Annotated in this window: 92 protein-coding genes (2 of these 92 cut by a window edge); 35 read left to right on the forward strand and 57 right to left on the reverse strand. The window is 48.1% G+C overall.

Going from position 1 to position 115343, the window contains the following annotated elements:
• The 3 genes in view from ACMXI2_RS13100 to ACMXI2_RS13110 are tightly spaced (at most 24 nt apart) and all read left to right on the forward strand, a layout consistent with a single transcriptional unit that may run on beyond the window.
• Positions 1-124 carry the end of an organic hydroperoxide resistance protein gene (locus ACMXI2_RS13100; RefSeq protein WP_483782011.1) on the forward strand. The gene continues 302 nt to the left of window position 1, outside the view, so only the last 124 of its 426 coding nucleotides appear in the window; its start codon lies off the left edge, out of view; its stop codon occupies positions 122-124.
• 10 nt (positions 125-134) lie between these two features.
• The gene (locus tag ACMXI2_RS13105) at positions 135-812 is read left to right on the forward strand and encodes a type 1 glutamine amidotransferase domain-containing protein (protein ID WP_483782012.1); all 678 of its coding nucleotides are present in this window, start codon (positions 135-137) and stop codon (positions 810-812) included.
• Positions 813-836: 24 nt separating this feature from the next.
• Entirely contained in the window at positions 837-1265 is a 429-nt protein-coding gene (locus tag ACMXI2_RS13110; protein ID WP_483782013.1) for a MarR family winged helix-turn-helix transcriptional regulator, read from the forward strand.
• A gap of 4 nt (positions 1266-1269) precedes the next feature.
• Here ACMXI2_RS13110 and ACMXI2_RS13115 read toward each other — a convergent pair whose 3' ends face one another.
• Complete coding sequence (locus tag ACMXI2_RS13115) at positions 1270-2802, reverse strand: SulP family inorganic anion transporter (RefSeq protein WP_483782014.1); 1533 nt, start codon at positions 2800-2802, stop codon at positions 1270-1272.
• A gap of 162 nt (positions 2803-2964) precedes the next feature.
• Between ACMXI2_RS13115 and ACMXI2_RS13120 the strand changes: the two genes are divergently transcribed.
• Positions 2965-4323 (forward strand): Gfo/Idh/MocA family oxidoreductase, encoded by a 1359-nt coding sequence (locus tag ACMXI2_RS13120; protein ID WP_483782015.1) that lies wholly within the window; start codon positions 2965-2967, stop codon positions 4321-4323.
• Positions 4324-4398: 75 nt separating this feature from the next.
• Here ACMXI2_RS13120 and ACMXI2_RS13125 read toward each other — a convergent pair whose 3' ends face one another.
• The 7 genes from ACMXI2_RS13125 to rhaT all read right to left on the reverse strand — a co-directional run bounded on the left by ACMXI2_RS13125 (position 4399) and on the right by rhaT (position 16441).
• Entirely contained in the window at positions 4399-6171 is a 1773-nt protein-coding gene (locus ACMXI2_RS13125) for an alpha-L-rhamnosidase-related protein (RefSeq protein WP_483782016.1), read from the reverse strand.
• Positions 6172-6195: 24 nt separating this feature from the next.
• Positions 6196-9417: a glycosyl hydrolase gene (locus ACMXI2_RS13130; protein ID WP_483782017.1), complete on the reverse strand. Its 3222-nt coding sequence runs from the start codon at positions 9415-9417 to the stop codon at positions 6196-6198.
• 108 nt (positions 9418-9525) lie between these two features.
• Positions 9526-10461, reverse strand: a complete 936-nt coding sequence (locus ACMXI2_RS13135; RefSeq protein WP_483782018.1) for an alpha/beta hydrolase — start codon at positions 10459-10461, stop codon at positions 9526-9528.
• 35 nt (positions 10462-10496) lie between these two features.
• Positions 10497-11894, reverse strand: coding sequence for an FGGY-family carbohydrate kinase (locus ACMXI2_RS13140; protein ID WP_483782019.1), 1398 nt, complete (start codon positions 11892-11894; stop codon positions 10497-10499).
• Between the two features lie 13 nt (positions 11895-11907).
• Entirely contained in the window at positions 11908-13182 is a 1275-nt protein-coding gene (locus ACMXI2_RS13145; protein ID WP_483782020.1) for a sugar isomerase, read from the reverse strand.
• A 34-nt stretch (positions 13183-13216) separates the two neighbouring features.
• The gene (locus tag ACMXI2_RS13150; protein WP_483782021.1) at positions 13217-15343 is read right to left on the reverse strand and encodes a bifunctional aldolase/short-chain dehydrogenase; all 2127 of its coding nucleotides are present in this window, start codon (positions 15341-15343) and stop codon (positions 13217-13219) included.
• Between the two features lie 42 nt (positions 15344-15385).
• On the reverse strand, positions 15386-16441 hold the full coding sequence (gene rhaT, locus ACMXI2_RS13155; RefSeq protein ID WP_483782022.1) for an L-rhamnose/proton symporter RhaT: 1056 nt from the start codon (positions 16439-16441) through the stop codon (positions 15386-15388).
• Between the two features lie 190 nt (positions 16442-16631).
• Here rhaT and ACMXI2_RS13160 point away from each other — a divergent pair, with 190 nt between their 5' ends.
• From ACMXI2_RS13160 to ACMXI2_RS13170, 3 genes are all read left to right on the forward strand, one after another.
• Positions 16632-17663 carry a winged helix-turn-helix domain-containing protein gene (locus ACMXI2_RS13160; RefSeq protein ID WP_483782023.1) on the forward strand — a complete coding sequence of 344 codons (1032 nt, stop codon included), beginning with the start codon at positions 16632-16634 and terminating at the stop codon, positions 17661-17663.
• Between the two features lie 35 nt (positions 17664-17698).
• On the forward strand, positions 17699-17935 hold the full coding sequence (locus tag ACMXI2_RS13165; RefSeq protein ID WP_079472027.1) for a VF530 family protein: 237 nt from the start codon (positions 17699-17701) through the stop codon (positions 17933-17935).
• Between the two features lie 138 nt (positions 17936-18073).
• On the forward strand, positions 18074-20431 hold the full coding sequence (locus ACMXI2_RS13170) for an ABC transporter permease (protein ID WP_483782024.1): 2358 nt from the start codon (positions 18074-18076) through the stop codon (positions 20429-20431).
• Here ACMXI2_RS13170 and ACMXI2_RS13175 read toward each other — a convergent pair whose 3' ends face one another.
• The 3 genes from ACMXI2_RS13175 to ACMXI2_RS13185 form a co-directional block, all read right to left on the reverse strand.
• Positions 20432-20950, reverse strand: a complete 519-nt coding sequence (locus ACMXI2_RS13175) for a 3'-5' exoribonuclease domain-containing protein (RefSeq protein ID WP_483782025.1) — start codon at positions 20948-20950, stop codon at positions 20432-20434.
• Positions 20951-21260: 310 nt separating this feature from the next.
• On the reverse strand, positions 21261-22283 hold the full coding sequence (locus tag ACMXI2_RS13180) for a serine hydrolase domain-containing protein (protein WP_483782026.1): 1023 nt from the start codon (positions 22281-22283) through the stop codon (positions 21261-21263).
• A gap of 1 nt (position 22284) precedes the next feature.
• On the reverse strand, positions 22285-23040 hold the full coding sequence (locus ACMXI2_RS13185; protein ID WP_483782027.1) for an SGNH/GDSL hydrolase family protein: 756 nt from the start codon (positions 23038-23040) through the stop codon (positions 22285-22287).
• Between the two features lie 215 nt (positions 23041-23255).
• On the opposite strand from ACMXI2_RS13185, the gene ACMXI2_RS13190 reads away from it, so the two are divergent.
• From ACMXI2_RS13190 to ACMXI2_RS13230, 9 genes are all read left to right on the forward strand, one after another.
• Entirely contained in the window at positions 23256-26384 is a 3129-nt protein-coding gene (locus tag ACMXI2_RS13190; RefSeq protein ID WP_483782028.1) for a SusC/RagA family TonB-linked outer membrane protein, read from the forward strand.
• A gap of 24 nt (positions 26385-26408) precedes the next feature.
• Positions 26409-27890, forward strand: a complete 1482-nt coding sequence (locus ACMXI2_RS13195) for a RagB/SusD family nutrient uptake outer membrane protein (protein ID WP_483782029.1) — start codon at positions 26409-26411, stop codon at positions 27888-27890.
• A 105-nt stretch (positions 27891-27995) separates the two neighbouring features.
• Positions 27996-30692 (forward strand): c-type cytochrome, encoded by a 2697-nt coding sequence (locus tag ACMXI2_RS13200; protein ID WP_483782030.1) that lies wholly within the window; start codon positions 27996-27998, stop codon positions 30690-30692.
• Between the two features lie 31 nt (positions 30693-30723).
• Positions 30724-31788, forward strand: a complete 1065-nt coding sequence (locus tag ACMXI2_RS13205; RefSeq protein WP_483782031.1) for an aldose 1-epimerase family protein — start codon at positions 30724-30726, stop codon at positions 31786-31788.
• 17 nt (positions 31789-31805) lie between these two features.
• A complete protein-coding gene (locus tag ACMXI2_RS13210) occupies positions 31806-33005 on the forward strand; it encodes a class I mannose-6-phosphate isomerase (protein WP_483782032.1) in 1200 nt (399 codons plus the stop codon).
• Positions 33006-33023: 18 nt separating this feature from the next.
• Positions 33024-34064, forward strand: a complete 1041-nt coding sequence (locus tag ACMXI2_RS13215; protein ID WP_483782033.1) for a sugar phosphate isomerase/epimerase family protein — start codon at positions 33024-33026, stop codon at positions 34062-34064.
• A 27-nt stretch (positions 34065-34091) separates the two neighbouring features.
• On the forward strand, positions 34092-35243 hold the full coding sequence (locus ACMXI2_RS13220) for a Gfo/Idh/MocA family protein (RefSeq protein WP_483782034.1): 1152 nt from the start codon (positions 34092-34094) through the stop codon (positions 35241-35243).
• An 83-nt stretch (positions 35244-35326) separates the two neighbouring features.
• On the forward strand, positions 35327-36118 hold the full coding sequence (locus tag ACMXI2_RS13225) for a 3-keto-disaccharide hydrolase (protein ID WP_483782035.1): 792 nt from the start codon (positions 35327-35329) through the stop codon (positions 36116-36118).
• A 241-nt stretch (positions 36119-36359) separates the two neighbouring features.
• A complete protein-coding gene (locus ACMXI2_RS13230) occupies positions 36360-36887 on the forward strand; it encodes a 5' nucleotidase, NT5C type (protein WP_483782036.1) in 528 nt (175 codons plus the stop codon).
• On the opposite strand, the gene ACMXI2_RS13235 is transcribed toward ACMXI2_RS13230, so the two are convergent.
• Genes ACMXI2_RS13235 through ACMXI2_RS13245 form a run of 3 tightly spaced genes read right to left on the reverse strand, consistent with a single transcriptional unit; the run spans position 36888 to position 39905 of the window.
• On the reverse strand, positions 36888-37568 hold the full coding sequence (locus ACMXI2_RS13235) for an ABC transporter ATP-binding protein (RefSeq protein WP_483782037.1): 681 nt from the start codon (positions 37566-37568) through the stop codon (positions 36888-36890).
• Between the two features lies 1 nt (position 37569).
• Positions 37570-38829 (reverse strand): ABC transporter permease, encoded by a 1260-nt coding sequence (locus ACMXI2_RS13240; protein ID WP_483782038.1) that lies wholly within the window; start codon positions 38827-38829, stop codon positions 37570-37572.
• A complete protein-coding gene (locus ACMXI2_RS13245) occupies positions 38826-39905 on the reverse strand; it encodes an efflux RND transporter periplasmic adaptor subunit (RefSeq protein WP_483782039.1) in 1080 nt (359 codons plus the stop codon). The genes ACMXI2_RS13240 and ACMXI2_RS13245 overlap by 4 nt, the downstream gene beginning before the upstream one ends.
• 130 nt (positions 39906-40035) lie before the next feature.
• Here ACMXI2_RS13245 and ACMXI2_RS13250 point away from each other — a divergent pair, with 130 nt between their 5' ends.
• The gene (locus ACMXI2_RS13250) at positions 40036-40584 is read left to right on the forward strand and encodes a pyridoxamine 5'-phosphate oxidase family protein (RefSeq protein WP_483782040.1); all 549 of its coding nucleotides are present in this window, start codon (positions 40036-40038) and stop codon (positions 40582-40584) included.
• Between the two features lie 4 nt (positions 40585-40588).
• Here the strand turns inward: ACMXI2_RS13250 and ACMXI2_RS13255 are convergent, their stop codons facing one another.
• The 9 genes from ACMXI2_RS13255 to ACMXI2_RS13295 all read right to left on the reverse strand — a co-directional run bounded on the left by ACMXI2_RS13255 (position 40589) and on the right by ACMXI2_RS13295 (position 52840).
• Positions 40589-41617: an LLM class flavin-dependent oxidoreductase gene (locus tag ACMXI2_RS13255; RefSeq protein WP_483782041.1), complete on the reverse strand. Its 1029-nt coding sequence runs from the start codon at positions 41615-41617 to the stop codon at positions 40589-40591.
• A gap of 87 nt (positions 41618-41704) precedes the next feature.
• Entirely contained in the window at positions 41705-42085 is a 381-nt protein-coding gene (locus ACMXI2_RS13260) for a PH domain-containing protein (RefSeq protein WP_079472041.1), read from the reverse strand.
• Positions 42086-42162: 77 nt separating this feature from the next.
• Complete coding sequence (locus tag ACMXI2_RS13265; RefSeq protein ID WP_483782042.1) at positions 42163-43608, reverse strand: sialate O-acetylesterase; 1446 nt, start codon at positions 43606-43608, stop codon at positions 42163-42165.
• Complete coding sequence (locus ACMXI2_RS13270) at positions 43584-45416, reverse strand: alpha-1,3-galactosidase-related protein (protein WP_483782043.1); 1833 nt, start codon at positions 45414-45416, stop codon at positions 43584-43586. Before ACMXI2_RS13270 ends, ACMXI2_RS13265 begins: the two co-directional genes overlap by 25 nt.
• Before the next feature lie 10 nt (positions 45417-45426).
• Positions 45427-46965: a RagB/SusD family nutrient uptake outer membrane protein gene (locus tag ACMXI2_RS13275; RefSeq protein ID WP_483782044.1), complete on the reverse strand. Its 1539-nt coding sequence runs from the start codon at positions 46963-46965 to the stop codon at positions 45427-45429.
• A gap of 11 nt (positions 46966-46976) precedes the next feature.
• A complete protein-coding gene (locus ACMXI2_RS13280) occupies positions 46977-50285 on the reverse strand; it encodes a TonB-dependent receptor (RefSeq protein ID WP_483782045.1) in 3309 nt (1102 codons plus the stop codon).
• A 199-nt stretch (positions 50286-50484) separates the two neighbouring features.
• Positions 50485-51684, reverse strand: coding sequence for a FecR family protein (locus ACMXI2_RS13285; RefSeq protein ID WP_483782046.1), 1200 nt, complete (start codon positions 51682-51684; stop codon positions 50485-50487).
• 83 nt (positions 51685-51767) lie between these two features.
• Positions 51768-52361, reverse strand: a complete 594-nt coding sequence (locus ACMXI2_RS13290) for an RNA polymerase sigma factor (RefSeq protein WP_483782047.1) — start codon at positions 52359-52361, stop codon at positions 51768-51770.
• A gap of 71 nt (positions 52362-52432) precedes the next feature.
• On the reverse strand, positions 52433-52840 hold the full coding sequence (locus ACMXI2_RS13295; protein ID WP_483782048.1) for an L-rhamnose mutarotase: 408 nt from the start codon (positions 52838-52840) through the stop codon (positions 52433-52435).
• 780 nt (positions 52841-53620) lie between these two features.
• On the opposite strand from ACMXI2_RS13295, the gene ACMXI2_RS13300 reads away from it, so the two are divergent.
• Positions 53621-53773, forward strand: a complete 153-nt coding sequence (locus ACMXI2_RS13300; RefSeq protein ID WP_483782049.1) for a hypothetical protein — start codon at positions 53621-53623, stop codon at positions 53771-53773.
• Positions 53774-54449: 676 nt separating this feature from the next.
• Here the strand turns inward: ACMXI2_RS13300 and ACMXI2_RS13305 are convergent.
• The 10 genes from ACMXI2_RS13305 to ACMXI2_RS13350 all read right to left on the reverse strand — a co-directional run bounded on the left by ACMXI2_RS13305 (position 54450) and on the right by ACMXI2_RS13350 (position 72849).
• The gene (locus tag ACMXI2_RS13305) at positions 54450-57899 is read right to left on the reverse strand and encodes a carbohydrate-binding protein (protein WP_483782050.1); all 3450 of its coding nucleotides are present in this window, start codon (positions 57897-57899) and stop codon (positions 54450-54452) included.
• Positions 57900-57931: 32 nt separating this feature from the next.
• Complete coding sequence (locus ACMXI2_RS13310) at positions 57932-59380, reverse strand: RagB/SusD family nutrient uptake outer membrane protein (protein WP_483782051.1); 1449 nt, start codon at positions 59378-59380, stop codon at positions 57932-57934.
• Between the two features lie 29 nt (positions 59381-59409).
• On the reverse strand, positions 59410-62682 hold the full coding sequence (locus ACMXI2_RS13315) for a TonB-dependent receptor (RefSeq protein WP_483782052.1): 3273 nt from the start codon (positions 62680-62682) through the stop codon (positions 59410-59412).
• 268 nt (positions 62683-62950) lie between these two features.
• Positions 62951-64171 carry a FecR family protein gene (locus ACMXI2_RS13320; RefSeq protein WP_483782053.1) on the reverse strand — a complete coding sequence of 407 codons (1221 nt, stop codon included), beginning with the start codon at positions 64169-64171 and terminating at the stop codon, positions 62951-62953.
• 113 nt (positions 64172-64284) lie between these two features.
• Positions 64285-64881, reverse strand: a complete 597-nt coding sequence (locus tag ACMXI2_RS13325; protein ID WP_483782054.1) for an RNA polymerase sigma factor — start codon at positions 64879-64881, stop codon at positions 64285-64287.
• 128 nt (positions 64882-65009) lie between these two features.
• Positions 65010-66611, reverse strand: coding sequence for a SusD/RagB family nutrient-binding outer membrane lipoprotein (locus ACMXI2_RS13330; RefSeq protein ID WP_483782055.1), 1602 nt, complete (start codon positions 66609-66611; stop codon positions 65010-65012).
• 37 nt (positions 66612-66648) lie between these two features.
• On the reverse strand, positions 66649-70374 hold the full coding sequence (locus tag ACMXI2_RS13335) for a SusC/RagA family TonB-linked outer membrane protein (RefSeq protein ID WP_483782056.1): 3726 nt from the start codon (positions 70372-70374) through the stop codon (positions 66649-66651).
• A 185-nt stretch (positions 70375-70559) separates the two neighbouring features.
• Entirely contained in the window at positions 70560-71639 is a 1080-nt protein-coding gene (locus ACMXI2_RS13340) for a FecR family protein (RefSeq protein WP_483782057.1), read from the reverse strand.
• 130 nt (positions 71640-71769) lie between these two features.
• Positions 71770-72381: an RNA polymerase sigma factor gene (locus tag ACMXI2_RS13345; protein ID WP_483782058.1), complete on the reverse strand. Its 612-nt coding sequence runs from the start codon at positions 72379-72381 to the stop codon at positions 71770-71772.
• Positions 72382-72618: 237 nt separating this feature from the next.
• Positions 72619-72849 (reverse strand): DUF5017 domain-containing protein, encoded by a 231-nt coding sequence (locus ACMXI2_RS13350; protein ID WP_483782398.1) that lies wholly within the window; start codon positions 72847-72849, stop codon positions 72619-72621.
• Positions 72850-72883: 34 nt separating this feature from the next.
• On the opposite strand from ACMXI2_RS13350, the gene ACMXI2_RS13355 reads away from it, so the two are divergent.
• Entirely contained in the window at positions 72884-74680 is a 1797-nt protein-coding gene (locus ACMXI2_RS13355) for an AMP-dependent synthetase/ligase (RefSeq protein ID WP_483782059.1), read from the forward strand.
• Here ACMXI2_RS13355 and ACMXI2_RS13360 read toward each other — a convergent pair.
• Positions 74677-75273, reverse strand: a complete 597-nt coding sequence (locus tag ACMXI2_RS13360) for a DedA family protein (protein ID WP_483782060.1) — start codon at positions 75271-75273, stop codon at positions 74677-74679. The two genes, ACMXI2_RS13355 and ACMXI2_RS13360, sit on opposite strands and share 4 nt — an antisense overlap.
• Positions 75274-75666: 393 nt before the next feature.
• On the opposite strand from ACMXI2_RS13360, the gene ACMXI2_RS13365 reads away from it, so the two are divergent.
• Positions 75667-76908: a vanadium-dependent haloperoxidase gene (locus ACMXI2_RS13365; protein WP_483782061.1), complete on the forward strand. Its 1242-nt coding sequence runs from the start codon at positions 75667-75669 to the stop codon at positions 76906-76908.
• Positions 76909-77004: 96 nt separating this feature from the next.
• Here ACMXI2_RS13365 and ACMXI2_RS13370 read toward each other — a convergent pair whose 3' ends face one another.
• The 5 genes from ACMXI2_RS13370 to ACMXI2_RS13390 all read right to left on the reverse strand — a co-directional run bounded on the left by ACMXI2_RS13370 (position 77005) and on the right by ACMXI2_RS13390 (position 80394).
• The gene (locus ACMXI2_RS13370) at positions 77005-77574 is read right to left on the reverse strand and encodes a DUF6620 family protein (protein WP_483782062.1); all 570 of its coding nucleotides are present in this window, start codon (positions 77572-77574) and stop codon (positions 77005-77007) included.
• 11 nt (positions 77575-77585) lie between these two features.
• Positions 77586-78416, reverse strand: coding sequence for a hypothetical protein (locus ACMXI2_RS13375; protein WP_483782063.1), 831 nt, complete (start codon positions 78414-78416; stop codon positions 77586-77588).
• 3 nt (positions 78417-78419) lie between these two features.
• A complete protein-coding gene (locus tag ACMXI2_RS13380) occupies positions 78420-78665 on the reverse strand; it encodes a hypothetical protein (RefSeq protein WP_483782064.1) in 246 nt (81 codons plus the stop codon).
• A gap of 19 nt (positions 78666-78684) precedes the next feature.
• Positions 78685-79638, reverse strand: coding sequence for an SPFH domain-containing protein (locus tag ACMXI2_RS13385; RefSeq protein ID WP_483782065.1), 954 nt, complete (start codon positions 79636-79638; stop codon positions 78685-78687).
• 432 nt (positions 79639-80070) lie between these two features.
• Positions 80071-80394, reverse strand: coding sequence for a magnetosome magnetite crystal formation protein family (locus ACMXI2_RS13390; RefSeq protein ID WP_483782066.1), 324 nt, complete (start codon positions 80392-80394; stop codon positions 80071-80073).
• 230 nt (positions 80395-80624) lie between these two features.
• Here ACMXI2_RS13390 and ACMXI2_RS13395 point away from each other — a divergent pair, with 230 nt between their 5' ends.
• The 3 genes from ACMXI2_RS13395 (at position 80625) to ACMXI2_RS13405 (ending at position 84855) form a co-directional block, all read left to right on the forward strand.
• Entirely contained in the window at positions 80625-82490 is a 1866-nt protein-coding gene (locus tag ACMXI2_RS13395; protein WP_483782067.1) for a helix-turn-helix transcriptional regulator, read from the forward strand.
• A gap of 449 nt (positions 82491-82939) precedes the next feature.
• Positions 82940-83800, forward strand: coding sequence for an AraC family transcriptional regulator (locus ACMXI2_RS13400; RefSeq protein ID WP_483782068.1), 861 nt, complete (start codon positions 82940-82942; stop codon positions 83798-83800).
• Between the two features lie 65 nt (positions 83801-83865).
• Complete coding sequence (locus ACMXI2_RS13405) at positions 83866-84855, forward strand: aldo/keto reductase (RefSeq protein WP_483782069.1); 990 nt, start codon at positions 83866-83868, stop codon at positions 84853-84855.
• Positions 84856-84877: 22 nt separating this feature from the next.
• On the opposite strand, the gene ACMXI2_RS13410 is transcribed toward ACMXI2_RS13405, so the two are convergent.
• Positions 84878-85819, reverse strand: coding sequence for a helix-turn-helix domain-containing protein (locus ACMXI2_RS13410; RefSeq protein ID WP_483782070.1), 942 nt, complete (start codon positions 85817-85819; stop codon positions 84878-84880).
• 38 nt (positions 85820-85857) lie between these two features.
• The gene (locus ACMXI2_RS13415; RefSeq protein WP_483782071.1) at positions 85858-86688 is read right to left on the reverse strand and encodes an SDR family NAD(P)-dependent oxidoreductase; all 831 of its coding nucleotides are present in this window, start codon (positions 86686-86688) and stop codon (positions 85858-85860) included.
• A gap of 172 nt (positions 86689-86860) precedes the next feature.
• Here ACMXI2_RS13415 and ACMXI2_RS13420 point away from each other — a divergent pair, with 172 nt between their 5' ends.
• Both ACMXI2_RS13420 and ACMXI2_RS13425 read left to right on the forward strand, forming a co-directional pair.
• Positions 86861-87358, forward strand: coding sequence for a GNAT family N-acetyltransferase (locus ACMXI2_RS13420; protein WP_483782072.1), 498 nt, complete (start codon positions 86861-86863; stop codon positions 87356-87358).
• Between the two features lie 5 nt (positions 87359-87363).
• The gene (locus ACMXI2_RS13425; protein WP_483782073.1) at positions 87364-87834 is read left to right on the forward strand and encodes a MarR family winged helix-turn-helix transcriptional regulator; all 471 of its coding nucleotides are present in this window, start codon (positions 87364-87366) and stop codon (positions 87832-87834) included.
• Positions 87835-87837: 3 nt separating this feature from the next.
• On the opposite strand, the gene ACMXI2_RS13430 is transcribed toward ACMXI2_RS13425, so the two are convergent.
• Positions 87838-88449, reverse strand: coding sequence for a hypothetical protein (locus ACMXI2_RS13430; RefSeq protein ID WP_483782074.1), 612 nt, complete (start codon positions 88447-88449; stop codon positions 87838-87840).
• Between the two features lie 128 nt (positions 88450-88577).
• Positions 88578-88706, reverse strand: coding sequence for a hypothetical protein (locus ACMXI2_RS13435; RefSeq protein ID WP_483782075.1), 129 nt, complete (start codon positions 88704-88706; stop codon positions 88578-88580).
• Positions 88707-88742: 36 nt separating this feature from the next.
• On the opposite strand from ACMXI2_RS13435, the gene ACMXI2_RS13440 reads away from it, so the two are divergent.
• Positions 88743-89159, forward strand: a complete 417-nt coding sequence (locus ACMXI2_RS13440) for a hypothetical protein (RefSeq protein WP_483782076.1) — start codon at positions 88743-88745, stop codon at positions 89157-89159.
• 226 nt (positions 89160-89385) lie between these two features.
• Here the strand turns inward: ACMXI2_RS13440 and ACMXI2_RS13445 are convergent, their stop codons facing one another.
• The 4 genes from ACMXI2_RS13445 to ACMXI2_RS13460 all read right to left on the reverse strand — a co-directional run bounded on the left by ACMXI2_RS13445 (position 89386) and on the right by ACMXI2_RS13460 (position 92129).
• Positions 89386-89688, reverse strand: a complete 303-nt coding sequence (locus ACMXI2_RS13445) for a hypothetical protein (protein WP_483782077.1) — start codon at positions 89686-89688, stop codon at positions 89386-89388.
• Positions 89689-89702: 14 nt separating this feature from the next.
• On the reverse strand, positions 89703-90602 hold the full coding sequence (locus ACMXI2_RS13450) for a DUF6929 family protein (RefSeq protein WP_483782078.1): 900 nt from the start codon (positions 90600-90602) through the stop codon (positions 89703-89705).
• Positions 90603-90613: 11 nt separating this feature from the next.
• Positions 90614-91387 (reverse strand): GDSL-type esterase/lipase family protein, encoded by a 774-nt coding sequence (locus ACMXI2_RS13455; RefSeq protein WP_483782079.1) that lies wholly within the window; start codon positions 91385-91387, stop codon positions 90614-90616.
• Between the two features lie 76 nt (positions 91388-91463).
• Entirely contained in the window at positions 91464-92129 is a 666-nt protein-coding gene (locus ACMXI2_RS13460; protein WP_483782080.1) for a YiiX family permuted papain-like enzyme, read from the reverse strand.
• 51 nt (positions 92130-92180) lie between these two features.
• Here ACMXI2_RS13460 and ACMXI2_RS13465 point away from each other — a divergent pair, with 51 nt between their 5' ends.
• Positions 92181-92717: a GNAT family N-acetyltransferase gene (locus ACMXI2_RS13465; RefSeq protein ID WP_483782081.1), complete on the forward strand. Its 537-nt coding sequence runs from the start codon at positions 92181-92183 to the stop codon at positions 92715-92717.
• A gap of 48 nt (positions 92718-92765) precedes the next feature.
• Positions 92766-93749 (forward strand): phosphotransferase enzyme family protein, encoded by a 984-nt coding sequence (locus tag ACMXI2_RS13470; RefSeq protein ID WP_483782082.1) that lies wholly within the window; start codon positions 92766-92768, stop codon positions 93747-93749.
• Positions 93750-93789: 40 nt separating this feature from the next.
• On the opposite strand, the gene ACMXI2_RS13475 is transcribed toward ACMXI2_RS13470, so the two are convergent.
• From ACMXI2_RS13475 to ACMXI2_RS13485, 3 genes are all read right to left on the reverse strand, one after another.
• A complete protein-coding gene (locus ACMXI2_RS13475) occupies positions 93790-94152 on the reverse strand; it encodes a hypothetical protein (RefSeq protein ID WP_483782083.1) in 363 nt (120 codons plus the stop codon).
• Positions 94153-94194: 42 nt separating this feature from the next.
• Positions 94195-95100: an SMP-30/gluconolactonase/LRE family protein gene (locus ACMXI2_RS13480; RefSeq protein ID WP_483782084.1), complete on the reverse strand. Its 906-nt coding sequence runs from the start codon at positions 95098-95100 to the stop codon at positions 94195-94197.
• A gap of 318 nt (positions 95101-95418) precedes the next feature.
• Positions 95419-96249, reverse strand: coding sequence for a helix-turn-helix domain-containing protein (locus ACMXI2_RS13485; protein WP_483782085.1), 831 nt, complete (start codon positions 96247-96249; stop codon positions 95419-95421).
• Between the two features lie 128 nt (positions 96250-96377).
• Here ACMXI2_RS13485 and ACMXI2_RS13490 point away from each other — a divergent pair, with 128 nt between their 5' ends.
• The 3 genes from ACMXI2_RS13490 to ACMXI2_RS13500 are packed head-to-tail and all read left to right on the forward strand — an operon-like array spanning position 96378 to position 99251.
• A complete protein-coding gene (locus ACMXI2_RS13490) occupies positions 96378-97358 on the forward strand; it encodes an NAD-dependent epimerase/dehydratase family protein (protein ID WP_483782086.1) in 981 nt (326 codons plus the stop codon).
• On the forward strand, positions 97355-98134 hold the full coding sequence (locus ACMXI2_RS13495; RefSeq protein WP_483782087.1) for a DUF1295 domain-containing protein: 780 nt from the start codon (positions 97355-97357) through the stop codon (positions 98132-98134). Before ACMXI2_RS13490 ends, ACMXI2_RS13495 begins: the two co-directional genes overlap by 4 nt.
• A gap of 10 nt (positions 98135-98144) precedes the next feature.
• Positions 98145-99251 carry an ABC transporter permease gene (locus ACMXI2_RS13500; RefSeq protein WP_483782088.1) on the forward strand — a complete coding sequence of 369 codons (1107 nt, stop codon included), beginning with the start codon at positions 98145-98147 and terminating at the stop codon, positions 99249-99251.
• A gap of 74 nt (positions 99252-99325) precedes the next feature.
• Here ACMXI2_RS13500 and ACMXI2_RS13505 read toward each other — a convergent pair whose 3' ends face one another.
• A complete protein-coding gene (locus ACMXI2_RS13505) occupies positions 99326-100468 on the reverse strand; it encodes a redoxin domain-containing protein (RefSeq protein ID WP_483782089.1) in 1143 nt (380 codons plus the stop codon).
• A 276-nt stretch (positions 100469-100744) separates the two neighbouring features.
• Here ACMXI2_RS13505 and ACMXI2_RS13510 point away from each other — a divergent pair, with 276 nt between their 5' ends.
• From ACMXI2_RS13510 to ACMXI2_RS13520, 3 genes are read left to right on the forward strand one after another with little or no spacing between them, the layout of a single operon-like run.
• Positions 100745-101881, forward strand: coding sequence for an efflux RND transporter periplasmic adaptor subunit (locus tag ACMXI2_RS13510; RefSeq protein ID WP_483782090.1), 1137 nt, complete (start codon positions 100745-100747; stop codon positions 101879-101881).
• Positions 101882-101899: 18 nt separating this feature from the next.
• Positions 101900-105055: an efflux RND transporter permease subunit gene (locus ACMXI2_RS13515; protein ID WP_483782091.1), complete on the forward strand. Its 3156-nt coding sequence runs from the start codon at positions 101900-101902 to the stop codon at positions 105053-105055.
• A 37-nt stretch (positions 105056-105092) separates the two neighbouring features.
• A complete protein-coding gene (locus ACMXI2_RS13520; RefSeq protein WP_483782092.1) occupies positions 105093-106478 on the forward strand; it encodes a TolC family protein in 1386 nt (461 codons plus the stop codon).
• Here the strand turns inward: ACMXI2_RS13520 and ACMXI2_RS13525 are convergent.
• Genes ACMXI2_RS13525 through ACMXI2_RS13535 form a run of 3 tightly spaced genes read right to left on the reverse strand, consistent with a single transcriptional unit; the run spans position 106446 to position 107845 of the window.
• Positions 106446-107084: a ClpP family protease gene (locus tag ACMXI2_RS13525; protein ID WP_483782093.1), complete on the reverse strand. Its 639-nt coding sequence runs from the start codon at positions 107082-107084 to the stop codon at positions 106446-106448. The two genes, ACMXI2_RS13520 and ACMXI2_RS13525, sit on opposite strands and share 33 nt — an antisense overlap.
• Position 107085: 1 nt before the next feature.
• Positions 107086-107343 carry a hypothetical protein gene (locus ACMXI2_RS13530; RefSeq protein WP_483782094.1) on the reverse strand — a complete coding sequence of 86 codons (258 nt, stop codon included), beginning with the start codon at positions 107341-107343 and terminating at the stop codon, positions 107086-107088.
• Positions 107324-107845 carry an RNA polymerase sigma factor gene (locus ACMXI2_RS13535; protein ID WP_483782095.1) on the reverse strand — a complete coding sequence of 174 codons (522 nt, stop codon included), beginning with the start codon at positions 107843-107845 and terminating at the stop codon, positions 107324-107326. The genes ACMXI2_RS13530 and ACMXI2_RS13535 overlap by 20 nt, the downstream gene beginning before the upstream one ends.
• A gap of 312 nt (positions 107846-108157) precedes the next feature.
• Here ACMXI2_RS13535 and ACMXI2_RS13540 point away from each other — a divergent pair, with 312 nt between their 5' ends.
• A complete protein-coding gene (locus ACMXI2_RS13540; protein WP_483782096.1) occupies positions 108158-109822 on the forward strand; it encodes an ABC-F family ATP-binding cassette domain-containing protein in 1665 nt (554 codons plus the stop codon).
• Here ACMXI2_RS13540 and ACMXI2_RS13545 read toward each other — a convergent pair.
• From ACMXI2_RS13545 to ACMXI2_RS13555, 3 genes are all read right to left on the reverse strand, one after another.
• Positions 109811-111964, reverse strand: a complete 2154-nt coding sequence (locus tag ACMXI2_RS13545) for a hybrid sensor histidine kinase/response regulator (protein ID WP_483782097.1) — start codon at positions 111962-111964, stop codon at positions 109811-109813. The genes ACMXI2_RS13540 and ACMXI2_RS13545 overlap by 12 nt on opposite strands.
• A 130-nt stretch (positions 111965-112094) precedes the next feature.
• Complete coding sequence (locus tag ACMXI2_RS13550; RefSeq protein WP_483782098.1) at positions 112095-114056, reverse strand: WG repeat-containing protein; 1962 nt, start codon at positions 114054-114056, stop codon at positions 112095-112097.
• A protein-coding gene (locus tag ACMXI2_RS13555; protein ID WP_483782099.1) for a WG repeat-containing protein crosses the window boundary here: on the reverse strand, positions 114046-115343 show its 3' portion. 1018 nt of this gene lie beyond the right edge of the window; 1298 of the gene's 2316 nt are visible here — the last part of the coding sequence; its start codon lies off the right edge, out of view; it ends in the stop codon at positions 114046-114048. Before ACMXI2_RS13555 ends, ACMXI2_RS13550 begins: the two co-directional genes overlap by 11 nt.

Below are 115343 nucleotides of genomic sequence, written 5' to 3' on the forward strand. Positions count from 1 at the left end.
ACTGGTAGCAATTCCGGACGTGGAACCAAAACTGGCACAGGAACTGCTGGAAAAAGCCCACCAGGTGTGTCCTTATTCAAATGCTACCCGTGGTAATATTGAAGTAGAATTAGCATTGATCTAAACTCTATGTCATGAAAGTATTAATCGTACTAACCTCGCACAATGAATTAGGCAGTACCGGCCATAAAACCGGTTTCTGGGTGGAAGAATTTGCTGCCCCGTATTATGTGCTGGCGGATGCGGGAGCTGAAGTTACACTGGCTTCTCCCAAAGGCGGCCAACCTCCTATTGATCCGAAAAGCGAGCTGCCCGAATTCCAGACAGCAGCCACCACCCGCTTTAAGCGAGACGAAGCGCTGCAGCAAAAACTGGCTACTACTCTTAAGCTTAACGAAGCAGATGCCTCAGACTATGATGCGGTGTTCTATCCCGGCGGTCATGGTCCACTGTGGGACCTCCACAATGATCCAAGTTCTATTTCACTGATTGAAACGTTCTACCGCCAGCATAAACCTGTTGCATTTGTGTGCCACGCCCCTGCTGCATTGCTCAAAGTAAAAGGCCCGGATGGCGCGCCACTTGTGAAAGGAAAAGAAGTAACCGGCTTCAGTAATACGGAAGAAGAAGCGGTACAGCTCACCAGCGTAGTGCCGTTCCTGTTAGAAGACGAGTTAAAGAAACTGGGAGGGATTTACAGCAAGGACCACGACTGGCACTCATACGCACTGAAGGACGGATTGCTGATCACTGGTCAGAACCCTGCCTCCTCTGCGGCTGTAGCCCGGATATTAATGGAAACATTAGCGTAATTTTGTGTTGCTAAATAAGCTACTTTGAAACAACTGAAATTATCAAACCAACTTTGCTTCTCATTTTACGCCTTGTCGAGGCTGGTAACTTCACATTACCAGCCTTTACTTGGCGCATTGGATCTTACCTACCCGCAGTACCTGGTGATGCTGGCGCTATGGGAACATGATATCTTATCTGTAAAAGCGCTGGGCCAGCAACTGATGCTGGACTCCGGCACTTTAACGCCCCTGTTGAAAAGACTGGAAACAAAAAAGCTCATCAAACGTGTGCGTAGCAAAGAAGATGAACGCAGCGTGAATATTCATTTAACTGCCAGTGGAAGGCAATTAGAGCAGGAGGCAGCAGACATCCCCGAAAAGATCACTTGCAGCATGGGTTTTACTGAGAAGGAATACGATACCCTTAAACCGATGATCAACAATATTCTGAAAAGACACGCGGACGAATAACCTGTTATTTCACCGCTACCATATATCCGGGATCTTCTATAATATTTACTTCGATCACACCAGCTGCATCTTTCAACAACTGCCGGCAATCCGGGCTCAGGTGCCGCAGATGCAGCTTTTTGCCTGCCTGGTGATAGCGGGCTGTTAATTTATTCAGGGCTTCAATACCACTCATATCTGCAATACGGCTGTCTTTAAAATCAATCACTACTTCTGCCGGATCTCCAGTTACTTCAAATTTTTCATTAAACGCCACTACCGATCCAAAAAATAAAGGACCATAAATTTCATAGTGTTTAACACCCTGTTCATCCGTGTACTTGCGCGCGCGAATCCGTTTGGCGCTCTCCCATGCAAACACCAGCGCTGAAATAATCACGCCTATCAATACCGCCAGCGCCAGGTTGTGCAACCACACCGTAATAGCAGCTACCAATATGCCTACAAAAATATCTGCCTTTGGCATTTTGTTGATGATCCGGAAGCTGGCCCACTCAAAAGTGGAAATAGCCACCATCAGCATCACACCTGTTAACGCCGCCATTGGCAAACGCTCTATCACCGGCGCACCGAAAAGCACCACGGCCAGGATAGTCAGCGACGCTATAATCCCCGACAACCGCAATTTTGCGCCTGCAGAAAGATTTACAAATGTTTGCGCAATCATAGCACAGCCACCCATACCAAAGAAAACCCCGTTGAGCATATTAGCGCTGCCCTGGGCCATCGCTTCCCGGTTGCTGTTGCCTCTTGTAGCGGTCATTTCATCAACCAGGTTCAGTGTCAGCAAACTTTCTGTGAGTCCTACTCCTGCCATAATCAACGCATACGGGAATATTACCTGTAACGTTTCAAAAGTAAAAGGCACCTGCGGAATGTGGAATGGCGGGAAACCGCCACTAACGGCGGCAATATCCCTCACCGTACGGGTAGAAATACCCAATGCCAGCACTACTGCAAACACCACGATTATCGCCACCAGGGAGGCAGGTATCTTTTTTGTTATTTTTGGAAAGAAGACGACTACGGCGATAGTCAGTGCAACCAGCCCGATCATGGTCCACAGCGGATTTCCGCTCATCCATACCAGTTCTCCGCCTACCATCGTTTTAAATTGCCGGAACTGCGACACAAAAATGATCACGGCCAGTCCGTTTACAAATCCATACATCACCGGCTGCGGCACCAGCCTGATAAATTTGCCCAGCTTAAATACACCCACCAGCAATTGTAATCCCCCGGCCAGCAGTACTGCCGCAAATACATATTCCAGTCCGTGCGACTGCATCAGCGCAATCAGCACCACCGCCGTGGCCCCGGCGCCTCCGGATACCATGCCCGGCCTGCCTCCAAAAACGGCGGTGACCAGTCCCATTATAAAAGCAGCATACAATCCCACCAATGGAGGAAAACCCGCCAGTATAGCAAAGGACAAGGACTCAGGAATCATGGTCATGGCTACAGTAAGCCCGGCCAATATCTCCGATTTATAATCGGGCTGCTGAGAAAAATTAAATAACCCTGCAAAAGGCTTCATCAGAGAAAATTAAAGGTCCGGTTTAAAGAGGCGCAAAAATACACATTAATACGTAGCTTTCAGCCGTTGCTCATTATATTATACGCAGGCTATAATTTCTTCTGCTGAATTATTATCTTTCTCTCCTATAGTTTTGTAAACCTTATTTAATTATTCCACGCTATGGAGCATTTCAACATTAACCGTCGCCGTTTCCTCAAGGGAGCCACGGCTACGCTCGCACTTTCTGCCATCGGCGCCAGTGCACTTGATTTCATCAACCCGGCGAAACCTTTACGGGTAGCGCTTATTGGCACAGGATGGTATGGCAAAAGCGATTTATTCCGGCTGATCCAGGTAGCGCCGGTAAAAGTAGTAGCCCTTTGTGATGTGGATAAAAATATGCTGCAGGCCGCTGCAGAAATGGTGCGCAAACGACAGTCCTCCGGTGAAACACCCCGCCTGTACGCCGATTACCGTAAACTGCTATCAGAAAATGAACTGGATATTGTATTGATAGGCACTCCCGACCACTGGCATGCCCTGCAAACCATTGAAGCCCTCAAAGCCGGCGCCAATGTATATGTACAGAAACCTATCAGCGTGGATGTAACAGAAGGCGAAGCGATGGTGGCGGCCGCCCGCAAATACAACCGGGTGGTGCAGGTGGGCACTCAACGGAAAAGCACGCCACACCTTATTGATGCCAAAAAGAAAATTGTAGATGCCGGTCTGCTAGGCAAAATATCACATGTGGAAATGTGCTGCTACTATCACATGCGTAACAACGGTAATCCCCCCGTACAGGCAGTACCCGACTATTTCGACTACGACATGTGGACCGGCCCTGCTCCCCTGCGGCCTTACGATGGACTACCACATGTACGCTGGTGGCGTACCTTCATGGAATATGGCAATGGTATTATGGGTGATATGTGCGTGCATATGTTTGACACCGTACGCTGGATGCTGCAACTGGGCTGGCCTAAACGCATCAGCTCCACCGGCGGGATCTATGTTCAGAAAGAAGGCAAGTCGAATATATCAGATACACAGTCGGCCATTTTTGAATACGCCGGATTAAACTGTGTATGGCAGCACCGCACCTGGGGAACAGCCGCCGACCCCAAATACCCGTGGTCATTTAAATTGTATGGAGAGAAAGGCACCCTCGCCGCCAGCACCATGTCGTACGACTTTATCCCTGAAGGCAACGGTACTCCTATTCATAAAGATGTAGTGTTTGAAAAGGAAAAGTACCCGGAGGACTTGACAGAACCTGCTATTGAGCTAAACGCTGCACCGGCTACGCGCCTGCATATGCTGGACTTCCTGGGCGCTATTAAAAATGGCAGCAGGCCGGTAGCTGATATAGAAGAAGGGCATATTTCCACTGCCAGCTGTATCCTCGCTAATATCTCGATGCAAACAGGACGGCCCGTAATATATGACCCGCAAAAACGGATCATTACCGGTGATCCGGCTGCCACCGCGTTATTGCAACGGCCGTATAGAAGTCCCTGGATACATCCGGTGGTATAAATATTTCAGCAACATAAATAAAAAGAACGGCGCGTAGCAGACCGTTCTTTTTTTATCTTCCTAAGAAAAATAAAACTATTCCCTGATCACCTTCACCTGCGCAGGCGCTTTGATCGTTGATTTAATCTTCCCGTTGGCCAAACGTGTATGCTTCACCGTTACAATGCCATACGGAGTTGGAAAAGTTCCCTCTGCAAATTGCAAATCTCCCAGGTGAGGCGCCACCTTAATCACTTTACAGCCGGGCGCCACTACCGAAATACCGAGTACATGCTCCGTGAGCCACGGCGTAGGCCCGGAGGCCCAGCCATGACATAAACTATGACGGAAACCTTTATAACAATAAGCGCCATAGTCGCCATGAATATCTTTTTGCCCGGCCGGCACTATTTCATCAATGCGGGAAGCATTGGGAAGCCAGTCCATATTAAAGTCCTCCCAGAACGTAGTGGCGCCCAGTTTCAGCATAGCGCCCCAGTAAGTGCGGATATCGTTTAGCCCTCCCTGGTAGTCGCCCGCTTTTGCTTTTGCCTGTAGCATATAGTAACCATAGAAGGTGGAATAATCCTTTACGCCACCTACGCCAATAATTTCATCGTTGATCTTTTTTGCAGGCGCCAAACCTGATAACGCCATTAATGCAGCGGCCTGTTTGGAGCCATTGGCATCGGGCACATTTTGTTTCAGCCGGGCAATAGCGGCTTCGCACTTCTTCACCGTAACTACATCGTTGAGCACTTTACTCAATGCGGCGCCTGCGTCCAGCGTCATGATCATCATGGCTTGTAGTCCTGCATGAATACCGGGTTTATTTTCACTGGAGGGCCAGTCGAGGAAACGGGTACCGTCGTGCAGGTCTTCACTGTTATTAGCGTCTATTTTCTTCGAAAGGTGATCGAGTAATCCTTTCATGTAAGCGGCCTGTTGTTTCAGATATGCAAGGTTACCGGTGTGCAGGTACCAGTCGCGCTGAATAAGCACCCACCACATGGAATACGATACCATGCCGTTCATGTACTGTGGCAACGGCGTGATATCGCGGGAAAGATCCAGGCTCTTTGGCACCACTTCATTATACCCGAATACCGCGCTGATAGTAGATGTTTCGGGATGCATATCACCAATCCACACGAGGCGGTCCCGTTTAATGCCATCCCATAAATAGTCCTGCATGTTCAGATGCACGGTGTATGCACCCGTCAGCCAGATCTGGTTCAGCAACGTATCGCTGCATTTAAAAGAGCCCAGGTAAGGCAGATCGCGGTATACAAAGATGGCTCTTACCTCTTTCAGTTGCAGTTCCGTGTTATCATCCAGCAGATCGATCCGGACGAAACGGAAACCGGTGTTGCCTACTTCCAGTTTGCCCAGCCACGGCACTTCCACCATCATATCGCGTACGGCGTGGTCGTTGGTGGCATTCTTTCCGGGCTCAATATCACTCATCGCTTCACTTACGGATTCGCCAAAGCGTACCCGCAACTTTACCGGCTTACCGCTTTTATACATCCCGGTAACCAGTTGTAAACCGCCATGCAGCTCTTTGCCAAAGTCAAACAACAAGGCAGGATGTACGGCAGCCGTGCTTTTCAGTATGCACATGTTCTGATTGGCCAGGTCGGCTTGTCCGTTGCCGGCTAACAGGAAACGTTGCGCGTTGATAATGTGCTCACCGGCATTGGGTGTTTGCCATATAATTTTTTCGGGAGATAAATACCTGCGAACGGTAGCTGTTGCCTGGACCGTGGCCATACGGCTGCTGTCGAACACCGGCGGCAGCTGGGCCCGGGACGAAACAGCACATAATATTACGACTGCCACCTGTAAGATCCGGTTATATATTTTCATGTGATCAGGTTCCTTTAAATGTTCTTAATACTTTACCGCAGTGAGTTTTACAGGACCAATCAGGCCGGCAGACTGATAAGTAGCTGTTGGCGTGTATGGGTTCACGTTACTCCATGTTTTTCTTTCGGCAAGAGGTAGTTTGCTGTCGCCAATGAGACGGTTTACCCAGGTATTTACTACCGTTACGGTTAGCTTGTTCTCTCCTTTTTTTAATGCATGTTTTACATTTACGCGGTAGGGCGCCGTCCATACGTTGCCCAGCGCTATGCCGTTCAGGGTTACATCCGCCATTACACTCACGGCGCCAAGATCCAGGTATGGTGTGGATTCCGCCGGTAGTTCATCTGCCTTAAAAGTAATTTCATAAACAGCTGTACCGGAGTAATTACGGATCTGTTCATTGGCGTGTGTACTCCAATCGGTTAACTGATCAAATACCACCGGTTGCGCTGGTCCCCGCTTTGCCGCATCAAAGCTCACTTTCCAGGGCCCTTGTAACTGCGTTAGCGTAACCGCTTCAGGGAAATTAACGCCGTTGCCTGTTGTTGCTGTCTTCTTACGGAATACGATAAATCCACTCTGATACGGGGCTAACGTTAACGGCACTACGGTATGTGCTGATGGCTGCGAAAACTCCTTCAGGTCACGGGTTTCACCCGTTACTGCATCCCACCACTCCGGTTGTTTACCCGCCACGCGGAAGGCAGGCGATAATGTGATCTGCTGATCCGACTGATTGGTGACAAAATATATTTCTCCATCTGCAGTGGCGCGATGCGTATATAATACCTGTTCCGGCAGCTGCGCCACATCTGCAGACAATTGCAGGATGCTCAATGCCTGCGGCATATCCATTCCACTGAGTACCTGTCCTTTGCCATATTTCCTTTGATGCTCGTGGTTATTGCCCCACAGTTCCGCTGCCAACCGTTTTACTTTCACATCTGCAGCCGGATACTGCTGTAAACTGGGCGAACGTTGGGGTGCGGGTCCCAGGATAGTGGCCCCTTCTTTTACCAGCTGCGCAATTTTCTCCAGCAGCTCCGGCCGCATGGTTTCCAGCTGCGGCAGTACCAATAAACGATAGCTCATACCATCCGGCAGTACCAGCTTCCCATCCTTTACACGCAGGCGTTCCTGGATTACTTCTGCATTGATGTAATCATAGGAATATCCTTTGGGTAATTCGGGGTTTCTTACGCCCGTCATTTTAGGTGCATCTTCCCCGATGAAGTAGGCGACATCATTTACTGCTTTACCCTGCTGCAGGAGGTAGTTACATCTCCTGATATAATCTACAAATGCTTTCCCCTGGTAAAACCAGGTGTTCTTCCTGTTAAACTCTGTTCCAAAACCCGCGTTCACACCGGGTTCACGATCATCATAGGGTTGTTCAATAAACACATGCAGGAGGCTGTGATTAATCCCTTCGGTAAAGGACCAGTCGCCACGACGCTTCAGCAGTGCGGGATAGCGGCCGTACGCGTTGCCGCCGGCAGTAAAAGATTCTGCGGCTACTCTTGTTTTGCCATAAATATGCGCAGCAGAAGAAGCAGCGCGGCATTCGATATTACCGAGTGTGCCTTCATTCCAGAATTCACCTGCAACTTCATCCGACTGGCCGCCGTATTTCAGGAACTCCGAAGGAAAGCCCCAGTGGCCGTAGTTTTCCAGCCATAGCTTCATACCGTCTTTATGACTGGCGTTACGCAAACCGGCTACGTATTTATAGGCTACCCGGTCGGCTATCAGGCGGCGCAGATCCCAGAGGAAACGATCCGATTGATCAGGTGTGCCTACTACCCTTCCGGATAATACGGGCAGCCACTGCAAGGGATCATAGCCATATTGTTTTTTAAAATCGTCCGCCATGTCGTCTGTCCAGTTTTGCGAACCGGTTTCATAGCTGTCTGCCACCACCCATTTGAGTGAGGTACGTTCCGCTTCAGGAATGCTTTTGCGGATCTTGCCCACAAAGGCATCATAGTGGTACTGCGACCATTCATCGCTGATCTTGTCTATTTCCAGCCCTGTGCCTTCCGGTGAAGCCGGGCCATTGGTAACGCCCGTAGGCAACATACCATAACGCACTACTATCCAGTTGCCGGCCGGCACCTTCCAGGTGAGGGTACCGTTGGCCGATAAATTTTTAGTGAGATTAATTACTTTGGTGGGATCAATGATCAATCCGGCGCCGGATACTTCCGGCTCCTGCGGCCATTGATATTCGTTCCATAGCGGCAATGGCGTCTGGAACATTTTGGCCAGCTGCTTTTCTTCAAAGCGTTCGATGCGTGGCGCCGTGAGTAGCTTTATTTCTGCCAGCGCAGGATTACCTTCGCTGATCACCAGCCTGAACTGCTTTCCGGTAGTGGCTTTAAAGGAAACGGCTACCGGTGCATAGGGTTTAAAGCCTACATTATTTTGCGGGTTGCTGCGGTCAAATTCAAAGCTCTTTATGCTACGCCAGTTATCCCCTTCTTTTACCTGTAGTTCAAACTGTGCTTTGAAAGGCTTTGCTGCCGGGTAAATGATGAGGCTCCGTGCGGTAAAGTTGCCGGCTACTTCCAGGTTGATGTGAGCCGGTGTTGGACGGCCAACCGGTGTGGTGATGATAACTTCTTCTGTAGTGTTTCCATCTGTTAGTTTTTCAATATGCTGAAACACGATGTTGGAAGTGATACGTGGCGTATGTTTACCAATATTGTCGGCATCGCCGTCTGGTACGGGAAAAGCCATTACAGCCACCGTCTGGAAATCAGCGGGCCCTGTTGGCAGCTGTTGGGTATATTGCTGAGGACCGTGAATAGTCACTTCTTCGCCGGCGAGGTAGCGCATCGATTGTGAAGGCTTAATCCAGGGGCCGCCACTCTGGCTCCATCCCGGGCTGTTGAACAGGCCAATATCCAGCCCCTTTTCTGAGGCAGTACGTATAGCCGTACGGGTTACCTGCCACCATTCGTCAGAAAACAGCTTTACCTTTCCGTAGGGAACCTCTTCTTTCGGATAACCTATATTACCGATAAAAGCCCGGCCAATGCCCACTTTCACCATTGCTTCCACATCCTGCTTTACGCCTTCCTGCGAAATATTATCACTCATCCAGTACCAGTATACACTTGGTTTAACGCTATCCGGTGGTGTTACAAATCCGCGGTGTAAAGGTGTTTGCTGTCCACTGGCAGTTAATGCAGCCGACAACAGCAGCGCAGCGGCGCCGTACTTTTTTATAACAGGAGTATACATACTTTGAATCTTCGTTTAACCGTAAAAGTTATAGCACCAGCTGCCCCGTTGCGGAACTATTGTCAGCAACAGGCTATTTCAGGATATCTCCCAAAGTAAAAAACGTTATCAGTATAACTGTCCTGTACCTCCCTGCAGCAATGGATTGCCCGGGTTGAGCATACCCATGCGGCCCAGCCATTTCATGGTAATCTGCATCCATACGTCTGTTGGCAGCTTCAATACAAAGCCGTGGTTGCCTTCGGGATAAATATGCATTTCCGCTGGTACGTGCTGATGGCGCAGGGCCTGGTAAAAAAGGAGACTGTTATCTACATCTACCACGGTATCATCGCCGGTATGAAACAGGATGGTGGGTGGTGTTTGCGGTGTTACCTGCCGGTCGTTGGAGTAATTTTTTATGGCCTCTTCTCCCGGCTGACTGCCGAGTAGCCGCAAACGGGAACCGGGATGGGTGAGGTTCTTTTCCATGCTGATCACGGGGTACACCAGGATCATAAAATCGGGACGCAGGTTGATGCCCGCATTGGCTGCCAGCACCGGCTTATTGAAATGTGTACCTGTTGTGGAAGCCAGGTGTCCGCCGGCAGAGAATCCCATAATGCCTACGCGATTATTATCGATGTTCCATTCAGCGGCATGCGAGCGGATTATTTTCATGGCTTCCTGGGCATCCTGCAAAGGACCGCTGCTTTTATCCTGCATGATCTTATCATCCGGTAAGCGGTATTTGAGTACAAAGGCAGCGATGCCTTGCTTCACAAAATACTCAGCGATGTTGAGCCCTTCCCGCTGAAACACTACCGCGCGATAGCCGCCACCCGGGCAAATTAATACCGCTGTACCGGTAGCCTTTTCCTTTGACGGCAGGTAAGCCGTTAAAGTAGGCACACTGGTATTTGTGCGGTTATTGTCTTTGTCTGTTACTTCCTCATCCGGTGCGGCAATTCCGCCGGGAGGAAGCCCGTTGTATAACGGCATTACGGTTTGAGCATTGGTAACAATGGCAGCGAAGCTGAAAAGCAGGATAAGGAGGGCGCGCATAATATTATTTATTGGCAGTAATGATAATCAAAACTTCATAAAGTAGCATCATGTGTCACCGAATAATATTTCAGTTCTATCAAATCGTTGGGCATGGGCTTGCTGTTCCAGGATGAATGGATGGCCAGTGCTGCTCCCATTGCAGTAGCCTGCGCCATAGAGGCAGCAAAGATTTCAATGTCGGGGAACAGAGCGGCCAGCAGATTCATATAGATGACATTTTTACTGAACCCACCGTCAACGAATATACGTTTTACGCGGGCGCCTTTCAATACCCTGCTGGTAGCGATGTATTGCTGACTGGCAATGTCCAGCATCAGTTGATGATAAGCTTCTGTATCTGAAGAAAAAGTATCGAGATCCCGCTGTCCGAATACAGATGCCTGCATCCGTTGCTGGTCGGCCTCCAGCTGCGGCGTGTCCTGCTTATTCCTTTCTTTTAACTGGCGGATGATGCTGCCATCATACGCTACCCCGCGATACCTGCCGGTATGCTGATCAAAGTGGGTTGCAATGCGCTTTACCTGCTGTTCATGCTCATAACCGGCAAAAAGCCGGGAAGCCTTTACCGGCTTGCCCTGGAAGGACATATAACATAAACAATCTGCCTCTAGTTCCTCCGGCGTAAGTGGTGTGTCGCTAAATGGATTTAAGCTGATGCACCAGGTGCCGGTGGATATCAGTACAAAGGGTTCATGAAAATTTACCAGGTAAGGAATGAGTGCAGCGGAGCTGTCGTGCAACCCTGTGCCTACTGCATAGCTGTTACCCGGAAAGGCAGCGGGCATTACTTCTCCCGAAGAAAAAAGAGGCGCCAGCTTTTCCAGCACCCCTTCCTTTATTAACCACGAATGATAATTGTTTTGTTTAAAATCCCACAGGTTGGTATGACAGCCAACACTCGTGATATCTGAGCAGGCGATACCCGACAGCAGGAAGCTCATGTATTGCGGCAGGTGCAGCGCATACTTCATTCGGCTGAATACTTCCGGTTGTTCGTACTTCAGCCGGTACAGCTGCATACCGGAATTGAGACTTCCCAATACCGGTGACGCCGTTTGTACAGAGAAAGCGGTTTTACCACCATAGTTACTGTAAAACTGCTGACTCAATTCCTCCGGATATTCCTTCAGGTAGTTGTACAATGGAGTTAATGGGCGCCCTTCTTCATCGATGTACACCAGGCTTGCGCCATAGGTTGAAAAGTTGATCGCTTTAATCGTTACATCTTTTCTGCTGAATACTTCTCTCAGGGAATCAAATACGGAGAGCCGGAGGCTTTCCAGGTTTTCACAGGGCGCGCCATCTTCATCCACGGTTTCCGTAAAACGGGCTGTCCGCTCAAAGATGATCCGGTACTGTTCATCAAAGAGAAACAGTTTTTTGTTGGTTTTTCCAACATCAAAAATAGCAATAACGGGAATTTCGTTCATAGACACATTTAAATTACAAACCAGTCGCCATTGTTTTAGCGCCTCTTTCACGGATCAGGTGTTCTCTTACTTTTTCAGCACGATATAAAGCTAACGGATTCAATGCACCGCCGGCCTGTATCCTCGCGGCTGCCACCAGGGAGCGTACATCGGTACGGAACGCCTGCTGTAATACTTCCTGCGCGGTAACCACATCGTTGTTCTGTTGTGCAGCCAGCAGTTTCTTACGGTCTACCAGCAACGCCTGCGCATAGGTGATCATGATTGCTTCCACAGATTGCAGCAGATCCTCCAGCGGATCTTTCACGTTGTGCGAGGCATCTATCATCCAGCCCAGGTCGGTAGTATGATTCATGCCGCGGGCATCCATTCCTTCCACCAGTTCATTGAAAATCAGGAACAGCTGGTAGGGTTTGATGCTCCCTACGGTGAGGTCATCGTCGCCATACTTGGAATCGTTGAAATGGAAGCCGCCGAGTTTACCTTCCATTAGCAGCAGGGCTACGATCTGCTCAATGTTGGCATTGGGCAGGTGGTGTCCGAGATCTACCAGCGTATAGGCTTTGGGACCCAGTTTATTGGCATAGAGGAGCGACTGTCCCCAGTCGCCCACCGTAGTGGAATAAAAATTAGGTTCTGCGGCTTTGTATTCCACGAACATTTTCCAGTGATCCGGCAGCGCCGCATAAATTTCCTGCAACCCTTCCAGCGTATTCTGGAAAGCATGACGGAAATTCAGCTGACCGGGGAAGCAGGAACCATCAGACAGCCACACAGTGAGTGCGTCGGAGCCCAGTTCTATACCATGACGGATCACTTCTATATTATGTTCAATGGCTTGTTTACGGACATCTTTATTGACATGCTGCAGCGAGCCGAATTTATAGCTCCACTCCTGCCCCGGCTGATCCTGGAAAGTGTTGGAGTTCATCGCATCAAAGCGGAGGCCGTGCTGTGCAGCCATTGCTTTGATATGTGCAGGATTGGATGGAATATCCCAGGGGATGTGCAGGGAAATGGCGCCGCTGGAGCGGTTTAACTGATGAATCAACCCAATATCCTCGATCTTTTCCTCCAGGTTCCGGGGTTCACCGCCGCCGGGGAAACGGCCAAAGCGGGTACCACCGGTTCCGAGCGCCCAGCTGGGAATGCCCACCTGGAAAGCGATCAGCTGCTGCAATATTTCAGGCACATTTTTAATTTCCCCGGAGAGATATTCAAATGCCCGCTGCTGCGCTGCCATTCCGGCCTGATTATGTTCTTCTATCCTATATTTTTCGATTCTCATGAGGATCCTTTTTAACGCAGATAAAACAATATTTTTATCTCACAAAAGCCATTGCTACTCCACCATCCACATTCAGCACATTGCCGGTAGCCTTGTTAAGTAATCCGCCTACAAAAGCATAGCAGGCGTTGGCAATATCTTCCGGTACAATGATTTCATTCAGCAGGGTGCGCTTTGCATAGAATGCAGGTAGCTCTTCCACCTTTACGCCATATGCTTTGGCGCGGCCTTCCGCCCAGGCGCCGGCCCATATTTTACTATCGGAAATCACCGCATCAGGGTTCACTACGTTCACGCGTATACGATCTTTGCCCAGTTCAGCGGCATTAAGACGGCTCAGGTGCAGCTGCGCTGCTTTGGCTGATCCATATCCTGCATTGTTAGGACCGGAAACCAATGCGTTTTTACTAACGATGTTCAGTACATCTCCGCCGGTATCCTGCTTGCGCATGATTTCTACGCCGGTTTGTGTAACGAGGAATTGTCCTTTCACCAGTACATCGTACAGCAGGTCCCAGTCTTTTTCCGTATGATCTTCCAGTGGTTTGGAGATCGACAGCCCGGCGCAGTTTACAATGATATCCACCCCGCCAAAGGCCAGTACTGCGGTGTTAAAGGTTTTATGAATAGATACGGAATCAGTTACATCGAGCAGGTCGGCGGCAAATACATCTTTTCCGTACAGCTTATTAAACTCTTCGGTGGCTGATGCCAGTCGTTGTGCATCATTATCGTTGATCACCACTACGGCGCCTTCTTCCGCGAACTTTTTAGCGATGGCTTTACCAATGCCGCCAGCGCTGCCGGTTACCAGGGCTATTCTGCCCGTAAGCGCTTTGGGCTTTGGCATGCGTTGCAGCTTGGCTTCTTCCAGCAACCAGTATTCAATATTAAATGCTTCCTGCCGTGGCAGGGAGGTGTATTCAGAGATGGCTTCCGCGCCTTTCATTACGTTGATGGCGTTGATATAAAATTCAGCGGCCACCCTGGCGGTTTGTTTATCTTTTGCAAATGTGAACATGCCTACGCCGGGATACAGGATCACCACGGGGTTAGGATCGCGCATTGCCGGGCTGTTGGGATGTTTGCAGGTATCGTAGTATTCTTTATACATTTCCCGGTAGGCGGTAAATAATGGCGCCAGGGATGTTTTCACGGTGGTCACTTCTTTCAGGTCCGCATCCGGCAGGAGGTTCAGTACCAGCGGGCTGATCTTCGTACGCAGGAAGTGATCGGGGCAACTGGTACCCAGGGGTGCGAGCCTGTCGAGGTCATTGGAGTTGATAAATTCAAGCACTCTCGGATCATCGGTGAAGTGTCCTACCATTTTCTGCTGAGAAGAGCAGTATCCGCGTAAAACCGGCGCCAGTGCAGCGGCCTGGGCTTTGCGATAGTCGGGCGACAGTGATTGTATTTTAGCGCCGCCAAACACCGGTTTATTGCGACCGGTATTTTCCTGCAGGTATTCCGCGCAGCGTTCAATTACTTCCAGGGTATTGATATAACTTTCGTAAGCAGTGTCGCCCCAGGTGAACAGACCGTGAGAGCCCAGCATGATACCACGGATACCGGGATTTTCATCGAGGCATTGTTTTAACTGCAATCCGAGGTCAAATCCGGGCTTTTGCCAGGGTACCCAGCCAATGGCGCCGTTAAACAGCTCCTGCGTGATTTTCCGGCCGTCTTTTGCCGCTGCAATAGCAATGGCAGCATCCGGATGGAGGTGATCGATATGCTTAAAAGGAAGAAAACCATGCAGTGGAGTATCAATGGAGGGCGCTTTTGAGCTGAGATCATAAATGCAGTGGTTAAACAATTCCACCATTTCGTCTTCATGCGCTATTCCCCTGTAAATATTTTGCAGGCTGCGGAGACGATCTACATACAGGGCAGCGAGGCCACTTTTTTTGAGCGTGCCCAGGTCTCCGCCGGAGCCTTTTACCCACATCACTTCTACCGGTTCTCCCGTTAAAGGATCTTTTGCGGTGGCTTTACAGGAGGTGTTGCCACCGCCGTAATTTGTCAACCGGAGGTCTGCGCCGAGTAAATTGGAACGATAGATCAGCAAGGCTACTTCGTCACCAGCCATAGCGGCGGCTGTTGCTTCATCCCATAAATAGCTGACATGCCTGAATTGCGTAGTAGTTCCATCTAAAGACATACTCTATAATTTTTACGTTTTTAATTGCGATAATGCTGAGGGTTAATTTTCTAAAGAATTACCATATCCGACCAGGATTACAGAAAGAATGATGGTGAATATACCCAGGGAGATAGTAGCGAATGTTTTTTTACTGGCATTTTTCCATTCCTTCAGCACAAAGCCCCACATACCGGAAATCAGGATAATAAAAGCCATGTGCAGGATCCAGGAGCTGGCATCATTGCCCAGTTTACTTTCTCCCATCCCATAAAAAAAGAATTGCAGGAACCAGGTAGTACCGGCGATTGCTGCAAACAAGTAGTTCTTTACCAGCGGGGTGCTTTTGTTTGTATAGTCATTAAATGAGCGGTTACGCCTGTTGAGCAGCATGCACCAGATAAAATTGGTGGTGAGCCCTCCCAGCATAATCACTACAAAAATAACATTGTTCCGGAACAAAGGATTGGCATTGTTGGCCACCGCTGCCTTACCCATGCTGTTGCCGGCAGTAATGGCAAAACTCATACAGGCGCTCAGGATACCGGAAACAATGGCTACCGCCAGCCCTTTACGGAGGTCAAATTCGAGGATGCTTTCAGTTTTCTGCTCACCGGTGAGTTCCTTTTCCTTCAGCATACCCGCTCTTCCGCAAATAGCAATCCCCACCAGGCATACCGCCACACCGGATAATACATACAATCCCCTGCTGCTATGCAGCATAGCGCCCAGCGTATTGGGGTCGTCTGTAAACAGGCCGCGGTAAATGGGTGGTATCAGCGCGCCAAAAGCGGAACAAAAGCCCAGTGCTACCGCCATTCCCAGCGACATACCAAGGTAACGCATGGATAACCCGAACGTTAAACCACCGATACCCCACAATACGCCCAGGAAATAGGTCCAGAAAAGAATAGTACCTTCCGTATTACGGATAATATCCATAAAACCCGGAACCGTTAACCAGGCAGCTACCAGCGGTACCACCAGCCAGGAGAAGATCCCGCCAACAATCCAGTAACTTTCCCAGCTCCATCCCTTTACCTTTTTGTAAGGGATATAGAAACTTCCCGATGCGAACCCACCTATAAAGTGAAATAAAACTCCCAGTAAAGCCTGCATAATGATATAGTAATTTGTAACGTGGAGATTAAAGTTTCATAAAAATAAAACATGTAACTTTTAAAACTGTCATGGACTGTCATGGTTCCGGCAGGAGATAGTATTTGTAGAATTAAATCACTATCATTGTCGGGAAAACAGCCATGTCAGCACCTGATAGCTAATTCCACGGATTAATACCTGATGAGCCATGAAACAGCATCCGATTTTTAAATACCTTTTTATTGATGATTTTTCTGCTACGCCTAAATATTACCAGCTGGCCAACTCTATCATCAAAGCTATTGTAGACAAGAAAGTGCAGCAGGATGATATACTGCCGTCCATCAATGAAGTCAGTTACGCCTTTGAAATTTCGAGGGATACCGCAGAAAAAGCATACAAATACCTGAAGGGACTGGGTATCCTGGGGTCCGTACCCGGAAAAGGCTACTATGTGTCGCAAACCAATCTTGACCAGCAATATAAGATACTGCTCCTGTTCAACAAACTGAGCGAGCACAAAAAAATCATCTATGATTCGTTTGCAGGCAAGCTGGGAGAACAGGCTAATATCGACTTCTATATTTATAACAGCGATTTTAGTCTTTTTAAAAAACTGTTATCACAAAATATCAATGAATATACACATATTGTGATACTTCCGCACTTCCGGGAAAGATGGGAACATGTTGATGAAGTGATCAATACCATCCCGAAAGAGAAACTGATCCTGCTGGATAAAAAGCTGAAAGGCGTAACCGGCGAATACGGCGCAGTATATGAAAATTTCCAGGAAGATATTTACGGCGCCCTGGAACAGGCCAGGGACAAGCTACAGCAATACCACACCATTAAAATCATTTACCCCGACAATACCTATTACCCAGAAGAAATTTACGAAGGATTTATGCAGTTCTGCCAGAACTATGCTTTCAACAGTAAAAAAGTAGAAGAAATAGGAGAAGAAAATATTCAGCCGGGAGATGTATATATTAACCTGCGGGAAAACGACCTGGTCTTGCTGATAGAAAGGATCATTTCCTTAAACCTGAAGATAGGCAAGGATGTAGGGATCATTTCCTATAACGAAACGCCGTTGAAGAAATTCATCCTCAACGGCATCACCACTATTTCCACCGACTTTAAATGTATGGGGGAAATGGCTGCACAGCTGATCCTGGATAATTCCCGCGCACAGATAGAAGTACCGTTTTATGTAACCATGCGGGCATCTTTGTAATTAACTTACCTTTGGGCCATAAAAAACGGAACAACATGGACACACCAGGCGCATCCAAAGACCCGCTGCACGGACTTACACTGGAAAAAATAGTGACACATCTTTATGAGAGCTATGGCTGGGAAGAACTGGGATACCAGGTAAGGATCAATTGCTTTATCAGCAATCCATCTGTGCAAAGCAGTTTAAAATTTCTTCGCAAAACACCGTGGGCACGCAAAAAAGTAGAGGATTTTTACGTGTATTCTTTAAGGAAGAAATTATTAAAATAATGTCCGGAACCGGACACCCACCCTTCAAAACCGGACATTCTTAATTCTTCAACACCTCTTTATCTACTGAAAACCAGCATTTTAATATAATGGCATTTACTTCGCGGAAAGTAAGTTCCATTCTATAAATTGCATTCCATGTTCAGCAGTTATATTAAAACAGCTTTCAGGACGATCACGCGGAATTTCAGCTATACATTTCTCAATGTATTTGGCTTAACGCTCAGTATTGCCGCCTGCCTGATCATCTTTCTCATTGTAAAAAATGAGTTGAGTTATGACAGCTTCCACAAAAAAGCGGATCGCATTTACCGTGTAACATTAAATGCCCTCGATTATAATCCCAGTACCTCGCTGGCAGTAGTACCCGCCCTGCGCAACGACTTTCCCGAACTGGAGCAGGTGTCGCAATACTGGTACCAGATCACCGGGCTGGTAAAAGCGGGTGATACGCGGTACAATGAAAAAGGGTTTGCTTTTGCAGATGCTTCTTTCCTTCAGATATTTGATTATCACTGGCTGGCCGGAGATCCGCGCACTGCATTGTCGGAACCCAACCAGGTGGTGCTCACACGAAGCATTGCCGGAAAATACTTTGGTAGTAAGGATCCAATGGGCCAGGTGATTAACCTGAACAACCAGTTTAATCTTAAGGTAACCGGTATTATTGAAGACCTGCCGGGCAATACCAGTCAACCTTTTGTATTCCTGGCCTCCTACGAAACCATCAGGAAGGAAGTGCTGGAGCAGGCCTCGTTTTACAACATCAATGGCGGCAGTGCATTTGTGGTGCTGCCTGAACATTATAACGTAGCGAAGCTGCAGGCCAGGATGCCCGCCTTTATTACCAAAAACTGGGGCGCCGATGTTGCTGCCGGAGCAAAACTGTTATTACAGCCGTTAAAGGAAATCCATTTTGATCAGCGCTATCTGGGTAACCCTGCCAGTCCTACCACCAGCAGGGAAACCTATTGGGGCCTTGCAATGGTGGCCCTGTTTATCATCATCACGGCCTGTATCAATTTCATCAATATGGCTACGGCGCAGGCTATACGCCGCGCAAAGGAAGTAGGCGTACGTAAAGTGCTGGGGGCTTACCGCGGTCAGCTCATCCGTCAATTCCTGGGTGAAACAACTTTACTGGTGTTGATCGCAGTTGTGCTGGGAACCATATCAGCAGGAGTTTTGCTGCCATTTGTAGCCACCTGGATGAACGTGAAGATCGGGGTATCGCAATTAATGCAACCGGTAATTGTTGCCGTATTGGCGGCAATAACGGTAACGGTTATACTTTTAGCTGGCTTGTATCCCGCTTTTGTGCAGTCGGCCTTTCAACCCGCAGCATCCCTTAAAAGCAGTACAGGTACTACATTCCGGGGATTAGGATTAAGAAAGATATTGGTATCCACCCAGTTTGGCATTTCCCAGATACTGATTGCGGGTACGCTGATAGTTGGTTACCAGATGGACTTTCTCCAGAACCAGGACCTGGGCTTTAACAAAGAAGCAGTCGTTTCTTTCCCGGTACCCGACAGGAATAAGCGGGATATTTTAAAGGAGCAATTGCTTGCCAATCCCGGTGTAGCGCAGCTGAGCTTTGCCTCCGGCTCACCGGTAAACGGAAGCAACTTCGGCGGGTTCCGCTGCCCCGAGGTAGGACTTACGGAAGGTGATGTAACCGAAGTAAAAGCAATCGACGAACAATATATGGACATGTTTTCGATACAGTTACTGGCAGGCGAAAAGATCCGCCCAGGTACAGATGCAGACACGCTTCGCAGGGTGCTTGTAAACGAAACAATGATCCATAAAATGGGGATTCAGAACCCGGAGAAAGCACTGGGAATACATTTTTACATCAACGATGGCCCTGCGCTGATCACGGGTGTGGTGAAAGATTTCCAGAGTGAATCCCGGTATAAAAAGAGAAGACCTTGTGTACTGGAATACAGTGCCCGCGGTTTCGGAACGGTCAATGTCCGGATCAAGCCCACTGAAATGCGGAATACCATTGCAGGTATAGATAAATTATGGTCTGCATTATTTACAGAAAACCAGTTTGAGTATCAATTCCTGGACGACCGTATCGCCGGCATGTATATACAGGAGCAAAAAATATACACCGCATTTAAGCTGTTTTCCTCACTGGCCATCATCATTGGATGCCTCGGATTATATGGCCTGGTGGCCTTTGCAGCGGTTCAACGTACCAAAGAAGTAGGTATCCGTAAAGTATTAGGGGCATCCCTCCTGAATATTGTCGGATTATTTGCAAAAGAATTTATCCTGTTGATCTTTGTTTCCTTTTGTGTGGCGGCGCCTGTCGCCTGGTTTGTGATGACGCGCTGGCTGGACAATTTTGCCTATCAGACCCATATCGGTGGCGGTACTTTCCTTGTTGCGATCTCGGTATCTGTATTAATAGCAGGAGCCACTATCGCTTATCAGTCGGTGAAAGCCGGGCTGGTGAACCCGGTTAAAAGTTTGCGGACGTAGCTACAGTTTAATTTTCAGACCCATTTCGCGTTTCATGGTAAGCAGGGCTTCTGCATTACCTTTTGCATCATCTACCGGGTGATGCGTATGGGTTGTTTTGCGCAGGTGTTTGAAAGTCTGGAAAGTATCTTTCGTGATGCCTTTATACAAACTTCCAAGATTTTGGGAACTGAATCCAAAGGGGTTTTCACCAATAAAATGATGAAAATACCAACAGATAAACATCCAGTCGAAACCGTTGTTATCGCTGATAAAAACGGGGCGGTCCTTACTAACGGAAGTGATCCATTGCTTAAAATCCTGCATCACCTGTGCGGGATCATTAAAGTCGAGGGTTTCTTCACGCGTGTGACTGGATACTGCCAGTGCTTCGGGAATAAATTTAGCGGAAATGGGTTTTAGCTGACCGTAAAAAGATTGATTCAGTTGTTCATTTACAAGGACGGCGCCAAAAGAAATCATAGAATAATCGCCGGGAATGGGACCGTCTGTTTCAACGTCCACCATAATAAAAGCCATGTGTTATAATTTGTTGCTTTGGGGTAACCAATGCGTTATACATCTCACAAAAATATAAAAATATTATATAACAAAGAAAAAGGCATCCCGGCTATGCCAGGATGCCTTTAACGCCAAAGCGTTAACAGATTCTCTAATGGAGCCGCCCGGGTTAAACTAAATTAACCTTAGGTGTCCATGAATATTCTGTAGATAGCATGAATACCTCCTTTTCTTTGGTGAGTAATGAAACTACAACAAAATATCTGAATAAGAAAACGTTACAACAAAAAAATAACATATCACCGCAGCGGAATTATGTAAATAGCTGTTATTGCTTCTTTATAACAGTTGGTAATAATATTTCGCGGATGCTTCTTTCAAAGAAATAAGCCCTGGGTATATCTTTTTCGCTGTAGCCGGCGTTCTCCATAACAACAAGACTGGCACGGGTTGCCGGATAGTAGAAATTGATGAGCGTAAATCCCATCTCCGGCATATACCCGGTGTGTCCCATCTCCTGCTTATCGTCGCTTACCACAATACCATAGCCGGTTCCTATAGACCCGTATACGGTGTGCTGCCGGTGTTCCCAAACATGCGTCATCAACTGGTAGCTGCTGTCTTTCAGTAACTTTCCGCCATACAATAGTTCATTCCAGCGTACCAGGTCGCGGGCAGTGGATACCACGCCCGCACCAGCATAGTGCCAGTCTGGTATAGTATCGGTGCTTGCTTCCAGGCCACCAGACGGTGTTTCCCGGTAGCCCTTTACTGCTGGTATATGGCCGGTGATACCGGAGTGCGTCATGCCGGATTTTTTAAACAAGGCAGCTGCCAACTCCGTATAGGGCTTACCGGTAGTACGTTCCAGTACGGATTTCAGCAGCGAATAACCGAAGTTGGAATAAGCGTATTTTGTTCCGGGACGGAAAGCCAGCGGCGCATCAAACCACACCACGCCGGAAGTGTGATTGAGCAACTGGTGGATGGTAATGCTGTCTGCCCAGCTATCTTTTATTTCCGGGAGATAGGAATGCAATGTTTGCTGTAGTTGGATACGTCCTTTTTCCACTTCTTGCAATACCATTACGGCCGTTATTTGCTTGGTAACGGACATAATGATAAACGGGTCGTTGATGTTCAGCGCCTGCTTTGTTTCGCGGTTGGCGAAGCCATAGCTTTTGGCGTACAGCGTTTTCCCGTTTTGTGTAATCAGCACTACCCCGTTGAACGGGCGGGGACTTTTGATCGTTAACAGGGAATCCAGCCTGGCGGAAAGTGATTGCTGTGCGGTAACCAATCCCGTTGCCAATGCCAGGATGCCGGTAAGAATGAATGAACGGGTTGTCAATTTATCTCTTTTTTAATGCGATGGCTATTGCTTTTTCCGCCAGTGGCCCCATCACGAGGTAGCCAGCTTTGTTCGGGTGTACACCGTCAGATGTCAGGTCGGCTTTCAGCCCTTTTCTTTCATCGGCCATTGCAGTGTAATAGTCCAGGTATACGCAGTTGTTTTTGGCGGCATAGTTTTTAAGACGCTCATTCAGGTCGGCAATCTTCCCAACCGGCTCCAGTCCTTTGCGCCATGGATAATCAAACGCTGGTATTACGGACGACAACACCACCCTGATACCATTTGCCTTAGCCAGTTCCGCCATCGATACAATGTTACCAAAAATTGTTTCCACCGGGGTATAGCCGGTATTCCCCGCGATATCGTTGGTGCCCGCGAGGATCACTACTACTTTCGGTTTCAGGTTGATGACATCCGGGCGGAAGCGGATCAGCATTTGTGGCGTGGTTTGCCCGCTGATGCCCCGGTTGATATAGGGTTTGCCTTCAAAAAACTCCGGGTTCAGGCTTCCCCATCCGATGGTAATGGAATTTCCCATAAATACCACCCGCTGTTCGCCCGGTTTGGGCGCGCCCACCTGGGCGTTGGCTTCCTGGAAACATTTTAAACAGGCCCAGTCCTGTTTCATCAGTTCTTCGCGTTGCTTCTTTTCTTTTGCGGCGGCATCAGCGTCCGTGGTATTCTGTGCAAAAGCCGTAGTGCCCAATATGGCAAACAGGGCTACCAGTTTCAGGCTTTTTCTGTTCATGATCATACATCAGATTTTTAACTGTCTGCATTTTAGTAAATGCAGTGGAAAGTAGCAATATTTTCCGGCTTTTACAAACGCCTCTTTCATAACAGTTAACACGCCCTGATACAGGACAGTACAGGACAGTACAGGACGCAACAGGACAGGAATGTATTATTCTTCCGCTAAATTTATTTCCGTAAAGTAATGCCGTTTCATCAAACCAAATTCCACTCGTTATGATCAGAACTTCTATCCTTTATCAAAAAGGATCTTCCTGCCTCGCACGTTTTGGCTTCACTTGTTCTGCCTTGTTATTCATCAGCACTTTCACCTATGCACAAAAGAATAACGTTGGCGGCCAGGTAACAGATGCCGGAACGGGCTCGCCGCTTCCCAGTGTAACCGTTGGCGTTAAAGGCACCGGCCAGGGTGCATTCACTGATGCGAATGGCAGATATACCATTTCCGCCGGCCCGTCCGACTCTCTTGTTTTTAGCATAATCGGTTATGCAAGCAAAACTTATCACGTGGGTACCCGTACCCGCATCAGCGCACAGCTGGAACCAAGCAATAAAGTACTTAACCAGGTAGTGGTAGTAGGTTATGGTACACAACAGAAAAAAGATGTAACAGGATCTGTTGGCATTGTTACCATGAGGAACATTAAAGACATGCCTGTTGCCGGTCCGGATCAGGCACTGGCCGGCCAGATTGCCGGTATCCAGGTGAGTACCTCCAATGGTATTCCCGGTGGCGGTCCACAGGTGCAGGTACGCGGCATCGGCGCAGTGGGCGCAGGCAGCCAGCCACTATATGTGGTAGATGGTTATCCGCTGGCGTCTTCTTCCGACCAGGTATCAGATCCTATGAACGCTATTAACCCGCAGGATATTGAATCTATGGCGGTGTTGAAAGATGCTTCCGCTACCGCTATTTATGGTTCCAGGGGCGCTAACGGCGTGGTACTGATCACTACCAAACGAGGCACCTCCGGCCTTCCCCGGGTACAGCTCTCTGCCAATTACGGTATCCAGTCTATCCCGGACAAAGGACGCCCTAACCTGATGAACGGACAGGAATTTGCCCAGTTCAGAAAAGAAGCGATTGAAGATAATATCCGTTTTACCGAGCACCGGGAACCAACGGATGCAGACATACCGGAAATTTACCGCCATCCTGAACTGATCGGCAAAGGTACCGACTGGTTTGACGCCATTACACGTACCGCGCCCATGCAGGATATTAACCTGAGCGTAAGTGGCGGTACCGATAAAATCAGGACTTATGTCTCCGCAGGTTATTACAACCAGGATGGGGTGATCATCAACTCAGGCTACAGACGTTTTACCGTAAGGGCCAATGTAGACGCTAATCTTTCAGACAGATTTAAAGTAGGCTTCAACGTGGCCCCTTCATATACCACCCGTAAGGGCAACACTAACGGTGAAGGCCGCGAAGGCGTTTTTGGTATTGCCAGTCCGATAGAGCCTATCTATAAAGCAGATGGCAGCTATAATGAATATATCCAGAGCCCGGGTACTTTTGGTCTTCCTAACCCGGTAATGATGCTCAATGAGGTAACCAACAGATCCAAGAGCACCCGGATTCTTTTTAATACCTACGGAGAATATGAAATTATAAAGAACCTGAAATTTAAATCCACCTTCAACGTAGATTACCAGGAAGGAAGCAGCGAATACTTCCGGCCCTCCACCATTGGTAGTACCAATGCTGCACCGCCAAGTATTCCTTCCGGAGGCTACATCAGCGGAAACTATCTGAACTGGCTGAATGAAAATACGCTCACTTATCAGTACAACAGCAGCAACGGGCATGCTATTACCGGATTGCTGGGATACAGTGTGCAATCACAGAAGGAACAAAATGTGGGTATCAATGCAGCCAACTTCCCGGATGATGATATCAAAACCATCAACGGTGCAGCTACCCTTACCAATAATCCTGATGTAACTGATAAAACAGAATGGGCATTATTGTCTTACTTAGCCAGGGTAAATTATGCTTATAAAGATAAATACCTGGTAACGGCTACTGTGAGAAGTGATGGTTCTTCCCGCTTTGGTCCCAACAACCGCTGGGGTACGTTCCCGTCTGTAGCTTTGGGGTGGCGTGTTTCACAGGAAGATTTCATGAAGTCGTCCCGTGTATTCAGCGACCTGAAAATAAGGGCTTCCTATGGCTTCTCCGGGAACTTCAATATCGGTAACTACACCTACATGAGCAGCATCGGTACCAGCGATTATGTACTGGGCGGAGCGCTGAATGGTGGCCGTGTAATGAACACGCTCGGCAATCCAAATCTTGGATGGGAAAGAATGCGTGAATTAAATATAGGCGTTGACGTTGGTTTGCTGAAAGACCGCATCTACCTGACTATCGATGCCTATAAAAGAAATACACAGGACCTGCTGTTAAACGTAGAAGTACCGCAGTCCAGCGGCTTTACTACCGTAACTGAAAACAGTGGCGATATGGAAAACAAGGGACTGGAAATCGGCATTTCTTCCCGTAACATAGAAACTAAATCTTTTACCTGGACCACTAACTTTAACATTGCCTTCAACCGCAACAAGGTGCTGGCATTGGGAAAAGACAATGCCCCTATCTATTCCGGCAACAGCAGTGAAGGTAATCCCACCAATGTGAGCATCATAGGCCAGCCGCTGGCTATGCTGTACGGATATGTATTTGACGGCATTTACCAGAACCAGGGAGAAGTAGATAAAGGCCCGGCTTTCCCCGGCGCTATTCCCGGCAATATCCGCTTCAAGGATATCAACGGCAACGGGGTGATCAATCCGCGGGAAGACTTTGCGATCATCGGTAATCCTTACCCCGACTTCAACTGGGGCTTAACCAATATCCTGAATTACAAAAAATTTGATCTGCGTGTATTGGTAGTGGGCTCTATGGGCGCCGACCGTTTACATGCCACCAATGATTACAATGGTAACATTGATGGTGTATTTAATGTACGGAAAGATGTAGCTAACAGGTGGAGATCTGAATCCAATCCAGGCAATGGCAAAGTGCCTACCACCAATGGTTCCGGCCGTGGCAGGGTAATGTATCGCGACGTAAGCTCACTGACTGTAGAGAAAAACAATTATGCATGGGTGAAAAATATCACGCTGGGCTATGCCCTTCCGAAGATGGGATTTGTGGAAAGTGCCAGGGTATATGTAAGTGTGCAGAATGCCATCCTGTTTACCAACTACAGCGGCAACCCTGAAGTAACCAACTACATGGGCAAGGGCGGAAGCGGCGCACTGGTACCTGGTATCGACTATTCCAGTTACCCGGTTCCAAGAATTTACTCACTGGGCGCCAATCTCTCCTTTTAATTCAGTCAAAAAAAGAATAGCAACATGAAAACGAAGATACCTTTTATCGCGCTGCTTGCGATCGCACTGAATGGATGTAACAACATGCTGGATGTAAAGCCAAATTCCTTTTCCAGCGGATCTAACTATTATACTACCGAAGCACAGGTGCTCCGTGCCGTGAACGGCTGCTACGGCGTATTGCAGGAATTTTATACCGGCGACTACTGGGCGATGGCTGAAATGAGGGCGGATAATACCAACTACCAGTATGATGCAGGCGACCGTGGCGCACAACAACGGGAGGAGATCGATGAATTCCTCATCACTCCCACCAATAACTACGTGAATAATGTATGGACACAGATATACAGAAACATACAGCAATCCAACGTGATCATTACCCGTATTGATGGCGTTAAATTTTCCAACGAAGCAACTAAAAAACAGTATCTCGGTGAAGCTAAATTCCTCCGGGCCTTGTACTACTTTCACCTGGTGCGCCTTTTTGGCGGTGTGCCACTGCTGGTGAAAGAAGTGGCCAGCCCGGATGAAGCTTCCACCCCGAAGAAAGCAACGGTAGAAGAAGTATATGCCCAGATCATTGCAGATGCCACAGAAGCCGCAGCCAATCTGCCGGCCAGCTTCTCCGGCGGAGATATTGGCCGTGCTACCAAAGGCGCAGCATTAACCTTGCTCGGAGAAGTATACCTGACGATGAAAGATTATCCAAAGGCAGTAACTACCCTTCAACAGGTAACCACACTGAACTATTCACTGGTAGATAATTATGCAGATAATTTTGATCCGGCGAAGAAGAACAATTCAGAATCTATTTTTTCAGTACAGTACAACTCCGGCATCGAAACAGAAAGTAGCAACTACATTTTCAACTTCGGTCCACGCAACGGTAAAAAAGATCTGACCGGCTTCAATGGTAACCTGGGCGGCGTAAACATGCCTACTCCCAGTATTGTAAACGCGTATGAAGCAAAGGATAAAAGAAAGGATGCATCCATTTTTATGTATTCCAGTCCTACCAATGCCGCTTTTGCAGAATCAATCGCCTTTGGCGGTAAATTACCGCTCATCCGGAAATTCTATCATCCGCCATATGCACTTGATGGTCGTGCGAATGAAAACTGGCCCGTGTACCGCTACTCCCAGGTATTGCTGATGTTGGCAGAAGCGATCAACGAAACCGGTACCGGTAATCCACTGCAGTATATCAACCCCGTACGCCAACGCGCAGGGCTGGATCCTTTACCTGCTTTGGCCAAGGGCGCTTTCCGCGATACCGTTTTCCACGAGGTGCGTGTAGAACTCGCCTTTGAAGACAATCGCTGGTACCAGTTATTACGCACCGGCAAAGCCGTTTCCGTAATGACCGCCCACGGTATAGAAGAAAAGAAAAGGCTGACCAGGCTCAGCCCAGCTTCATATAACATACAGCCGCGCGAGTTATTATTTCCAATTCCTGAAAGAGAAATCAGGCTGAATGGATTTGAACAAAACACCGGCTGGTAAAAAAAGTTAGAAAAAACGGGAAAACGTTTACTATATTACTACAGCTATAGTAAACGTTTTCCCATATCAATAGTATCAACTCAGGAACCTATTCAAGATTATATTATGACCACGTCACGTAAAAGAGCTTTCCCGCTGCTGTTGCTGGTTTCCACCGTTCTGATGACCGGTGTGGCCTGTAATAACGGAAACGACTCAACGTCAGAGCCAAAGCTAACCGGCAATCCGAAAATCGATGCCCTGAAATTACCTGATAATTTTAAGGCAGAGCGGTTGTACAGTCCGGGCGACAACAAGCAGGGCTCCTGGGTATCTATGACCTTTGACACCAAAGGCCGCATGATCGTGTCCGATCAGTATGGTTTTCTTTACCGGTTGCAACTCCCTGCCGTAGGAGAAGATTCTGCCAAACTGAAAATTGAACAACTCAGGATCGGCAATGATACTTCTACACAAAAAGTATCTATGGGCTATGCACAGGGATTGCTGTATGCCTTCAACAGCCTGTATGTAATGGTGAATCACAACAGTGATGAGCGTTTCGACAAAGGCAGCGGATTGTATCGTTTACAGGATACCAACGGCGATGATCAGTTTGATAAGATCACGCTGCTGAAGGCGCTGGATGGCGAAGGAGAACATGGCCCACACAGCATTGTATTATCTCCGGATAAAAAATCCATCTATGTGATCGCCGGTAATTTTACCAAAATTCCGGAGATGAATAACTACAAGGCGCCTCCATCGTGGAACATCGATAACGTATTACCATTTATCAAGGACCCTAACGGTCACGACAATACGGTGAATACACATGGCGGATGGATTGCGCATATCGATTCTACCGGTACCAACTGGGAACTCATCAGCTCCGGCTACCGTAATCCTTTCGATCTTACTTTTAATGATGCCGGTGATATGTTCACCTACGATTCAGATATGGAATGGGATTTTGGCACTCCCTGGTACCGCCCTACCCGCATCTGCCAGGTAACCAGCGGCAGTGAATACGGATGGCGCCCGGGTACAGAGAAATGGTCTCCGGCCTATCCCGATAACTTACCACCATTACTGAACATTGGCCAGGGCTCCCCTACCAACCTGATCTATGGCGGCAATGCAAAGTTCCCGGAGAAATACCGCAAGTCATTATTTGCGTTCGACTGGAGCTTTGGCATCATCTACGCCATCAGTTTGCAGCCGGATGGCGCCTCCTACAGAGCAGGTGCAGAAGAGTTCCTGTCTGGTTCACCACTGCCGTTAACGGATGGTGTGATTGGTCCCGACGGTGCATTGTATTTCCTGACGGGTGGCCGCAGACTGGAGTCTGACCTCTATCGTGTATATTATAAAGACAATAAAGAAGATAACGAACCTTTGGCGGTGACTCCTCCAACAGAAGGCGCTAACATCCGCAAACAGCTGGAAGCCTACCACGGCGGTGCAAAAGAAGGAGCCGTTGACTTTGCATGGCCTTACCTGAAAAACAGTGATCGCTTCATCCGCTTTGCAGCAAGGATAGCGATAGAAAATCAACCGGTGAGTCAATGGCAGAACAGGGTGTTACAGGAGAAAGATCCTGAAACACTGATCCAGGGAACCATAGCGCTGGCGCGTCAGAGCAAGGAAGATGTGAAGAAATTACTGCTGCCGCAACTGATGACGATCAACTATGCGCAGTTGTCGCCTTCCCAGCAGATTGACCTGTTGCGTGCTTTTGAGCTGGTGTTTGTACGTATGGGTAAACCCGATGCAGAACAATCGGCGCAAATAGCCGCCTACCTTGATCCGCAGTATCCCGCCAGCACCAATGATCTGAACAGGTCGCTGAGTAAAGTACTGGTATACATCAATGCGCCCAATGCCGTAGAAAAAACAATGGCATTGCTGGCCAATGCCAAAGATGATACCGCTGCTGCTAAAACTGCCATGAAATCCGCTGACCTGATCATGCGTAATCCGCAGTATGGACTGGACATTGCCGGTATGTTATCTAAAATGCCACCATTACAGCAAACCTGGTATGCAACGGTATTAAGCCAGGCGAAAAGCGGCTGGACACCTGAATTACAGGAACAGTATTTCAATTGGTTTTACAATGCTTTCACCTATAAAGGCGGACATAGTTTTATTGGCTTTATCAATACCGCCAGGAAAAATGCGTTAGCTAATGTGCCGAAAAAAGAGTTTGCACACTTCAACAAGATTTCCGGCGACTCGCTGTTAAACAGTGGTGGTAACCTCGCGGCTGGCTTTGCGCAACCCAAAGGCCCGGGCAGAAGATGGACCGTAGAAGAGGCACTTAAAATAGTGGACAGCTCTACTACTACCAAGCGTGATTTTGAACAGGGACGGGCAATGTTTGCCACGGCGTTGTGCAGCTCCTGTCATGGTATGCGCGGCGAAGGCGGCGTAGCCGGACCGGATCTAACGCAGTTGGGTACACGTTTTTCCAGTAAAGATATTCTCGAAGCAATTATTGAACCCAGCAAAACCATCTCCGACCAATATGAAGCCACCGTGTTTTCTTTAAAGAACGGCAGCTCCGTAGTAGGACGACTCGTAAGCCAGGACAAAGATAAGTATGTGATTTCCCAGAACCCTTTTGCTACACAGGACCAGCGGGAGCTGCTGAAGAAAGAGGTAACCGGAACAAAAGCATCCAAAGTTTCTGTGATGCTGCCGGGATTAATTAACCGTCTTAATGAAGATGAGCTGAGGGATTTAATGGCCTATCTGAAATCCGGCGGCAATAAACAGGATTCTGTTTTCCTTGCTTCCAAGCAACTGGGTCGTAAATAATATTTTTTCCCGGAAGATAAATAACGCGTGGATGGCATTTAATAATCAGTCGTGGCAACATAAACTCTCGAATCATTTTCAACTGGGAGGTATAGAAACGGCGGTGCTGGACAATGGCCCCGGAAGGGGCGCCCGCATCGCCTGGATCAATACCGGTACCGGGTTACGTTATAAGGTGGTCATCGACCGGGCTATGGATATTGCGGATGCCTTTTATCATCAGCATAGCCTGGCCTGGTTAAGTCATGGCGGTATTACTGCCCCCACGCGGGGGGCGAACAAGGGTTTGGACTGGCTCCAAACCTTTGGCGGTGGATTGATAACCACCTGCGGGCTGATGCATGCGGGCGGTCCGGAAACCGATGAATATGGAGAACGCGGCCTGCACGGGCCTATCAGTAATACGCCTGCTGAAATTGTGTCCATCATACAACCCGACCCTGTGGCCGGGCAGATGGAAATGAGCATTACCGGGATCATGCTGCAAACCAGCGTGCTCGGTCCCAAGCTGATGCTGAAACGTACCATTTCCGGTACGCTGGGTAAGGCGGAGATCCGGGTGCATGATGAAGTGATCAACAGGGGCAATATCACTTCGCCGCATATGTTGTTGTATCATTTCAATTTCGGGTGGCCGCTGGCAGATGAGGGTGCGGATATCTGCTGGAAGGGGAACTGGGTTCCCAGGGAAGGCAATCCGGATCATATTTTTAATGCGGATCACAATTATAAAAAATGCCTTGCTCCGCTGGACAGTCATGCCGGTGGCGGCGAAGAGGCCGCCATCATTGATCCCGTGGCAGATGCCGGCGGGTGGTGTACCTGTGGTGTACACAACGCTGCACTGCAACTGGCATTTTCGCTGCGGTTTAAAAAAGCGCAGTTGCCGGTGCTTACCAACTGGCAGCACTGGGGTAAAGCCGAATATGTGATGGGGCTGGAACCCGGCACCCATCCGCCTACGGGGCAGGCAAAAGCCCGCAGGGAAGGGACGCTGCTTTTTATGGAACCGGGCGAACGCCGCGAATATGAATTGCAGATAAACCTGTTGCATACCAACGAAGACATCAAATCATTTCTCACTGATCTTTTATAATCATCATTTTAAAGCTCATGGAAAAAACAAGCTTAGCAGAAAAAGCACTCGAACAGGGACAAGGGATTCTCCGACTGGCGCCAAACTGGGTACCCAGATCATTTTGTGTGCCAGGACGGCGGATCAAATTACACCCGGACGATTATTACGTACTGGGAGGCGAACGTGGCGGCATCGACGAACGTTGGCTGTCGTCCACCACTCCGGCGAAGAACGGCCCTTTAACAGGCGAAAATGAGGGTTTAAGCATGGTGGTCGTAAATGATGGTAGCGGCACACAACAATTTTTACTGAAAGATGCCATCAGCGAATTAAAGGATAAACTGATCGGGAAACGTTTATGGGATACCTATGGCGCATGGCCGATGTATTCCAAGTTCTTTGATAACATGGGACCGCTCCCCCACCATATTCATCACAACGATGAAAAGGCAGCGCTGATCGGACAGGCCGGCAAGCCCGAAGCCTATTACTTTCCGCCGCAGCTGAATAATCATGGCGGTGATTTCCCTTATACTTTCATGGGTATTGCTCCTGGCACCACCCGCGAACAGATTAAGGAATGCCTGGTGAATTTTACCAAAGGCGACAATAAGATCACGAACTACTCACAGGCTTACAAGCTGGAACCCGGTACCGGCTGGGATGTTCCGCCGGGACTGCTGCATGCGCCGGGTAGTTTGTGTACTTACGAACCACAGAAAGCCTCCGATGTATTTGCCATGTACCAGTCGCTCGTAAACGAAGCCATCGTTCCTGAAGTACTGCTCTGGAATGGTACGCCCAAAGAAAGCATCGGCGATTATGATGCCCTCATGGACGTGATCGACTGGGAGCTGAACGTAGATCCTAACCAGTTCCAGAATCGCTTTATGCCGCCTAAAACAGCGGCTAACGGGGAAGGTTATACGGAAAACTGGGTATGTTATAAATCAGATGCTTTCAGCGCCAAAGAACTGACTGTAGCGCCCGGCGCAACGGTAGTTATTAAAGACAGTGCCGCGTATGGTATTATCCTGATGCAGGGACATGGCAAAATGGGTGTGTGGGATATTGATACGCCCGCGCTGATCCGCTACGGGCAGTTAACCAACGATGAGTTTTTTATCAGCGAAGCAGCGGCTACTGCAGGAGTGAAAATTGTAAACCACTCTGCTACCGATCCGATTGTAATGCTGAAGCATTTTGGTCCGGGTAATCCCGACCTCGTGTTATAACCTGTTAAAAGCTACGTTATGAAAAATAATAATTATCCAAAACTGCACAATGCCACCTGGCCGGGCATTGTAGGAAAAGGAGATGGTGCAGAGCCCATCATTCCGTTTGATACGCTGTTGGAAATGACGGCTAACGCAGCAGTGAACGGCGTTAAGTTTGATGGTATCGACATCGGGTTGTTTGACCCGCATGTATCCGCAAACAGCTCAGACGATGACCTGAAAAGACTGGTAGAAAAAGTAGCTTCCTATAACCTGGAGATAGGCAGCCTCGTGGCGCCGATCTGGCCTCCCAGCGGCGGTTCCGCAATGGGCAGCAAAGAAGACAGGGCAAAATTTGTAGAGCAGGTGCGGAAGTCGTGCCACGTAGGCAAACGGCTCCGCGACCTCGGCATCCGGCCTAACGGCGTAGTACGCATCGACTCCGCCTGCAGTCCGGAAGACTGGTCCAAAGATCCCGCAGGCAACACAAAACTGATTGCGCAAACCTTCCGGGAAGCCTGTGACGTAGCCGCTGACTATGGCGAGCAACTCGCCGCAGAAGGTGAAATCTGCTGGGGTGGCATGCATAGCTGGAAAGCAATGCTGGATACCCTGGAGGCTGTAGACCGCCCCAACATCGGGTTCCAGGCCGATATGTCGCATACGTTCCTGTACCTGCTGGGGTATAACAGCCCGGAAGACAGGATACTGCCGGCAAACTTTGAGTGGAGCGACCGCGAAGCCATCAAAGCAGGGCTCCGGAAACTTACACATGCCCTTCGTCCGTGGATGATCGATTTCCATGTGGCGCAGAATGATGGCACCGTGCACGGCACCGGCTCGCACGATAAAACCGGCCGTCACTGCCTGGCTACTGATCCCAACGGGAAACTGAATATTGCAGAAGATGCCGGCTTCTGGCTGCGCGACGACAAAGGCGAACTGACGAAGGCAGTAAAACATATCTGCTGGGATGGCTGTATGTTCCCCAATGCCGTGATGACCCAGGTCAAAACCTGGAACGATATCCTTGCCGCCATGATCGCTGTAAGACAGCAACACGGCTGGCAGGAATAGTTTTTTAATTAATAATCCGTGACAACTATGACAACAAAGAAAGAACTGAGGATAGGATTAATAGGCTGTGGTTTTATGGGCAGAACCCACTCCAACGGCTACCTGCGTGTGAAAAATTTCTTCCCGGAGCTGGCCTTTCAGCCGGTGCTGAAAGCAGTATGTTCCCGCACAGAAAGTAAGGCCCAAGCATTTGCAGCGCAATGGGGATATGAATCCGTGGAAACGGACTGGAAAGCCCTCATTGCACGCGATGATATAGACGCAGTAGACATTTGTACGCCTAACGACAAGCACGCTGAAATAGCCATTGCGGCAGCTGCAGCGGGCAAAATGATCCTCTGCGAAAAACCGCTGGCACGTACGCTGGAAGAGTCGGCCGGGATGGTTGACGCTATTGAAAAAGCAGGCGTGCCCAATACCGTGTGGTACAACTACCGCCGGTTGCCGGCTGTTACCCTCGCCAAACAGATTATTGACTCCGGCAAGCTGGGGCGCATTTTTCACTACCGCGCCAACTTCCTGCAGGACTGGACCATTAACGCCAACCTGCCACAGGGCGGCGAAGGATTGTGGCGCATGGATGCAGACGTAGCCGGTTCAGGCGTTGTGGGCGACCTGCTTTCCCATTGCATTGACACCGCGTTGTGGCTGAACGGCAGCATCACTACCGTAACCGCCATGACCGAAACCTTTGTAAAAGAACGCATGCATCAGCTCACCGGCAAAGTAGAGAAGGTAAACATCGATGATGCCTGCTCCTTCCTGTGCCGCTTCAGCAACGGCTCTCTCGGGCTCTTTGAATCAACGCGCTATGCACGCGGACATAAAGCCTTATATACGTTTGAAATCAACGGCGAAAATGCTTCCATCCGCTGGGATCTGCATGACCTGAACCGGCTGGAATACTTTGATAACGCCGACGCCTCTACGGTGCGTGGATGGCGCTCTATCCATGTAACAGACGGCGATCAGCCATATATGGATAAATGGTGGGTACCCGGGCTGGGCATCGGCTACGAACATTCCTTTGTACACCAGGTAGCGGATTTTCTGAAAAGCCTGGAAACCGGTACGCCCTGTTCTCCCACCTTTAAGGAAGCGCTGGAAACGCAAAAAGTATGTGAGGCCGTACTCGATTCTGCCGCTTCCGGTTCCTGGAAAGATACCAATGCTGCCTAACTACCGGTAACGGTTATACGCATCATGCTTACTATCTCCACCGGATATACGAAAAAATATCAAACACTATTAAAATATCAATTATGCTGAAAAGAACCAGTGCGTTCCTTATTCCGTTGGCCGCAGCCGGCCTGCTGTTTACCACGGCCAGTTGCCAGAACGGCGTGAGTAAAACAGGCGACAGCCACACCGGCGATAGCACAGGTACCGATAAAGGCTTTGTACAGATCTTTGATGGTAAAACACTGAACGGATGGATAGGCGACTCTATCCACTGGCGGGCAGAAAACGGTCATATTGTTGGCGAAGTAACGCCTGAAACGTTACTAAAAACCAACACCTTCCTCATCTGGCAGGGCGATCAGCCTGCTGACTTTGAACTCACCTGTGAATTCAAAATCACCAGCGGCGGCAACAGCGGCATCAACTACCGCAGCGTAATGGTAGAGAATGTACCACATGCACTGAAAGGATACCAGGCCGATATTGATGGCGCTAACCGCTACACCGGTCAGAATTACGAGGAAAGAGGCCGTACCACCCTGGCCTACCGCGGACAGAAAACAACCATTCCTGAAGCAACCGACTCGCTGAAAAACGGCGTGAAGAATAACGCCTGGAGTGCCGCTGTTGTTACCGGCTCACTCGGCAGCTCTGATTCACTGCAAACGCTTATTAAAAGCGAAGACTGGAATAAATGCCGGCTCGTTGTAAAAGGCAATCACCTCCAGCACTATATCAACGATGTGCTGATGAGCGATGTAACCGACAACGACACGGTGAACGGAAAAACCAAAGGATTGCTGGGCGTACAGGTACATGTAGGTCCGCCTATGAAAGTGGAATACCGCGATATTAAGCTGAAACAGCTTTAGACGCGGGGTTTGTCTTTCTCAGGATTACGCTGATTATACTGATTTGCTTGATTTGACTTTTTGGGATTTTATAAGGATTTAAAATGATTCGGGGAGATATAAGCGAAAATATCCGCTTATATCTCCCCGAATCACTTAAAATCCAAAAGGTCAAATCAAGCAAATCAGTATAATCAGCGTAATCCTGGGAAAGACAACCTCCGCGCTTTTTATTATATTAGCTGCACAAAAACAGGAAACAATGCAGTTATCTATTGCCATCGACATGGACGAAACCATTGCAGACCCAATCAAAAAAGCCAGGACATGGTATTACAGAGACTATGGTAAAACATTTACTACCGAGGAATTGCACGGCAAAACACTATCGGATATCCTGCCGGAAGAGCACAAAGCGAAGATTAAGGAATACCTGAATACGCCCGGCTTTTTCCGCGACCTGGAAATATTCCCGAATGCAGTGGAAGTAATAAAAGAGCTGAATAAAAAATATAAATTGTATATCGTATCCGCAGCTATGGAGTTCCCCACTTCGCTGAAAGACAAATACGACTGGCTGCAGGAACATTTCCCCTTTCTTGACTGGCGGCAGTATTGCCTGTGCGGCGATAAATCTATCGTACAAACCGATATCATGATAGATGACCTGATCCGCAATTTCAGCAATTTCAAAGGCAGGCCGTTGTTGTATCACGGGCATCATAACATACATGTAGAGGGCTATGAGCGGATCATGAACTGGGAAGATGCAGCGAAGAAATTGCTGTAGTTACTGCCTGATAATCCGTCCGTCTTCCATTTCAATAATGCGGTTGGTATTTTCCGCAAATTCCGGGTCATGCGTTACAATGAGCAATGTTTGCTGGTATTGTAACGATAGTTCCTGGAAGATATCGAACACAAGCTGACCGTTTTTCTTATCCAGGTTGCCGGTGGGCTCATCCCCCATTATAATGGCGGGATCATTGATCAGTGCGCGGGCAATGGCCACCCGTTGCTTTTGTCCGCCCGACAACTGGTTAGCGTTCTTTAATGCCAGCTCGTCGATATGCAGCATTTTAAGCCGCTCCATAGCGCGGTGCTCTGTTTCCTGTTCCGAATACTGGTTCAGCTTCAAACCGGGCAGCATCACGTTCCTGAGCACACTGAATTCGTTCAGCAGATAATGGAACTGAAATACGAAACCAATCTTTTCATTCCGGATGCGGGCCAGTTGCTTTTCTTTCTGGTTGGTAACCAGCTGCTGATCGATCCATAGCTGTCCTTCGTAATCGGTATCCATAGTGGAAAGAACGTAAAGCAAGGTGGATTTTCCGCACCCTGACTTGCCTACCACCGAAACAAATTCTCCTTTATTGACAGACATGCTCACGTCGTTCAGTACCGGTATGGTTACCGGGTCGTGAAACGACTTGTTGATATGACTGGCCTGCAGAATAACCTCGCTCATCTTATTTTCCTCTTATGATAACAACAGGATCTACCTTGCTGGCTTTCCTTGCGGGGAAGTAACCTGCAAAGTAAGTGGTGACCAATGAAAATATGGCGCCTATAGAATAATAGGCCGGATTATAATTCACGGGGAAGGTAGTGATAGTAGGCAACGCCGCTGTGCGAAACGGGATCTGATCAATGATAACAGATAGTCCGAATCCGAGAAACAGCCCTGCCACACCGCCGAACAAACCAATGCTCAGGGCGATCACAATAAAAATGCGGTTCACATCACTACCGCAAAAGCCGGTGGCTTTCATAATAGCAATAGCATCCATTTTTTCATAGATCATCATATTCAGGATATTATAGATCCCGAAACCGGCCACAATCAACAGGGTGATGCCTACTGAGTATGAAATCAGTGTTCTGATAAAGCTACCGGTTTCAAACTGTGAATTAGCGGTTTGTATATCTTCTGTATCGGCCTGGAACAGCGCACCATACTCTTTCGCCACAGCGGGCGCCATATTCAGATCAGTGAGTTTTACCTGGATATCTGTGAGATAATTATTAGGCTTTCCCAATAGTTTTTGCGCGGTACTGATAGAAGTGTAGCATTGTACCTTGTCGAAATCCTGTAACCCCGACTGGAAGTAGCCTACTACTTTCAGCGGCATGATATCGCCCTGCGAAGTAGTGACCTGTACTACATCTCCGGGATCTGCCAGTAATTTTTCCGCTACGCCTTTTCCGAGGATGATGCTGTTGGGTACATTTTTCAGATCGATGGGTTTGCCTGTAATGATGTATTCATTAAAATGAAACAGGGTACTTTCCGACTGCACATCAATCCCGTTAATAACACCGGTAATATCTATAGTACCGGCGTTAAAGAAAACAGGCGCAATAATTTTCGGGGCAACACCTGTTACCCTGTTATCTTTTTTCAGCATCTCCAGGATAGCGGCGCTGTTATATATTTCCTGGCGCCCGCTGGCAGACTTCACGGATTTAATAAAGTTATGCGATTGTTTGTATTCGCCGGAAAGATTGACAGGCTGATATTTGCTGGGTTTAATATCATTGTAGATGCGTACATGCGGTGTTCTGTTGAGTATCAACCCGTCGAGCAAACCATTGAGCCCTGTCATGAAGCTCAGTAAAGCTATGAACATGGTGATACTGAAGGTAACGCCCACTGCCGCCACCAGCGTTTGTCTCCAGCGCGCCTTCATCAGGGAGAATGATATACTGAAAATCAGTTTGTAGTTCATGGCGCAGGTTTCATGATAACATTGGCCGTTGTAAGACCTCCCAGGATCTCTACTTTCTGATAGTCTTTCAGGCCCGTTACTACTTTCTTCTTCTCCTTATTTTCCAGCATTACATAATCATCTTCCAATAAAAAACTCCTCGGGATGACCAATGCTTTTTCTTTTGTTTGAATAACGATATTCGCCTCCAGTGTCATGTTGGGATAAATGACCGGTGGCTGTTTTACGAAAGCGGCATCGATGGTGAAGGACCGCGAGCGTTCATTCATGATGGGATATATTTTTTCCACGCTTGCTTCAAAGGCTTGTCCTTTGTAGCTGTCGAGCGTAATAAATACTTTTTGTCCCAACCGGATGCGGGCAATATCGTATTCATCGGCCTGCAGCTCCAGGTAAAAGTTACCTGCCTCGCCAATAACGGCCACGGGGCTTTGAGTATTTGCCATCTCTCCTGTTTTTTTCAGGAGGCTGTATACCTTGCCGTCGATATCACTCCTCACAGTATAATCACTGTTTTGTGTAGCGCTGATTTCGAGGTTCTTACCGGACTGCTTTGCAGCGAAGTTCAATTGTTTCCGCAGATCGTTGTACTTATACAAAGCGATGTTGTAGGAAGTCAGCGAACTTTTGTAAGCCAGTTCTGCCTGTTCCACCTGGTGCAGGCTACCGATCTGTTGTTCCCATAGCCGGCGTTGGCGGACCAGTAAAAGCGAATCATTATTGAGTTTTATTTTAGTAAGATCGATGTTGACCTTTAGCTCGTTTAACTTTTCTGTATTGGCACTCACAGCGGCGTAGGCAGCAGAAAGGGCGGCGTTTTCCGTATTTAGTTTCGCAGTTTCATTCAGCACATGGATAATGGCATCTCCCTTCTTTACCGTATCTCCTTCTGTAACCGGAATGCTAACGATCAACCCGTTTACTTTGGAAAATACCTGGTACTGGCGGCGGCTTTTAATGATGCCGGAAGCGTACACGGATTCAGTGATATTTTCAACCACCGGGTGTGTCTTTTCCCATTTACTTTTGCAGGAAGACAATATAAGGAGGAGCAAGAGAATTTTAATTGCCTTCATGTAGTATGTTTTTCCTGCCCGAATGTTACGGGCAGTGCTTCACTGGTAGTTTACAATCTACAAATGTACGGCATCTGTCCGTAAAAAGTTCGTACCTTTCTGTATGGACTACGCTTAAATACCACTTTATATGGGAAAGTTTTTTGACGATATCAGGACCGTACACCAGGACTTTATTGCTGCGCAGAAATTGTTTTTTGTAGCCTCCGCGCCGTTGAGTGACCAGGGCCATGTAAACCTTTCGCCCAAAGGGCTCGACAGTTTCAGGGTGCTTTCTCCCACCCGCGTAGCCTACCTCGATATTGTGGGCAGCGGAAATGAAACCTCCGCGCATCTCCGGGAGAATGGCCGTATTACCTTTATGTTCTGTGCCTTCGACGGACCGCCCAATATTTTGCGTTTATACGGTAAAGGCTATACGGTATTACCGGGTGATCCGGAATGGCCGGAGCTATCGGCACTGTTTACATTGTTGCCTGCCACCCGCCAGATCATTGTGGCGGATATCCACAAAGTACAAACCTCCTGCGGCTTTGGCGTTCCGTTATATGAATACACCGGGGAGCGGGATCATGCCGCCAAATGGGCGGAAAAGAAAGGTCCCGAAGGACTGGAAGCCTACAAAGCAGAGAAGAACCTGGTGAGTATGGACGGATTGCCTACCGGACTGGGGGCTTAGCCATTTAACCGGGATTCACCAGCGGAATGATGTACTTACCGATCAATTCAATGGACTTCAGCAATTTTTCATGGGATAACCCTGCGTTATCCATTTGAAAAGTAATCCTGGAGATGCCTCCCAGCGCTTCGCTGTGGCGGAGGATCTTTTCTGCTACTTCCTCAGGGCCGCCTACCAGCAAGGCGCCGGTGGGGCCTATCTGTGCATCGAACTGCGCGCGTGTTACCGGAGGCCATCCTCTCTCTTTTCCAATCCTTGTAAAAGTTTCGGCGTAGCCGGGGAAATAGTCGCTCACGGCCTGTTGCTTATTTTCCGCAACATACCCCAACGAATGCACGCCTACGGTTAACTTATCGGGAGAATGTCCGGCTTTTCTGCCGGCTTCCCTGTAGAGGTCTACCAACGGGCGGAAACGGTGCGTTTCCCCTCCTATAATGGCTACCATGAGTGGCAATCCCAACGTACCTGCACGCGCAAACGATTGTGGGGTGCCGCCTACCCCAAGCCAAATGGGCAATGGGTGCTGCACCGGGCGCGGATAAATAGCAATATTATTAAGTGCCGGCCGGAAACGGCCTTTCCAGGTAACCACTTCATGATCACGGATATTCAGGAGCAGGTCCAGTTTTTCGATGAAGAGCGCATCATAATCCTGGAGGCTATAACCAAAAAGCGGGTATGCTTCTATAAAGGAACCGCGGCCCACTACCATTTCGGCGCGGCCACGGGAAATAATATCCAGTGTGGCGAAATTCTGAAACACCCTTACCGGATCGGCGGCACTGAGTACGGTTACCGCACTGGAAAGACGGATATGTTTTGTGCGGGCTGCTGCAGCCGCCAGGATAACGGTGGGTGCTGAATCCAGGAATTCCTTCCGGTGATGTTCACCGATGCCAAATACATCCAGCCCTGCCTGATCGGCCATCGCAATCCTCTCCAGCAGATCTGCCATTTCATCCATATTGCTTTCTGCGGCCGGCTTATTGTTTAAACCGTTGGTGGCGGCAAAGCTATCTATTCCTACTTCCATGATCAATTCTTTTAGCGATGTTAAATATAAACAATTAAAAAAGCCACCATTGGTGGCTTCGATATGATAAACGCTTTAATAAGAAACTTAGTTCAACACATAATGCGCCAGTACCTTCTGTACTTCGTATACGTCCACCGATTTGCTGAATTGCTTTTTGATACTCGGCAGTTCTTCACCGGAGATCCAGATCTTCAGTTCTGCATCCAGTTCAAAAGTACCGGCTGTTTCCACGCTGAACCTGGAAATGCTTTTATAGGAGATACTGCGGTATTCTGTTTTACTGCCGGTAAGTCCCTGCTTATCGATCAGGATAAGACGTTTATTGGTAAATATAAAAGTATCCCTGATCAGCTTAAAACCCAGTTCTACCCGCTCTGAATCGAGCAGAAGCTTGCCATAATCTTTCGTCAACTGCTCCTGGCTAACGGTGGCTGCGTTGCCAATAAGACCTGAAAAAAATCCCATATAAAAATTACGTTTATTGTGGTGATGAGTTACAAGATATTACAAATATTGTAACTAACAGAATAACGGGGTTAAATTCAGAAGATGGTCCGGAAAGAAGAAGCCGGTAGCCCTTCCCGGTTATAAAGACTCCCCTTTACCCAATTCTTAAATGCGTACCTCACTGCAACCGGCGCTGCCACTGAATCGCATTGAACTTTCACCTGGTTACGGTGAACAATAACCGCTGCAGCCGGATAAAAAACATGATCGCTGCCTGCCATTTCAAAATGTTCCAGCGGCTTGTTGTTAGCCGTGAGTCCGTGTTTGGCGAAGTCGAAATAAAGATAAGCCTGGCTTCCCCTGATCTTCATCTTTCTAAAAACAGGCGAAACGCAGGAAATATCTCTCTGATGATATGTTTTTGCCAGCGCCCAGTAAGAAAGGCGTTGACTTACCACCGTTTTATCCGGTGGATGAATATATTTTTCTTCACCCGCGTCCAGTATCACTGCCATGCCGGCGTTGGGGATATCGTGCAGCGCCAGCAATTGTGACTCCCGCAGGATAGCAGGTAACTCCTCATGGCGGGGATCAGCGTATCCGTAGGGCGCTATCTGCACATAATAAAAGGGCAAACGGCCGCCTCTCCACCGCGTTCTCCACTCCCGCACCATAGCAGGCAACAGCCTGCGGTAAAGTAACGGATGCTCCCTGTTTGATTCTCCCTGGTACCAGATAAACCCCTTCACCGTATAATCTGAAACCGGCAGGATCATGGAATTGAACAGAACAGATGGCGAATGCTCCGGATTCTTTTCGGGATCTTTGATGGTATCTGGCCTGTTGGTAGACCATACCTCGGGGAAGCCCGCCAGCGTTTCCTCACTCATCCAGGATTGTATGGCAGTTCCTCCCCAGTAAGTGGCAATGATGCCTATGGGTACGTGCAGCTTTTCATGCAGAATTTTTGCATATTGATAAGCGACGGCGCTGAAATCCTTTACGGTGGCAGTATCTGTGGTCTTCCAGCTACCATCGCAATCGGGTAACGGCGCCGGTGACACTACTTTAGGCACGCGGAAAACATGTATATCCGGATGATTGACCGCGTCCGCAATAATAGCAGATGCGTTTAAAACCGGTTGTTTGTTGTATCCTCTCAAAGGCATTTCCATATTGGATTGCCCGGAGCATACCCATACTTCCCCGATTAATACATCTTTCACACGGATATGCGTTGCCTCACTGGTAAAATTAACGATGTACGGGCCGCCGGCAGGTGGCGTAGGGATACGCGTCTGCCATTTTCCGGTGCTGTCTGTAACAACAGTATATATTTTCGATGTCCAGCCGGGCGCAATGTTCACCTGGCTGCCTTTGCCCGCCCAGCCCCACATCGCAACCTTTGAGCGTTGCTGTAATACCATATGGTCACCTATCACTGCTGGCAGTGACAGGTGACCGGCATGCGACTGCGGCAAACTTCTTAACGGAAAAATGAGCAGTACTAAAATGCTTAAAAGACCAGTTCTTCCTGACATTGTATTTCTTTCTTCTTCATAAATTTAAACGCCACATTCTTCCCTAATAAATCGGTAGCTATCTTATTATCCTGTATGCGTACGTTCCTGCAACCCGACAGGAAAAAGGTGGCTTTCCGGGCGTGATAGGGCTTATAGTCGTAGCTCCTGATAAGATCATTGCCGATAAACTGCAGCCCGTTTACCGATTGCGCAAATAGTATAGGATAATCGAACGCATAAAAACTATTTCCTTCTATCCGTATATTTTTATGGTAAAGCGGTGTGCTATCATTCATCACAGGGATCTCCGGGTAAATACTGATCACTGCTTCTGTAAACTGGTAGTCGGATGTATTACACGGAGCCAGGAATTTATTTCCTTTTATCAGCAGGTCAGTGATGGCGCCGGATTCATACCAGGAGTTCACATCGCCTGCTATCAGAATGGCCGAGCCACTGGAGGCAAAGCTGTTGTTTTCAATGATCACTTTTTTTGGCGTGGTTACCAGCAGCCCTCTTGCCCTGCAGCTTTCGAAAGATGTATTCCTCACTGTAACTGCGGGAGTCCAGCTCATATTTTCGAGGCCATCCCCTTCGTTTACATGCGCCGGTATTTCGCCGGCGAGCGTGAGTTCAAAATCCGTGGTGCTTTTTTTCCGGAATGCCGTTACCTTTCCTTTGCCAACAGATGCCAGCGAATGGTGATCTATAAACGCGATGTTATCGCCTGTTTCCGACCATTCCATGCCTACACTCATGGGCTCCATGAAGCGGCACAGTAACCTGTTTTTATCCAGCTTGCTGATAATGCGCACATAAGTGCCATGCACGTTAATGGGATCATCCATCAGGCCACCAAAGCGGCAGCTGTCTACATAAATATTACCACGGCAATTGGAAAAGTGCAGCCCGTCGTCATGACCGCTGAAATACCTTCCCTTTGCTATATTTGGAACAATGGAGATGTTTTTAAAAGTAAGATCTGCGGTATACTGCGATAGTATACCTAACCCTGCGCAATGGTAGCCGTTCACCTTTTCCATTACAATGTTATCGCTGTGCGTTACAAATATCATGGCATGATCGCGGCTGTTGTGCCGCAATACCAGTATGTTTCCGGGTGAAGGCTTCCGCCGGAAAGGATGATGCAACCGCACCACGCCATTGTCCATAGCAATGGCTTTATATCCCCGCCAGTCCGGCCCCAGGGCGCTGGGCTCATCGCCTGTTTTGTACGCAATAAGATGCGTATCCTTTTCATACTCCATGATGCCGGTGATTTTACCACTCCAGCCTTCGGCGGCAAACAGGAGCTGCCCGTTTACGATGGTGTAGGGATACTGCGTGGTATCTATACGTACATCTATATACGAAGCGGAGGTATCCAATACAGCTGCCTGCGCCGTCAGCGGAAAATCCCAGTCGATGGAAACATTGCGGAGTGTAACATGACTGCTCCGTTCAATAGTGAACGGCTGTATCCTGCCATGATACACAAAATCCGATCCGGCGCCTTCTATCACCAGCTTCTTAAATCCTGCTATCATGATGGCGTTGTACTTCGGGTTGATATCCGAGGTATTGGATTCGTAGTACACTTTCTTTACTGCGTGCTGCGGCCAGAAATCATAACGCCCTGCCGGGAAAAACAGCAGCGGGTTTTCTTTTTCCCGGCAGGCTTCCAGTGCGGCCTGCACTGCAGCTACAGCGTCGGCGCGGCTATCAGGCCGCGCACCGAAGCTGGTTACGTATACGGTGTCATAGGCCACAGCACCATGTGCATATTGCGCAAACAGTATCATGGCTGGTAAAAGGTATCTATACATAGCGCGGAAATTAGTAGCCGGGGTTTTGTTTCAATTTTGAATTCAAGTCAATTTCTCCCTGCGGAACCGGCCAGAGATAAAGGGCATCCACAAAATGGCGGACATCCAGTTGCTGCCCCGTCATTGTTTTAATCACGGCGCCGTCCATCAGTTCTTTGGCAATACCCCAACGGCGGATATCAGAATAGTAAATACCTTCAAAGGCCAGTTCTATCCTTCTTTCATGACGAATGATATCACGCATTTGTTCCTTTGTTTTGCCGGCAGGGATGGCAGGCATCTCTACGCCTTTTCTTGCCCTTACCTGGTTGATGGCATCATACACGGCAGCATCCGGGCCGTTTGTTTCGTTCTCTGCTTCTGCATACAGCAGCAGTAAATCGGCATACCGGAACACGATGTAGTTTAACGGGGAATCGCCCCAGTTGAAGCCATCCACCGTTAATACATGTTTCCTCGGCAGGTAGCCGATAAAGGTTGATTTTGCACCGCCTACTTTGATATTATCATAAGCAATTCCTTTCCATACAGAGCCGGGACGGATAATGGTATAATCCAGCCGCGGGTCCCTGTCTTTAAACGGATTGACAGCGTCATACCCGGAAGCAGGATCGGTGATCATCTTCCCGTTCTTCATCTCATAACTGTTTACAAGATCCTGCGTGGGATATGCCTGATCCCAGCCCTTTCCGAAAGAGCTTTGAGGGCCCATAAATCCATCCAGCGGGCTGCCTTCTCCTAATCCGAGTCCGGCATATTGCACATCAAATATTACTTCGGCATTGTTTTCTGCGGCCACATCTGTAAACATGGCTTCATAGTTATCATACAGGCGGTACTGACCTTTATCGATGATCTGTTTGGCTACTGCCGCTACCTGTTGATATTGTTTTCCCAGCAGCAGCGCTTTTGCTTTGAGCATCAGGGCAGCGCCCTGTGTAGCCCTGCCGGTGTTGGCTTTATCATACACTGTGGGCAGGGATTTCACCGCTTCATCGCATTGCGCTTCTACAAAGGTGAGCACTTCTTCGCGGGTATTTCTGCCGGGAAGATCTGCGCCCAGTTGCAGCGTGTGTTCAATGAGCGGTACGCCTCCGTAATAGTCGGCCAGGTTGTAATAAAACAGTGCGCGTAAAAACTGCGCTTCTCCCAGCAATCGTCCTTTCAATGTTTCATCCATTTTTATACCCGGTATTTTTTCCAGCGCCAGGTTCGATTTATAGATGCCATTGTATAGCTGCACCCATTTATCATTTACGGGTGTGATGAGGGTAGGCAGCAGGTTGCCTTTGGAAATACCGCCGTATCCTTCGAGGTAGTCGCTCCAGATCCAGGCGTTGGGCGTCATCCCATCTGTCATTGGGTTGTAGCCGTAAATCTGGTAGTTGTGTTGCATCTGCTCATAAATGGCGGTGATGCCGGAAAGCGCATCTGCATCCGACTGCCAGAAGTTGGTGTCTGAAAGCTGATCCGAGGGTTTGGAATTCAGAAAATCTTTTGTGCATCCTGCCAGCAGGATTATATAAAGCGCAAGCATTATTTTTTTCATGGTACACTAGTTTAGAATGAGGCATTTATTCCCAAAGAGAAAGTGCGCACATTTGGATTCTCAATCTGGTAATCGGTGTAGTTACCTGTTTCCGGGTCCAGTCCATTATATTTTGTCCAGGTGAAAGGGTTCTGCGCATCGGCGTATACCTGTATCCCTCCAATAAATGTTTTCTTCAGCCAGCCTGCCGGGAAATTATAAGAGAGCTGCATATTTTTTACTCTCAGGAAAGAACCGTTCTGTACCCAGAAGGAAGATGCCTGCGTATTATCACTGTTGCTGTCTGTTGTTAACCGCGGGATATCGCTGTTGGGATTATCCGTTGACCATGCGTTGAGGAAATAGGAATTGATTTCCCGGCCATAACGTACTGCGCTGGTATACCACAGGTTCTGGTAATACCTTTTTACACCGGTGATGCCCTGGAACAGCACTGATAAAGAGAGGCCCTTGTATCCTGCCTGTAGTGTAAGACCATACGTATATTCAGGAATTACACTTCCAAGGTAAGTCCGGTCGCCGCCATTGATCACGCCATCCTGTTTTACGTCCGCGTATTTAAGATCGCCCGGTTTGTTGGAACCCGACAATTTTTGTTTCGCCCAGTTGTCGATATCGTGCTGATTTTTAAAAGTGCCCTGCGCCTGGTAGCCGTATAATGCGCCGATAGGTAGTCCTTGTTTGATGATAGAGTTATTGCCGATGCTTTGTATTACATCGGGGTTACCCTGGAAGCGCAGCACCTTATTGGAGTTGTGGCTCAGGTTACCGCTAACAGCGTATTGAAAAGATCCCACGATGTTTTTATAGCCGAGTGCGGCCTCCCATCCCCTGTTCTGCACTACTGCCACGTTCTGGTATGGCGGGGTAAGCGCGCCGTATAACGACGACAGCGGCAGCTGTACCAGGATGTTGCTGGTGCGGCGGTTGTACCAGTCGAACGTAATATCAAAATGTTCCCTGAACAGGCTGATATCTGTCCCGATATCTGTGGTAGCGGTAGTTTCCCAGGTGATATCCGGGTTGGGTAATGCCTTTGGCGCTAAACCGGCCGACAGACTGTTGCCGAAAATATAGTTTTGTCCTGCTGCATACAGGCCCATGTATTGATAGAGCCCGATGTTCTGGTTACCCAGTTTACCCCAGGATCCCCTGATCTTGATATCATCTACAAAAGACAGATCTGCATTGCGGAAAAAGTTTTCCCGGCTCAATCGCCATGCGCCTGAAAACGACGGGAATATTCCCCAGCGGTTACCGGCGGCAAAGCGGGAAGATCCGTCGTAGCGAAGGTTCGCTTCCAGCAGGTATTTTTCTTTGTAGTTGTAGTTCACCCGTCCGAAGTAGGAAGAGAGTGCATAGGAAGACGAGGTACCTCCCACAATGGGTTGCGACAGGCCCGCGCTCAGTTCCCAGGTATCGTTGGAGGGGAAGCCCTGCACGCTGCCGGAGAACCAGGCGTTCCTGCTGGTTTCCCTGCTGGCGCCCAGCAACACGGCTACGTGATGATCCTGTGCAAATGTTTTATCGTAGTTGAGGGTAGTATAAAAAGTAAGTGCGAGACTGTTATCATTTCTTTGATACAGCGTAGAAGGAACGGAGGCGTTACTCACGGTTACTTCATCCTTCTGGAAGTTCCAGAGATTTTGCACAGCGCCGGAATATTTATATTGCTTACTTTCCTTGTTATATATTTCCGCGCTGCCGTTTACCTGCCATTTCAGGTCTTTCATAATTTCCCATTCGCCGTATAACTTCGCAAAAGAGTATTGGCCCACCTGCGGATAAAACCAGGTATCCATATATTGCCGCGGGTTAATGGCATTGGGGCTTTCATCATCTGTGTTACGGCCGCCGTATCTTGTAACGCCGTCTTTTGTCATAGCAGGCGTTACACCCGGTACAGAGTTAGCGCTGTAATATAACAGGGTGGTTACGTCAAAGGGTTCGTTCACCTTATTCCAGTAGGAGTTCAGGTTAGCGCCTATTTTTATCTTATCGCTTATTTTGTGATCCAGGTTCAGGCGCAGGGTATATTTGGTAGCGTCTGTGGATTCCATGATCCCTTTGTTATAAAGATATCCCATAGAGAGATAATAATCTGTTTTCTCGTTTCCACCGCTCACCGACAGGTTATGCCGGGTGATGATACCCTGGCCGAAGATGACATCCATCCAGTTGGTATTGGGAAACAATACCGGGTCAGTGGCATTTTTCCAGGCGTCGATAGTGGCAGGTTTGAAGAGGTCGGTGTTACCCGGGTTGTCTGCTTTCTGGATGCGGTTCATCAGCTGCATGTAGGTAACATAGTCGGTAACCGGTTCAAAGAGATGCGTGGCTTTTTGTACGCCGGCAGATCCGTTGTAGTTGATCACCGTTTTACCTTTCTTACCTCTTTTGGTGGTAACGAGGATTACGCCGTTGGCCGCGCGCGAGCCATAGATCGCAGCGGAGGCCGCATCCTTCAGGATGGAGATACTGGCCACATCGTTAGGATTGAGGTTATTCAGCGAGCCCACAATGCCATCAATGAGTACCAGCGGATCTGAATTATTGAGCGTACCTACTCCGCGGATACGCAGTACTGCGCCATCGCGGCCCGGCTGCCCCGAAGTTTGCGATACCGAGATCCCGGCGGCGAGCCCGGACAATGCCTGTGATACATCAGTGATGGCACGGTTTTGCAGCTGCTGGTCGTAGTTGATGGAGGACACAGAGCCGGACAGGTCTACTTTTCGTTGTGTGCCGTAGCCTACCACCACTACTTCACTGAGGCCGGTATTGGCAGGTGAAAGCATAATATTCACCGTTGTTTGCCCGGCCAGCGGTACTTCTTTCTTTATATAACCCAGGTACGAAAATACCAGCACTGCATTATCCGGTGCACTCAGGCTGTAGTGGCCCTTTTCATCCGTAGCGATACCGGTGGAAGTGCCTTTTACCTGGATGGTAACACCGGGCAACGGTTTGCCGGTAACCGCGTCGGTAACGGTTCCCGTTACATTAGCCGCAGCGGACAATACCGGCACTTTGGGCTTTACGATAATTATCTTCTCCTGTATGGCATAATCAAGCGGTTGCCGGGCAAAGCAGATATCCAGTACATCGCGGAGTGCAGCGTTCTTTACGTCGAGCGTTACAGGCACTACGTGTTGCAGGTCTTCGTTGGTATAAATAAAGTTATAACCGGTCTGACTCCGGATCTCAGTAAAGATTTCCTTTAAAGATATGTTCCTGCCGGATATCGTTACCTTTTGAGCGCGGGCAGTAGCACATACCTGCAGACATGCAGCGAGCAATACAATAGCGGTGAGTTGCATAACCTTTGCAGTTGAGGAATTGAGAAGGCACAGGATTCCCCTGCCTTTGAAATAAGCATTCAAATACATACATTTGATTTGGGATAAAAGATTACGGTTACCAGAAAGAATTGTTTTCTTTTGCCTTACTGACCGGGAGCGTTAGAGCGCTTCCGGTTTTTTTGGCGGTTGTTACAGTCAGGTGTTCATAACTAATGTTTTAAGGTGTGACAATTATTTTTCCATTGTTCATTGTAAAGTGTACGCCACCTGTTTTTTCGAGTACTTCCAAAACGGTTGATACATTCACATCGCGTGGGATGGAGCCGGTAAAATGACGTTGGATATTCCCCCGGATCTCCACTGCTATATTATATTCTCTTGACAATTGCCGCATTACGGTATGGATATCATCCTGCTCAAACCAGAAGAGACGGTTTTTCCAGGCCATTGCTGCATGCAGGTCGGCGTGTTTCACTACGCGGATGCCCCCCTGGCGGCCCAGCCGGGCCTGTTCCCCGGGTTGCAGCAGTGTGGCGTTGTTGCCTTCGGTTACCTTTACGGCGCCTTCCAACAGCGTGGTATTAACGTCCATTTCATCTTCATACGCCATGATGTTGAAACTGGTTCCAAGCACTGTTACCCGTAAGTTATTCACAGCAACTAAAAAAGGTTTGTCTGCATTTTTTGCTACCTCAAAGTAGGCTTCCCCTGTTAATGTTACCTGTCTTTCCGCCCCCGTGAACGCCGCCGGGAAATGCAGGGTAGACGCGGCATTGAGCCATACCTTAGTGCCATCTGACAGGGTTACCTGGTATTGCCCGCCACGTGGTGTAATGATGGAGTTATAGAGCGGCTCTGCAGATGCCCCTGTGCCAGCACTGTACACCAGGCTTCCGCCGGCCGATTGAATGATTTGTGTTTGCCCCTGTTGGGTAAGCAGGCCGCTGGCAACGCTGTCTAACGTAACAGACACGCCATTAGCCAAAATCAGGATGGCTTTTTTTCCTGCCGGCGCCCCATCATTCGCAGGTGCAGGAGCAACGGTATGCTGTGCCACCGGTCTTGTGGAAGAAGAGCGGGAATACCAGCGCCACACCCCTCCTGCCAGTAACAGGAAGGCCACTGCGGCTGCCACCTGGTAAGGCAGCCACCGGCGCGTTTTAACTTTGCGGACCGGTACCGGTGGCGTAATCCGGGCAGCTACCCCGTCGATCACTTCTTTATGCATGGCATACAGATCTTCCTCCTCCGGGTGCTCCTCTGTTGCCACCTGGTTGATCATCTCCGAAAATATTTCCCTGTATTCTTCTTTCTCCGCGTACTTCATCAGCAGGATGATCTCCTCTTCACTGCAACGGTTTTCCAGAAATCTGGCAAATAATTCTTTTAAAAAAGATTCATCAGGATCTTGGTTCATATCAGCTAATACGAACGAACGAAGGTTTACATTTACCCGGAAGGAAAAAAAATTTAAACCAGTTTCCGCATTGAGAAGAATTGTTAACGCAGGATCAGGTAGGCCAGCAGGATACCGGCCACATCGCGGTTGGCCATCAGTTTCTTTTGGATGGTACTGGTAGCCTTTACGATCTGGCTGTTGACCGTGGCAGGGGAAATGCCCAGCAACTCGCTTACTTCTTTATAGGTTCTGTTTTCCAGCTTGCAAAGTGTAAATATGATCTTACGCTGGGGAGGAAGATCGTTTATAGCAGCCTGTATGAGGTGCATGGTTTCTTTTTCGTGCAGCCACTCTTCTGTATGCAGGTAATACTCCTGTGCCGCTGCCAGCAACTTATCCATCAAAAGCTTGTCCCGCTTTACTTTCCGGTAAAAGTCGATCACCAGGTTATTTGCAGTGGTAAACAGGTAAGAACGGAAAGATTTCTCCGGGTCAATCGCCTCATGCCGGAGCCAGATGTTTACAAACACCTGTTGCAGCAACTCCTGGGCAAGGTCAGCTGATTTGACCAGTTTTAATAAATTGCTGTAGATACGTGGACTGTAATGATAATAGAGGGCATGAAATGCCTTTTCATCTCCCAGGGAAACGCTGGCAAGGAGCTCTTTTTCATTGTATAACTGAACGAATGACAAACGTACCGGTTTGATTACAGAGCATAAATTTAATGAAAAACCGATACGGGATGTATTAATTTTAGGCTACATTATTCCACATGGAATACTTCTTCCATACCCGACCACGTTTCTCTTTTAGCGGCTGCATCCGGTAAAGGAAGCTGACAGGGCGCCGTTACTTTCCACCATTGCTGGGTGGTGCTGTCCTGCTTCATTTTCTCCATATCCCCTTTGAAATCTGTACCGGTGTATTCAAAATAGCTGAACAAAAACCAGTGGTCATTTATGTTTTTCAGGTAGATGGAATAATTGTGGATATGACATGCTTCAATCGTTTTCAGCACATCCGGCCATACTTTTGCATGCAGCGATTTATAGGCTTCTATTTTCTCCGGCCGGAGGCCTGTAACCATTCCATAGCGGCTGTTTTGACGGACAGTATCTTTACAGGAGAATAAAAACAGCGATGCCGCCAATAGCAGGTGGTGAATTTTCATAATCGTGGTTTGGGCTACGAAGTTAGCGGGTACGGAGGAATGATGTGGTGGTTTCTTTGACTTATTTCAGCACGATATTGACTATTGTTATTAATTGGTTAAGCTGGTTTTCTGCGGATAAGTGAAGGTCTATGAATCTTTTCTAAATATTTACTTGCGATATCATCAGATCTTTATTAAAAACCAGTAGTCATTTTTTATGGGCTCTTTTTATGATTTGGATTATATAATTGAAATAAATGAAAAAAGACTGGAACAGTATTCCAATGCTTACCAAAAAAACATAGACAAGTTTACTAATATTCTGGTATATACTCTGCGTTCGCAATTTTTCTTATTCCTGTCATACAGTCTCTTTTCTTTACAGAAACAAAGTGTTTATGGTTACATCACGTTTCCTTTTACATTTTCATCTCCCTATTCTCCATTTCACTGGCAAACACAATCCGCTTACTAATACCTGTTGAAGTAGCTTATTTACAGGAACCCAAACTTTATTATGAGGAATACAGGATAGGTTACGAAAAAGAAAACAGAGAAAGAAATGAAGTAGATGCGTTAATAAAAGCTTCCTATATAAATGAACTTGAGGAAGCTGTCAGAGTAAATAACGCAATATTTAAACGAAAGGGATTATTTTATTACAGAGCTTTTACTTTTGCAATTCTAGCAAGTGTTCCTTATTTGCTATGCATTGGTTTTCAAATTGCTATTAAAGATGATAAAGTTCAGAAAGTAAAAATTGTGAATAAATTCAGTACCTCTAACGAAACTTCGCATATGGCAAAAGATTCTAATAAAACACGCCAAAGCACCTCCACCACAACAAAACTACCTGGTGTAGATAATAGCCAGGTAAGACCTTCCAGGCCCCAATTAATTAAGGAAAATTTTCAAATTGATTCATCAAAGGCTAAAACAGCTAAAAGATAGTTCAAAAGCCTCCTTATTTTATCAGAGTAGGATCAATAGATTATCAAGCACTTACCCAGCAACATATAAATATTAGCTAACATTCGTCTCCAATCCCGCTATTACTTCCCGGATGCTTCTCCAATGCTTCGGACTTGCGTATCTCATGGACAATCCATGCACTATCCATACTGTTAGCATGCACTCCTCATGCACTCCTCATGCACTATTAATGCACTATCCATGCACTATCTCCCCACCGGGACCGAATAATTCCGGCATTCCAGGCAGCGGGCAAATCTGTCCCCGGGGAACCAAAATTACAGCATTGTCAGCTGCACTATTGCGTTTCAACGGATTAGTCCGTCTGTCAGAGCCAATTTCCAAGCCTATCAGTTCAAACAGCTTTATTCTCTGCATATATCTCCTTAAAACTCTTATTCTTCTGTTTTTGAATAACTGCAGAAAACCTCGTGTCTATGGGACCAATGGGGCAATCGTTTTCTTCTTTTTTATAACGGTGGCTAACTGACTGCGACAAAAATCTTCAATAGAAGCATCGGGGACCTGGGATGTTTATAATGCGCTGCGTACAATTACTGCATTGGCATGTTTTATCTCTTTTATTGTTGCCACCCAGTTTAAAAAAGAAGAGACGCTGACCAGCAGCGCCTCTCCCCCATAGCAAATACATCTGTCAGAGTTTAACCACCTTAAATGTGATGGCCTTAAATTCATTTTCCAGTTTAAGCAGATAAGTACCTGCCGGCAGTGAACTGATATTCTGGCTGATGCGTGTTTGTCCTTTACTGATGCGCCAGTATTTAACTACTGCACCATGCATGTCCAGCACAGAAAGCAACGTATACACCGGTTCTTTTAACTCCAGGGTAAGTTGTCCTGTTGTTGGATTTGGATAGAAGGTCACCTTTTTGGTGTCTGTTGATTCAGGTGCGTACTTTAATTTTACATCGCTGTAAGCTGAAGCCATACGGGCGGAAGAAGAGTCAATGGGTGATACCGGACAGTTGTCGATACTGAACCAGTTGAACTTAAAGGTACCGGATGTTATATGAATACCTGTATAGCTAAGTGCCGGCAACGTAATCGTGTCGCTGATAGTTTGCCATACACCTCCGGTAGACGGCAGGGTAATGCTGCCAAAATTAGAGCCGCTGTGCCCTATCCATATCACCGCCGGCGCTGTGGACGAAATCCGGAAGCTGATGGTATACTTTCCGGCTGCAGGCACATTCAGGGTGTTGTAAGCAAACCAGTCGCCTCCATACATATTGGTGAAGTTCTGCCCGCCGCCAACATCCGTGCAGGCTTGCAGGATTGGCCTGGTAGAGCGGTTGGAGGTACTTTCTGCCTCATACTTATTATTAACCGAACAGAAATTGCCAACAGTAGCGACGGCTGTAGCGCTGATGGAATCACGGGATGCAGTAACGGTGAAGCTACCTGCTGTATTACCAGCCGTGAATACACCCGTTGCGCTGATCGTATTACCTGCACCGGTAGTGGCCCATACAGGCGTAAAGGCAAAGAGGCTGTCGCGCTGATCATACCCTTTAGCAGTAAACTGCTGCGATGCGCCAAACGGTACAGCAGCCGTATCCGGTGTAAGTGTAATACGCGTTAACCGGGGTGCGGCAATTACCTGCGCACTGGCGGTGTCACTCACTGTCCCCGCAGTTGCCGTAATGGTATAATTACCCACCACGTTGGCCTGGAACAAACCAGCGGTACTGATGCTGTTGCCTGTACCGGAAACAGACCAAACAGGGTTCGCGGTGAACACGCTGCTGTCTTGTCCATAGCCGGAAACGGTGTATTGTTTTGTGGCGCCGGTAATCAATGTTGCCGTATCCGGTTTAACAGTAAGCCATGCCAATGAAATGGAATCCGCACGGATGAAACGCAGCCAGTTAAAGTTCCAGCCATCTTTACCGGCCTGGATCCTGATGGTTTTTTGTCCGGGTGATAGGCGTATAGGCGCCGACGTTACTGTGATCCAGTTTTGCCACCCACCGCTTGCCGGGAGGCTCACGGTTTGCAGTGTAGCGGTATCCAGCATTACCTTCAGGCTGGAAACTGAGTTAACGGCCACGCGGAACTGAATCCTGTATTCGCTGCTGTCCGGTACGCTGATATCATATTCAAGCCAGCTACCGGATCCAATGTAGCTTACATTCAACCCGCCGCCGGTGTCTGATGTCGACTCTGTGCAGCATACATTGCTGTTGTCAAAACTCTCTGCCTCTATTTTTGCGGGTATCGGCTTATAGTTGGCAGATCGCCGGTTGGCAATAGCCACGCCCGTTTTGGTGACGCTGTCTACTGTTATGGTGGCGGTAATTTTAGCAGTGTCGTTGAGTGTGGCAAGCCCGCCTGCGGTAATGCTGTTACCGCTGCCGGTAACACTCCACACCGGCGTAACCGCCATCACATGCCCGTTCTGATCCAGTGCTTTAGCGGTGTATTGCTGCGTTTTACCGGGGAGGAATGTGAGCGTGGCGGGTGTTACCACCACCGTGTCCAGTATGGGTGTGCCTAATCCTTTCTGGGAGATACGTACATAATCCACCATCATACTATCCGGCCAATCTGCTTCCACAATGCTACCTCCCATACCGCCGCCGATGGCAACGTTCAGGATCAGGAAAAACTTCTGGTCAAAGGGCCAGTCTTTCCAGTCGGTATGCGGATTAGGGTACGTCAGCACTTTGATGCTGTCGTATAAAAACCGGATGGAGTCTGCCCCCCATTCCATGCTGTACACATGGTACGTGGTATCTGCATCGGGTAAAATTCTGGTGCCTGACACCTGGCCGCCATTGGTCCAGTTATGATTTTGCGTGTGTACGGTAGACAGTACCGTACCAAAATTATTGCCTACATGTTCCATTACATCCAGCTCGCCGCTTTTGGGCCAGCCGCCATAAACGCTGCTGGTAGGCATCAGCCAGATGGCCGGCCAGGAGCCACGGGCACGGGGCAACCGTGCGCGTACATCTACCCTGCCGTACAGGAAGTCCATTTTGCCTTGTGTGATAAGACGGGCAGACGACCAGGGCTCGGTGGTATTTCCATTGGGGAAATCTTTCTTGCCTTTGATGATCAGCTTACCATTTTTTACACGTGCATTGTCGTGCGTGGTATCTGTATACACCTGCTGTTCGCCATTAATCCAGCCTTTGGGCTGCGGATCTACTTTCCATTTGGTAATATCCGGTATGCCATCGATATTAAATTCATCGTTGAAGATGACCGTCCAGTTAGGATTACCTTCAAATACAACATTCCCTTTTACGTTGTATGCAGTGGTATTGGCGTTTACCAGTTCCGTTCCGGCAACCGTCAGCTTTAAAATAGCCCGGGAATAATTAGCGGGTGAGTTGCCACTGAGCGTAACATGCGCAATGGTATCATTTACCCGTTGCACGTTGCCGATAGTAACGCCGGGAGGCAGGTTGGTGGCGGTCCAGCTGGCGGCGGTGAGTACAGAATCAAATACGCCTCCGCGCACCGTGGCGGTGAGTACTGCGCCATTCTCCTGCCCCATTAAAATGCTGGTGTCTTTTACGGTGATACCAGTTGGGTTGGGACCTTGCACCAGGTCGAAGTACAGGATACCATTGGCTTTGCGGCCATCGATATAATGTACTTCGATGCGGTTAAAATCTGTCCGTTGTTTTACGCTCTGAAAATTAAATGTTGCTTCTTCCCATTGATTGATCTGGGTTACTTTGTAGGTAAAGTACACCGCTTTGGCGTAGTTGTCGCCGGGTTGCAGCTTGAACATGATCTCGTCTTTCGTACTGGCATACACCAGCATTTTAAAGGTGCTGTTGGTAGACAGATCGAATGAATCAGTTAAACTGCTGCCTGCGCTCATGTACTCAAAGCAGGTAGTATCCTTTATAAATTTGGCTACCAGCGGACTGGTATTCAGCCCGGATACACTGGGGTTAGGTACACCGAACTGCACCTTCCCCGTAGTGGTATTACCGGCGTAGTAGGTCCACCTGCCGGAGCAGGGGCCACTACCTTCCATGTTATCTAAAAGCAGGTATTGTGCCTGGAGCGGGCTACATAGGAACACGCCGAGCAACAACACCAAAAGTGTTGAGATGTTTTTCATAACGCTTCATTTAGGATGAGTAACCGTGGTTATTATAAATTCGGGTTTACCAATGCATCTACACCTGGTATAGGCAACCAGTAATTTGCCTGGGTGATAGCCCCGGCAGGCTGCAGGTCGCCGGGATCTTTACCGGCGTTGGCAGCAGCTACCTGGTCCAGCCGCACAAGATCAAACCAGCGGCTCCATTCACCTGCAAATTCCCAGGCTCTTTCATTTACCACCGCAGCAGCGAAGTCGGCGCCCGACAGGTTTGCAGCCAGTGGTGCTAATCCGGCTCTGTCACGCACGGCATTGATAGCTGCATATGCTTCGCTGTTAGGCGTGCCGGCCGAGCGGGCCTGCGCCTCTGCGTAGATAAGCAATACATGCGCATAACGGATCATGATCACAGGGTTGTTTGACATGTATACCGCCTTATCCCCATCTTGCTGGATCGTGAACTTTTTATAGTAAGGGTGTTTGGTAGTAGTTTGCTGCCAGGGAATGGTAGTGCCGTTCACTACAAACTGCGTGGAAAAGGTATCGTCTTTTCGTTTGCCTGCCGGGAAGTTGTTGAAGAACTTCAGCTCAGGAAAGAAATCACTCCAGCCACCTTCATTTTCCGGCATGGTAGAAAGACCGTAAAATGAATTGTAGGTAGACCATTGCCCGCGGGTAAAAAGCGTGAACACATCTTCCGTTGTACCACCTACGAAGATCTTTAAAAAACCTCCCTGGTAAAGGTCGAAAGTATATGCTGCCTTATTGTCTATTACTTCTTTTGCCTTAGCGGCTGCCAGTGCGTATTTCGACTGATCCTTCAGCGGCCATCCGGCTTCTGTAAGGTATACATCTGCCAGCAAGGCTTTCACGGAACCTTTGTTAGGTCTTCCCGGATCACGTTTTTTGTTGGGCACCCATTGTTCTGCCCGGGCCAGGTCTTCTTCTATCAATTTATAAACATCGGCAGGTTTACTTTTTTTGAGGGTAAGAAATTCGGGAGAATAAACTTCAGAAGGAATGATCGGTACTTCTCCCCAGAAGCGGGTAAGCCAGTAGTAACATAAAGCCCGCAGGAAGCTGGCCTCTCCCACAATGGTTTGTGTTTTCGTGGCATCGCCGTCTGTTACCCGTGAGTAGTTGTTGATGATATTGGTGGCAGACTGGATCGTTTTATAACAGCCCAGCCAGATGGGTGTCATCCTGCCGTTCAGCGAGGTAACATTGAAGCGGTCAAATTCGCGGAACTCTTCTTTATTGGAACCGGGATGCGTGGTGAGGTCGTCGGCGCCCATCGTCATAGCGATCTGTGATACGCTGGTGAATCCGCTGGTCCACGGCACCATTAAGCTGCCATATGCGCCGGTAAGCGCTGATTCAAGTCCTGCCTGGCTGCTTAATGCCTCTGCGCCTCCTACCAAACCTCTCGGACTTTCTGTAAGCTCCTTGCTGCAACCTGCTGCGAATAACAACGTGGCTGCGAGAAATATCTTTTTCATGTGGAATCGTTTAGTCATGTACGTTATTTTTAAAAACTAAGCGTAACGCCTCCGGTAATTGTTTTCGCATTTGGATAAGAACCGAAATCTATTCCCTGGCGGATATCTCCGTCAGCGGAATTGGCTTCAGGATCTATCCCGCTGTAATTGGTGATGGTGAACAGGTTGGTGGCGTTCACAAACACTTTGATACCGAGGGCATTTTTCAGTTTTGATTTTGGTATGTCGTAAGACAGGCTTACATTTTTAAGGCGCAGGAAATCTGCTTTTTCCAGGAAGCGGGTACTTTGTGTGAAGTTCTTGTTCGTGGTACTGAAGGCAGGGATATCTGATGTTTCGTTCACGCCGGGAATATACCTGTCTTTAATTTCAGCCAGTGTGGCTTCCCTTGCATCTCCGCCATAGTACATGGCTGCAGCGTTATTATAGTTTAGTTTATCAAATCCGAAAAGTCCCTGGAAAAACAGGTTCAATGTAAATGCTTTGTAAGTAACGGTATTATTCCAGCCGATGGAAGTTTTCGGAATCCCTGTGCCAATTACGCCATAGTCATTGGCATCTATCTTTCCGTCGCTGTTGATATCGAGGTATTTTGAATCGCCAGGTTTAGCGCCAAAATCCGCGGCCTTTGCATCGCCTGGTTTCCAGGTGCCAAGGTAAGTGAGGCCCCAGATAGCGCCCAGCGGCTGTCCCGGCATTACAACGAATTCGGGTTGCTGTGACATGCCCCCTCCAATTTTGCGGGTATTGGGATCAAAGATCATCGTTTTACCATCGCCGATATACACTACCTTATTTTTGATAAAAGAAACATTCACTGAGCTGTTCCAGTTTACGGCGCTTTTATCAATTACTGCAGCTTCTACGGATAATTCCCAGCCTTTATTCTGCACGGTACCAACGTTCCGGGTAATGGTGTTATTACCCAGGTAAAGCGGCAACGTTTCGTTCAGCAACAAGTCGCGTGTATCTTTTATGAAGTAGTCTGCCGTCAGGCTAATCCTGTTGTTTAAAAATCCAATATCCAGGCCTACATTTTTTTGCTCGGTAGTTTCCCACTTCAGATCGGGGTTACCAATATTACCCATGACAATGCCGGTCAGGAAAGTGGAGTTGGTAAATGAGGCCACCCTGTTGGAATAAGACGAATAAGTAACGTAAGGATTTACGCCCTGGTTACCTGTAAGTCCCCAGCTGCCACGCAGCTTCAGGTTACTGAGCGCTGGCATCTCCTGCATAAATGGTTCATTTGAAATCACCCAACCTGCAGACACGGAAGGGAAATAAGCGAACCTGTTATCGCCACGGAACTTGGAAGAGCCATCCCGGCGCAATGCGGCCGAAACAAGGTATTTATCTTTATAACCATAGTTAACACGGCCTACAAGAGAAAACAAGGCCCATTTGGAATAGCCGGAAGACGGGCTTCCTGCAGTACCCTGCGTAAGATTATTCCACTGGAAGTTTTCGTAAGTAAGATTGGAGGCGCCGGCAGATACATAATTATAGGTAGACTGCTGGTATTCCATTACCGCTGTTACATCAAGACTGTGTACATCATTAAATAACTTCCGGTAGTTTAAGGTGTTGGTATTTTGGAGTGTGATCTCTTTGTTGGACCGGATACTGCTGGTGGCAGAGCCTGAGTTGGTGATTTTTCCGGCGAAACTTTTGTTCTCGTATCCCAGGTAGTTCGCGCCATATTGCAAGTGGTAACTGAGGCCTGGCAGGATCTCAAAACGGAAACCTCCTATCATGTTAGCCAGCATCCTTTCTGTTACCGCGAGGCGATCGGTAGTTAATGCCACCGGGTTGAAAAAGAGGGAACCCACCGGATCGCTGGGCGTGTAGGTACCGTCGGCTTTTCTTACCGGCACTGTAGGCGACCAGGTGATGGCCTGCGCCAGCGGGCTGCTGGGGCCATCGGCAGGAATGTCTACATTCTGCGCGGTGCTGTAGGAACCGGTGATGTTAAGCGTGGCAGATACCCTGTCTGAAAGACGCGAGTTGATGTTAGATCTTACTGTATAACGTTTGTAAGAAGAGTTATTGATCACGCCATCCTGGTTCAGGTAGTTGCCGGAAATAAAATAACCGGATTTGTCGTTGCCGCCGGCGAGGCTCAATAAATACTCCTGGCTGGGCGCTGCCCTGAAAATTTCATCCTGCCAGTTGGTGCCGCCATTAGCGCGGTAGCCAGCTACCTGCTCGTCTGTAAATGGTTTGGTGGTGCCTACCGCCGTAGCGTGTGCGTTAGCTGTTTCCGCAAAATCACCGGCATTCAGCAGGTCCAGTTTTTTTATAACGGTAGAAGAAGAAAAACGGCTGGTGAGATTCACTTTTAAAGCGCCTTTGCTGCCTTTCTTCGTGGTAACAATAATAACGCCGTTGGAACCGCGGCTACCGTAAATAGCGGTGGCGGATGCGTCTTTCAGTACCTGGATGGATTCAATATCATCCGGGTTGATAGCAAAAAATTCGGCCCCTACAAAACCATCCACCACGTAAATAGGGCCATTGTTGCCGTTAATAGAGTTGGCGCCACGGATACGGATTCTAACGGCGCCACCGGGAGAACCCGCCGCATTGGTTACCTGTACACCGGCGGCCCTGCCCTGCAATACCTGGTCCAGGCGATTCACGGGCTGGTCTTTAAACGATTCCGCGGTAACCGTGCCAATTGCATTGGTGAGCTCCACCCGTCTTTGTACGCCATAACCTACTACAACCAGTTCATTCATACTGGAAGCACTGGACTGGAGTATGACCGGCAGCTCACTTTTGGCGCCTACCGGTACTTCTTCTTTATTATAACCAATGGATGAAACAATCAGTATTGCGTTTTCGGTTGGTACGGTGATGGTGTACTCGCCGTTTTCATTTGTTACCACGCCTTTGTTGGTACCTTTCACCTGCACGGTTACGCCGGGCAGGGGTTCTCCTTTTGCGTTGGTGATCCGCCCTTTCACTTCCTTGTCTGGCGGAGCGTTTGCGGGTGTTACCGGCGCGCCTTTCCGTTTAATAACAATCACCTTATCTGTGATGGTATAAGTGAGTGGCTGATCCAGGAAACAGGCGTCCAGCGCTTCCTGCAGGGAAGCGTCTTTCAGTTGCAGGCTTATTTTGCTGATGTGAAGCAGTTGTTCATCGGTATACAAAAAAGTATAGCCGGTTTGCTTTCGGATCTCTTTAAATGCCTTGTCCAGGGATATGTTACGTTGCGATAAGGTAACTGTTTGTGAATACCCGGCTGCATGTACCTCCAGTAGGGTAATGGTCATCAAAAGCACCGTTAATTTCATAATCAGGAACGTTTTTACTGATAATCGTGGAAATTTTTTGACCCATGCAGGGCTTGGTTGCCCGCTTTGGGAAAAAAGCGTCAATTGCATACATTTGTGTAGTTTGGGTTGATAATGATAATTGTCGAAAGCGATTTTAATTACAGGCCCGGATCTTACCGGGGGCGCAGCGAACGCTCCCGGTTTTTTTGGGCACTTCAAAAACTGGTAATGGAATAAACATTAAGGACTCATAACGTCAATGTTTTTTGTAACGTGGAAAAAGAATTCAGGGCGATACGATCAGTTGTTTTCCTTTTATTTCAAAATGTACTTCACCGGTTAGTTCCATCATTTTCAATACCTGCGACACCGGCACATTCCGGGGTATGATTCCCCTGAAGTGGGCAGACACAGGCGCTTTGTATATTGCCTCCACATCATACCAGCGTGCTATCAAACGCATGGCAGAAGCGATGTCGTTGCCTTCCAGCTGGATAAATCCATTTTTCCAGGCCACTGCTTCTTCTATATTTACATTTGCGGGGGCAGATAAAGTGCTGCTGCTTTTATTAAGCGCGATACCTTCGCCCGGCTGCAGGCGTTTACTGTTGCCATTGCTGCTTACGCGTACGGCGCCTTCCAGCAACGTGGTTTTGATTTGCTGTTCATTGTCGTATGCCATCACGTTGAAATGGGTGCCCAGCACGGCGATTTCGAGGCTGTCCTTTCCATTATCTGTACGGGTGGGCACCATTACCCGGAAGGGTTGGCGTGCGTTGGCAGCCACTTCAAAATAGGCTTCCCCATTCAGCTCCACCTGCCTGTTGCGGCCGTTGAAGGAAACGGGGTATTTTAAAGTGGTCTCTGCATTCAGCCATACATGGGTGCCGTCCGGCAGTGTTACCTGGAACTGGCCGCCACGCGGGGTGCGCAGCGTATTATATTGCAGGGCCAAAGCATCATGTGATGCCGCGTTATAGGTATAGGTGAGCTGTCCTGCGCCCTGCCGGGAAATTTTTGTATTGCCCTGTTGCGCCAGTGTGCCGTTAATGGCGCTATCCAGCGGCACCTGGGTACCATCGGCCAGTATAAGCACCGCTTTGTTGCTGCCGGGCGCCACATCGTTGGCCGGCGTTGGAGTAACCGTTGCCAGTGGAGCGGGAGCCGGCTTTTGCATCAACCAGTACGCGCCGCCGGATAACAGCAACACGCCGGATATAATGGCTGCTGCAAGCCATGCGCGCCGGTATTGCAAACGGACCCGTGCTACCCTTTCTGTGGGGCGGTCGGCGGCCAGTATATTGCCGGCTACCTGGTTCCAGTAAGCTTCGTCGTAATCCGCTGCTTCGCCGGGAAGTTCCTTTCGCAGCAGCATTTCCGCCAGCTGGGCGGTATGTCCGGTATCATCGGCCTGGATCAGGTCTGACAATTCCTGGAGTTCGGCGGCAGTAGCAGCATGGCTTACAGCCTGCTGCAGGAGGTATGCTAAGCGGTCTTGTATCGACAATTTATGATCGTTTTTGATTGTTAATCAGTGAACGTGGTCGCTTCATTAAAACGTGGTATTATACATACAGACGCGCAGCTAAATATTTAGGACCTATGGAAAAGAAAAAAAATTTAACGGGTCAGCAACCACGCCACCACGGCAGGAAAAAGGTGCCCCGACAGTTCCAGTTGCTTCCGGATAAACTGCAGCGACCTTACCAGGGAGTTCTTAACGGTGTTGGGGGAAATGGACAGTTCTCCGGCGATCTCCGGTATTTTAAGTCCCTTTTCGCGGCTTAAGAGATAGATCCGCTTTGCCTGTGGAGGCAGTTGTGCTACTGCTGTGCTTACCTGTTTCATCATGGCATTGTATACCATTGTTTCTTCTGTGGAACTGGCCGGCCTATCCGCAGTATAGTTAGATGTAATGGCGTCTATGGCCTTGTGATGAACCACCTGTTTGCGGAGATAAGAAAACGACAGGTGAAAAACGATCCGCAGCAGCCAGGAACGGGGATTTTCTATTTCCGGGAGCTTGTCGCGGCTGATCCATAACCGCAAAAATGTTTCCTGGACAATGTCATCGGTCACGGATCCTGTTTTGGTCAGATGTAATATCAGTGGCCGCAGCTCCGGAACATACCGGCGAAAGAGCATGCGGAAAGCGGTTTCATCGCCTTCCGAAATCAGCCGGAATAGTTCTTTATCGTTATATAGCTGCGCATGCATATGGACTGCCCCCTGCTAATGTAGGAAAATTTAATTGCGAATTACTATTTTCCTGGGAGGGATCATATGAAGAAGCCCCGGGGAAATGAATTCCCCGGAGCTGTTATCATTCATCTAAATTCACAGTCTTATTTCATCCACCAAACTTTTACGGTATTGGAATTACCGCCCATCTGGTCGGACTGTGTTTTATAATTTACGGTATTATTGATCGATTCCTGTTCCGGATATTGCAGCCTGTTAAAGTTCACATAAGTAGCCGGGTTGCCGTCACGCGGCGTGCGGCCGGTTCTTCTCCATAAGTTATAAGCGAGCCAGGGCTGACGGAAAAACGATAACCATTCCTGTGCATAGATCTTATCCAGCTTCTGATCGTCGGTGCCGGTAAAGGCTATTTTCGGATTAGCCAGGAATGCCGCCATCTGTACCGGCGTGGGACTGGCAGGCGCTACACTCGACCAGGCATCATTGGTAACATTGGTATTGTGCGCAATAAAGTACCAGAAATTCACGGCAGAAGTGATACCGGCGGTGTACTCCGTACCTGCGGTAACCATGTTCTTCGCTACACCGAGGCCGCGTGCATATGCTTCTGCTTTCAGGAAATGTACTTCGGCGGCAGTCAGAAACAATTCAGGCTGATAATAAATATCTCTTACTATATAATAATTAAAGGGAGAAAATTTACAGTTGTCTTTGTTGGTGATATCTGCATCCCTTTTATCCTGGTAAGGATTGGTATTGTCGCTGGCGGTGCTGCCTGGCTGAAGCGGCGCCCAGGCGCCTGCCTGGTTGGTTTCAAAAAATAACACTGCCCGCGGATCAAAGATCTGTACCGCGTTTGTACCATCTGCCATGAGGTTCCAGCAGGTAGTGCTTAAGCGTACAAATTTATGCGAGGTGAAAGACCAGAAGCGGCTGTCGTTGAGTACATAGCCCCCCAGTTTGCCCGGCCACATACCGGCATCCTCTCCTTCGCCTATCAGCGGAATACCACCCAGTGCATATTGCAGGTAAGGCGTGGCGGTAGCTGCATCCTTTTCCACTATCTGCATGGCGTAACGCAGCAGCAATGAATTGCCAAACTTCTGCCACATACTGATGTTATTGGCAAATAAAGTTTCAGAAGCGCCCAGCGATTGATAGGCTTTTCCGCCTGGTGTAGTGGCGGCAGTGGTAAGATGTTCAGACGCCCATTTCAGTTGTTCCAGTAAACTTTTGTAGATGCTTTCCTGTGAATCATACTTTGGACGGTAATTAGCGGTGTTATAAGTATACGCAAGCCCTGCCTCTGAATAAGGAATATCCCCGAACTGATCAGTGATACGCAAGGTTTTATACGCGCGCAAAATGTAGGTGATAGACTGGATATTATCCATTTCCGCTTTATCTCCGGTATAAGCATTTATCTTATCCTGGATCTGGTTCAGGTTCTGCAGCGTACCATAGTAATCATTCCAGATGTCCAGCGCGCCATTCTGCACCAGGTAACCGGAGCTACCACTAGTGGTAGCCAGCTGCGTAACCGGGTAGTAGTATTCGTTATGAATGGCCGCCTGCTCCTGCCCTTTCAGGAACAGGGTACTGATTACCCCGTTTATCATGGGCGGTATGGTAGTAGCGGTTGGTAATCCCGGCGTGGTATTGATCTCCTGGAAATCTTTGGTACAAGCGCCAAGCATGATGGATGCACCGGCTATATAAAGGAATATTTTCTTTGTGTTCTTCATGTTTTGCACATTTTAATCGGTGAGTAGATCTGTTTCTTTAAAAAGAAACCCTTACCTGGAAACCTAAAGAGCGGAAGCTCGGCATAGACATAAACTCCAGCCCCTGGGCATTGCCTGCACCGTTTACACCTTCCGGGTTGATATGATCGGGCAATGAAGTGTAGAGGTAAAAGAGATCCCTTCCTACGAGCGACAGCGATGCGGCCTGGAATACTTTTGTTTTTCTTACAAAGCTTTGTGGCACCTGGTAATTAACAGCAATCTCTCTCATCTTCACCCAGGTATTTTCCAGCACAGCGCCTCTGTTGATCCAGTCGCTTCCTTTCACACCGCCACCCAGATCGGTACTGCTCCATACGCCATAAGGCATGTATTTATAATAGTAATGCACTACGTTGTCGTTCACTTTTCCATCGGGGAACACACCGGGCAATACTACGCCCCAGTTGGTTTGTGTGCCATTGGGCGTAGTGTATGGCAACCCGCCGCCATTTCTTTCCTTCAGTGTTTCCGGCGCCTGTCCCTGTTGCATAATGGTAGCATAGGTACCGGACCAGATGTCGCCGCCGATTTTTGCATCAATGAGCGTGCTTACAGAAATGCCGCCTTTGAATGTAAAGGTATTGGTGATGCCACCGGTTAATTTAGGTGTAGCGTTGCCCAAAGGCACTAATCCGTCGGTAGCCTGGTACAGGGTACCATTCATGGCTGCATTGCCAAAAGGATTCTGCACCATCAGTGGCAGGCCGGTTTTTGGATCGTACACATAATCATGGCCGTAAATGGTACCAAACTGGTCGCCCACTCTTGCTGAAATAACCGGGCCGTGTGCGCCGCCATCGTTCCAGGCGCTCGCCATATCTACGCGGTCAGTACCATCAGACAACGACAACAATTTATTGTTGCTGTGCGCCAGGTTAAGCGATACATCCCATCCAAATTCTTTCCGGTCAATTACTTTGGCACGCAGGATCAGTTCCATGCCTGAATTTTCAAGCACCCCGGTATTCACCACAATGGTGCTTACCCCGGAGGTTATAGGCAGTGGAGAGCTGAGGATCTGGTTCCTGGATTTTCCTTTATAATACCTGAAATCAGCATTCAAACGGTTATGGAGAAAGCCTAACACAACGCCGAAGTCGGCAGTGGTGTTAATAGCTGGTTTGAAGTCCTTCGCCGGCAGTGAGCCTGGCAACAGGTTAGCCGCCTGGCCCGCGAATGTTAAACTGGAATAATTATAGTTGACCTGGTAAGGTGCAGGATCTACTGCTGCCTGCGCCCACGCTACCCTTATTTTACCAAAGCTCAGGATAGCCGGATCTGTCTTCAGCAGATCAGAAAAAACAAAACTGCCTGCAAAGGACGGGAAGAAATAAGACCACTGCCCTTTGGGTAAGGCGGATGACCAGTCGTTACGACCGGTTACATCCAGGTAAAGATAATTTTTGTACGACAGGTTAATAAAACTGTACACAGAATTCATGCGTTTACGCAACTGGCTTTCTGTTACCGGGTGCGGATTGCCGAGATAAGTACCTGTGTTCAGCGAATATACATTTGGGATCGCCCAGTTATCGTTGTAATTAAACATGCCGTACATGTCGCGCTGGTAAATAGTTCCACCCAGTGAGAACTTTGCGTTGAGCACACCGTTCAGCAGGTTTTCTTTATGCAGCGTTCCAATGAAGTCCATGTTGGAGGCGTTATCCTGCTCTGTACCATGACCATAATATCCTTTGGTAATGCCTATAACATCCGTAGGTTTATTTTTGATGGTCAGCTCATTGGTATTATTATCCAGTCCTCCCCGGAAAACAAAATCCAGGAAATCGGTGGCTTCATAATTCAGCTGTACGCCGGCCAGTAATTTACGCCTGTTTTGAACGGTGTTATTTTCAAAGATATTCCACACGGTATAGCCGCCGTTTCCCACCCACGGAAAACCGGAAAGAGTGTTCTGTGAACCGTCTTCATTTTTATAGATGCCGATATCTTCGCCGCGGTAGTTCCTGCCGGCATTGTATATCAGGCGCTTCATCCAGGAATTGGCATCATCGTTACCCAGTTGCGGAGGGTTATGATACTGGTTAACGATATAGGAAGAAGTAACCTGCACACTTACTCTTTTTGTGAGCTTCATGTTGGCGCCGAGGTTGAAGGTATTACGGTAGTAATCACTGTTAGGCAATACTGCTTCGTTATCCAGGCGGGAATAGGATGCCCGGATAGATCCCCATTCGTTACCGCCGGAAAGGGATACGTTATGTGTTGACTGTGTACCATTACGAAACAGCAGTTTAGTATTATCGGGTTGCGGCACATCTGCCTGTTGGGAACCATCCCACCAGGTGACCATTTTGCCATCCATTTTCGGGCCCCAGGAAAGACCTGAACCGGCCCATCCCACCTGGTTCCAGGTATTTACGCCAAAGGGACCGGAGCCTGTTTTAGGATCCACAAACATGCCGTTCCAGTTTTCTGTTAACTTCGGGTTGCCGTTGGCATCTGTTAAATATTGCGGCGGATCTAACGACACCATACCACCCGCACCATATTCATTCTGCAGCTGGAGGAAACGGTATGGGTCAATATTTTTATAGCCATAGGTATAGTCCACCCCCAAACCGTTGCGTTTTGCGCCTTTTTTGGTGGTGATCAGGATTACGCCGTTAGCGCCTTTACCGCCATACAAAGCGGCGGCAGTGGGGCCTTTCAGCACGCTGATGGTTTCAATATCTTCGGGATTGATCATGTTGATAGGGCTACCGAAATCTTTCGGGGAACTGGTACTGGCAGCGTTTGCGCTGTTTCCTGCGTACATGGCGCTACCGGTAGGTGCATTACGCACATCGTAAGGTTGCGCAAGGTCGTTGGCCATAGGCATACCATCCACAATGATCAGGGGTTGGTTATCGCCCTGGATGGTGTTGTTACCGCCAATAACGATGCGGGTGGTACCACCGTCCACACCATTTGGACTGGTTACATTCACGCCTGCCATTTTTCCCGCCAGTGCATTCACGATATTGGGAGCATTGGATTTAGCCACTTCTCCCCCTTTTACTTCTTCCTGTGAATAGCCCAATGTTCTTACGCTTCTTTTGATACCCAATGCAGTTACGGCTACCGCATCCAGCGAGGTTGCAGAAGTAGCCATCACGATATTCAGCACCGGGTTGGCGCCCACTGTTACGCGTTGCTGGGCAAAACCAATAGAAGAAAATACAAGGACATCTCCTTCCTTTGCATCCAGCTCAAAATGCCCTTCCACATTGGTAACGGTACCTCTGTTGGTGCCGGCCACCATTACATTCACACCCGGCAGCGGGCTGCCATCGCTGGATTTCACGATGCCGCTGATTTTTTGAAACAGCGCGTTAAACCCCTCAATATTCATGGGGGCTTCTTTCTTCAGTACAATCTGCTCATTGATCACTTCAAAAGTGATGTGCAAAGGACTGAGCAAGCGGTGTAACACCTCGCCCAGCTGCTCATCACTGGCCTTTACCGCAACGCGTTGTTTAACGGGTAATGTGCTGTTGTTGTAGGTGAAGTTTACGGCAGTTTTCTCCGTAATTGCCCTGAGGATATTACGCAGGTCGGTGGGCGGCATGTTTAATGACACCTTTTTGCTCAGTACTTCCTGTGCGTGCACATCCCGGGCGAATGTGCAGGTGATCAGGCTGAGCAGAAAACCTATTTGCAGAAGAGTAACCCTCATAAAAAATATGACAGTCCGGTTGGAGTTTGCAATTTTGTGCATAACTTCAAGTGTTTTGTTGTGATTAATGAAAACGTTAGTACGACAAATCCTTTCCTGTGGCAGTTGTCCAGACGTTACAGGAAAAAATTACAGGGTGGCGGTGTTAGTGCATCGCCACTTTTTTTTGGTTGATAGTCAAGTGAACTCAGGGATCATTTTAGCGGAATTACGAGTGAACAATACTTTTAACTACAGGGCTTCCCGGTAATATATACCTGGCCCCCGCTGATTTTATAGCTGGCATTGATAGCTGCACAAATGATTTTCAGTTTATTTTCAAATGATTCATTGGTGATGGTAGTGGTGATCATGCACTTTCCAAACACTTCCCCACTTGCATTAATTTTTATACTGTAGGCCGCTTCCATTGCCTGGAAGATGTCTGTAACGGCGGTATTATCAAATACAAAAGGCGGCGGCTCCACGGCAGGCAGCAATGCTGCCACATCGCTGGTATTCAGCGAATCGGCCACAAATGCCGAGGTACGGGTATTAAAACGGATCTTATGATTAGGTGTAACTACATAGCTGCGCTGTTCTTTATCAGCGAGGTTGTACACGGCTATTTTACCGGTTTTTACGGTTACCGTTAAATTCCCGTTTTCTGTTGTTACCCGGAAACTTGTTCCCAGCACTTTGATCCCCACTTCCGGCGTATACACAAAGAATGGCCTGGCAGCGTCTTTGGCGATATCAAAAAACGCATCGCCTTTCAGGAATACTTCTCTTTTTGGTTGTAATAAAAAGGCATCGTGGCGGATAGAGGCGCCTGCTTTCAGCACTACGGCGGAACCATCTGTCAGCCAGGCGACCTGGTTGGCATCAGTAGTATTAATGCGGGTAAGCTGCTCATTTTCCATGTGGCTGTCCAGCTTCGCGGCTACCGGCGTTTTGTTGTCTTTTTTCAGGTAGATGGATAACAGGGTGATACCTGCCAGCACTGCGGCCGCTGCCCCCCACCACCTGTAACGCGGAATCTTTCTTATGCGGGCCGGCGCCCATTCCATAGCGGGGCGTTCTTCCGCGATATGTTCGTCGAGGGCGGCGTATACTTCCTGCAGCAGCGATTCATCTACTGCGGGTTGCGGCACATTGCCCAATGCCAGCACCATACTGCGGGCTTTTTCGAGATCAGCGATCCGTTCAGGATTCGCTGCCATCCACTGCTCCCACCGGGCGGTATTGGCCGCATCGGGGCGTAACACCCATTGAACAAAGCTATCGTCCCGGATAAATTCCCAGGTATCCTCTCCAAAATGCTTCATGCAGCTGTTTTTTTTGAGACAATTAACTGCCCCTTTATCATAAGTGACAAAGACGCTCATTTTATACTCAAAAAATTTAAAGTTTTTTTAACTTAGGCGGAAAAGCCCTGCCATAGCGGGAACAGGATGATCAGAGGAAGAGGTAAAAGGTTTCCAGCAGGCGCCGGGCAAACGGAGTGGTTTCCAGCGTTTCTTTGATGCGCCCCAGGGCGTTATAAAGGAGATTGCTCACAGACTGGTACTTCATGTGCATCAGTTCTGCAATCTGGGCGTTGGTAAAGCCCATATAAAAGCGGAGGGTGATAATTTCCTGCTGCCGCCTCGATAATTTCCGGATCGCATTGTCGAGCAGGATACTGCGGGAATCACTGATTTCTGCATCAATGATCCTTTCTTCTACGGTAGATTCTACCTGGTTATGCTGGTGAAGAAATTTATCCTGCCTGCCGGAAGCAGTCCGGTATTGATAATTGGCCCTGATCAGTTTATACTTCAGGCTGCGGCATAAATAAAAGCGTATGGCCACTTCGTCGCTGATGGTATCCCTGCTATTCCACATCTCTATAAAAAGATCATGGATCATGTCTTTCAACTTCTCCCGGTCCGTACAAAACCTGAAACCGTATTCAAACAGGTACCTGGTATATTCGCGGTAAATCAGCGTAAAAGCAGCTTTATCGCCACCTTTAAATCGCTTCCATAAAGCAGCTTCCTCAAAACAAACGTCTTTTCTTGCAGGCATGCGTGGATCTTTTACGGCAAAACTGATCTTGGTATCAATTGGGTTGGCTAAAGTTTTGGATGTACCCGAAATGTAAATATTTTTTATCAATCAGTCAAATATCATTCAGATACCATAAAGGAATAACATAAAAACATCAGTAAGAAAGCCGTTTTTTAATTGTCCGTTTTACACCTGTGAATAAAGAAGGCGACATTTTTTGCCGCCTTCTTTATGACTGATTGCTTTTATAAAGTATTATGGCGTAATGTTATTTTCAGATTGCCATCTTCCAGCGTTGGTAACGGTGAACACAGGGTTAGTCCATGTTCTTTGTGCGGAAGTATTTTTCTGACCGGTGTATTTGAATGCGATGTAAACGGGCTTGCCTTCATTTACAAAATCAGTAATGTTTGTCACGCCGGAGGCGGTGTTATTGGAGGCGGTGGACAGTTCCTTGAAATCATGCTGATTTTTTAGTATATTTATCTTAACGGTAAAGTATACACCTTAATTTTCACGTATGAACAATTTTTCCAAGAGAAGGCTTTTTGATGCTGTAGCCTGGCAGTTATCCCAATTCCCTAAACCTGATATGCTTGCGGCTAAGATCAACGGACAATGGAAAACCTATGACACTGCCAGTGTTGTTGAAATTGTAAATCGATTCAGTGCGGGACTGCTGCAACTGGGTGTTGGCGGGAACGACTTTACGCCCGAAGGCGCCGATAAAATTGCTATTATCAGCAACAACCGTCCGGAATGGGTATTCACGGATCTGGCCGTGCAGCAAACGGGCGCCGTGCTGGTGCCCATCTATCCTACTACCAACCCTGCCGAGCTGCAATTTATCCTGAAAGATGCGGCGGTAAAATATATGTTTGTGAGCAGTAAGGAATTGCTCGATAAAGTAAACAGTATCCGGGAAGGGGTTCCTTCTTTACAACATATTTACACCTTTGATGAAATACCCGGCGCCACACACTGGTCTGTTATTTCAGCGCAGGCTACTCCCGCTTTGCTGGAGCAGGTGGAAAGCATCAAAGCGGGTATCGATCCTCATCACCTGGCCACCATCATTTATACTTCCGGAACCACCGGCACACCCAAAGGTGTGATGCTGTCGCACCATAATATTGTGTCGAATGTTTTATTGTCAAAAGAAAGTTTTCCGTTTGAAGATGCGCCGCAACCCTGTAAGGTGTTGAGTTTTTTACCGCTGAATCACATTTTTGAGAAGTGCGTAACTTATATCTACCTGTATAGCGGTATCAGTATTTACTATGCGGAAAGCATGGATACACTCAGCGCCAACCTGAAAGAGATTAGTCCGGATGGCTTTACTACCGTTCCACGTCTGCTGGAAAAAGTATTTGAAAAAATAATGGCTACAGGCAGCGAATTAACAGGCATCAAACGTAAACTGTTTTTCTGGGCAGTATCCCTTGCCGGAAAGTATGATAACAATATCAGCGGAGGCGTATGGTACAACCTGCAGCTGGCCATTGCCAATAAATTAATATTCAGTAAATGGCGGCTGGCGCTCGGTAATAAGATCCGGTTTATAGTAACCGGTGGCGCTGCCTGCCAGGAAAAACTGCTGCGTATTTTTAATGCCGCGCAGATCCCTGTGTATGAAGGATACGGGCCTACCGAAAACAGTCCGGTTATTTGTGTGAACCGGAAAACACCGGGTGGTACAAAGTTTGGCACCGTAGGTCCGCCCATCAACGGTATTGAAGTAAAGCTGGCAGAAGATGGTGAAATCTGTGTAAAGGGCCCATCGGTAATGATGGGGTATTATAAACGTCCTGATCTCACCGCCGAAACGGTTATTGATGGCTGGTTGCACACCGGGGATGTGGGATCATGGATAGATGATAATTTTTTGAAAATAACAGACCGCAAGAAGGAGCTGTTTAAAACCAGCGGTGGTAAATATGTAGCCCCCCAGCCTATTGAAAATAAATTCAAGGAAAGTCCTTTTATTGAACAGATCATGGTGGTGGGCGAAGGGGAGAAATTTACAGGCGCTTTGATTGTTCCTGCTTTCACCTACCTGAAATACTGGATGAACCAGCAGAGTATTCCTTACACTACCAATGAAGATGCGGTTAAAATACCGAAGGTACTGGACATGTACCAGGAGGTAGTGAACAATTACAACCAGCACTTTAATCATGTGGAACAAATTAAGAAGTTTGAACTGCTTACCGGGGAATGGAGTATTGCCGGCGGGGAAATGACGCCAAAGCTCAGTCTGAAAAGGAAGGTGGTCACGGAAAAATATAAAAATACAATAGCAAAAATATATAGTTAGGAAGATGATTTCCGGAACTCTTTCACAATGCGTATCACTACTGGGATGGTGACCGTAACGATGATAACAATGATAAAATATTTGAGATAAGGTTTCAGAAAAGGCATGTTGCCAATGAGATAACCGGCCAGTACGAAACTGAATCCGTATGCTATGGAGCCAATGGTTACAAACAAAAGGAACCGGCGGAAACCAAGTCCGATCATCCCTGCCACAACAGGTGCAAACGTGCGGATGAGTGGAAGAAATATACCTGCTGTTAGCGCAGTGGCGCCATACTTTTTATAGAATGCTTCTGCTGATACGAGGTATTGCCGGCGGAATATCCCGGAGTCTTTCTTATTCTTCAGCAGATGGCCGGTTTTCCGGCCAATCCAATACCCGGTTACATTACCGGCAATGGCGGCAATGGCGCACAGCGCGCAAACCACCAGTATATTATAATTGAAATTCCCGTTGGCCGTTAGTACGCCTGCAGTAAACATCAGGCCGCCGCTGGGCAGGAAGAAGCAGAAAAACAATCCTGTTTGTCCGAATACCGAAAGGAATACGATGAGTAACCCTCCATAGCTGATTAATGATTCAGCATTCATACTATATTTAATTTTAGGAGCTGTTATGCGCTGATAAAAATTTCTTTTATTAAGATAGATTTTCCTGCCTGAATCCGGGTACTCACGGATCATTTACAATTTAAACTTTTATTCAATTAAAAAAAGCACGCACTACGCTGATTGGCTGCGTAACCGTTTGCTACTTTAGTAGGGTAAATCCAAATACGCTGATTGCTGTACGAATGCCTCTCCCTGATGAGAGACGCCGGAATTGTTTGTATCTAACCACTTTATGTTAACCTTAAAAAGAAAGAAAAAATGAAATCTTATTGTTTGTTATCCCGTTGTGCGGGACTTTTTCTCCTTGTCAGTATAGTGGCATGTAAAAAAAATGACACGCTTCTTCAGTCTGTTCCTGATGCATCGAAAAACATGATAGCCGGTACGCTGGTATCCGGTGGAGACGTGGCCGTCCCTGTTTCCTGGTATGCACTGGAGCTGAAGCTGATAAAAGAAACGCCTGGGTTTAGTCCACCCGTGGCAGCCAGGGCTATTGCCTACACAGGCGTTGCGCTCCGCGAGGCAGTATTGGGCGGTATGAACGGAGCGCCTTCGCTGGGCGGACAGCTAAACGGGCTTGGTCGTCTTCCCGCACCGGAAAGATGGAAGCGGTATAACTGGGCCATAGCTGCCAACAGTGCGATGGCGCAGATTATTAAAAGCCTTTTTGCCAATGCCAGTGTTGAAAACCTCCAGCTGATTAACCAGTTGGAAAGCGACAACCTCCAGGCACATACGGACAGCTGCTCACCCGAAGTGGTGACCCGTTCCATCAGTTTTGGCAAATCAATCGCCAGCGCTATTTATCAATGGTCTGCTTCAGACGGGGGAAAAGACGGCTACCTGAACAACTTCCCTACCGATTATACGCCGCCGGTAGGACCCGCTTACTGGGTACCCACTCCGCCACTTTTCCAGCGCGCCATGTTACCTTACTGGGGAAAGAACCGCCCAATGGTTAAGCCTACGGCTGCTGATTCAGCAGTGATACCGCATCCTGCTTTTTCAACAGATACTTTCAGTACCTTCTACAAGGCCGCGTATTTTGTTTACCAGAAAGGAAAAACACTTACACCGGAAGAAACACTCATTGCCCGGTACTGGGCAGATGGCGGGGGGACCTTCACGCCTCCAGGTCACCTGATTGCACTCACCACACAACTGGCTACGGAGCAACACCTGAGCCTCGGCCAGGCAGCTACATTGTTTGCACAGGTAGGAATAGGCCTGAACGACGCAGGCATCCTTTGCTGGAAATATAAATACCAGTATAACCTGCTTCGCCCTGTTACGTATATCCATTCGCATATAGACAGCAGCTGGTCGCCGCTGATAGGCACTCCTCCTTTTCCGTCGTACACATCCGGTCATGCTACTTTTACCAGCGCGGCAGGCAATATCCTGGCAGCACGATTTGGCAGCGGCTTCGTATTTACGGATAAACAAAAAGTACCGGAAGGATTCTCACCGCGTTCTTTCAACAGCTTCACTGATATGATTACTGAAGCCTCCATTTCAAGAGTGTATGGCGGTATTCATTACGACTTCGACAGTGAAACCGGTAGCCTCACCGGAAAGGGCTTAGCCCAGCGGGTGCTGTCGTTGAACTACTAAAGAAATTGTATGTTCCGGTCAGGCGCCCAAATGAGAAAAGGCTGTATCATGTGATGCAGCCTTTCTCTTTATTTGGAGTCTTACAAAAGAATATCTTTAAAACTCGATATCATCTGCTACGTTTCCACCCTGCTTTTCAGCAAACAACTGCTGATACTTCGCCTGGTAGGCCGCCTGCCGTTGATTATACCCGGCATAATCAGCCTGGATATCCCGGTGGATCTGGTCATTCCATAAAGACGCAGCAATCTGGAAGTCTCCGATGGGAATTCCGTAATTGTCCATGATCCATTGCGCGCCGTCCAGGCCATAATCGTAGGCTACCTGCCTGGCCACTTCCAGCTCCTGGTAGAAGTCTTTATCCTGTTTAATTTTTTCGATATTGCCCGCACCGAGTGGCGAAACACCGGCTTTTACGCCGCTGAACTTCGGATGCTGATCAGCCTGGCCAAAGTACTGGCCAAAGAGGGTAACAATGTGGAAGGTTTCGTCCTGCTTCATCCGCTCAGGCCATAGCAGGTTGACTTCCTGCCAAACGGGTAATTCAACCCCTAAAGCCTTTGCTACCTCATCTTCACTTAAACCGCTGCCGAGTCTCGCGCAGGCGGCGCCGTAATCTTCTAATGTAATGCCGTGAATAGGTTCTAATAATGGATTACCAGACATATAATTTCTATTTAAGGATGATGATTAATATTGTATTCATTCATTAAACGCCCGTAGAATTTCTCATTTTCCGTTACCATATCCGGTACTATCTTATTCCATTCATCAAACATGCATCGCAGGTAGTGCCGGTACAAGTCCGGGTTCTTCGGGCTACTGGCTTCATAGCTCCGGAGCAAATGAGCCGTTCGCTGCTCTGCCAGGCTGCGGGCCTGATGCAATACCATACGCGCTCCCGTAGAAGGACTGAAAGTATTCTGCGACTGGCAAAACGGGCAGGTAATATAAGTATCAATAAAAAACATTTTGGGAATAGTGATATTGCCGCCACACTGTTTACAACTGAATTTATCACGTATCCGTTCAAATGCTGCCAGTTCTTCCTGGTATGCGGATTCCAGGTCCTGTTCTCCGGCAGCGCCCTGGAGCAGGGAAATGGAATGGTTTATTCTCTCTTCAAAAACATTATGCCGGTTCAGGCAAGCCATCCTGAAAGTATACAGCTTACTGTAATATTCACTGCCAGCCCTGGAAGCAACGGAGGGAAGCGTCGCTTCCGCTTCATGTATAAAGCAAACAATATTGTCTTCCCGGATCTCATTCGCCTTATTCCGCATCTGGTTAATTTGTCCTATCAGCCCGGAAAGCATATGGATGTGCGCGCGTTTATAAGGATCTGTGTCCTGGCGGAAAACGTTCTGCAGTTCAGGCACGGCAGCGGTGTTCATCTCTTCCATCCGGGCTTCCAGCTTATCCAGGAAAACAAACCATCTCTCCTGCCGGGTCCTCATCTCTTCGATCAGGGCAGTGTTCTCATATTTCTTATTGAATAAATTGAACATCACTTATGAATTATTTTCCTTTTTGATATTCACGCCATCCGTTAGCCTGGTATCCATGAATATAAAACCGCAGTAGGCACAGGCAGTAAGTCCCTTGTGACAGGCTCGTCCTGCACCGCATTCCGGGCAGTCACGAATATCTATTTTGGCTTCTTCGTTTGTTATTTCGCCGCCATAATTTTCCTGGGTCTCCACTTTATTTTTGAGCTGTTCCAGGTAGGCTTGTATCCTCTTCTTTTCCGCTGCCATAATACCTGCAGGTTGAGGGTTAAAGTAATTTCAGCAGTTCTTCCTTTTTGGCAGCGTACTCGGGTTCTGTAATCAGCTGCGTATCGAAGAGCGCTTTCAGTTGTTTAAGTCTTTCCGTAATATCTGTTGCGGGAGCGGGTTTGGGCTGCATGGCTCCCTGGGTAACCATATTGGTGATCAGGCCCATCGTTACCGCCTGCCGGGCGCCGTCTCCTATATCAGCATGTTCTTTGTCCATCGCATTGGCGATGCTGTACTGCGAAAATTTACTCATGTCTGTTACCATGTTCATACCGGTAACTTTGTCGTATTGTTTAAGTACTTCTTCCGGCAGGGTGATGCTGGTAATGGTGAAGCGGGTAATTTCCAGGCCAAAGTCAGTGAAGTATGGCTGAAGGAGAGGTTGTATTTTTTCGTTTAACCCGGAAATATTACCTGCTGCATCTACCACGGAAATTTGCGCCAGTGCAAGTACTTCGGCAAACTTCGGTGCTATAAAATCGCGTAACTGTAATTCCAGCTCTGTAATACCGAGCCGTGGCCAGGTACCTGCATATTCTTTGAAGAACTTTGATACGTCTGTAATACGGATATTATACGTACCAAAAGCCCTCACACGTACCTGCCCAAAGGTGGCATCCTTCATTAACACCGGTGCGGGGGTACCCCATTTGAGGTTAACAAACTGATGGGTGTTGAAAAAATAAATGTCTGCTTTAATGGGGCTTTCAAAACCATATTTCCAGCCCCGGAGTCTTGTAAGGATTGGGATATTTTCGGTTTTCAGGGAGTGCTTCCCGGCAGGAAATACGTCTGCCAGCTGCCCTTCGTTGAGAAAAAGGGCGTGTTGACTTTCCCTTACTGTAAGTACTGCACCATCCTTGATTTCCTTATCGGCGTCAGCAAATTTCCACATTAACGCATTAGGATCCGGTGTTACAGATTCAATGATTTCAATAAAAGGTAATCCCATCGGGCAAGATTTAAGTATTCGGCGCTTTGACCGTAAATAGCATGTCGTTTATAGCATCCAGTATTTCCGTTTCAAATACTTCCTGTCGCTTTCTTCCTTTCTTAGTATCCGGAAAATAGTCGCTGACAGCATAATTCCTGCCAAACCTGTCCTCAGTTTCCCATCAACAGCTTTCCCGTTATACAATGCCATCACTACAAGTTTAAGATTACCAATGCACCTATTAACAGGCTGCTCACCTTTGCTCCACGGGTTGGATTATTGTATAGGATAAATATGATCAGACCAGATAATAAAAGGGCCAACAAACAATAGAGTGCTGTCTGGGATTTCTTTATATACACATTACCTTCCCGGGTAAAATATTGAAGCGGCTGCATGCGGTAATTTCTAATATGGCTATATAATTAATAACAGATCTCCGGATCCTGATTAATTGATAAATGAAAATTTGTTCTCAAATACTTTACCGAACACAGGAACAGGTTTTTCTGCCTGGTTAGCTGCATTGATGATTCCCAGTATCCAGAATATAAGGATCACATACCCGATCAGGCCCAGGAAAGATAAAGACGGCACCAGGTGCGCTATAACAGTTAAGGCAATATTGAGCAGGATACTCACAATGGCGAGTCCTAACGACTGCCTCAGGTGATATCTGAGCAGGCTGTCTGATTTCTCTTTCCCGGAGAAGTAGGCAATGAGCCAACCGATCAGGGTTACATATGATAAAATAGATAATGTTTTGCTGTTCATGGGTTCAAGGTTTTTTCGTTGGCGTTATTGCCTGTGCAAATGTGCGGCGAATGTTTCTTAACCAGGCATTCCGCTGGCCTACAAAACGACTACCCAGGTAAAAAAGGGCGTCTACAATATGACTACAACATTTTCAAATCACTTACTATTATTATCTTACAAATATAAATATTCATGACTTTATTGATCTTTTCATGCTGACTATTAGTGATTTATAGTAATTTAACCGCATGAAGTCATTACCATATCTACCCTTTGTTTGTCTGCTGATCTGTATATGCGGGTGGTCATTTTTCGCATTTGCACAAATGCCGTTGTCGGATAGTTTACAATCAGTAACCGCTAACCCCGCCTTCAATGAAAAGGAGAAACCGCCTTTACTTAATCAGCTGGCTGAGATATACCGGGCCAATAAAAACTATTCCCTTGCCACAACCACGGCAAGGCAAAGTGTGGCCCTCTCCCTCCGGCATCAAAATTACCGGGAAGCCACCAAAGCTTACGCGATGCTGGCAAATATCAAATTCAACACGCAGCAATATGCCGATCTGAAACAAACCGTTGATTCCGTACTCACCAGCGCACAACAGGCCAACGATCCCGTGGCAATGGCATATGCTTATTATGCCCGTGCACTGTTATATAAAACGCTGGATAAGTTAGACGATGTGGTAAAATATTGCCAACTAGGTCTCAGGCAACTGGACAAAACCCCCGATCCCTATATTGCTGCTAAAATATATTACCAGCTTTATGTTATTAATTCAGGCTGGAACAATGAAGAAAAGGTAAATATCTACGCCAGGGAGGCAACTGGCAATGCGCTCAAAACAAATGATTACAACCTGCTGAGCAATTGCTATACTGCCCTGTCGGTAGCCCATGAATATAAATTCAATACTACCAAAAACAGGCAGGAGCTGGATAGTATGCTATTTTACCTGGGTAAACCGGAGGCGCTTTACCGGCAGTACCCGGGCAGGGTAGCCCCTTATACCTATGCCATTGCCTGTATAAATATTGCCAACTGCTATCTGAAATACTTCCCCGCTGATGATGCAGGGGCCAAAACACAAGCCGTTCACTATGCCGGTATTGCCCGGTCGGTGTTAAAAGATGCCCCCAACAGCGAAGAAGTGGTTGCCAGCAGCTTAGGCATCCTCAGCGAATATGCCCGGAGGGAAGGCAACGAGGCTCAGGCAGAAAATTACCTGCTGGAGGCCTACCAGGTGATGAAAACGGCTAACGGTCATTCTTACTATACCATGATCAATGTGGTGCAGGCACTGTCTAATTTTTATGAACAAAAAGGGAACTACCGGAAAGCACTGGAGTTTCAAAAAGAGGCCACCCTATATAACAACAAAAATTTTAATCAGCAGCAGGCGCTCAATACCCAAAAGCTGGAAATACAGTACGAAACTGAAAAGAAAAACAACGAAATGCAGATCCTGAAAGAACGGGAGAAAAGCCGCACCATGCAAAATTATTTATACGCCTGCATTGCGCTTGCCTCCCTGCTTGGGCTGATATTTATGTTCCGCTCCTATCATTTCAGGTTACGTTACTCCCTGCAGCGGGAAAAGCAGCTGCAACTGGAAAAACACGAGTCTGAAATGCAGGTAAAGCTGGAAAAAGAAGAACACGCCAGGCTCAGAGCCGAGCAGCAGCTCCTGGAAACCCAACAACAGCAACTCAAAAAAGAGGTAATGGCCAATGTGCTGCATCTCGAACATAAGCACCAGACATTGCTGCATATCAAAGACAAATTAACGGAAGGCGACTCCGTAAACATGCAGAAAATACTAAAGGAAGAAATGGTGATCGATAACGATTTTGAACATGCAAAAGTCCAGATTCAACAGATACATCCCGATTTCTTTCAGCTGATCAATGATAAAGCCCAAAAGAAACTCACCCTGCTGGACCTGAAGCTTTGCGCTTACCTGTATCTTAAAATGGACACCCGCCAAATTGCCCAGCTGATGAATATTGAAGCCAAAAGCGTAAGAATGAGCCGCTACAGGATCAAACAGAAGCTGGGACTGGACAAAGAAGATGACCTGAATGCTTTTTTACAGGGTTTGGGTAGTTAAGTTGCCCGGCCTTTCCTTACCCTCCCACTCCTTCCTCCATTCCGCCTTTTGACTATCGCAGGCACACCCGCAAACTGGCGCACTCAAAAAAAGATGGAAGAATTACAAAAAACAACTAATACCAGACTCAACAATATAGGATTGTATAACAAGAATCAGGATTATATGTACCTCCGTAAAACAGATTCAGGATTATTTTTTCACCTGTATAGCTATTTCAGGACGAAACATAGTGTATGGGGAGTGTATGGGGAGTGTATGGGAAGTGTATTGTGAGTGTATTGTGAGTGTATTGTGAGTGTATTGTGAGTGTATTGTGAGTGTATTGTGAGTGTATTGTGAATGTATAGGGACTGTATGGGGAGTACAACGCATAGACGAGTCCTAAGTATCCGAGAAGTATCCGAGAGGTATGGGAGAGGTATGGGAGAAGTAACTACCTTTAGTCAATGAAAAACATAGAATCTTTCCTGGATCGCTTTAAACAGAACGATAAATTACCAATCAGGATGGTTTCACCGGGTTTTGGTCACTTGTCGCCCGATGAAGCGGGGAAATTTGGTACCATCTATCGTACCCCGTATTATTTTTTTCTTTTTATGCTGGACGGATGCAGCTGGCACAATGTTGATCTTCAACCGTTTGAAATCAACAATAACGAGCTGCTTTTCATACTGCCGCACCAGATCCACGAACTGCCGGGCGCTCAACACGGCTCAGATTATTTCAAGATAGGTTTTGATGAAAGCTGCCTTTCGTTGTTACCCAAACAATACCCTTTTCTGATCAATCCGTTAAACAATCAAAAAATAAGTTTTACGACTTCCGCCGCCGGCAGGTTGAAAGCTATTTTTAAAATATTGCTTGAATTATTAAGCAGCAGGCATACAGATCCTGAACTTATTCTGGCTCACCTCAATAGCTTACTCACAGAAATCAACACCTCCTATTTTGCAGCCGGTAAAATACCGGCGGATGAAAAGCTTTCGAAGTATATCGATTTTAAGATTTTTGTAGAAAATAATCTTACGGATCATCCGTCCATCAGCCTTATTGCAGAAAAGCTCGCCATCAATACAAATGGTTTATATCAAATTGTTAAGCACTATTCAGGACTTTCGCCAAAAGAATTTATTACTAACCGGCTGATATTGGAAGCAAGGCGACGGCTATATTATGCCGAAAGCTCCTCCGTCAAGGAACTGGCTTTTGAACTCGGCTTCAATGACCCTGAATATTTTTCCCGGCTATTTAAAAAAGTTACCGGCAAAACTATTGTTGGTTTCTTTCAGGATTTGTCAGGGTACTAATGCATTTTGTCCGGTTCTTTCCGGGATGTTCTGTCAATCTTTGTTCATCAGATAAAATCAAATCTATGAACAGAACATTAGGAATAAATGGTCCTTTGGTTTCCGCTATAGGCTTAGGCTGTATGGGCATGTCCGGCGCTTACGGACAATCGGACGAAAACGAATCCATTACAACTATTCAGCGGGCGCTGGAAACCGGACACAACTTTTTAGACACCGCAGATTATTATTACGCAGGCCATAACGAAGAGCTGATCGGCCGGGCCATCAAAGGTAAACGCGATAAAGCTTTCCTTTCGGTTAAAACAGGTCAGCTGGTTACCCCCGCTCCTAATGGAGGCATGGCGCCCGGATCTGTAAATACACGGCCGGATTATCTGCAAAATGCGATCGTATACAGTTTACGCAGGCTTAAAACCGATTATATTGATCTCTACACTCCGGCCAGGATAGATCCGGATGTTCCGGTTGAGGAAACAATTGGCGCACTGGCCAACCTCGTTCAAAAGGGGATTATTCGTTATATTGGTCTGTCTGAAGCATCTGCAGCAACTATCCGCAAGGCTGCCGCAGTGCATCCCATAACCGCACTGCAGATTGAGTACTCTTTATGGAGCAGGGAAATTGAGTATGAGGTGCTTCCAACCATCCGTGAATTGGGTATTGGGTTGGTTGCATATGCGCCTTTAAGCCGTGGATTTTTAAGCGGCGCTTTCAAAAAGCCGGAAGATATCAAAGATAGCCGGGTTCACATGCCTCGTTTTCAAGGTGAAAACTTTTATAAGAATCTTGAACTGGTAGAGAAAATTCAATCGCTTGCGGCAGAAAAAGGCTGTACACCTGCCCAGCTGGCAATCGCCTGGGTGTTAGCCCGGGGCGGGGATATCATCACTATTCCAGGTTCAAAGCGCATCACACATCTTGAAGAAAATATGGCTGCTGAAAACGTGCAGCTAACCAGGGAAGACCTCCGGACAATCGAAGCGACGATGCCGGCAGGAATAGTTTCAGGAACGCGCTATCCCGAAAAATTCCTGGGCGCCTTAAACCGTTAAATTACCGCTACCCTCTTCCCCTTCAATTAAACGACCGCCTGAATTCAAGCGGCGACAATTTCGTTTTAGTCTTAAACAACTTGCTGAACGACTGCGGATGTTCAAAGCCCAGCGCATAGGCTACTTCACTCACCGATAACGTAGTGGTGGAAAGTTTCTCCTTTGCCTTTTCAATCAGTTTATCATGGATGTGCTGCTGCGCATTCTGGCCGGTCAGGGCGCGCAGCATATCGCTTAAATAGCTGGGCGACAAATGCAGGTTGTCGGCAAGATACTGAACGCTCGGTATTCCGTTGCTTAAAGCATGTTCATTGCTGAAGTAATCTGCCAGCAAGTCTTCCAGTCTTTGCAGCAGATCATGACTAACGATCTTACGGGTAATGAACTGGCGCTTATAGAAGCGGTTGGCATAATTCAGCAGCAGCTCAATCTGGGATATCACTACATCCTGGCTGAAGTCATCAATCCGGCTGTTCAGTTCTTCTTCCATGATCCTGAAAATAGCAATGATGGTGGCTTTCTCATTTTCGGAAAGATGCAGCGTTTCGTTGGCTGCGTAAGAAAAGAACCCATACTGACTGATTTTTTTAGCGATGGGATAACCTAAAAAGAAATCCGGATGGATTAACAACGTATACTCAGAGCATACTGTTTCTTCGTTTTCTCCGCCACCCATTACCTGGCCGGGCGAAGCGAACAGCAAGCCTCCTTCATCGAAATCATAATAACCCTGGCCATATTTTAATTTACCGCCAAGTTTTGGCTTGTAAGAAATTTTATAAAATCCCAGTACATGATGCTGGGACGGCGGCTGTAGTTCCTGCCAGGAAGGCGCGCCGTTGATTATACTGATTAACGGATGCTTTGGATGAGGCAAGCCAAAGGCCCGGTGGGCGTCGGCCAGCGTCTCAAATTTATGCGGGCTTTTCTCTTCTTTTTTCATTTCAAAAACAAATATAATCATAACCGGTAACCATTTCAGTTGCCGGTTATGATCAGTTCTTATTTAATTACTCCCTGGGCTGAACGCGAAACGGCATCCCAGTTTTCCCAAAGCGCCAGACGCTCTTCATAAGCAGCACGTACCCAGGGCAGATTATGACTGCCCAGATGGAACCGTAACGGCGGGTTTTCTGCATCTACAACCTGAAAGAGCGCCTGTGGCGTAGCATTCGGATCACCTCTCTCCATGTCTTTTAATTTTCCGAAGAATTGTGTTTTAAAGTCCGAGTATATTTCCATGCCGGGTGCGAATTTCAAAGAGTCCTTGCTGCCGAATTCCGTAGCGTAAGCGCCCGGTTCTATAATGGTCACTTTGATCCCGAAGTCTTTAACCTCTGTGGCAAGGCTTTCGTGAATGGCCTCAAATGCCCATTTCGACGAGCAGTAGTAGCCAATTACCGGCAAAGTCACATGACCCAGGCTGCTGGAAGTACCAAGGATATGTCCGCCGCCTTGCTGCCGGAGCAACGGTAGCGCAGCCTGGATAACAGCAACGGTCCCGAAAATGTTGGTTTCATACATCGCCTTAACATCTTCTGCACTCGCCTCCTCAATTGTGCCGATCAGCGAATAACCCGCATTATTCAACACAATATCCAATCTTCCGAAATAGGCGTGCGCCTCAGCTATGGCTGCTTTTGCCTGACCTGGTCTGGTCACATCCAATTCAAGGGTTAATACTCTTCCGGCATATTTTTCTTTGAGTCCGGCTAAACTATCAATATTACGTGCTGTTGCTGCCACGCTGTCGCCACGCTCCAGGGCGGCCTCCGCCCAAACGCGTCCAAAACCACGCGATGCGCCGGTAATGAACCAAACTTTACTCTTCATATCTTTTAATTTTTGATGAAGCAAAGATCAGGAAGCGCCGCTGGCTGTATGTAGTCTAATCGAGGACTTTTGTAGGCTAATTGAGGATTTTATCTCATCTGCCCATATTCATTTAAAATATATTTTTATTTATGTAGTCAACTACGTAGTTTTGTACTATAAATTGACATGAATGAGTACAATACCTGTTATACAACCAATTTATAATGAATATTGCCAGGAGATAATTGACATCATCCTGCCCATCCAGCAAAAGGAATTCAATGTGCCTGTTACGCTCGAAGACCAGCCGGACCTGCACGATATTGAAACCAACTACCACCAGACAGGCGGAGGTTTCTGGGGAGGATTTGTAAACGGAGAACTGGCCGGCACCATTGCGTTGATAAGCATCGGGCGCCAGGCGGGAGCCATCCGGAAAATGTTTGTAAAAAAGGAATTCCGCGGAAAGGAATATGGCATTGCACAACAACTGCTCGGGGAACTGATCGCCTATTGCAAATCAGTACAGATAACAGATCTGTACCTGGGCACGGTCGACAAACTCGCCGCCGCCCGCCGCTTCTACGAACGCAATCACTTTAAAGAAATAAAAAAAACGGATTTACCATCGTATTTTCCCCTGATGAATGCAGATAATGTATTTTATCACTTACACATTAATGATTGAGAAGCATGACAAATGTAATTGATGAATCAGGGATACTGGCTATTTCCACCAGGTTGCAGCGACTCAGTGATCAGCTGCGGAAAGACGGGCTGCAGATTTACAAGGCCAACGGGATCGACTTTGAGCCAAAATGGTTCCCGGTTATCTATACGCTGCATCTGAAACCGGTACTCAGTGTGGTGGAAATAGCCGTGGAAATCGGGTACTCCCACCCCTCTACTATCAGCCTGCTGAAAGAACTGGAAAAACAAAAGCTGATCCGCTCAAAGAAAGATAAAACAGACGAAAGGAAACGGCTTATCCTGCTTACGGAAAAAGGGAAAGCACTCATCACCGACATGCAACCCGTATGGAATAAAATGGTAGTGGCCCTTACTGCGCTGACAGATACAAAAAATAACCTGATGAAAGCCATTGAGGAGGTAGAGCAACAAATGAAATCGTTTAGTTTTTTCGACAGGGCGCAACAGCTGTAAGCCTCATGCCAGCAGCCCGTTCACCAGTGCCTTCCATTGCAGTTTTGATATACCAACGGCGCCGGTAGCTCCTACCACTGCATTCCGGATCCTGTCGCCCAGATCATTGGTTTGTGTATTTGGCACCTCATTACGTCCGTAAACAGTGGCAGTTATTTCCGCACTGTTACGCACCAATACAAAGGAACTACTGGCTTCCTTGCGCAGAAAATGCGCAATACCCGCACTCTTCTGGATAGGATGCTCTGATGGCCGCGCCCTGATAAAAAACACTTCCTGGTGCTCATTCAGCACCACATGCTCCTTCTGCTCAATCTTTACCCAGTCGAACCCCTTCCCTGCATTAGTACCCGGACCCGGAATATCAATTCGTATATACATTCCCGTTTCCGCATTGCCGGCAGCCGGCTTCCCGGCCAGATCGGTTAACTGAAACCCCGACGACATACTTCCGCTAAGCGTAGCCCAGTGATTTACATCCAGCAGGCGCGCAACCGCCGTTTTAAAAAACGCCTGCGCCGCTGCTTCATGAACCAGTATTTTCACCTCAGAAGTTGTGGTAGCTTCGCCCGTATACTGCGCCGGAATAAATGGCGCCGCAATGTTATCTGCCATAACTTTAATATTTGCCGTAAAATAATAATGTAAGTATTTCGGTAAAAAACTTGTGCCAATTTTATATTACACTACCTTTAAGGGGTAAAAGTACGGACAATGCATTGCAAGCCTGATAATTCCATCACTCAAAACGATGCGGCAGAGCGGCGCCACTTCTGATCATATTTACGCTTCATTAAAAGCACGAATCCCACAACTGTCAACACACTGGTAATTGTAAATACCGCCATCGCCGTAGAGTAATCTATACGCATGGGGAAACAATTTGTTGATATTTAAAGATACGGAATATGAATAGCATATACTCGCTTTTAGTGAGCTGTTTTCTCTCCCTGGCCTGCAGCAATGCAAAGCCAAACCAAACAAACGGGAAAATCACCGGCCGCTGGCTACCTGTAAAATCTGTGATGAGCTGCATCGAAGACGGCAAAAAAACCTTTGAAAAAGCGGATTCCAATTTCAGCCCCAATGATGTAATGATTTTTAAAGACAACGGCATGCTGGAAGACGGCGGCCAGCAGTACGAAGCCTATACCCTTGATCGCCGCACCAAAGAACTTACCCTCCAGGAAGGCGGCGGCTTCGGCATCACCTTTAAAATCCGGACCATGAACCCGGAAGAACTGGTCATCTTCCGGGAAGATGAGGAAATCTTTAAAAATAAAAAACGCCAGATGAAACTCGAAATCTACTTTCGCCGCATCTGATCATTTCAGCACCGGCAAAATAATGACGGAAGTATACCCCACATCGGGCAGATGGAACAAAACCCGGAGCAATTTGCCGACAGCACCCTGCTGGAGATGCTGCCCTATCCTTTGCTGGCAGGCAATCCCCGCACGGCGATGAACGATGTGAAATCCGGTGAACAGCCTGCAGGCAGAATAATGGGGGCAAAGGCCCCGTACCGTTTATGTACTGCGCCTTTGCTGTCTATTTTGTATAAAAAACAATATCTTCTCCATCCGGCTCGCTGTCTGCCAGCTGTTCTTCCCAGCCCACCGGCAGTTTAAAGATGGTATGTAAGCCGCCCAGCAGCTCCAGCCAGCCGCTCATTTCGTCCGACACTTCCAGTGTTTCGCCTTCCATTGTTTTAAACACCAGGAAAGCCGCTTCTCCCGGGTACGCATATACTTTGTAGCCTGCAATGTATGTTACATCGTCCCAGAAGATCGTGTTATCAATATCTTCATCATACTTCACATACAGTGTTCGTTCATCAAATTGTATATCCATAATTTTAAGATTATTTAGTTGGTAGTAATGGTAAAATTTACTTTAAACAAGCGACTGGCGCCGGCATCATTATCGGATACCAGGTGAAGCGTAAGTACGTTATCCCGTATACTTTCCAGGCAAATACCTTCTATCTTTTCGCCTTCAAAAGCGGGATCTGCGGTGGTTAAATTGAGCATACCATCAGGCGTAAGGGTGGTTTGTGATAATTTCCGGGAGATGTTACTGATCCAGCCAATATAACTATCGCCAATATCGCCATCGTCGTAAGCATTGGCAGTGGCTTCGGAAGATAAAGTGCATAGTAACAGGTCTTTTTCCGGTACATAACAAAGTCCTGACACGCCGGCAAATACAGGCGTTGGCGTTAGTAACGTAAACGGTAGTACGCTAACCGGCGGAACCGCCTGTTCCCAGAAGCCCGGCTTAGTAAGTATCAGCTGATTCTGCGGCCAGGTATTGTTACCACGGTTACTCAGCAGCAAGGTATTGTTTACTACTGCGGCGCCTTCTATATTCAGTTCATGGATCCCGCTGTTCAGCAGCTGCGTGGCAAAGGCCGGCGGATAGGGAATAAACTGGATACTGGCAGAGTCGCCATCCGGAAGCGGCAGCAGCAGCAGCTGGCGGCGCCTTTCCGTTGCCAGCGAACCGGATACCAGGAGGTAGGTTTTACCATGCAGGGTAATCAGCGCGGAAGCTTCATAGTCTGCTTTTTCCGCTTTCGCCACGCGCTTTTCTTTCAGGCCGGAGATGGGAATACTTTTAATAATGCGGTAATCCTTATCCAGTACCTGGATACAGGTGGCGTCATCTCCAATAAGATACAACCTGCCGTCATGAAATTCCACTGCGGAGGCAGAAGGAAAATCCGGCAGCAGCAAGGTGCAGATGAGTGTGATAACCCCTTTCATGATGTATGTTGTTACTTTAAACAGTTCACTACTTTTTTAATAGCCTGCGCCCAGAAAGTGCCCAGTATTTCTGCGCCTTTTACGTTGGGATGCAGCTGGAAAATGCCTGCCTTACCCTGCTCCTGGATAAACAGTTCCGGGTGGTTTTTAAAATAGTTAAACCCGTCGCGGTAGCCGGTGAACACCTGTCCGGGATGGGTGGTGCGGTAGCTGGTAACGATGGCATCCAGCACCGGGAAATAAGATTGCAACCGGGCCTGCCCTTCCGCGAGGTACCGGGAACTGTTTTGTGTATTAGCGCTATACCAGATGGGGTGATGCAAAATAATGATACAGCCGGGGTAGTTAGTGAACAGCTGGTCGATAATCGCTTTTACATTCAGCCTGTACTGCTCCGGCGCTACCGGCGATCCGTTTGGTCCTTCTATGGCGCTGTCGTTGGTGCCCAGCACCATAGAAAATACCAGGATGGCGTTCTGATCGTTTTTAAACGCATCCGCTGCCGCTGCAACGTTATTGAATAAACGACGGGTGGCAGGAAGAAAATCTACTGTTGTAGAGCCACTTACGCCCTGGTTGCTGTATTGAACCTCGCGGCCCGGCATGGCGCGCTTCAGCCATTCCCATGCCTTCACAGGAGGCGCTTCCTGTAACGGGTGTGGCAGGCCGCCGCCTTGCGTAATGCTGTTGCCGATAAAAACAATATCCAGCTTTTTCATTTGCGCTACCGCACAGGTGGCGGTAAACACCAGGAAGCAAAGGGCGACAGGTAGTATTCTCATCATGATAGAAAAACTTTCAAACTTGTAAAATAACAAGTTCATCTGAGAAACAGACATTTTTCCTGGAAACACCGTTCATTTACTCAGCCACCGTTACCAGCAACGGGGATTCGAACATGCTTACCGGCGAAATAATTTGCTCTGACAAAGGAATATTGTTTCCATAAATCTCTTTCATTTGCTGCTTTACAGCCGCGCTGCCCAGGTCAAAATCTTTCAGCTGCCGGAGCTTACCCACTTCAAGACCAGTTCCTTCTTTATAAATTTTCCATACCAGTTCAGAACAATAGATCCGCTCATCAGACCAGCCAAAATAAAAATCATAGTCTTTGCCATTGTATTGCTCTCCTGCTGTCTTCATTTTAGCTACCACCGCCGGCGTGAGTACAGCATCCGCATCTTTCAGTCTTTTTATTACAAAATGCCGCCCCTTTCCCCTGTTAATCCATTGCATCAGCGGGGTATATCTTACCGGTTGTAAGGCTTCGTACACAAACCATTCATCCTCTCTCTTAAAAATTATTCCGCAATGACTATATTTGGAATGTGTAGCCTGTTGAATGGCCGTGCTGAGGTCTGACTGGGATACCTGGAAAATGATATCCCCTTCCTGTACAACCGGAACGGCTGCTATTGATTTTTTGTAGAGATGTTTGCCCGTGAAAATATAACGCCCCGCCATCAACGTACCTGTTACAATGGTGAGCGCCAGTACTGTTAGTATAATTTTTCTGAGACCTGACATAAGCCCGAATTTAAGTAAAAATAGATCCAATTATAATATAAGCCGTAAAAAATGAATGACATACTTATCGTGCCGGCTATTACGGCAGAAGTGGAACTGTTACAGCAAATAGCCCGTGAAACCTTCCAGGAGAGCTTTGCCGCGGACAATACACCGGAAAATATGAAACAATACCTGCAGGATCGTTTCAGTATTGCCAAATTAACTGCGGAGCTGACCGAGCCGGATTCTGAATTCTATTTTGCCATGCTGAAAAATCAGCCCATCGGCTATATGAAAGTGAATTTCAGATCGGCGCAATCTGAGCTGTACAACAGCCGGGCGGTAGAACTGGAACGCATATACGTTTTAAAGTCGCACCAGGGGAAAAAAGTAGGCCAGCAGCTGTTCAACCAGGCGTTAAGCCTTGCTATGGAAGCCCGCGCCCCTTTCCTGTGGCTGGGCGTATGGGAACACAATACGAAAGCCATTGACTTCTACCGCAAAAATGGCTTCGCGGAGTTTGCCACACATCCGTTTCAGCTGGGAACTGAAATACAAACGGATCTTATCATGCGGTTAAACCTGCCGCTGCATAAGGTGCAATAAATTTATTTCACTATATTTGACGCCCTTTTTCACTTCAAAGCGCGGTTCATGAGTTATTTCCCGGTTTCCAGTTCCAATCTCTCTGCGCCACACCTGGCGATGTTTGTGCAATCACAATACAACCTGGCGAACAACGCTACCTGCCACCTGATTAAATCAGGAGTGAACGATACTTACCAGGTGAATACTTCCGCCGGTAAATATATCTTCCGCGTATACAGCCTGAACTGGAGAACCCGCACAGACATCTCCGAGGAGCTGCGGCTGTTGCTGTTGCTTAAAGAAGGCGGTATCCCGGTATCGTGGCCGCTGGCCGACAAACAGGGCCATTTTATACAAACCCTGAACGCACCGGAAGGCGAGCGGTATGGCGTATTGTTTTCATTTGCAGAAGGAGAAAAGTTGCTGTACTACGATGATGAAATACATGTAAAAGCCGGTATGGTCATGGCCCGCATGCACGAGCTTACACAGCCCGTTACCCTGAACAGGGTTACTTATACCGCGCAAAACCTGCTGGTTGACCCGCTGGAGTCGCTTAAAAAATTCCTTCCGGCAGATACGCCTGAAATGACCTTCATGGCTACCGCACAGGCACGTCTTTTACAGGTGTTGCAGGAAGCCGATCCCGCTGCCATCCGGCAGGGCGCGGTGCATATGGATGTCTGGTTCGATAATATGAATATTCGCCCGGACCAGGAAATTACGCTCTTCGATTTCGACTTCTGCGGAAATGGCTGGCAATGCCTGGATGTGGCTTACTATATCCTGCAACTCCATAGCCTGATCCGCGATATGCCGGAGTGCCAGGTTAAAATTGACCGTTTTCTTGAAGGCTATACGGCTATCACCCCTCTCAGTGCGGAAGAGCAAAGACTGATCCCGGCACTGGGCGTATGCATGTATTTCTTTTACCTGGGAGTGCAGTGCGACAGGTATCACAACTGGTCTAATTCTTTTTTTAACGAAGCCTATCTTAAAAGATTTATCAACGCGCTGGTAAAACGGTACTACGAACTGTATCTACCATAGCGGGTATTATAACCATACTTCACCGTATATTGCTGTAATTTTATTCCCAGATATCTTTGATATGAATGAGGATCGAGTAACGGCCCGTGGGGGGATAATGACCGATATGCAGTTGCGTTTCGTCAAAGGGCTGCGGTAGTTTATCCGCGTATTGCAGGTATAACTCCTGTACCACCGCAATGGCTTCTTCCTTATTTTCCACCACCCATGATTTGGCGGTCCTGTTATTATCAAACAGCTGGTTAAAGGCTTTCCGGGCAGATTCGGTTTGTTCAAAAGGCACTACTTTCAGCGTCCACACCTCTCCTATCTTTTCCGGTTCTGCGGGTGTATCCAGGTTAATCTTAAACCTCTCCAATCCCGCAGGATCCAGCGCACGCATGATATCCATCGCAACTGACATAATCGTAATTTTTTCTGACCGCAATATTACAACTTCCGGGTGTTATTCAGCGCCTTTTACGTTCATACGCAGGGTATAGATGCCCTTTCCGGCGGTGATGAACAGGATATTATTATCTTTCCCGCCAAAACACGCGTTGGCGGTCCACCCTTCCGGAACGGGGATCTGGCCGATCTTTTGCCCGTCTTTATTGATTACAGTAACGCCATTTCCGCACAGATAAAGGTTGCCTTGTTCATCGAGTGCAATACCATCCGTAGTTTTTTCCGCCATGAGGTATTGATCGGTTAAATGGCCGTCTGCGTTCACGTTATAGCGGTATACTTTGCCGGCGCCGATATCCGCCACATACACCAGTTTCCCGTCGCGGGTACCGATAATACCATTGGGCTTCTTAATATCTGCCGTAGCCACTACGGCTTCTTTGGCGCCGGGCGCCAGGTAGTATACGTTTTCTTCTTTCAGATCAGGTTGCTTGCGCTCCCAATAGTCGCGCTGATAATAAGGATCGGTAAAATACATCCCGCCACCGGGGGCCACCCAAACATCATTGGGGCCATTGAACTGATGACCGCCGAAATTATTTAACAGCACCTTTATTTTTCCTTTGGGAGAGATGGACCACAACTCGTATTTCTCATCCGCACACGCTACCAGGTTGCCTTTGCCATCGAAATACAATCCGTTGGCGCGACCAGCCTTCTCTACAAAAACAGACAGCTTCCCTTTGGTATCGTACTTCCAGATCTTATTATTGGGCTGATCTGTAAAATAGATGTTCCCTTTTTTATCGGCAGCAGGGCCTTCCGTAAAATCGAATTGTTTTGAAACCAGCTCCAGCCGGGCATTTTCAGCCACCGTTGGTGGAATGGTATCCTGTGCAACCGCATCTGCACTGAGATAGCAGCAGGCGCCTAACAGTAACGTGGAATAAAATTTTAACCGCATATGACTCCGTCAATTTTTACAATTGTAATCAATCCTGCGGAGAATTTTTTCTAAAAATGATAGTCGTAGTAGGAAGAGGGGCAATAGACAGGATATCATATTTATTTATGGAGCCGGCTATGTAAATAGCCCGCCTACAGGTAAACATGATATTGATTTTGGGGTAACCAACGCTGGATGACATATTACCCGATTTTAGAATGGCGTTCTATACAGGTATTGGGATGCTACTCCTATGGAGAAAGGTCGTACGTTGATCGTGGCGAAATTATCGTGATTAATGGCAGGGACATAGTACAAAAGCGACATCTTTTACTTTTACACCATTATTTTGTGCAGCCGGATGGTATTGGTGAGTTCTTCTTCATGGATAAAGGAAGGGGTAATGCCTGCAAATTTTTTGAAGTCGCGGATAAAGTGCATCTGATCATAGTAACCGCTTTTATAAGCGATCTCGGTCCAGGTTTTCTCTGGGAACTGTTCCTTTAGCTGGTAGGCTTTGCAGAACCGGATGAGCCGGGCATATTGTTTGGGCGGCATCCCCAGCCGTTCGGTACATTTCCGTTCAAACTGCCGCAGGCTCAGGCAGGCAAGCGACGCCAGGCTTTCTATGCTACCATTTCCACCGATGTTCACCAGGGCAGCCATTGCTTTGTCTACCGGCAGTATCGGCTTTACCTGGGATATTTTTTTAAGGAGATAAAATTCAACGATACTTATCATGTGATCCCAATCATCGGCTTCTTTCAACCGTTCGGTGATTTCATCAATTTCATTACCACCCATTAGTAAGCGGGTATCAAAATCCTGGTCGTATATTTCAGACATCGGAATCTTGAGCAGGCGGTGCAGGCCGCTGGGTTGAAAACAGATACACAGCGCCAGGTGCCGGCTTCCCATGTCCAGGGTTACCGCCTGCTCCTGCGGCCCGATGGTTACACAAACTGTTTTGGTAACAAAGTCGTTCCTACCCGCCTTCATTACTTTGATCGGGTCTTCCAGGTAAAATATAATATACCGCTGGTAGGCGGGCACAAACCTGTAAATGTTTGACAGCGCCTTGTTTTGGGTAAAATCTACTTCATAGATACCCAAATAACTCACGAGATCCCTCAGAGCCGGATGAGGTTTGTAATTTATTGATTTCATGGACATGTGGGCTATAGGTGCTCAGTACTGCATTCTTCTGAAACAAATATATACAAATATTAAAAAAGTCAACCAAAGCGACCTATAAGCGTTATCTTCTACGGGTTAATTCTATTTTATATTTGAAGATGAAAATTGCAATAACCGGAGCTTCCGGCTATATAGGCGGTGTACTGGTTCCCCTGTTGTTATCCGACGGCCATACCCTGCGGCTGCTTACCCGTAAACCGTTACCGGAAACGGCCCCGGAGGGTATCACTTTCGTACAGGGACACCTGTTAGAAGAAGCGGCTATCCGCCGCCTTGTTGCAGGTGCTGATGCTGTGATACACCTGGCAGCAGTGATTTCGGTAGATGACCGGCCCGATAAAACCCTCTTTCATATCAATGCCGGTGGTACCCGGTTACTGGCCGCCGCCGCACAAGAGGCCGGCGTCAAAAGGTTCATTCACCTCAGTTCCGTTACCGCGTACAACCAGGCGCCCTACGACCAGCCAATGGATGAAAACCGCGACGTGGTAAAAACCAAGCGCTACGGTTACGACTATTCCAAAGCAGTGTCGCAGGCTATTGTGCTGGAATATAACGGCAACGGTATGGAAGTGATCGTGCTGGCGCCAACAGCTGTAATGGGGCCATTCGACCGTCAACCATCATTGATAGGCAAAGCGGTTATTAATATGTACAAAGGAAAAATTCCCGCCCTCATTCCCGGCGGCGTTGATTTCACAGATGTGAGGGATGTGGCGGGAGCCATTGTGAGTGCTTTAAGCCGCGGAACTCCCGGCGCGGTATACCTCCTTAGCGGCGAGTGGGTATCACTCGTTGCCCTGAACAGGGAAATCGGCCGGATAAAAGAACAGCCGGTAACGCTGCGGGTAGTACCTTTGTGGCTCGTATTCAGTATGCTGCCATTAGTGAGAATACTGGCGGCCATCAGCGGCGGACCACCTTTTTATACGCGTCAGTCGGTGTACAACCTGATTTACAGTAACAAAAAAATTGATCATGCAAAGGCCACTGCGGAACTCAATTTCCGGCCGCGGCCTTTTACGGAAACCCTACGGGATACAATTGATTGGTTCAAACAAACAGGCGCTATCAAATGATTGACTATTTACCACTCCGCGGTTATGTTGTTTTTGTTTGTTGCTGGGCGCTCACCGGCATTGGCGCAGGCATTTACCTGTTACGCAGGGAAGCGCCCTACGGCCGCTACAGCAGCAACCAATGGGGACCCATGATCTCCAACAAACTCGGCTGGCTGCTGATGGAAGCTACTGTGCTGGTTACCTTCCTCATATGGATCCCGCTCCGTACTTTTCAATGGCGTTCCCCCGCCGGCGTTATGATCTTTCTTTTCCTGCTGCATTATGTACACCGGAGTTTCGTATATCCGTTCATGATACGTACCAAAGGCAAAAAAATGCCGGTGGTAATTATGCTGTCGGCTATGTTGTTTAATACGGTGAATGGCTCCCTGCTGGGCATATGGTTTGCGGCCTTTGGACATTACCCGGACAACGCGTTTATTTCCTGGTATTACACACCCCCGTTTATAATCGGCTTGTTTTTATTCCTGGCAGGTATGGGTATCAACTGGTGGTCGGATTACCAGCTGATACACCTGAGAAAAAAACATGAAACCGGTTATAAAATACCGCAGGCCGGGCTTTTCAAATACATCTCCTCTCCTAACCTGGCTGGTGAAATCATAGAATGGGGAGGCTATGCATTGCTTACCTGGAGCCTGCCGGCACTGGCCTTCTTTATCTGGACCTGCGCCAACCTCCTGCCCCGTGCAATGGCTAACCACCGCTGGTATCAGCAACAATTCCCCGAATACCCGGCCAACAGAAAAGCATTACTTCCTTTTATCTGGTAACAACACGCATATGGCAAAGAAGTATAGTCAGTTTAAAGCAGCGTTGGTGATGGCAAAAGCAAGCCTTATCGCCACCCTGCGAAGCCCTACTTCGGTTGTATTTGCACTCCTGTTCCCGGTTATTTTTGTTACGGTTTTTGGCGCAATGGTGGACAATACCGCTGTGAAAGTAAAGATCCGCCTGTCGCCCCACAGCGACAGCTCCAGCCCGATGTATGCAGCCATTAAAGCCATCCCTATCTTCGACCTTTCCTATGGCAGCGATTCAGCGGCGATGCTGTCGGATCTGAAAAAAGGAAGGATTGCCGGCGTTCTCTATCTTCATGCACCCACCGTAGTAAACGGCCAGCCCCAATTCCGGACGGATCTGCTGGGGAGTAGTGCAGTAGCGGATAAAATGCCGCTGATCCAGGCGGCATTGCAGGAAGCCGCCAGCAAGGTAAACCAACGCATACTGCCGGATCAACCAGCGCCCGCTTCCATTTATGTAGTGAACATTCCCGGCCGTGTATATCGCCAGATAGATTTTATTTTACCGGGACAGCTGGGTTTTTCCCTGCTCATGGCGGGCGTATTCAGCTCTGCATTCCTGTTGTTTAACCTAAGGCATACGCTCGTACTGAAACGCATATACGTAACGCCGGTGAGCCGTGCCGCCATACTATTGGGAGAAATGCTCAGCCGGTTATTATTCCAGATCATCTGCTTTATTATTATCACCGCGCTGGGATATTTTGCGTTTCAGTTCACACTGGTAAACGGGCTTCTCACGTTTATGGAAATGCTGCTGTTATCTGTTTTTGGATTGGTGATTTTTATGGGCATCGGTTTTATTATCAGCGGCATGATCCGCAATGAAAGCTCTATTGCGCCGGTGGCCAACACGCTCACCGTACCACAGATATTACTGTGTGGTTTATTTTTCCCGATAGATAATTACCCGGTATGGTTACGCACTTTTTGCGAATTATTACCACTTACTTTTTTTGTAGACGGGTTACGCAAAATTGCCTTTGAAGGTTTGCATATCTGGCAGATACCGCTGCAACTGGCGGGCCTGATCGTATGGGGTATACTGATTGCGGGATTATCCATCCGGTCGTTCAAATGGGAATAATAAGTTGCCGGTTCACTCCACTGAACCGGCTGTTGTATTTAATTTATATGACTGATATAGGAGATGGTCCCTTATTATTTGTTGACGATTAACCCCGTCAGCTGTTTATCCAGTTGTTCGCCACGGAGATTCTTTGCAATAATTTTTCCATCCGGCGCAATCAGGTAGTTGGTGGGTACGCCCCGTACGCCATACTGGCGTGCCACCGCATTATCCCAGTATTTAAGATCGGATACATGCACAAAGTCCTGCAACCCATCTTTTTCAATGGCGCCCAGCCAGGCAGCCTTCTTCCCCGGCTGATCCAGCGATACGCTCAGCACGACGAAGTTTTTATCATGAAACTTCTTGTAGGCAGCCACTACATTAGGATTTTCTGCACGGCAGGGTCCACACCAGGAAGCCCAGAAATCGAGTAACACGTATTTCCCCTTAAAGTCGGATAACTTCACGGGGTTGTCGTTAATATCATTTTGGGTAAAATCCGGTGCGGACGCACCAATACCCAGTGCCTTTTCGGTTTCCATCGACTGGTAAAACTCCTGGCCGGCAGGGCTTTTCTTCAGCGCAGCCGTAAGGCTGTTGTACATAGGCGTTAGCTCCTTCAGGTTCATATTATTCATTACCGCCAGCTCTTTCAGCGCTACAATGCTGAAAAAAGAGTTGGGGTTTTCGCTGATAAACCGGCGCTGCAGCGCTTTCTTTTCATCAATGGCCGCATGGAAGCGCGTATTCAGCTTATTGGTGAAGGTGGTATCATTCCTTTGCGCAGCTGTAGCGCCGCCAAAATCCTTATTGATGCCTGCCATTGCAGAGTCGTAGGCCGAAATAAATAATTTATACCGGTCGTGTTCCTTGTTTACAGGCGAACCGGTAATCACTGCATCGCTGATGTTGCCCGTACCGGCAATGGTAAAGGTAGCGTTATCCAGGTAAAGCAGCCGGCGGTCCGCATCAGTCCCGTGGTTACCAACACCTGTACCTTTATGATCCACCGTCAGCATCACCAGGTAGGGCGACTTCAGCGTGCCTTTAAATTCAAAGCTGCCATTTTTGATAACGGCCGAGTCGAGAAAGGTTTCCCCGTTCACGCGCCGGTCCAGATAGGCTTTGGCGCCGGGTTCCACCTGTCCCACTTTACCTTTCAGTGTGTATGCCTGCTGTGCAAAGGTCATGGCCGGCAGCGCCAGTGCTCCTATTAACATCCCTATTTTCATAAATTAACTTTAGATAGTTGGTTTATGAAGAGATAAAGCAGGAAACCACGGTAATCTTAGCGTTATTCCAGTTTTTTTTATTCCACACGGTGGCGCCTGCGCGGCTTTAACAGTAGTTAACATTGTCATAATAAACTAATTAGCCTGATGCCCGTCTAATATCCCGTAGCCAGCTACCGGATAATTATCGCCTGTTTTTGAACAATACCATCAAACGGATAGTTACTCATAGTACCTGATTGCTGTCTGTATTATTTAAATGAACCGTAAAATGCTATGAGTAGATCTACAATTGCTCTTCTGCTGTTGCTGTTATGTGCCTGTAAAAACAAGAAACAAGGGAGCACACAAACCGCTGTAAAGCCTTACCCTGTTATTGTACTGCAACCTAAAAATGCCATCATCAATGCCGACTATCCCGCCACCATTCAAGGTATCCAGAATATTGAGATCCGTCCCAAGATAGATGGATATGTAGATGCCATCTACATCGACGAAGGCGCTACCGTAAAAAAAGGACAGCTGTTATTCCGTATCAGCGCGCCGCAATACGAGCAGAATGTAAATACTGCCCAGGCCAATATTAAAATAGCGGTGGCAGATGTAAATGCCGCACAGATGCAGCTCAACAAGGTAAAGCCCCTGGTAGAAAAGGACATCATCAGCGCCTATGAACTGGAAGCTGCGGCCTATAACCTCCAATCCAAACAGGCCGCACTGGCGCAGGCCCAGGCAGCGCTTAACAATGCCAAAACCAATTTAAGCTATACTACTATTTACAGTCCGGCCGATGGCGTGATAGGTATCCTGCCTTACAAAATAGGCAGCCTGGTAAACAGCACCACGCCCAACCCGCTGACGACCGTTTCCAATATTACCCAGATCTACGCGTATTTTTCTATCAATGAAAGACAGGGACTGGATTTCTTCCTGGCCTCCAAAGGCGCCACCATGCAGGAAAAGCTGGCCACCTTGCCGCCGGTAACACTGGTGCTGGCCAATGGCATTGTGCTGCCCCGCAAAGGACGCGTGGAAACTGCCAGCGGTTTAATTAACCCTTCCACCGGGGCACTCAATATGAGAGCCACCTTTTCCAATCCCGATGGGTTGGTACGCAGCGGCAGCAGCGCCATTGTACGGATACCCCAGCCGGTAGATACCGCGCTGCTGGTGCCGCAAAAGGCCACTTTCCAGATCCAGGGCAAACTGTTCGTGTATGTATTGGATGCAGATAATAAAGTAAGATCAGTAGACATCGGCTCTAATGCCAGCGCCGCCGGGCAATCGTTTGTAGTGCAGCATGGCGTGAAAGCAGGCGATAAAATAGTGGTAGACGGGATCAGCAACCTCCGGGAAGACCTGGTGATCAATCCCCGCCTGGTAAACGCAGACAGTGTTTACAACAGTCTCTGATCCATTTAAAACAATATCATGTTAAAAAGATTTATAGAGCGGCCGGTATTATCAACAGTAGTGTCTGTCATTATTGTGACGCTGGGCATACTGGGGCTGGTATCACTACCCATCTCCCAGTATCCCGACATTGCCCCGCCCACCATACAGGTGCAAACCTCCTACAGCGGCGCCAATGCCGACGTGGTGCTGAAAAGCGTGGTAGTGCCGCTGGAACAGCAGATCAACGGCGTGGAGAACATGGATTATATTACCTCTACTGCCGGTAACGACGGCTCCGCGAATATTACCGTTAGCTTTAAAATTGGCAGCGATCCCAATATGGCGGCAGTGAATGTACAAAATGCGGTGGCCCGCGCCACACCATTGCTCCCGCAGGAAGTAACCCGCTCCGGCGTTACCGTGCAAAAGAAGCAGACCAGTAACCTGCTCATCTTCTCCGTTTACAGCACCAATCCATCTTTCGATCAAACCTTCCTGCAAAATTATACGGATATCAATATCACCCCGGTCATTAAACGTATCCCCGGTGTGGGCGATGCTTCCGCCTCCGGTAACATGGACTACTCCATGCGGATCTGGCTCAATACCCAGGCAATGGCTTCGTACGGACTGGTACCCGCAGATATCACCGCCGCGCTGGCCGAGCAGAATATCCAGGCCGCTCCCGGTCAGTTTGGGGAAAGCGGCGGACAATCGTTCCAATACGTGATCCGGTACCCTGGCACACTCATCGACACCACCCAATTCGGCAACATCGTGTTGCGCTCCAACCTGCGCAGCCGTTTGCTGCGGATGAAAGATGTGGCCCGCATTGAACTGGGCGCCCTCAGCTATTTCAACAGCACCCGCACCAACGGCTACCCCGCAGTTTCCGTAAGCGTTGCACAGGTGGCCGGCTCCAACGCCCGCGATGTGATCCGCGAAACACTGAAGGTAATGGACGAAGCCTCCAAAACATTTCCCAAAGGCGTGAAGTATGTCGTGCTGCAAAACGTGGACGACTTCCTCACCGCCTCTATCGATAAAGTACTGCATACGCTGGTGGAAGCATTTATACTGGTGTTTGTAGTGGTGTTTATTTTCCTGCAGGACTTCCGCTCTACACTGATACCGGCGATATCCGTTCCCGTAGCCATTATAGGCACCTTCTTCTTCCTCAAACTGTTTGGATTTACCATTAACCTGCTTACCCTGTTTGCGCTTATCCTGGCCATCGGTATTGTGGTAGATGATGCGATTGTAATTGTGGAAGCGGTGCATGCACGCCTGGATACCGGCTACAAATCCGCCCGCAAAGCGAGTATCGACGCACTGGATGAAATATCCGGCGCTATTATTTCCATCACGCTGGTGATGTCTGCCGTATTTATCCCCGTTAGTTTTATCGGCGGATCTTCCGGCATTTTCTATAAACAATTCGGGCTTACGCTGGCCATTGCTATTGTGCTTTCAGCGATCAATGCGCTTACGCTGAGTCCTGCGCTCTGCGCCATTTTCCTGAAGCCTCACGGGAAGGAACATACGAAAATGAACTTCCTGCAACGTTTCTATCAGGCGTTCAATGTGGCTTTTGAAAGACTCACAAAACGTTATACCAGTACCTTGCGTTTCTTCAGCAAACGAAAGTGGATCCCGGTTATTATCCTCGTAACTTTCTGTACAGGACTGGTGATCCTTGCCAGGATGACACCCACCGCTTTTGTGCCGGAAGAAGATCTTGGTACGGTAAACTGTAACATCAGCCTACCGCCGGATGCTTCGCTGGAACGCACCGATGTGGTGACACGCAAAATTGAAAAGATAGCGGCCACCATACCAGAAATCAACAACGTGCTGGCTGTTACAGGACGCGGGCAATTATCCGGCACCGGCAGCAACTACGCGATGGTGGTGATGCGCCTCATCCCCTGGAATCAGCGCACCCGGAACATTCAGCAGATCATTAAGGAACTGAATAAGAAAACCGCGGACATGACCGAAGCAGAGATCAAATTCTTTGCTCCCGGCACCATCCAGGGTTTTGGCGCCTCCAACGGGTTTGCCTTTCAGCTCCAGGATAAAACCGGTGGCGATATTGCGCACTTTTATAAAGTAAGCAAAGACTTCCTCACCGTATTAAACCAACGGCCGGAAATCCAGTTTGCCACCACTTCTTTCAATCCTAATTTCCCGCAATACCTGATGAATGTAAACGTGCCGAAAATAAAGGATGCCGGGTTAAATGTAACAGATATCACCAATGCCATGCAGGGATATTTTGGCGGTATTTATGCTTCTAACTTCAACCAGTTTGGTCAGCAATACCGGGTAATGGTGCAGGCTTCGCCGGAGTTCAGGATGACGGAAGAAAGTTTGAATGCCGTATTTGTGCGCACCGGCGAGGGGGTGATGGTGCCGATCACGGAATTTGTGAGTCTCTCGCAAACCTACGGCCCGCAAGCCATTACGCGGTTTAACCTGTTCAATTCCATCAGCGTAAATGGTACGCCCAACTCAGGGTTCAGCTCCGGTGAATCTATTGCCGCCATCAGGGAATCGGCAGCGGAAACATTGCCAGCCGGCTTTGGGTTTGAGTTTTCGGGACTTAGCCGTGAAGAATTAGCAGGGAGCAGTCAAACTATTTTTATCTTCCTGCTGTGCCTCATCTTTGTGTACCTGCTGCTCAGCGCGCAATATGAAAGTTACCTCTTACCCTTTGCCATCCTGCTGGCAATACCGGTGGGCATTTTCGGCGCGTTCCTGTTTGCGCAGCTGTTTGGTGTGAGCAACAATATTTATGTACAGATCACGCTGATCATGCTGATAGGATTACTCGCAAAAAATGCGATCCTGATTGTAGAATATGCAGCGGAAAGACGCCGCGGCGGAATGAGTATTGCAGAAGCGGCGGTGAGCGGCGCGCAGGCCAGGCTACGACCCATCCTGATGACGTCCTTCGCCTTTATCCTCGGCCTCATCCCGTTGATGCTGGCCTCCGGCGCCGGCGCCAATGGTAACCGGTCTATCGGCACAGGCGCTGTTGGCGGAATGCTGGTGGGTACTGTATTCGGTATATTTATTACACCTACTTTGTTTATCATCTTTCAAACCTTACAGGAAAAAATAAAACGCGCGCCGGAAGAAGAAGATGAAGAAGACGCGCAGCCGCCGGTAACAACACCGGCATCTTAAAAAAATTCTGCCGCAGGCAGATCTCAAAACAGGTAATATGAATGGTCGTAACAGCATATATATTTTACTCACTGTAGTCCTGGCAGGATTCCTAACTGCCTGTGGCATCACGAAGACTTACCAATCGCCCGCCATCACAGACAATCACCTGTACCGGGATGTAAATACAACGGATACCAATAGTTTGGCTACCGTTCACTGGAAAGAAATTTTCACGGACTCCCTCCTGCAACAACTCATTGACACCGGTATTCAGCACAACCTCGACCTCCAGGTGGCATGGTCGCGCATGCGGCAGGCAGAAGCCAACTATTCGCAAAGCAGGCAGGCACTGTACCCCGCTGTAAATGGCGATGTAAGCGCCGCCTATGCCGGCGCCTCCAACCAACAGCGTACAGGCAGAACCGTTATACCGCAGCAATACAACGCCGGGCTCGCCGCCACCTGGGAAGCGGACATCTGGGGTAAGCTGCGCAGCAGCAGGCGCGCTGGTTTGGCGGCATTCCTGCAGGCATCCGCCAATGCAAGGGCCGTACAAACCGGGCTGATTGCCGGTATTGCCACCAACTACTATAACCTCACCGCACTGGATCAGCAACTGAAAATAACGCAGCAAACCGTAGTAAACTGGCAAGCCACCGTAGAGGTGATGAAAGAACTGAAAAAGGGAGATGTGGTAACCGGCGCGGCGGTAGTGCAAAGTGAAGCCAGCAGGTATGCCGCAGAAGTAACGATCCCTGATCTGAAGCAATCGATCCGTGAAACAGAGAACCAGCTGAACCTCCTGCTGGGCCGCGCGCCTGGCCCTATCAGCCGCAGCAGCATGGACGACCAGCGACCGGTAATGTTGCTGAAAACCGGCGTGCCGGCACAACTGCTTGCCAACCGGCCGGATGTGCAGGCGGCGGAATATAACCTGCGTTACTATTATGAACTGACCAATGTAGCGCGTACGTATTTTTACCCCGCGCTCACTATTTCTGCTTCGGGCGGTTATACCAGCTACCTGTCACTCACGGGACCGGGCTCCTGGATCAGCAACCTGGCGGCGGGTTTAACACAACCCATCTTTAACCAGGGCATTAATAAAACCAGGCTCAAAGTAGCGAAAGAGCAGCAGGAACAGGCGGCGCTGGACTTCCATACCGCGGTATTAACGGCCGGACAGGAAGTATCGAACGCATTATATTCTTACCAGACAGCCCTGGAAAAAGGAAACTCGCGGCGGCTGCAATTACAAAATCTGCAATTGTCGGTTGATTATACGCAGGAACTGGTGCGGTACGGATTTGCCAATTACACAGAAGTATTGAATGCGCAACAGAGCCTTTTAGCGGCGCAACTGGGCAGGATCAACGATCATTTGCAGCAGTTACAGGCAGTGGTATTTTTATACCGTGCGCTGGGCGGCGGCTGGCAATAGTTCCTGCCGGAATGCCAGCGCAGGCAGTGTAGCAGCGCTGTTCAGCACTTCATCTACCAGCCCGAAATCCCGGGCTTCTTCCGCAGCCATGAAATGATCATTCCGGAAAGCGTGCGTTACTTCTTCCACGGAGCGACCCGATTGCAGGGCAATGATCTGGAAAAGTTTTTGCTGCAGCCGGCCCTGTTCATTAAAGGCAATACGCACATCTTCCGTATATCCTTTGGCGCCGCCGCTTGCAGGATGCATGTGAATAGTGGCATTGGGCAGCGCATACCGTTGACCGGTAGCGCCGGCAGTAAGAATGATAGTACCCATGCTGCCGGTGAAACCCATTGCCATAGTGGATACCGGCGATTTCAGCATTTTCATGGTATCATAAATGGCCATGCCTGCATACACAACGCCGCCCGGGCTGTTGATGTACATATTAATAGGCCGGTGATTTTCACTGTCGAGGTACAGCAGCTGCGCCACAACCAGGTTAGCCACCTGGTCGTCGATGGCGGTGCCGAGAAAAATAATCCTTTCTTTCAGCAACAGGCTGTATATATCAAATGCCCCGCGGCTGTCGCCGTCGATTACGGTAGGAACCAGGAATGCCATATTATTTAAAAATGGAGGTGATGGAATTATTGAAAGAAGTATCCTGCATGAGGCGCAGGAAAAGCTGATCCAGCTGTTGGCGTTTTTCTTCGCGGGCGAGCCAGCGCACCAGCTGCAACGTTTTGCGCTGATACTTCACTTTTTCCCGCAATGCAGGCGCCACCAGCATCCTGGCCTGGAACACCAGCCGGGAGGAAACAGGCATTTCCCGCAGCAGGTATTGTTCTATTTCCTGTGCTTCAGCTAACTGTTTCCGCATAATCTGATTGTTTAATTTGTTCCCTTACTTTTTCCAGGCATTTGTATTTCTGTACGCTGGCAGAATGTTGTGTTTTAAAATTAAAGCCTGCCGTTATTTCCTGTATGGAAAGATGATCATAATAAAATGCGTGCAGGAGCTGCAAACACTTTTTCCCGGCGGCTTTCACATACTCCAGTACCGGCTTTGCCACAGGTGGAGGCGCATAATAATCTGCGGGCACACCAATATCGCCGTCCATGTCATCCAGTGGAATATGCGGACCGGATTGTTTTAGTTTCCGGATAGCAAGAATCCTGGCGATGCCTGTAATGTATGCTTCCGCAGGTACCCCGTCAGGTAGTTTGTTTTGCTGTTGTTTTTCGAGATAGATAATTACAGCATCCTGGAAAATATCTTTGGCCATCTCCAGGTGGCCACCCATCCGGTGTATGACGCCTGCTACCCGTGGCAGGGTGTTCCGGTATATATCTTCCAACCATTGATCTTCATGAGTACGCATATAAGCCTGGTTTTATATACTAGTGTCACTAACCGGTGAAATATCACCCAAAATTTAAGAATTTTTTTCTACCTTTGCCCAACCATGTGATCAATACACTACATACAATAGCAGGCTGATACCTGTATACATGCCGCTCCGGCGTGTTTTATCTCCCGTTTCCATATTTTTTTACCGTTATACAGCGATGCTGCTGCATACGCTGATTTATTCAACTAAATTTTACTGCCATGAAAATGCGTACTGTCATTTCCCGACCCGCTAACCCGACGCTTCCTGTCGTCGCCATTGTTCATTTCAAAGTGATTTCACATGCTTATCAGCGCACAACAAGTCAGTTACCAGCTTCCATCGGGGCAGTATTTATTCCAGGATGTCAGTTTCACGCTTCATAAAGGCTACCGGGCAGCTATTGCGGGTCCCAACGGCGCGGGCAAATCTACTTTACTGAAGATCATTGCCGGCCAGGAAACTGCGACTTCCGGCACTATCCGGACTATAGAACCATGCTATTATGTGCCGCAGCATTTTGGCCATTTTAATACGCTCACCGTGGCGGAGGCAGCAGGCACCGCACAAAAACTCAATGCCCTTGCATTAATCCTGGCGGGCGAAACCAGTCCGCACCTGTACGACGTGCTTGGGGACGACTGGGACATTGCCGCGCGCAGTGAAGCGGCCTTTGAAAAATGGGGCCTTCGTGCATTACTACCAGATCAGCCTTTGTCCACCCTCAGCGGGGGCGAAAAAACACGGCTCTTCCTGGCTGGTATCGACATCTTTGAGCCATCGGTGGTGTTGCTGGATGAGCCCACCAACCACCTCGATTACCACGCACGGCAACAGCTATACGAATGGATGGCCGTCACATCGCGCACGTTGCTGATTGTGAGCCACGACCGGCAGCTGCTGCGCCTCTGCGAGCCCATCTGGGAGCTGCAACCCAATGGCATAAAAACGTACGGCGGCAACTACGATTTCTACGCAGCGCAAAAAGCGGTGGAAGCAGATGCGTTGCAACAACGCGTAGATCACCAGGCGAAAACGCTCAAAGAAGCCAAAAAGCAGCGGCAGGAGGCCATAGAGCGCAAACAACATGCCGATGCACAGGCGCGGAAACAGGCCAAAACAGGAGGTATTCCAAAAATACTGTTGAATGGCAGGAAAAATAATGCAGAAGTATCTACCGCAAAAATAAAACAGGTACACACGGAAAAAGTGGAGGAACTGCGTGCCGGCTGGCAGGAACTCTCCGCTATGACGCAGATCCAGCGCATGATGAAGGGCTATTTTGAGCAGTCCACCCTTCATACCGGGAAAGTGCTGGTGCAGGCAAACGAGGTGAATTTCGGATGGCCTGCAGCACAAGCGGAACTCCCGGCCCCTGATCACCAGCCATCCAACGAGCCAACAAGGTTGGCATCTCCGGAAAATATGCTTTGGATAACGCCCCTCACCTTTACCATCCGCAGCGGCCAGCGGCTGGCCATTACAGGGCCTAACGGCAGCGGCAAATCCACCTTGCTGCAATTGATACTGGGCAGGCTGGCGCCGTCAACGGGCGAGCTGTATACGGCCGATACGCGCAGTTTGCTGCTGGACCAGGATTACACGCTGATCGACCGGAGCAAAACGGTATTGCAGCAGGCATTGTCTTACAACAATAACCTGCTGGAAGTATCGATGGTAAAAACGATGCTGGTGAATTTTCTTTTTGGTCCGGATACCTGGGATAAGTTGTGCGCAGTGCTCAGTGGCGGCGAAATGCTGCGACTGGCCCTCTGCAGCATGACCTTACAGGACAAAGCGCCCGACATGATCCTGCTCGATGAGCCCACCAACAACCTCGATCTGCAGAACATTAATATACTGACGCAGATTTTCGGGGAGTATAAAGGCACACTGCTGGTTATTTCCCATGATCCGGATTTTATTAAGGAAGTAGGCGTGGATGATGTGCTGGCGTTAAACACGTAGGTGCGCCATGATCGCTTTGTAAATATCCTTTTCCCGGAAAGGCTTCAGGAGCCAGCCGTTGAAGCCGGCCTTTGTAAAGGCGGCTTCATCGTCGGCGGAAATGTTGGCGGTTAAAGCCAGCGTTACCACTGCTGCCTTTCCGGGATCATTGTCTTTCCGGATATGTTCCATCACCTCGATGCCATTCAACCCGGGCATATGCAGGTCCAGTAAAATGAGGTCGTAATTATATTGCTGAAACAGTTCGAGCGCGGCTTGTCCGTCGGTAGCCATATCGAAGCGGCATTTCCAGCGGGTGAGGATCAGCTTCAGCAACAACAGGTTCATTTCCTGGTCGTCGGCAATAAGTACGTAGCGGCCTTCCATGTGTGCGCCCACCATTTCGGCCCCTTCGTTGCTATGCCGGGGCACCATCAACGGGATGCTTACTTTTTCATAAGGGATCCGGCAGATAAAACGGGAGCCTTTCTGCAGTTCGCTCTCCACCGTAATATCTCCTCCCTGCAAACTAATCAGGCGTTTGGTAATAGCCAGTCCCAGCCCGGTACCTTTCAACTGGCTTTTGGCATTCCCTGCCTGGAAGAACCGCTCAAACAGGTGTTGCTGCGCTTCCGGGCTGATGCCATCGCCGGTATCCGCAACGGTAAACCGGAACTGCCACTGTTTTTCACTTCCGGGTTCCAATATAGCCGTTACCGTTACTGCGCCTTTTTCTGTGTATTTAATAGCGTTGCTGATCAGGTTTGACAACACCTGTTTCAGGCGAAAGATGTCGCCATTTACCTGCCCGTTACGATCTCCTTCAAAGCTTACATTAAACTCCAGGTTTTTCTTTGCCGCCTGGACGCGCATCATATTTACAGTATCATTAAATACCTGGTACAACACAAAAGGTTGCAGGGTGAAAGATATATAATCATGTTCCAGTTTTGAAAAGTCGAGTACATCGTTCACCACCTGCACCAGCATGTTGGCAGCTGAGTCGATAGAGGTTACCAACTCTTTCTGGACGGGGTTCAGCGGGGTATACGACAGCTGTTCCGTGAAGCCTGCCACCGAAGTAAGCGGCGTACGCATTTCATGGCTCATGTTATTGAGGAAGTCTGTGCGCATACGGGTTTGTTCTTCCGCGGCCAGTTTACCGGCTTTCAGCAGGCGGTTGTTTTTACGCACCTTCCAGGCAGCAGCGGCAATTACTGCCAGGCAAATCAACAGGGCTATTAAACCGGTTAGCACAATACCCCGCATTTTGGCCGTACTACCGGTAACCACGTTGCGGGCGGCCTTCTTTTCTTCCCGGCCCTGCATGGCGGCATGTTCCCGCAGGGAAATCAGTAATACTTTCAGTTCCTCCATCATGGCGATGTTGGCGCCTGCTAATGACGATTCGTTTTCATTCAGCTTCATCCGGTTGAGGAGCTGCTGTTTCAGAATATCTTTATAATAGCCGTTGATATCCGTTACTACTTTCTTCAGCTGCATGGCATCGTAGGTTTCCTTGTCGATCACCTTTCCGCTCTTCGTTTTCACCACAATACTGATCTGCGCTTTCACCGTATCTTTTTTATTGGAGAAGGCATTGCCCAGTCTTTTGAAAATGTTCTTCTTCCCGGCAGCCGGCTGTTGCACATTATTCACCGTGTCTATTGTTACCTTCTCTTTTCTGATCTGCTTCACAGAGTAAGCCGGGATGCCACTAAGCAGCTGATCAATCATTTCATTTTTGATGGAACGGGTGAGCATAGAATCGGTAGCCTGCTTCAGCGAAGCAATTTTACGGGACAGGTCTTCTTTCTCTTTCATCAAACCAGCAAAGGATACGCCGGCAGATTTTCCATTCAGTGAACTGCTGATAGTATCTATCATAGACAAAACGTTACCAAGATCCGCCGAAAATATTTCGAGGTATTTCCGTTGATACAAGGCTGTATACAAACGGAAGTTGTTCTCTGCATCATTGAGTGTAAATAATGCGGAGTCCATTAAATGAACGGATGGATTTTCCTCCATCAACGTGTCTGTTGCCTGCAGCAACCTTTGGGAGCTTTGGCGATGGATCTTATAACCGGAAAAAAACAATACCACAAGCAACAGGAAAACCAGTGCCAGTGACGCGACAAACAATAAAAGCGACTTCCGCATATAGCTAATCAGTTTTTAGGGTCACTACTATATGACGTCCAATAACAACCGGGGATTCTGGTACTTTCTATTATGGTTACTTTTTCGACTTGCTAAAATAGGGTTTTAATATTAGCCGTCAAAAAAAATGCTATAGTCCGGGAATGCCGTATATCCCGTACGGACTAAAAGCTACGATGCCGGTAATTTTAACAGGCAGAAAACTCCCGGTGGCAGTAAGGTACTGATACGTATCTCCTGTTCTGCAAAGCAACGGGAACCCGTACTGTACTTCCGTGGCGCCATAGCCAGGTATTTCTTCCAGCATTACATCGTCAAAAACCTGTTTGCTTACCGGTTGACCGGCTTTATCCAGCACGATAAATTTACCGGCTTTTTGCGCCAGGAAGCCCTGCCCGTTCTTTTCCACGAGTAAGCGATCGTATATAGGAGGCACCATCACCTTACCGTTGCTGCTGGTATAACCGTAAAGCGGATATTCTCCATTGGCCGTTTCTTTTTTCAGCAATTGGGATTTCTTTTCCTGGATAAGTGGCGCTTTAGGCGCAGGTACCTTCATGCCATTGTGATTAAAGAAAAGTTCCCTGTAGCCGCCTTCGGAAGTGTTTTGGGATACAAATAATAAACTGGTGTCTGCCGCCGATACGCTGATGCTGTGATAGGTGGCAGGGATCAGCATTTTCTTGTTCCTGATATCATACACACCCGCGCCTGTTTCTTTCTTTACCGCTACCAGGCCGGGTACCAGGCCATCCAGTTGTTTGTAAACCACGGGCAATACCTGCTCCCCTGCTGCATTATACAAGCCGTATTTCTCCTGGTAACTTACTTCCAGTAAATCCATACCGGGAGCAGTAACTGTAGTGCGGTCGATATCAAAGAAGGCGGGTTCTACTACTTTCCTGTTCACCGGGTTGTAAAAACCATACAGTGCTTTCTGTTTGAGCTTGAAGAGAGGAACCGGGAAATATTTATCCGGCGTTGTTATTTCGTTGTAATCTTTTGCCAGTAACTTTTTACCGGTGGTATCCGTGAGATTGTAGTTACCATCAACAGGAATAATGAAATACTCCCCTGATGCTGTGATATCGCCTTCGTATGCCGGGGCGATGATTACTTTTCCATCTTCCCGGAGGATACCTGTTTTACCGTTTTGGGTGATCCGTAGATAGGGTCCGCTTTCTGTTTCGTCGTACACATCGCTGATATCATCATAAATAAAATCGGCTACTGTAGCGCCGTTCTGCCCGATCAGTCCATATTTCCCGTTCTTTTGCGCTTTCAGTAAACCATTACCTATTACTGTCATGCCTGTATACTCCGGCGCCGCGTATTCTTTTTTTGTTTCCAGGTTGATGGTTACTTCGTGTCCCTGCTTTTTTAAACACTGTACCCAGTTGTCGCTGCGCATAAAGGCGTGTTCATGTTCATATTCAAAAGGCATGAGGATGTTGTTATCAAAGTCGATGATGCCCCATTTACCATTTTTCTGCGCAAACAGGTAATCTCCTTTCCGGCCGCATCCTCCGCAGTAGTCGAATGATTCATAGATGGCCGGTATCAGCAGCCGTTTTTCCGGTGTACTGTAAATGCCCCATTTACCACCGGTTTTCACATCAAAGTGTTCATCATCCAATATGCCTGCGTCTTCAAACTGCAGCGGCAGCAGCAGCTTGCCGTAGGTATCTGCATAGGTCATTTTACCCTGCTGATGCAATACCAGGTAAGTTTTCCATTTCAGTTCGATGGTATCATATACAGGTGACAGCAGCCATTTTCCATTGCCGGCAACAATGCCTGTTTTGCCGTTGCTGCTTACCAGTAACATGGTTTCCTGCTCGTTGGTTGTAATCAGGGAGTGTCCTCCTTCATCTGCCGGTGTGGTGCTAACCGGGTGATACATGGCAATGATCTGATCAAATACTTTCTTACCGGCGGGATCGATGTACCAGCTTTTTTCAGCTTCTTCCATACGGGCAAAACCGCCATGAAACACGGATCCCTGTTGTGCTGATAAAGTGTGGGCTGCCAGTAAAAAACTACCTGCCAGTAAAGAACGTATATGCCTGCCTGTTATACCTTTAATCGTCATATCCTTTTTTCTTCAGTGATTTATATGGGAATGCTTTCCCCTCTGCATCGATGTAAAAGTACCATTTACCTTCCTGTACCAGTAATGGAAAGATATTTTTTCCATATCCCTGGTTAGTGTCCATGTCATCATAGATGGCGCGAATGATCATTTTACCGGTGGCATCTGCGATGCCGTACTTACCTGCGCGGGTTACCTGGAATAACTTTTCATCTTTCCGGTAGCTGATATCCTCAAATTCTACCGGTAAAATTATCCTGCCCAGGGCATCGGCTACGCCATACTTGTTATTGCGTGATATCTTGAAAAAAGGCGAATCATAGATATTGTCGATATCCCCGTATTCGGTGGGGAGTAATACTTTACCTTCTTTTGTGATCAGTCCTTTCAGGTCTCCTTTTTTTACCACGAGCAGGTTTTCCATGCCCAGAATATCATCGGCTGTAACAGGATAAACAATTTCTTTATTGCGGTTGATAATGCCGTACAGCGTATGTTGTGGGGTGCTGTCTATTCCCGCCAGGGCGAGGCCGTTCCAGAAATCCCCTACAAAACTGTAGCCTTCAAAAACCACTTCTTTCCCGTTGGTATCTACAAACACATTGTTGCGGGCATCGCTCCATATCTTTAACAGCCCGTCATTGAATCTTGCACCGCTCCTCTTTTCGCTTTCCGGCATCAGCACCCGGGTGGCCCTGTCTTCTTTAAACTCCCAGCGTTGGCTGCTATACAGCGTATTGCCGGCGAGGTCAGTGAGTATACTGGTGGTGGTGCCATCGTTGTTATACTGTGTTTCCACGATCCTGTTGGTATCTACCACGGTAAAAAATCCATACTTTTTTCCGCCGCGGATGATCTTTCCTGTTATATCTGCCAGTGAGGAGGTATCGCCATTGCGCAGGAGCAGTATCCGGCTGTTTCGCCACTGCATCCAGTCGTACCTGGCGGGGATGATTTCTTTACCGGTGATGATGTCAACCAATCCTATCCGCTCTCCTTTTGAAACGGGCAGGTAATTTTTTTTGCTTTCCCCGGCGTTATCATCCAGGTAGGAGAATCCGCTGCCGTAGCCATTTACAAAACCATCATAAGCCGCTGGCAGGATCATTTTTCCATCCATTCCCAATAGTCCTGTTTTACCATTTTGTTCTACTGCCAGCCAGGGAATGTCCTGCCAGGAGAAAGGCGTTATGCGGCTATATGTACGAGCTGAGAGATTCTTTCCATTGGCATCCAGCAAACTGGTACCGGTGGCATCGCTTACCAGGAATACCGCAGGTATTGGCG

The organism is Chitinophaga sp. G7 BAM 1005, assembly GCF_057126945.1.

What these genes read in the sequence shown, in the direction of transcription:
- ACMXI2_RS13305 (WP_483782050.1), bottom strand. Translation starts at nt 57,899, where the DNA reads ATGAAAAACATCTCAACACTTTTGGTGTTGTTGCTCGGCGTGTTCCTA.
- ACMXI2_RS13135 (WP_483782018.1), bottom strand. Translation starts at nt 10,461, where the DNA reads ATGCGCGCCCTCCTTATCCTGCTTTTCAGCTTCGCTGCCATTGTTACC.
- ACMXI2_RS13220 (WP_483782034.1), top strand. Translation starts at nt 34,092, where the DNA reads ATGACAACAAAGAAAGAACTGAGGATAGGATTAATAGGCTGTGGTTTT.
- ACMXI2_RS13355 (WP_483782059.1), top strand. Translation starts at nt 72,884, where the DNA reads ATGAACAATTTTTCCAAGAGAAGGCTTTTTGATGCTGTAGCCTGGCAG.
- ACMXI2_RS13480 (WP_483782084.1), bottom strand. Translation starts at nt 95,100, where the DNA reads ATGCGGTTAAAATTTTATTCCACGTTACTGTTAGGCGCCTGCTGCTAT.
- ACMXI2_RS13210 (WP_483782032.1), top strand. Translation starts at nt 31,806, where the DNA reads ATGGAAAAAACAAGCTTAGCAGAAAAAGCACTCGAACAGGGACAAGGG.
- ACMXI2_RS13340 (WP_483782057.1), bottom strand. Translation starts at nt 71,639, where the DNA reads ATGAAGCATTTTGGAGAGGATACCTGGGAATTTATCCGGGACGATAGC.
- ACMXI2_RS13465 (WP_483782081.1), top strand. Translation starts at nt 92,181, where the DNA reads ATGAATGACATACTTATCGTGCCGGCTATTACGGCAGAAGTGGAACTG.
- ACMXI2_RS13385 (WP_483782065.1), bottom strand. Translation starts at nt 79,638, where the DNA reads ATGGGATTACCTTTTATTGAAATCATTGAATCTGTAACACCGGATCCT.
- ACMXI2_RS13130 (WP_483782017.1), bottom strand. Translation starts at nt 9,417, where the DNA reads ATGTATACTCCTGTTATAAAAAAGTACGGCGCCGCTGCGCTGCTGTTG.
- ACMXI2_RS13265 (WP_483782042.1), bottom strand. Translation starts at nt 43,608, where the DNA reads ATGTCAGGAAGAACTGGTCTTTTAAGCATTTTAGTACTGCTCATTTTT.
- ACMXI2_RS13285 (WP_483782046.1), bottom strand. Translation starts at nt 51,684, where the DNA reads ATGAACCAAGATCCTGATGAATCTTTTTTAAAAGAATTATTTGCCAGA.
- ACMXI2_RS13550 (WP_483782098.1), bottom strand. Translation starts at nt 114,056, where the DNA reads ATGACGATTAAAGGTATAACAGGCAGGCATATACGTTCTTTACTGGCA.
- ACMXI2_RS13280 (WP_483782045.1), bottom strand. Translation starts at nt 50,285, where the DNA reads ATGCAACTCACCGCTATTGTATTGCTCGCTGCATGTCTGCAGGTATGT.
- ACMXI2_RS13460 (WP_483782080.1), bottom strand. Translation starts at nt 92,129, where the DNA reads ATGTCAGGTCTCAGAAAAATTATACTAACAGTACTGGCGCTCACCATT.
- ACMXI2_RS13275 (WP_483782044.1), bottom strand. Translation starts at nt 46,965, where the DNA reads ATGAAAAAAATAATGCTTGCGCTTTATATAATCCTGCTGGCAGGATGC.
- ACMXI2_RS13105 (WP_483782012.1), top strand. Translation starts at nt 135, where the DNA reads ATGAAAGTATTAATCGTACTAACCTCGCACAATGAATTAGGCAGTACC.
- ACMXI2_RS13120 (WP_483782015.1), top strand. Translation starts at nt 2,965, where the DNA reads ATGGAGCATTTCAACATTAACCGTCGCCGTTTCCTCAAGGGAGCCACG.
- ACMXI2_RS13345 (WP_483782058.1), bottom strand. Translation starts at nt 72,381, where the DNA reads ATGCCTGCAAGAAAAGACGTTTGTTTTGAGGAAGCTGCTTTATGGAAG.
- rhaT (WP_483782022.1), bottom strand. Translation starts at nt 16,441, where the DNA reads ATGCAGGCTTTACTGGGAGTTTTATTTCACTTTATAGGTGGGTTCGCA.
- ACMXI2_RS13240 (WP_483782038.1), bottom strand. Translation starts at nt 38,829, where the DNA reads ATGAACTACAAACTGATTTTCAGTATATCATTCTCCCTGATGAAGGCG.
- ACMXI2_RS13270 (WP_483782043.1), bottom strand. Translation starts at nt 45,416, where the DNA reads ATGTATAGATACCTTTTACCAGCCATGATACTGTTTGCGCAATATGCA.
- ACMXI2_RS13175 (WP_483782025.1), bottom strand. Translation starts at nt 20,950, where the DNA reads ATGGCTTTTATTATGGTGGACGTTGAAACAGACGGTCCCATTCCCGGC.
- ACMXI2_RS13145 (WP_483782020.1), bottom strand. Translation starts at nt 13,182, where the DNA reads ATGAGAATCGAAAAATATAGGATAGAAGAACATAATCAGGCCGGAATG.
- ACMXI2_RS13230 (WP_483782036.1), top strand. Translation starts at nt 36,360, where the DNA reads ATGCAGTTATCTATTGCCATCGACATGGACGAAACCATTGCAGACCCA.
- ACMXI2_RS13435 (WP_483782075.1), bottom strand. Translation starts at nt 88,706, where the DNA reads ATGCGTATAGATTACTCTACGGCGATGGCGGTATTTACAATTACCAGT.
- ACMXI2_RS13390 (WP_483782066.1), bottom strand. Translation starts at nt 80,394, where the DNA reads ATGAACAGCAAAACATTATCTATTTTATCATATGTAACCCTGATCGGT.
- ACMXI2_RS13440 (WP_483782076.1), top strand. Translation starts at nt 88,743, where the DNA reads ATGAATAGCATATACTCGCTTTTAGTGAGCTGTTTTCTCTCCCTGGCC.
- ACMXI2_RS13195 (WP_483782029.1), top strand. Translation starts at nt 26,409, where the DNA reads ATGAAAACGAAGATACCTTTTATCGCGCTGCTTGCGATCGCACTGAAT.
- ACMXI2_RS13540 (WP_483782096.1), top strand. Translation starts at nt 108,158, where the DNA reads ATGCTTATCAGCGCACAACAAGTCAGTTACCAGCTTCCATCGGGGCAG.
- ACMXI2_RS13370 (WP_483782062.1), bottom strand. Translation starts at nt 77,574, where the DNA reads ATGTCTGGTAATCCATTATTAGAACCTATTCACGGCATTACATTAGAA.
- ACMXI2_RS13335 (WP_483782056.1), bottom strand. Translation starts at nt 70,374, where the DNA reads ATGCACAAAATTGCAAACTCCAACCGGACTGTCATATTTTTTATGAGG.
- ACMXI2_RS13485 (WP_483782085.1), bottom strand. Translation starts at nt 96,249, where the DNA reads ATGAAATCAATAAATTACAAACCTCATCCGGCTCTGAGGGATCTCGTG.
- ACMXI2_RS13410 (WP_483782070.1), bottom strand. Translation starts at nt 85,819, where the DNA reads ATGATTATATTTGTTTTTGAAATGAAAAAAGAAGAGAAAAGCCCGCAT.
- ACMXI2_RS13475 (WP_483782083.1), bottom strand. Translation starts at nt 94,152, where the DNA reads ATGTCAGTTGCGATGGATATCATGCGTGCGCTGGATCCTGCGGGATTG.
- ACMXI2_RS13505 (WP_483782089.1), bottom strand. Translation starts at nt 100,468, where the DNA reads ATGAAAATAGGGATGTTAATAGGAGCACTGGCGCTGCCGGCCATGACC.
- ACMXI2_RS13235 (WP_483782037.1), bottom strand. Translation starts at nt 37,568, where the DNA reads ATGAGCGAGGTTATTCTGCAGGCCAGTCATATCAACAAGTCGTTTCAC.
- ACMXI2_RS13365 (WP_483782061.1), top strand. Translation starts at nt 75,667, where the DNA reads ATGATAGCCGGTACGCTGGTATCCGGTGGAGACGTGGCCGTCCCTGTT.
- ACMXI2_RS13325 (WP_483782054.1), bottom strand. Translation starts at nt 64,881, where the DNA reads ATGCATGCGCAGCTATATAACGATAAAGAACTATTCCGGCTGATTTCG.
- ACMXI2_RS13490 (WP_483782086.1), top strand. Translation starts at nt 96,378, where the DNA reads ATGAAAATTGCAATAACCGGAGCTTCCGGCTATATAGGCGGTGTACTG.
- ACMXI2_RS13400 (WP_483782068.1), top strand. Translation starts at nt 82,940, where the DNA reads ATGAAAAACATAGAATCTTTCCTGGATCGCTTTAAACAGAACGATAAA.
- ACMXI2_RS13395 (WP_483782067.1), top strand. Translation starts at nt 80,625, where the DNA reads ATGAAGTCATTACCATATCTACCCTTTGTTTGTCTGCTGATCTGTATA.
- ACMXI2_RS13165 (WP_079472027.1), top strand. Translation starts at nt 17,699, where the DNA reads ATGGACACACCAGGCGCATCCAAAGACCCGCTGCACGGACTTACACTG.
- ACMXI2_RS13295 (WP_483782048.1), bottom strand. Translation starts at nt 52,840, where the DNA reads ATGAAAATTCACCACCTGCTATTGGCGGCATCGCTGTTTTTATTCTCC.
- ACMXI2_RS13225 (WP_483782035.1), top strand. Translation starts at nt 35,327, where the DNA reads ATGCTGAAAAGAACCAGTGCGTTCCTTATTCCGTTGGCCGCAGCCGGC.
- ACMXI2_RS13315 (WP_483782052.1), bottom strand. Translation starts at nt 62,682, where the DNA reads ATGAAATTAACGGTGCTTTTGATGACCATTACCCTACTGGAGGTACAT.
- ACMXI2_RS13420 (WP_483782072.1), top strand. Translation starts at nt 86,861, where the DNA reads ATGAGTACAATACCTGTTATACAACCAATTTATAATGAATATTGCCAG.
- ACMXI2_RS13250 (WP_483782040.1), top strand. Translation starts at nt 40,036, where the DNA reads ATGGGAAAGTTTTTTGACGATATCAGGACCGTACACCAGGACTTTATT.
- ACMXI2_RS13450 (WP_483782078.1), bottom strand. Translation starts at nt 90,602, where the DNA reads ATGAAAGGGGTTATCACACTCATCTGCACCTTGCTGCTGCCGGATTTT.
- ACMXI2_RS13310 (WP_483782051.1), bottom strand. Translation starts at nt 59,380, where the DNA reads ATGAAAAAGATATTTCTCGCAGCCACGTTGTTATTCGCAGCAGGTTGC.
- ACMXI2_RS13430 (WP_483782074.1), bottom strand. Translation starts at nt 88,449, where the DNA reads ATGGCAGATAACATTGCGGCGCCATTTATTCCGGCGCAGTATACGGGC.
- ACMXI2_RS13360 (WP_483782060.1), bottom strand. Translation starts at nt 75,273, where the DNA reads ATGAATGCTGAATCATTAATCAGCTATGGAGGGTTACTCATCGTATTC.
- ACMXI2_RS13300 (WP_483782049.1), top strand. Translation starts at nt 53,621, where the DNA reads ATGGCAAAAGATTCTAATAAAACACGCCAAAGCACCTCCACCACAACA.
- ACMXI2_RS13515 (WP_483782091.1), top strand. Translation starts at nt 101,900, where the DNA reads ATGTTAAAAAGATTTATAGAGCGGCCGGTATTATCAACAGTAGTGTCT.
- ACMXI2_RS13255 (WP_483782041.1), bottom strand. Translation starts at nt 41,617, where the DNA reads ATGGAAGTAGGAATAGATAGCTTTGCCGCCACCAACGGTTTAAACAAT.
- ACMXI2_RS13260 (WP_079472041.1), bottom strand. Translation starts at nt 42,085, where the DNA reads ATGGGATTTTTTTCAGGTCTTATTGGCAACGCAGCCACCGTTAGCCAG.
- ACMXI2_RS13495 (WP_483782087.1), top strand. Translation starts at nt 97,355, where the DNA reads ATGATTGACTATTTACCACTCCGCGGTTATGTTGTTTTTGTTTGTTGC.
- ACMXI2_RS13200 (WP_483782030.1), top strand. Translation starts at nt 27,996, where the DNA reads ATGACCACGTCACGTAAAAGAGCTTTCCCGCTGCTGTTGCTGGTTTCC.
- ACMXI2_RS13380 (WP_483782064.1), bottom strand. Translation starts at nt 78,665, where the DNA reads ATGGCAGCGGAAAAGAAGAGGATACAAGCCTACCTGGAACAGCTCAAA.
- ACMXI2_RS13140 (WP_483782019.1), bottom strand. Translation starts at nt 11,894, where the DNA reads ATGAACGAAATTCCCGTTATTGCTATTTTTGATGTTGGAAAAACCAAC.
- ACMXI2_RS13510 (WP_483782090.1), top strand. Translation starts at nt 100,745, where the DNA reads ATGAGTAGATCTACAATTGCTCTTCTGCTGTTGCTGTTATGTGCCTGT.
- ACMXI2_RS13160 (WP_483782023.1), top strand. Translation starts at nt 16,632, where the DNA reads ATGAAACAGCATCCGATTTTTAAATACCTTTTTATTGATGATTTTTCT.
- ACMXI2_RS13455 (WP_483782079.1), bottom strand. Translation starts at nt 91,387, where the DNA reads ATGATGAGAATACTACCTGTCGCCCTTTGCTTCCTGGTGTTTACCGCC.
- ACMXI2_RS13375 (WP_483782063.1), bottom strand. Translation starts at nt 78,416, where the DNA reads ATGTTCAATTTATTCAATAAGAAATATGAGAACACTGCCCTGATCGAA.
- ACMXI2_RS13525 (WP_483782093.1), bottom strand. Translation starts at nt 107,084, where the DNA reads ATGGCATTCCTGGTTCCTACCGTAATCGACGGCGACAGCCGCGGGGCA.
- ACMXI2_RS13185 (WP_483782027.1), bottom strand. Translation starts at nt 23,040, where the DNA reads ATGATCATGAACAGAAAAAGCCTGAAACTGGTAGCCCTGTTTGCCATA.
- ACMXI2_RS13330 (WP_483782055.1), bottom strand. Translation starts at nt 66,611, where the DNA reads ATGAAGAACACAAAGAAAATATTCCTTTATATAGCCGGTGCATCCATC.
- ACMXI2_RS13500 (WP_483782088.1), top strand. Translation starts at nt 98,145, where the DNA reads ATGGCAAAGAAGTATAGTCAGTTTAAAGCAGCGTTGGTGATGGCAAAA.
- ACMXI2_RS13445 (WP_483782077.1), bottom strand. Translation starts at nt 89,688, where the DNA reads ATGGATATACAATTTGATGAACGAACACTGTATGTGAAGTATGATGAA.
- ACMXI2_RS13535 (WP_483782095.1), bottom strand. Translation starts at nt 107,845, where the DNA reads ATGCGTACTCATGAAGATCAATGGTTGGAAGATATATACCGGAACACC.
- ACMXI2_RS13405 (WP_483782069.1), top strand. Translation starts at nt 83,866, where the DNA reads ATGAACAGAACATTAGGAATAAATGGTCCTTTGGTTTCCGCTATAGGC.
- ACMXI2_RS13170 (WP_483782024.1), top strand. Translation starts at nt 18,074, where the DNA reads ATGTTCAGCAGTTATATTAAAACAGCTTTCAGGACGATCACGCGGAAT.
- ACMXI2_RS13530 (WP_483782094.1), bottom strand. Translation starts at nt 107,343, where the DNA reads ATGCGGAAACAGTTAGCTGAAGCACAGGAAATAGAACAATACCTGCTG.
- ACMXI2_RS13470 (WP_483782082.1), top strand. Translation starts at nt 92,766, where the DNA reads ATGAGTTATTTCCCGGTTTCCAGTTCCAATCTCTCTGCGCCACACCTG.
- ACMXI2_RS13205 (WP_483782031.1), top strand. Translation starts at nt 30,724, where the DNA reads ATGGCATTTAATAATCAGTCGTGGCAACATAAACTCTCGAATCATTTT.
- ACMXI2_RS13415 (WP_483782071.1), bottom strand. Translation starts at nt 86,688, where the DNA reads ATGAAGAGTAAAGTTTGGTTCATTACCGGCGCATCGCGTGGTTTTGGA.
- ACMXI2_RS13215 (WP_483782033.1), top strand. Translation starts at nt 33,024, where the DNA reads ATGAAAAATAATAATTATCCAAAACTGCACAATGCCACCTGGCCGGGC.
- ACMXI2_RS13545 (WP_483782097.1), bottom strand. Translation starts at nt 111,964, where the DNA reads ATGCGGAAGTCGCTTTTATTGTTTGTCGCGTCACTGGCACTGGTTTTC.
- ACMXI2_RS13150 (WP_483782021.1), bottom strand. Translation starts at nt 15,343, where the DNA reads ATGTCTTTAGATGGAACTACTACGCAATTCAGGCATGTCAGCTATTTA.
- ACMXI2_RS13245 (WP_483782039.1), bottom strand. Translation starts at nt 39,905, where the DNA reads ATGAAGGCAATTAAAATTCTCTTGCTCCTCCTTATATTGTCTTCCTGC.
- ACMXI2_RS13425 (WP_483782073.1), top strand. Translation starts at nt 87,364, where the DNA reads ATGACAAATGTAATTGATGAATCAGGGATACTGGCTATTTCCACCAGG.
- ACMXI2_RS13125 (WP_483782016.1), bottom strand. Translation starts at nt 6,171, where the DNA reads ATGAAAATATATAACCGGATCTTACAGGTGGCAGTCGTAATATTATGT.
- ACMXI2_RS13190 (WP_483782028.1), top strand. Translation starts at nt 23,256, where the DNA reads ATGATCAGAACTTCTATCCTTTATCAAAAAGGATCTTCCTGCCTCGCA.
- ACMXI2_RS13115 (WP_483782014.1), bottom strand. Translation starts at nt 2,802, where the DNA reads ATGAAGCCTTTTGCAGGGTTATTTAATTTTTCTCAGCAGCCCGATTAT.
- ACMXI2_RS13520 (WP_483782092.1), top strand. Translation starts at nt 105,093, where the DNA reads ATGAATGGTCGTAACAGCATATATATTTTACTCACTGTAGTCCTGGCA.